Source organism: Ensifer sp. (assembly GCF_035999185.1).
GTDB lineage: Bacteria > Pseudomonadota > Alphaproteobacteria > Rhizobiales > Rhizobiaceae > Ensifer.
On record NZ_DASYHB010000101.1, the window covers coordinates 1 to 108,407 of the forward strand.

The window sequence follows — 108,407 nt, forward strand, 5'->3', positions numbered from 1 at the left end:
GTCTACTTCGTCTCCGGACGGCTTTTTGTCCGCGGCATCGCCGCCGGCGCAGTGAAAGGGTAACAACATGCAAAACGTCAGCGTATCGGTAAAAGACCTGTCGTTGAGCTTCGGTGCCGTCACTGTGCTCGACACGCTCAACCTCGACATCAAGGACGGCGAATTCCTGGTGCTGCTCGGTTCGTCCGGCTGCGGCAAGTCGACCCTGCTCAACTGCATCGCCGGCCTGCTCGACGTCAGCGAGGGGCAGATCTTCATCAAGAACAAGAACGTCACCTGGGAGGAACCCAAGGACCGCGGCATCGGCATGGTGTTCCAGTCCTATGCGCTCTATCCGCAGATGTCGGTGGAGAAGAACCTCTCCTTCGGCCTGCAGGTCGCGAAAGTGCCGAAGGAAGAGATCGACAAGCGGGTCAGCCGCGCCGCCGAGATCCTGCAGATCCAGCCGCTTCTGAAGCGTAAACCCTCGGAACTCTCGGGCGGCCAACGCCAGCGCGTGGCGATCGGCCGGGCGCTGGTGCGCGATGTCGACGTGTTCCTGTTCGACGAGCCGCTCTCCAACCTCGACGCCAAGCTGCGCTCGGAGCTGCGCGTCGAGATCAAGCGGCTGCACCAGTCGCTGAAGAACACGATGATCTACGTCACCCACGACCAGATCGAGGCGCTGACGCTGGCTGACCGTATCGCGGTCATGAAGAGCGGCGTCATCCAGCAGCTGGCCGATCCGATGACGATCTACAACGCGCCGGAAAACCTCTTCGTCGCCGGTTTCATCGGTTCGCCGTCGATGAACTTCTTCCGCGGCGAGCTGCAGCTTCGCGACCAGCGCGCTTACGTTCACGTGAACGGCGTCGATTTCGACGTGTCGGCCTATCCGTCGCGCGCACCCTTCGTCAACGGACAGAAGGTCGTGCTCGGCCTGCGCCCCGAACATGTGCGCGTCGACGAGGCGGCAAGCGGGGCGGCGGCATCGCACCGGGCGGTCGTCGATATCGAGGAGCCGATGGGCGCCGACAACCTGCTCTGGCTCAAGCTCGCCGGACAGTCGATGTCCGTGCGCATCGCCGGCCAGCGGCGTTACGCGCCGGGCACGGCCGTCACGCTCTCCTTCGACATGGCTGTCGCCTCGATCTTCGATGCGACAAGCGAGAACCGGTTGTAAAGGACAGGGGCGCGCCGGGCGGAACGGTCCGGCGCTTCCCAGCAATGACAGTGCCGGCGTCGCCGGTCGATCAATGGAACCATGCGCATGCTCTCTGAGGATTTTACCCGCACCGCCATCCGTCTCGACCTTGCAGGGGACTGGCAGCTCAGCTCCGTCGACAACAGCCATGCGCTGACGATCGCGCTGCCGGGCGACGTGCATTCGGCTCTGCTGAAGGCCGGCGTGATCGACGATCCCTATGTCGGCTGCAACGAGAACGACGTGCAATGGGTGGCGCACAAGGACTGGGTGATCGAGCGCACGGTGTCGGTCGCGGAGCAGGATCTTGCCGGTTACTGGTATCTGGACCTCGAAAGCCTCGACACGGTTGCCTCCGTCTCCGTCAACGACGTGCCCGTGCTTGAAGCCGAAAACTGCTTCCGCCGTTACCGTCCCGATGTCTCGAAGGCGCTGGTCGCCGGTGAAAACCGCATCCGCATCGTCCTGCATTCCTCGATAGCGGAGGGCGCGCGGCGGCAGGCGGAGCAGCCGTTCTACGTGCCTTATCATCCCGGCAACTCGCCGATCGCCAACGGCAACATGCTGCGCAAGCCCCAGTGCCATTTCGGCTGGGACTGGAACCTCGCGATCGCGCCGCTCGGCGTCTATGGCGAGATCGCGCTTCGCCGGCTGGAGATCGCCCGCATCGAGCATGTAACGACGAAGCAGGTCTGGCTCGACGACGGTTCGGTCGATCTGGTGGTGACGGCGATGCTGTTTGCCGATGGCCCCGGCATCGTGCCCGTGCATTTTTCGCTCGACGAAGACCGCGAGCGTCTCGATTGCGCCGTCGGCAAGGGCGAGACGCGCATCACTCATGTTTTCAGTGTTGCCAAGCCGAAGCGCTGGTGGCCGGCGGGCAGTGGCGAGCAGCACCTGTCGCGGCTGACGGTGGAAGTGCCGCAGGAGCAGGTCACGCGCCAGATCGGCTTTCGCATCATCGAGCTTCTGACCGACAAGGACGAAGCCGGCAGCCGCTTTGCCTTCCGCGTCAACGGCCGCGAGATCTTCTGCAAGGGCGCCAACTGGATTCCGGCCGACGCGCTCGCCTCAAGGGTGACATCTGATGGCGTCGAGGATCTGCTGACCTCGGCGGTCGATGCCAACATGAACATGATCCGCGTCTGGGGCGGCGGCTTCTACGAGCCGGACTGGTTCTACGATCTCTGTGACCGGCTGGGCCTCATGGTCTGGCAGGACTTCATGTTCGCCTGCAACCTCTACCCTTCGACGCCGGATTTCCTCGAGAATGTTGCCGCCGAAGTGGACTACCAGGCTAAGCGCCTGTCGTCGCATCCGTCGATCGCGGTCTGGTGCGGCGACAACGAGCTCGTCGGCGCGCTCACCTGGTTCGACGAGCCGCGCAAGGACCGCGACCGCTATCTCGTCTCCTATGACCGGCTGAACCGCACCATCGAGGTGGCGCTGAAGGCGGCACTGCCCGAGGCGATCTGGTGGCCGTCGAGCCCGGCATCCGGCTATCTCGACTTCGGCGACGCCTGGCATGCCGATGGCTCGGGTGACATGCACTACTGGTCGGTCTGGCACGAGAACAAGTCCTTCGACAATTACCTCACCGTGCGCCCGCGCTTCTGCTCGGAGTTCGGGTTCCAGTCCTACACCTCCATGCCGGTCATCCGGCAGTTTGCGGCCGAGAAGGACCTCAACATCGCTTCACCCGTGATCGAGAGCCACCAGAAGAATGTCGGCGGCAACGAGCGCATCGCCGGCACGATGTTCCGCTATTTCCGCTTCCCCAAGGATTTCCCGGCTTTCGTCTACCTGAGCCAGATCCAGCAGGGGCTGGCGATCAAGACCGCCGTCGACTACTGGCGCTCGCTGAAGCCCCATTGCATGGGCACGCTCTACTGGCAGCTCAACGACACCTGGCCGGTCGCCTCCTGGTCGAGCCTCGACTATGGCGGCAGCTGGAAGGCGATGCACTATATGGTGCGCCGCTTCTTCCTGCCGGTCTCGGTCGCCGCCATTCCTTCCGCTGACGGCAAGGAGATCACCTTCTCGATGGTCAACGACACGGCCGAGCCGGTCACCGTCGAGCTTCAAACGTTCCTGGTTTCGCTCGACGGCCGGCGCACGCCGTTGACGGCGGCTGCCGGCACCTGCAGCCCGGACCGGGCCGCGACGCTGGTGACGATTGCCGCATTCGACATTCCCGAGGGCGACCTCCTGTTCTGGTCCTTCGAGGCTTCGAACGGCATGCGCGGCGAGGGGCACCACGTCAACGGCACCTACAAGGCGCTCGACCTGCAACCGTCAGGCCTGACGCTCGACGTTGTGCCGGCGGGTGAGGGCGCATTCGATGTGACCGTCAAGGCGAGCGGACTGGCACTGCATGTGATGGTCGAGGCGGATGTCGCCGGGCGCTACTCCGACAACGCCTTCGATCTGCTGGCCGGTGAAACGAAGGTCGTGCGCTTCACGCCGAAGGCGCCGCTTGGCCGGGGCGAGCTTCCGCGCTTTGCCGCCTTCGATCTCGAATCCTGCCAGGGAAAAGGTTGACCGCCATGAAACGCAGCCATGTCAACGACATCATCGCCGAGAGCGATGCCTTCATGAAGAGTTTCGGCTTCACGCTGCCGCCCTTTGCCTACTGGTCGCCGGAGCAGTTGAAGGTGCGTGTCAGGTCCGACAGCCCGACGATCTTCGATGCCCGGCTCGGCTGGGACATTACCGATTACGGCAAGGGCCGCTTCGACCAGCTTGGCCTCGTGCTTTTCACGCTGCGCAACGGCAAGGCCGCCAACCTGAAGACCGGGCACGGCATGGTCTATGCCGAAAAGCTGATGATCACCGCCAAGGATCAGGTCAATCCGCTGCATCGCCATGCGCTGAAGACCGAGGACATCATCAATCGCGGCGGCGGTTCGCTGGTGCTGCAGATGTACAATTCCAGGCCCGACGGATCGGTCGACGAGGAGAGCGACGTGGTCGTCGCCACCGATGCGCGGCTGCGCACGCTGAAGGCTGGAGACCTCCTGAAGCTCAAGGCCGGCGAGAGCGTCACGCTGCTTCCCGGCAACTGGCATGCCTTCTGGGCCGAAGGCGCCGACGTGCTGATGGGCGAGGTTTCGACCGTCAACGACGATCTCACCGACAACTATTTCCGCGAACCGGTTGGTCGCTTCTCGGCGATCGAGGAAGACAGCGCTCCCACCCACCTGCTGGTGTCGGACTACGACACCTGGCTGAAGTGATCCCAAAACCCCCAAGAACCCCCAAGGACAAGTGAACTTTCGAGGAGGAATTCATGAAGAACGTCAGTTTCCAGCTCTATAGCGCCCGCAACTTCCCGCCTTTCGCCAATGTGCTGAAGGCGTTGGGTGAAGCCGGCTACAGCCAGGTCGAAGGCTATGGCGCGCTTTACGCCGCACTCACCGATGCCGAGATCGCCAGCTTCAAGGCGGGCCTCGACGAGAACGGTCTTGCCATGCCGACCGCGCACTTTGGCCTCGACATGCTCGAAAGCGATCCGGGTCGCGTGCTTGCCATCGCCAAGGCGCTCGGCATCAAGGCGATCTATTGCCCCTATCTCATGCCCGACCAGCGCCCGACGGATGCCTCAGGCTGGCGTGCCTTCGGCGAGCGGCTGCAGAAGGCCGGCAAGCCCTATCGCGACGCCGGATTGATCTTCGGCTGGCACAACCACGACTTCGAATTCGTTGCCCTTCCCGACGGCAGCATCCCGCAGGACCTGATCTTCGAAGGCGGACCGGATCTTTCCTGGGAAGCCGATATCGCCTGGATCATCCGCGGCGGTGCCGACCCGATCGCCTGGATCAAGAAATACGGCAATCGCATCACCGCCGTGCATGTGAAGGACATCGCGCCTTCGGGCGAGAAGAAGGACGAGGACGGCTGGGCCGATGTCGGCGAGGGTACCGTCGACTGGAAAGGCCTGTTTGCAGCGCTTTCCGGCACTAAGGCCCGCTACTTCATTGCCGAGCACGACAACCCGAGCGATTTCAAGCGTTTCGCCAAGCGTTCGCTCGCCTCCATCCAATCCTATTGAGAAGCAGGTTCATCCATGACCAAGGAACTTGGCGTCGGCATCATCGGATGCGGCAACATCTCCACCACCTACTTCAAGCTCGCGCCGCTCTTTAAGGGTATCAAGGTCGTCGCCTGCGCCGACATCAACCCGGCAGCGGCCGAGGCGCGGGCAGCCGAATACGGCGTAAAAGCCCAGAGCATCGAAGCGCTGCTCGCCAACCCGGATGTCGACATCGTCGTCAACCTGACCATTCCGGACGCGCACTATCCGGTGTCGAAGGCGATCCTCGAAGCCGGCAAGCACGTCTATTCCGAGAAGCCTCTGGTGCTCTCGCTCGAACAGGGCGAGGAGCTCCGGGCGATCGCCAAAGCCAAGGGGCTTTCCGTCGGCTGCGCGCCCGACACCTTCCTCGGTGGCGCACACCAGCTGGCCCGCAGCTATGTCGACGCCGGAAAGATCGGCCGGGTGACCTCGGGCACTTGCCACGTCATGAGCCCGGGCATGGAGATGTGGCATCCGAACCCGGACTTCTTCTTCCTGCCCGGCGGCGGCCCGATCCTCGATCTCGGCCCCTATTACATCGCCAACCTGATCAATCTGATCGGACCGGTGAAGCGCGTGGCGGCTCTCGCCACCATGGCCAACCCGACCCGCACCATCACCAGCGAGCCGCGCAAGGGCGAGGAGATCCCGGTCAAGACGCCGACCAACATCCATGCCCTGCTCGAATTTGAGAACGGCGCGACGATCACGCTGTCGGCAAGCTGGGATGTCTGGTCGCACCGCCACGCCAACATGGAGCTCTACGGCACCGAGGGTTCGCTCTATGTGCCCGATCCGAACTTCTTTGGCGGCACGGTGGAGGCAAGCGGCCGCGACAAGAAGATCGAGCCGCTCGAGGCCTGGGACCATCCCTTCGGCGTTCCCAACCAGGAGCATCCGCAGGGACCGATGGCGAACTACCGCACCGCCGGCCTTGCCGACATGGCGCTCGCCATTCTGGAAGGCCGCGACGCCCGTTGCTCGCTCGACCGCGCACTGCACGGCGTCGACGTCATGGTGTCGATCCTGAAATCCGGCGAGGAGGGGCGGTTCATAGACCTCTCCACCACCTGCACCCAGCCAGCCGCTCTCGGCATCGAGGAGGCGAGGGCGCTGCTGCGCGAGGCAGAGGCAGAGGTATCAAAGAGCAGGCGTTCCGCAGCTTCTTGATCGCCGGTGCGGACGCTCGGTCCACCCGAGCGTCCGTCTCTCTCGACGCTTTGAATGGCATGAGCGACGCGGTTAATTCCATTGCAAGGCATGATCGCTAAGACTGATGCGGACGCAATCAGGGGTCTGCATATGCGCATCGAGACGTTGTTTTGGAGTGCAGTCGTCGTTCTGGCAATCGGTGTTCTCGTCTACCGCCATGTCAACCGCCGAAATGTGAACCGCGCGCTTGGCGAGGCTCGGGAAGCGTATGGTGCTGCTCGAGCCCAGCTGATTGCCGATCCGCTCGCCGTGTCGCTTGGCCCACAGGGGGGCTATGCCGTGCTGACCGTTGTCGAGGCCATCGCTGACGGCAGGGGCGCAGGCCCTCCGCCGACGTTTGCTGAACTCGGCGGGCGTGAGATGCGCGCGGTGGAACTGGCGCAGGCGGCGACCATCCTGACGGACAGGCAATTCAACAAAACTCTTCGCCGGCTGAGCGCGAAGGAGCAGACGGTTTTCCGGCAGTTGCGCGACCTCCTGCAGGGCGAGACGTCAGCGCCTCCCGTTCGCGAAACCACATTGCGCGCGGACACAAGCAAACGTTCCGCTGCGATCGACGAGAGCGGTGAGCGCCAGAGCCGTCCGGTGTTCGACGCCCTGCCGATCGCTGGCATTCTCGAATGGTTGAAAAACACAGCGCCGCGTGATCCCGACATGTGGCACCTGCTGCCCGAACTCAACTGGGACCATCCGGAAATTTACGACATCCTACTCTGGGTCGTCAGCCAGGAAGAATGCGACGCATCGACGGCCGTTCTCATCCTCCACCTCATGCAGCCGGATGTCGCGATGGACATGGCCTCGGGCGGACAACGATGGCACGCGGGCGGAGAGGCCGACGCGTCCGTTTCGAGCGAGGTCAGGCTTCTAGCCATGATAGGCAAACGATCGGAGGAGGAGAGTTTCGGGCACCATCTTTTTGCGCCAGACCGGCTTTGCACCGACGAAGGCAACAAGGCTCTGCTCGACATGATGCTCAGCGAAAAGGAGCGGATAGAAAGCGCGGGGCGCCAGTTGCCTTTTCCGCTGCCCGTGAAGCTTCTGTCGAAACCCGCACTCGTCACCGGGCGCAAGCCGAAGCCGGATTTCGAAGTTCACGATGATCGCCTCCTCGTGCCGCAGCCTTGACGTCCGGAAACTGTGCGCAACGCCTCGATTGAGGATTCCGGGTGCTCGGCATATGCGCTAGAGCTTGGCCTGCTGAGTTTCCGAGGCACACTGCGGAAACCTTTGAATTTCCTGGACGGCGGACTTTCCGCCACCTGCACCCGATCGCGGAGGATTTGCGATGACCTGGCTACCGGCGGAAAACCGCTACGACACCATGAAGTATAACCGCGTCGGCCGTTCCGGCCTGAAGTTGCCGGCAATCTCGCTCGGGCTCTGGCACAATTTCGGCGGCGACACGCCACATGACCGCAAGGTCGACATGTGCCGCACGGCGTTTGATCTCGGCATCACCCATTTCGACCTTGCCAACAACTACGGTCCGCCTCCGGGTTCGGCCGAGACCGCCTTCGGCGAGATCATGCGCACGGACTTTGCCGGTCTGCGCGACGAACTGATCATCTCGTCCAAGGCCGGCTATGACATGTGGGCCGGCCCCTATGGCGAGTGGGGCAGCCGCAAGTACATGATTGCGTCCTGCGACCAGAGCTTGAAGCGCATGGGCCTCGACTATGTCGACATCTTCTATTCGCACCGCTTCGACCCAGAGACCCCGCTGGAAGAAACCTGCGGTGCGCTCGACCATATCGTGCGGTCGGGCAGGGCGCTTTATGTCGGTATCTCGTCCTACAACTCGCAGCGCACCCGCGAGGCGGCAGCGATCCTGAAGGATCTCGGCACGCCCTGCCTCATCCACCAGCCGAGCTATTCGATGCTCAACCGCTGGATCGAGGACGACGGGCTGATCCACACGCTCGAAGACCTCGGCATCGGCTCGATCGTCTTCTCGCCGCTGGCCCAGGGTATGCTGACGACGAAGTATCTCGGTGGCATCCCGTCCGACAGCCGGGCGGCTCAGAACCACTTCCTCAAGAAGGATTTCATTCGCCCTGAAATCATCGACAACATCCGCAAGCTCAACGGCATTGCCGAAAAGCGTGGTCAGACGCTGGCGCAGATGGCGCTTGCCTGGGTGCTGCGCAACGGCCGCATCACCTCGGCGCTGATCGGCGCCAGCCGTTCCGAGCAGATCGTCGATTGCGTCAAGGCGCTGGAAAACGACACGTTCACGGCGGAAGAACTGGCCGAGATCGATCTCTATGCACGTGAGGCCGACATCAACCTGTGGGCCTCTTCAGCCGAACTCTAAGTTCTGCTGAAAACATTGATTTGCCTGCATTTTAGGCAAAAGCCATCGCTTTCCGGCGCATTAGACAAAAGTCGAATGTGTGCCGGAAAGCGCCTTCTGGACTTGGACCCGCGAGCGTGTAAGGTGCGCTCATGCCGCTGGTTTGCACGTGCTTCGTCACGCGCGCTACGGTGGAAAAAGCAGGATGGGAACCGATCTCCGCCGGAAGCGGCGACGGTCCCAACGGGTGGCGGTGCAGTGGGAGCTGTACCGAAGACTGCCTCGGCGCGAATAGGGAGGAACCATGGACCGCCGTTCATTCATTAAAAACGCAAGCCTTGGCGGCTTGGCCGCAGCCGGTGCCGCAGCACTTGCAACGCCGGCCATCGCGCAGGCAAACCCGAAGGTCAACTGGCGTCTCGCATCGTCGTTCCCGAAGTCGCTCGACACGATCTACGGCGGCGGCGAAGTGCTGGCGAAACACGTCTCGGAAGCGACCGACGGGGCTTTTCAGATTCAGGTTTTTGCCGCCGGCGAAATCGTGCCGGGCCTGCAGGCTGCCGATGCCGCGGCTGCCGGTACGGTCGAAGCCTGCCACACGGTTTCATACTATTACTGGGGCAAGGACCCAACCTGGGCGCTCGGTGCTGCCGTTCCCTTCGCGCTCAATGCGCGTGGCATGAACGCCTGGCACTACCATGGAGGCGGTATCGACCTCTTCAATGAATTCCTCGGCACGCAGGGCCTCGTCGGTTTCCCCAACGGTAATACCGGGGTTCAGATGGGCGGCTGGTTCCGCAAGGAAATCAAGACGGTCGCCGACTTGCAGGGCTTGAAGATGCGCATCGGCGGTTTCGCCGGCAAGGTGGTCGAGAAGCTCGGCGTCGTGCCGCAGCAGATCGCCGGCGGCGACATCTATCCGGCGCTCGAAAAGGGCACCATCGACGCTGCCGAATGGGTCGGCCCCTATGACGACGAGAAGCTCGGCTTCTTCAAGGTCGCGCCCTACTACTACTATCCCGGCTGGTGGGAAGGTGGCCCGACGGTCCACGCCATGTTCAACAAGGCGGCCTTCGAAGCGCTTCCGAAGAACTACCAGTCGCTGCTCCGCACCGCCTGCCAGGCGACCGACGCGAACATGCTGCAGAAGTACGACTACCTGAACCCCTCGGCGATCAAGCGCCTGGTGGCTTCCGGTGCCAAGCTTAGCCCGTTCAGCGCCGAAATCCTCTCGGCCTGCTTCGACAAGGCCAACGAAGTCTATGCGGAGATGGAAGCCTCGAACCCGACCTTCAAGAAGATCTGGGATTCGATCAAGGCCTTCCGCGGCGAGTACTACCTCAACGCCCAGATCGCCGAGTACAACTACGACACCTTCATGATGATCCAGCAGCGCGGCGGCAAGATCTAAGCCTAAGTCTGACTGTAATGATCAAGGGCCGCTCGCGACATCCGTCGCGGGCGGCCTTTGCGTTTCTGCTGCCAAACTCCGGCCAATCCGCCCGTCTTCGCTCTCCGCATCAGAGAACAGGCGCGCGGAGCAACGGCGCTTTCGTGGTATGGTTGCGGCCTCAGGCGAAGGGAGCCAAGCGAAAGGGAGAAGGTGCAATGCCAAGCGAAGGCCAATCGGTCGTGCTCGGCCCCGACGAGGGCCGCCGCTACGACATGGGTGCGATCAAGGCCGTCTTCAAAGCCGATGGCGCGGAAACTGCAGGTCGATTTTCCGTCTCCGAATGGTGGCTCGATGCCCGGCACGAGGGGCCGGGTGCCCATAAGCACGACGACAATGACGAGATCTTCTACGTGATCGAGGGCACGGCAAGCGTGCTCGTCGGCGACACCTGGCATCAGAAGCCAAAGGGCTCGCTGTTCGTCATACCGCGTGGGACGATGCACGACTTCAGGAACGAGAGCGAGGCCCGGATGGGGCTTCTCAATGTCTATGTCGGCGGCCCATTCGAGGAGATGATGCCAATGATCGTCGACTGGTACCGCGACAATCCTGCCAAGCGGATAGAGTGAGTGATCTGCGGATTGAAGGGGTGGTCGTGAGCCAGCCGACCGAGATGCGCGCGCTGAGACGTGGATCGCAAATCTGGGCCCGTACGGAGTTACGCGGTTCGCGAGGCCGGCGGATGCTCAAGTCTGGAAGAAGCTGAGCTGATAATCTCTGAACTCCTCTGGATCTTCCGGCTGACAAAACTCGACGCAGAATCTGCGATCAGGGAATTGGAAGGCGAGCTTAGCCTCGTAGATTTCGCGCAACCGTTCGCCGAGGATGATCAGCTTGTCGGCGGCGATGTCTGCACACGCATCGTGTTGAATTTCGGCGATGTGAATGTGGTTCATCACCCATTCGACAGATTGACGCGTTGCCTCAGGATTTCGTTCAAAGGAGCGTAGGACTTCCACATGGAAACCCTCCACCAAGATATATCGTTCAAACGCCACGAAGCGCGGCGAGAACACTTCCGAATAGCCGACGGCGAGCGCGAAGCTCCCGGTGCAGGCGGTCCAGCTCTGTAGGTCGATGCCCTGACCGTCGTTCCAGGCGGCCAACTCTGATTTCATGCTTTCCGGAATATCTGCCATTGGCCAAGGGTCCCTTGGGCAAGTGTCTCAACGCTAAAGGGCGGCCCGTGGGCCGCCCTCTCTGTTTCTACCTGCCTGCCATCCTACTTGAACGACGGCGGCTGGCTGAGGTCGTTTGAGGGCGCCGTCTGCGGCTCAGCACCCGGGGTGCCAAACGACGGTGGCTGGCTGAGGTCGTTGGAGGGTGCCGTCTGCGGCTGGGCGCCGCCGCCCTGGTCGGCCGGCTTCTGGTCGAGCGGGCTGCCGCCTGGAAGCTGCAGGCCGCCGGGAAGGCCGAGGCCGCCGCCGTTGTCCGGGAGACCCAGACCGCCGCCGAAGCCGGGAACTTCGATCTTGATCGTGTTCGGATCGACGGCAGTGCCCGTTCCCTTGTAGTGCATGACCATCTGCGGGAACATGATCGTCAGGCCCACCATCAGGATCTGGATGCAGACGAAGGGAACCGCACCCCAGTAGATCTGGGCCGTGGTGACCGGCTGGATGTTCTTGCCGGTGATCTTGTCCAGATAGGGCACCTTGGCCGCGACCGAGCGCAGATAGAAGAGCGCGAAGCCGAAGGGCGGGTGCATGAAGCTCGTCTGCATGTTGATGCCGAGCAGTACGCCGAACCAGATGAGGTCGATGCCGAGCTTGTCGGCAGCGGGCGCAAGCAGCGGCACGATGATGAAGGCGAGCTCGAAGAAATCCAGGAAGAAGGCCAGGAAGAAGACGAGCATGTTGACGGCAATGAGGAAGCCGGTTTCGCCGCCCGGCATCGCCGTCAGCAGATGTTCGACCCAGATATGGCCGTTGACGCCGTAGAAGGTCAGCGAGAAGACGCGCGCACCGATCAGGATGAACAGCACGAAGGCCGAAAGGCGCGTCGTTGCCGTCAGTGCGCCGCGCACGACGTCCATGTTGAGCCGGCCCTTGGCGGCCGCCATGATCAGCGCGCCGACAGCACCCATGGCGCCGCCTTCGGTCGGCGTCGCGATGCCGAGGAAGATGGTGCCGAGCACGAGGAAGATCAGGGCGAGCGGCGGGATCAGCACGATGATGACCTGCTGGGCAAGCCTGGACATCGCGTTGATCTTGAAGCTCTTGTCGATGAGCGCGACGACGTAGATGAAGGCGACGCCAACGGTGCCGCCGAGGATGTCGGCATTCTCTCCCTGGGTCGGGTAGAGATAGACGTGGGCGGCATAGGCGATGCCGGCAGCCACCGCGAGAGCTATCGCAAGCGAGGTGACGCCGGAGCCGAGCGTGCGGGCTTCGAGCGGCAGCGCCGGCATAGAGTCGCGTCTCAGGAACGACATCAAGAGGATATAGCCCATGTAGAGGCCGGTCAGCACCAGGCCCGGGATCAGCGCGCCGGCATACATGTCGCCGACCGAGCGGCCGAGCTGGTCGGCAAGAACGATCAGAACCAGCGACGGCGGGATGATCTGGGCAAGCGTGCCTGACGCGGCAATGACGCCCGAAGCGACCTTGCGGTCATAGCCGTAGCGCAGCATGATCGGCAGCGAGATCAGGCCCATGGCGATGACCGAGGCGGCAACGACGCCTGTCGTGGCTGCAAGCAGCGCGCCGACGAAGATGACCGCATAGGCGAGGCCGCCGCGGATCGGGCCGAAGAGCTGGCCGATCGTGTCGAGCAGGTCTTCCGCCATGCCCGATTTCTCGAGCACGATCCCCATGAAGGTAAAGAAGGGGATGGCGAGCAACGTGTCGTTCGACATCACCCCCCAGAACCGGTCCGGCAGCGCGTTGAGCAGGGGCCAGGAGAGGTTGATCGAATCGGACAGGGGCGCGAGCTCGACGCCGATGATGAAGAACAGCAAGCCGTTGGCGGCGAGTGAGAAGGCGACCGGGTACCCCAAAAGCAGGAACACGATCAGCGACGCGAACATGATCGGCGCCAGGTTTTCAGCAATGAATTCGATCATGGACGGGTCTCCGGAGACACGACATCGTCAAGCGGCGCATGGGTCGGCACATAGGGTGTCGGGTCTTCCATGTTTCCGGTCATGATCGCGATCTTCTTGATGATCTCCGACACGCCCTGGAAGGCGAGCAGCAGGAAACCGACAAGCAGGATGGCCTTGGCCGGCCAGATGATCAGGCCGCCAGCGGACGATGAGACTTCGCCCGAGACGTAGGACATCTTCACGTAGGGGAAGAGGTAGTAGAGCACCAGCAGCACGAAGGGCATCAGGAACAACAGGTGCCCCAAGAGGTCGATCCAGTGCTGCACGCGGCGGGAAAACTGGCCGTAGACCACGTCGATGCGAATGTGCTCGTTCTGGCTCAGCGTATAAGCGGCAGCAAACATGAAGGCGGCGCCGAACAGGTACCATTGCGCCTCGAGCCAGGCGTTCGACGACATGTTGAAGATCTTGCGGATCACGGCATTGCCGGCACTGACGAGCACGGCCGCCAGGATGAACCAGGAAACGCTCTTTCCGATGAATTCCGTGATCGTGTCTATAAGTCGGCTGAAGCCGAGCAAAGCTTTCATCGATTTCCTCCCCGCGATGGCTATTATGGTTGTTGTGCCAAGCACAGCCAGAGTGCCGATTTCAAGCGCGCGTTCAAGCCTGAGGCGCGATTTTCCCATGTAGTTCGGCTGCCTCCGACTAAAGTTGAATGGGGTGGTCAGGCGCGCTGCCCATTGTTTGTGCAATCCTGGCCGGCGTCTTGGAGCCGAGCGACCACCTGTCCCTCTCAAGCGCACCTCGACCGTACGAATCGATGTGGAAAGCAGGGTGCAACGGTGCGGTGTCGCCATTTACTGCAACGTTGCAGTCTTGAATTTGTATGATTTTTGAGGTCGGATGGCGCCGCCAAGGGAGGACGCCAAAACCATGACCGCCATGATCCGCAACCCCATTCTGCCGGGCTTCAATCCGGACCCCTCGATCTGCCGCGTCGGCGACGACTATTACATCGCGACTTCCACCTTCGAGTGGTATCCGGGTGTGCAGATCCATCATTCGCGCGATCTGGTGAACTGGAAACTGGTGCGCCGGCCGCTGGAGCGCAAAAGCCAGCTCGACATGCGCGGCAATCCGGACAGTTGCGGCGTCTGGGCGCCGTGCCTCTCCTATGACGACGGGCTGTTCTGGCTTGTTTATACCGACGTCAAACGCTTCGACGGCAACTTCAAGGACGCGCACAACTACATTGTGACGGCCGAAGCGATCGAGGCGACCTGGTCGGATCCGGTCTACGTGAATTCCTCGGGCTTCGATCCCTCGCTCTTTCATGACGACGACGGGCGCAAGTGGTTTCTCAACATGCAGTGGAACCATCGCACCGAGAGCTTTGGCGGCTCGCCCAAGCACCCGGCCTTCGACGGCATCCTGTTGCAGGAATGGGACGAGCGCACACGCAAGCTCGTCGGGCCGGTGAAGAACATCTTTGCCGGCTCGCCGCTCGGCCTTGTCGAGGGGCCGCATCTTTTCAAGAAGAACGGCTGGTACTATCTGACGACCGCCGAAGGTGGAACCGGCTACGACCATGCCGTCACCATGGCCCGATCGCGCAGCATCGACGGCCCCTACGAAATGCACCCGGATACCTATCTGATCACGTCGAAGGATCACCCGGAAGCAATGCTGCAGCGCGCCGGCCACGGCCAATACGTCGAGACACCGGATGGGCAGGCCTATCATACCCATCTGACCGGCCGGCCGCTGCCGCCGCACCGACGCTGCACGCTTGGCCGAGAGACGGCACTACAGAAATGCGTCTGGCGTGACGATGGCTGGCTTTACCTTGCAAACGGCGGGCCGGTGCCCGAAGTGCTCGTGCCGGCACCGATGCCGGTAAAGCAAATCCCTTTGCCGAGCGTTGTGGAGACGAACTTCGACGATATCGCTCTTCCGGCCGAGTTTCAGTGGCTGCGCACGCCAAAGCCGGAGCGGATCCTCTCGCTGGAACGGCGGCCGGGGCATCTGCGCCTCTTCGGTCGTGAAAGCATCGGCAGCTGGTTCGAGCAGGCGCTGGTCGCGCGCCGGCAGGAACACCACACCTTCCGTGCCGAAACGACGGTGGATTTTGCGCCCGAAACCTATCAGCAGGTCGCTGGCCTGACGCATTACTACAACCGCCACAAGTTCCACGCGCTCGGCGTCACCTTGCACGAGACGCTGGGACGGACGCTGACGATTCTGTCGTGCCCCGGCGATTTCCCGCATGGGCGTCTGGAGTTTCCTCTCGCAAGCGGTATCGCCATTCCCAGCGGGCCGATCGAGCTTGCCATGGAGGTCCGCGACAACGACCTTCAGTTCTTCTGGCGGGCGGCTGGTGCTGCCGGCTGGCAGGTGGTCGGCCCAGTTCTTGATGCCGGCGTTGTCTCGGACGAGGGCGGTCGTGGCGAACATGGATCCTTCACCGGCGCCTTTGCCGGCCTGTTTGCCTTCGACACGTCAGGGGCGGGAAACTCGGCCGATTTCGACTGCTTCCGCTACGTCAATCTCTCCGTCGAATAGCAATCTTGTTATGTAAGGAATGTCGAATAAATAGCGGATATCATTACGTAATTTTAATGTAGCTTTTCATATTGGGTTCAGGTGGCGGGCCTTAGTTTCGGGGTGCAGACAACGAAAGGACACCCCGATGAAACGTCTCCTGATCGCCCTGATCGCCAGTTCCGTACTGGTCACGCCGATGGCAGCCCTTGCTCAGCCGGCAGGATCCTTCGAGGTGGCGCAGAACTATGATCGTACGCGCCGCCCGATCGATCGGCACTCCGATCGCTACGTGGATCGCCACGTCGACAAGCATGTCGACAAGCATGTCACGATCGAAAAGCGGGTGATCGTCAAGAAGAAGGAACGCTGGGCGCGCGGTCATCGCCTGTCACCAGCAGAGCGCCGCCACATGGCCCAGGTGCGCGACTACCGCTACTACAAGCTCCGCCAGCCGCCGCGTGGCCAGCAGTGGGTACGCTCGGGCAACGACTTCCTGCTGATCAGCCTCGCAACCGGCGTCATCGTCGGGCTGGCCGCGGCGCGGTAAGCTTTGATGGACCGATGATCGAAGGGGTGGCGCTTTCACGCCGCCCCTTCGCAATTGCGGTTTGCCGCGCCGCCGCCGGGCCGCACGCCGAAAAGCAGGCGCTCGACTTCGCCCAGCGGCTCCAACGCCTCTTCCTCCCCGGCGACATCACCAAGGAACGGATCGAACATCGCCACCGGGCGGCCGGCGGCGCTGAGCGCCATGCACATGAAGCGCGGGCGGCGTGGGGCGCGTGCGGCGTCCGCCATCAGGCAGCCCGCGGCGACCAGCTGGCGAAGGGATCCGCGAGATCGCGCCAGCGTTCGGGACGGAAGCTCTCGTCCGCAATCAGGCAGGCGTCGAGCTCGGCGCGAAGTTTGGCTTCATCCATCGGATCCGCGCCAATGAAGACGATCTCCTGGCGCCGGTCGCCCCAGACCGGATCGATGTAGCGGCCGACCGCCGTCAGGAAGCCGGGTTCACGCGGCCATTGTTCCTGCGGCACGGCGGACCACCAGAGACCCATCTTGCCGGTGCGCACCAGCGGGCCCGCCTGGCTGATCTCGCCGACATAATGCGGGCGGGTCGCGAGCCAGAAGAAGCCCTTGGATCTGAGCACGCCCGGCCAGGACCGATTGAGGAAGGACTGGAAGCGCGTGGGATCAAAGGGGCGGCGGGCGCGATAGACGAATGAGCGGATGCCGTATTCCTCGGTTTCCGGCACGTGCTCCTTGAAACCGTTCAACTCCTTGTACCAGAGCGGATGTTGTTCGGCCTTGACGATGTCGAAGCGGCCGGTTCCGAGAACGTCTCGAAGCTTGACCTTGCCGAAGTCGGTCTCGATCAGCTGCGCATCCGGGTTCAGCCCGACGATGATCTTACGGGCGGCGTCCACCTGTTCCGGCGTGGCGGTGCCGACCTTGTTGAGGACGACGACGTCGGCGAATTCGATCTGCTCGACGAGCAGGTCGACCAGCGTGCGCATGTCGCCTTCACCCGCCGTCTCGCCACGGTCGGCAAGGAAGTCGAGCGAGGAATAGTCGGCCACCAGATTTGCGGCATCGACGACGGTCACCATGGTGTCGAGGCGCGCGACATCGGCGAGGCTCTCGCCGTCCTCGTCGCGAAAATCGAAGGTGGTGGCGACGGGCAGCGGTTCGGAAATGCCGCTCGATTCGATCAGCAGATAGTCGAAGCGGTTCTGTTCGGCGAGGTTGCGGACCTCCTTGAGGAGGTCGTCGCGCAGCGTGCAACAGATGCAGCCATTGGTCATTTCCACCAGCTGCTCTTCGGTGCGCGAAAGATCGGCGCCGCCATCGCGCACCAGCGCGGCGTCGATGTTGACCTCGCTCATGTCGTTGACGATGACGGCGACGCGCAGGCCGTCGCGGTTGGACAGCACGTGATTGAGCAGGGTGGTTTTGCCGGCGCCGAGGAAGCCGGAGAGCACTGTGACGGGAAGCTTTTCCATCGGAGTATCCTATATGTTATACCGTAACGTTTGCTGTGCTAAAAAAAGGCGAGCGCGATCGCCCGCCTCAGCCTGCTGGGAAGGTGGCCTCTGATCGGGAGGCCCCGATGATAAAGGCACGTCCGATACCGCCGTCATTCCTGTGCTCGTCACAGGAAACCAGCTGGCCCAAGTCATTGAGCCGGAAGATTTCCTTTGACCCTGATGGCGTCGGGTCGCTGGATCCCCGCCACAAGGGCGAGGATGACGGAGTGCAGCGGAACCGCGAGCAAGCTTGTCATGCCACGTCTTGCCGGCTGAGGGGCGGGCGCTCAGCACAACGGCGCCAGACGGGCGCCCGCCCGATACCGTCTTGGGAGGACGGATCAGCTGGCCGAGGAGAGGCAGGTCTTCAGCGAGGTGCCGATGCCTTCCATCATCTGGAAATAGAGGTCCGGCCCGCCGTCGAGGGTGCCGGCCTCCGGGTCGAGCGTGCCGGATTTCGCCGGCGTGCCCTCGATCACGACATTGATCAGCTTCGGCTCGAACTGCGGTTCGGCGAAGACGCAGGTTGCGCCCAGTTCCTTGATCTTGGCATGGATCTGCGACAGGCGATCCGCGCCCGGCAGAACCTCGGGGCTGACGGTGATCGAGCCGGCGACGCGCACGTTGTAGCGCTGCTCGAAATACTGATAGGCGTCGTGGAAGACGACGAAGGGCTTGTCCTTCACGGGCGCCACCGTCTCCTTGAGCGTGGCGTCGAGCGCGTCCAGCCGCTTGTTCAGTGCCTCGAGATTGGCCGTGTAGGCGCCGGCATTGTCCGGGTCGGCCTCGACGAGCGTCTTTTCGATCTCGGCGGCCATCGCCTTGGCATTCATGGGATCGAGCCACATATGCAGGTCGGTATCGCCATGGCCGTGGTCATGATGATCGTGGCCATGGTCGTGGGCCGCACCCATTTCGGGCGCCGCGGCGTGATCTTGCTCGGCGTCGCCGTGGGCGTGCTCGTGTCCTTCCTCGCCCTCATGGCCATGGTCGTGCGCCTCGAACGCGCCGCCCTCGCGGAACTTCAGCTTCTCGATGCCTGGCGCTTCGCTGAGTTCAACCACCGTGGCGCCCGTGGTCAGCGTGTCGAGCGGCTTGTCGAGGAAGGCTTCAAGACCCGGACCGACCCAGAACACCACTTTGGCCGCCTGCAAGGCCGCAGCGTTGGAAGGCTTCATGTTGTACGTATGCGGGGAGGCGGCACCCTCGACGATCAGAGACGGCTCGCCAATGCCCTGCATGATCGAGGCGACGAGCGAGTGGATCGGCTTGATCGAAACCACCACATTGGGACCGGCGGCAAGAGCAGGCGAAGCGAGAAGCATGGTGGAGGCGAAAAGCAGGGCGGAAGTCGATTTCATCGGGTTCTCCGGGCTTGAAAGGCGCACCTGGCTTTACCGGCCAGGCACGCTGTCGGGCATGCGAACTATCTCCGCAACAGGCCGTTGAAAGCCTTGAAGCAGCAATGTAATGTTATTACATCAATTGCGTTATGCTATAACGTGTGCGATAGCCAGTGGCAATCACCCAATCGGGAATTTTTTGATGCTGAATGTCCGTTCCCCAGAAACGCTGCCGCTGGTCAATCTCAGCAATGCCGGCGTGCGCCGCAACGGCCGCTGGCTGGTGCGCGGCGTCGAGTTCTCGATCAGCCCGGGCGAAATCGTCACCTTGATCGGGCCGAACGGATCCGGCAAATCGACAACTGCAAAGACCGCGATCGGCGTCATGAAGCCGGATGAGGGCTACGTCGAGCGCAAGCCGGGCCTGAAAGTCGGCTATGTGCCGCAGAAGCTTGCCGTCGACTGGACCCTGCCTTTGACAGTCGAGCGGCTGATGACGCTGACGGGCCCGCTCAAGGGCAGAGAGATCGAAGAGGCGCTGTCGGCGACCGGCGTGCTGCATCTGGCCAAGTCTGAAGTCCAGCATCTGTCGGGTGGCGAGTTCCAGCGGGCGCTGCTCGCGCGTGCTATCGCCCGCAAGCCCGACCTGCTGGTTCTCGACGAGCCGGTGCAGGGGGTCGATTTCAGCGGCGAGATCGCGCTCTATGAACTGATCAAGCAGATCCGCAACCGCACGGGTTGCGGCATTCTCCTGATCTCGCACGACCTGCACATCGTCATGGCGGAAACCGATACGGTCGTTTGTCTGAACGGCCATGTCTGCTGCCGCGGCACGCCGCAGGCCGTCAGCCAGAGCCCGGAATACCAGAAGCTCTTCGGCAGGCGGGCGGCCAATACGCTTGCCGTCTACAGCCACCATCACGACCACACGCACCTGCCGGACGGCCGGGTGCTGCATGCGGATGGATCGATCACCGAACATTGCTACCCCGGCGACGGCCATCACCACGACGAGGAAGAAAACGTGCACGACCACGGCGAGGATTGCGGCTGCGGCCATCACACCCGGTTGCACGGCTATGAGGCCAAGGAGAAGCGCGATGCTTGACGATTTCTTCGTGCGCGCGCTGATCGCCGGCATCGGCATCGCCGTCATGGCCGGGCCGCTTGGCTGCTTCGTCATCTGGCGTCGCATGGCCTATTTCGGCGACACCATGGCGCATTCGGCGCTGCTTGGGGTGGCGCTGTCGCTGCTTCTCGAACTCAATCTGATGGTGAGCGTGTTCATCGTTGCCGCCACCGTATCGGTGCTCTTGCTCTTCCTGCAGCGGCGCGGCGCGCTGTCGACCGATGCGCTGCTCGGCATTCTCTCGCATTCGGCGCTGTCCTTCGGCCTCGTCATCGTCGCCTTCATGACCTGGGTGCGCATCGATCTTGTCGGCTTTCTCTTCGGCGACATCCTCGCGGTCTCGGAATCCGACATCGACATCATCTGGGGTGGCGGCATTCTCGTCATCTTCGCCATCGTCTATCTCTGGCGGCCGCTGCTGGCCTCCACCGTCAATCCGGAGCTGGCCGAAGCCGAGGGGCTGCAGCCTGAGCGTACGCGGCTGTTCTTCATGCTGTTGATGGCACTGGTGATCGCGATCGCGATGAAGATCGTCGGCATTCTCCTGATCACCTCGCTGCTGATCATTCCCGCGGCGACGGCACGGCGCTTCTCGACCTCGCCGGAGGTCATGGCCGTGCTCGCCTCGCTCATCGGTGCGCTTGCGGTCACCGGCGGTCTTTTCGGCTCTCTCCACTGGGATACGCCGTCGGGACCGTCTATCGTCGTTGCAGCCGTTGGGCTTTTCGTTCTGAGTCTGCTACCGATCGGCCGCCGCCAGCACGAGGTGGCGCATCATTCCACGCCTGGAGGGCACCACTGATGGCTACGCCGCAACTGACCAAGAACCAGACGCTGGTGATGGATGCGCTCAGCCATTCCGAAGGGCCGATGAGCGCCTACACCATTCTCGACAAGCTGCGCGATCACGGCTTTCGCGCGCCGCTGCAGGTGTACCGCGCGCTCGAGAAGTTGCTGGAATACGGCATGGTGCACCGGCTGGAGAGCCTGAACGCCTTCGTCGCCTGCACGTGCCCGCATGATCACGAACATGATCACGGCGTCACCGCGTTTACGATCTGCGAGGGCTGCGGCCAGGTGACGGAGTTTCACGACGAGGCAATCGAGCAGCGGCTGACGACGCTGACGCGGGCGCAGAACTTCAAGACCGAGAAGACCACGATCGAGATCCGCGGCCATTGCCAGAGCTGCGCCTGAGGCCGATTCCGCCCGGTGGGGCGGAACCGTTTCCTTCGAACATCTGGCTGGTTCAGTCCAGGCGGGTCAGTTGGGCGGCGTAACGCCGCCAGTTCTCGACATAGTGGTCTGCGGAACGCTTGAGCCCCTCGACCGCGGCCTCGTCCAGCGTGCGGATTGCCTTTGCCGGCGCTCCGACGATCAACGAGTTGTCCGGAAACTCCTTGCCCTCGGTCACCAGCGCATTGGCGCCGACGAGGCAGTTTCGACCGATCTTGGCGCCGTTGAGCACCGTTGCGCCCATGCCGATCAGCGAGTTCTCGCCGATGCTGCAGCCATGGATGATCGCGCCATGGCCGATGGTGCAGCCTTCGCCGATCGTCACCGGAAAACCGGGGTCGACATGGACGACGACGTTCTCCTGGATATTGGTGCGTGCGCCGAGCCGGATCGGTTCGTTGTCGCCGCGCAGCGTCACCCCGAACCAGATGCCGACCTCGTCGCCGATTTCGACCTGGCCTATGACGTTTGCGTCGGGTGCCACCCAGTAGCCGCCGTCCGGCGGCGTCTGTGGGCGACGGGATCCAAGGGCATAGAGTGGCATCGTTCGCCTCCTCGGTCGCTTACAGCACGGTGACGGCGAGCGCTGCGACGCCATCGACGCCGCAGGTCACCTCGTCGCCGCGCACGACAGGGCCGACGCCCGAGGGCGTGCCGGTCATGATGACGTCGCCAGGCGCGAGCGTGAACAGCTTCGACAGTTCCGCGATGATCTCCGGCACCTTCCAGATCATCTGGTCGAGGTCGCCCTGTTGACGCATCTCGCCATTGACCTTCAGCCAGATGTTGCCGTTTGCCGGATGGCCGACCGCTTCGGCCGGGACGACCGCCGAGACCGGGGCGGAATGCTCGAACGCCTTGGCGGCGGCCCAGGGTTTGCCGGCCTTCTTGGCCTCGGCCTGCAGGTCGCGACGGGTGAAGTCGATGCCGACCGCATAGCCGTAGACGCAGTCCAGCGCATCCTCGACGGCGATGTCGCTGCCGCCGCGCTTCAGCGCCACCACGAGTTCGACCTCGTGATGCACGTCCGAGGTCAGCGGCGGGTAGGGGAAGGTGTTGCCGGCGGCGAGCAGATTGTCCGGGTTCTTCTGGAAGAAGAAGGGCGGTTCACGGTCGGGATCATGGCCCATTTCGATGGCGTGGGCAGCGTAGTTGCGGCCGACGCAATAGACCCGGCGAACCGGAAATCCGACAAGGCTGCCGGAAATCGGCAGCAGGACGGGCGGCGGAGGAGGGATGATGGTGTCCATGTTCGTCCGTTATTGGGGTCCCGCCTGTCGAAGACGCAGGCAAGGGCACCGCGGTTGGCCGCGCCTCGTCAACCGGTTTCGGTCAGGCCGGGCGGCGGAGAATCCGGACGTTACTGCATAAAGTCACGAATCGGAATCGATCCGCGGAAAAATTAGACGAAGGATTGAGAAAGGGTTGCTCTATGCGCGCCCGGACGGGCGCGCAGGATCATGGCACCCGGCTGGGCGCCACGACCGGAAGGCTCAGGCGCAATGCGCGTAGGCCTGAAGCTGGGCTCGGGTCAGGAAGCGACCGTCCGAGCGCGAATTGAGCTCGGGGTGGCTGTATTCGAGGCTTGGGACCTGGGGAAGCTCAAGGGCCTGGCGGACGGTCATGATGCCGATATCGCGGCGACCACCTTCACGCTTCACGGTAACTTCAACGATGCGATAGAGATTGCTCTCGCTCATACTGTTCTCTCCCGTATATCGTTTTTTTTGAAATTCCCTTGATAGGGACTAAACGCTCCGAAATTGGTTTTTGTGAGGCACCTCAGAATATAGGCCAGAGAAATGAAGGCTTCGCGACAGAAATCTGACCATTTCTGGGAAATTTATGCGTGTTCAGGCGATAATGTGCCGAAATGATGCAGAAGATGGGCAAATGCCCCGTTTCGCGACGAATGTTTGAAATGCGACTTCAATCAAAAAACTGCGTCTCGCTCGCCAATGGCGAGCGGTCGCCGCTCCCAGCGGCAAGTCCTGTCCGGCGCGCCGGCTGCGCCTCAATGGGTATTCAGGTCGGCTTCCTCAGCGGCCGAGATAAACAGCGATCGGGCCTCCTCGGCCGTGCGGCGGCCATCGATGGCGGCGCGGCAGGCGCTGCGGGCTGCGACGTAATACGGGCCGCGGCGGGGCCAATGGTCTGCCAGGCAGGCGAGGGCATCTGATGGTCCCTTCACCGTGCGGCAATCACCACTGACGAAGTCGAGTTCGATCGGCTGTTTCCAGATGACTTGCATGCGTCTCCTCCTCGAGATCAGTCTCAATGAACATCGGCATTTCGACTGCCGCTCCCTGGCTCCTCTTGAGGGCGCAAGCAGTCCATTTTGCTAATGTAACGCAGGAGTTCGTATTTGTAAGCAGCTTTTCCGTGCCGGACGTCGAGGGCGCAACCAGCAATGTCGTCGGCAGCCAGCGCTCGTTCGCCGGATGCTAGAGGTTGGCGCCGCGTTGCAGTCGTTCGGCAAAGGCGCGACCGGCAATCAGCAGCCGCTTCTCGTTGGTGTTGCCGGCAAGATAGTCGTCGATCAGCATTCTGGCATGGCGGCGCGCCCGTTCTCCGTCACGCGCCCATCCCTGTTCGAGGCAAAGCGCATCGAAGACGCGCTGCAGTCGCTCCATGTCCCCCCTGGACAGGGCAACGCACTGTGTCGCACGCAAAGGGGCCACCTGTTCCTCCCGCACGCCGTGTTTTACCGGTCGTTGGCTCGACTATGGCAGAACACATGGGAATTGGACCCCTCGGGAATGAGGGGTTCGATCGGCCAGACCGAACTTCGCGGGGGCGATCTCAGGCTGCGGGTACGATGCGGTCCACCTTGGTGCGGCGGCCGCCTTCCTCGATGCGGTAATAGTCGGGGCCGATCTGCGCATACTGGTCGCAGCGCCGCCCGCCGTCCTCGAAGGTGATGCAGACCTCGTCGCCTGATATCGTGTAGCTGCCGCCGTCGCGCACTTCGTAGTCGCGATAGCCGTAGCGACCGTCGGCATAGAAGGTGGAGTTGACGCCGTTGAGGGTGTAGCGCAGCGTCTTGCCGACGAGGAAGGCCTGCAAGGCGTCGCCGGACAGCGTCGGCACGGAAGGCGCAACGGGTCTCGGCTTTGCGGCTTCGGGCGTTTCCAGTTCCACCGACTGGCATCCGGCCAACAGAAGCGCAAGGACAACCGCGATCGCACGTTTCATAGAATTTCGTCCTTGTTCCTGCCACCGGTAACGATACAGGAACGCTGCCCTAGTCCTGTCCGATTGCGTCGTCAAGTCCACCAAACGGGCGATTGGGTGAGAAGAGCGTTTTAGAGAGAGCGATAGGCCTCAGCGAACTGGGCCGCGCGCATCTGCGGGCGTGGGCAATGTGGACGTGTCGGCCTAAAGCATATTGCTGGCGACCGCAGCAGCCACGGTGGCGGCCAGTGCCAGCAGCAGAAAGGCGGCGCCGATGATGGTCGCTATTGTGCGCCGGCGCCGTGCGCCGCTCCAATCGTAGCTCATGCTTCGCTCCGATGAGGACTGTGTTGGGGCGGCACAATCTGTGATTCTCATTAACAAATCGGAAACTATCGTGGCGGCGACGGGTGGCGTCGCCGCCTGGGGCTGGTCGCGTCAGCTCCGCATGGAACGCAGCTCCGGGAAGTCGTACCAACGCAACCTCTTGTCATTGCAGCGGGAATCGTAGGTGCTCGCGTCGATGATCTTGCCATCGCGCAAGGCATAGCCGCTCACCTGCAACCGCTGCTGGATCCGCGTTTCCCTCATGCGCACACAGAAGGCGTAGATCTTCGCGCCGGGATCGAGCAGCACGACGCTCGAAATCTCGGCCGTCTTGAGCACCGCGCCACTGGCGCCGACGCTACGGGCGAGATTGACATACTCTTTGCGCACGGCCGCTGTCGGCGGTCGCTGCGACGCGAGGACGGATTCCGGAGCAGGCGGCTGGCAGCCGGAGAGCGAAAAGGCGGCCAGTCCGAGGAGAAGGTATTTCAGCATTGTTTGTTCCCGCGATTGATTTTTCCGCGCAGGTTGTATCCGGCGTGCTCTATTGCTGCAATATCAATCCGTTAAAGGTTTCTCGCTTCGCAATGTCATTGCGCTTCTGGTTGTGGATGGCGGTGGTGAGCGAGCGTCGCCCAAGACGCTCTCGCATTCTTTGGCGTTGCGCTGTATAAGGCGCCGTCCCCTGGGGACGTTTGGCGCCAAGCGGGTGCCAGGATTGAGAGATCCGCCGTGCGGGCTACGACGTGGCCCCGGCGTGAAAAGCCAGAAAACGAGAGTTGATCGAGCATGGCAGAAGGCCGCGCAGAGCCCGGAAACACGGGCAACCGTTCCTATTTCAACGCACCGGTCTTTGCCGTTGCGCCGATGATCGACTGGACGGATCGGCACTACCGGTACTTCGCGCGGCAGCTGTCGCGGCATGCGCTGCTTTATACCGAGATGATTGTTGCCGATGCGATCCTGCGCGGCGACAAGGAGAGGCTGCTCGCTTTTGATGCCTCTGAGCATCCTGTGGCGTTGCAGCTCGGCGGCAACGATCCGGCCAAGATGGCGGAAGCGGCCAAGATCGCTGAAGCCTTTGGCTATGACGAGATCAACATGAATGTCGGCTGCCCGTCGGATCGGGTGCAGTCGGGCACTTTCGGCGCCTGTCTGATGCAGGAGCCGGAGACGGTGGCGGCCTGCGTGGCGGCGATGAAGGCTGCGGTGAAAATCCCGGTCACGGTCAAGTGTCGCATTGGCGTCGACGATCAGGACCCGGAGGTGGCGCTGCGCGCGCTGGTCTCGCGGGTCGTCGATGCCGGCACGGATGCCGTGTGGGTGCATGCGCGCAAGGCCTGGCTGCAGGGCCTGAGCCCGAAGGAGAACCGGGAAATCCCGCCGCTCGACTATGGTCTCGTGCACCGGCTGAAGCAGGAAAATCCCAATCTTTTCATCGGCCTCAATGGCGGTCTTCAGACACTCGGCCAGGCGCTTGATGAGCTGCGGTATCTGGACGGCGTCATGCTCGGCCGGGCGGCCTATCACGACAGCGCACTGCTGACGGCGGCCGACGGACATTTTCCGCACCCGTTGAGCGAGGCGGCGCCGGTGACCTATCAAGGTGCTGCGTTTTCCGAGCGCGGCCATCGCCTCGACCTCGATTTCTGGGCTGACGTCCGGGATGCCATGGCCGACTACGCCGCAGGTCATATCGCCAATGGCGGTCGTCTGATCCATGTGACCCGGCATATGGTCGGCCTGTTCCAGGGCTGGGCTGGCGCACGGCGCTACCGCCAGATCCTGTCTTCCGACGCGACCCGCCAGGGTGCAGGGCCTGCGGTGATCCACGCCGCCTTCGACGCGGTGTTCGAGGCGACGGCGGCAAAGCAGGCGGCGGAGTAGGAAAGACCAGCGAAGCGCTGCGCCCGCCGGGCAAGGCTGCTCCCGTGGGCGTTTATTCGTTGGGGTACAGCGAATGCGACGGTTCGACGTCTACTTCCGTGGCCGGCTTATCGGTCATACGGCGTTTGAGCGGGGCGACCGTTCGATGGGCGTTATCTACGGGGAATTCTTTCCAAACGGCGCATATCATCGTGACATGGCCACCGAAAACAGCCACCTCAGCGTAAGCTTGGGTGACGCGATGATCCGGTGTGAGGGCGTCGCGATCGAGGATTGCTTCGACGAAGCGGACGAAATCGAGGTCGCTGCTTTCGGCGTCTCGTGTCCGACCTATGAGGAGCTGTTTCCGGAGCGCGCGGACGCCGACGATTGGGGATGGCAGAACCCGTAGCCGGGGAAAGCTGTGGTGCGCCGCCCGGGCATGTCTTCAGCAGGCTGCAAAATCCCAAACGAAAACGGCGCCCCTTGCGGAGCGCCGTTTCCAAAACTGTGTCCGACTGGACGATCCGGCTTAGGCAGCCTGGATGTTGACGGCCTTCGGGCCCTTGCCCATGCGATCCGGCTCGGTGTCGAAGGTGACCTGCTGGCCATCCTTGAGCGTTGCGAGGCCAGCGGCCTGAACGGCGGAGATGTGTACGAACACGTCCTTCGCGCCGCCATCCGGCGTGATGAAGCCGAAGCCCTTGTCCTGGTTGAAGAATTTTACGGTGCCCTTAGTGGCCATGGAAGAAGTCCTTTTCCTTCAGTCAAATTGCGGTGCCCGCGCCCCCGTGGGGATGTGGGCATCTCGTCTTCCGCTTGCAAGCGGAAAGGCGTCGAGTGGTCACGATTCGGGGAAAAGACGTCTACGGTGCCGCTGCCGGCGGTCCCGGCACGAAGCCGAGGCCATGTGAAAGTCCAGTCTCCGGGATAGAAATCGCCCGAACGGCGCAAGGAGTGACAGGATTTGTGAAAAAAGGCAAGAGCCTTGTACGCCGCGTCAAGGCACGGCGCGGCCGCGTTCCCGGAGGGTTCGACGCGTTCTTCACCATCCCTTGGCTTGTCTCCAGAAAAACCCGGGACGGCCCGCTTCCCGACACAATTTCGTCCCGAGCGCAACCGAACGTGCGCGCCGCCAACAGGGGCCGGCGCGGCACTTTTCTGCGCGGGGCCGGGGGATCTGTTTCCTTGGATAAGCTTGCGCATCCCCGGGATAAAGCGCAGGTTTTACCGAAAGTTGGTTCCGTCTTCGTCGGCGATGGCGTAGCCATGGCCGCGTTGCGGGTGACGGGGTGTAAGGCCGGGTCGGCTTGGCCGGACGACTGCATCGCAGAGAATGCCGCCGGTTCTGTCGGTTGGCGGAAGTGTAGGACAAAGAGGGGACAGCGTGATCGACCCTTACGAAATGCTTGGACTGGAGCGGGACGCCGACAATCAGGCGATCCGCAACGCCTATCGCAAGGCGGCGAAATCGGCGCATCCGGATTCCGGTGGCGATCCAGAACAGTTTGCGCGGCTGCAGGTGGCCTATGAACTGCTGAAGGATCCGGTGCGCCGCAAGGTCTATGACGATACCGGCTATGATCCGCAGCTCGCCGATGCGCGCGACCTCAAGGGCCTGATGATGCTGGAAACGCTCGTCAACGACTTCATTCTCGACGAGCGCGAGCCCGGCAGCTTCGACCCTGTTGCCGCCATGCGCCGCAAGCTTTCCGACGACATCGTCAAGAGCCGCTTTCATATCCTCGAGCTTGAGCGCCATCGCGCCCGCGTGCGCAAGCATCTCGACCGTCTCGGCCGCCGGCCGGAGACCGACGTGCTCGGCTCGATGCTGCGCGCCCGCTCGCGCTCGATCGCTGAGGCGATCAAGAACACCGATGAGCAGATCAAGACCATCGAGCAGGCCTATGAAATGCTGGAGGGCTACTCCTACGAGCTGGAAGCGCTGGAAATAAAGGCACACGCCGCGGAATAGGGCGCGCTTCCTCTCCGTACACAGGGACGATGGCAACAGGTCACGCGGCCGCATGGCCGCATGACTGCCGGCGTTGATCGGCCACGTTTGCTTCGTCGCGCCGCTGGGCAGCCGTCCCTGCCGGTGGCATAGTCTCCATATTATCCCGGTTGGCCGGGATCCTCGTCGGAGCCTGGAGGCGTGGCATGAGCCGGCGCTCGAACATGCGGGCAGCCTTTCTCCTTCTCGCGGTGGCGCTCGCCGCCTATCTCGCGCTTAGCTACTTCCTGGTGCCTGAACTCTGGATCGTCCATGATGACAACAGGAAGGTTCCGCTCAATCCGATGGTGACATCGACGGAGCAGGGCATTGCCGGCGATCCGATCAATGTCGGGCTGGTCGGCTCCAGGGAGCAGGTCATCCGGGCCTTTGCCGCTGCCGGGTGGGACGCTGCCGACCGGGTTACGCTGCGGTCGTCGGTCGACATCGGCCTCAGCGTCGTACTCGATCGCCCCGATCTCGACGCACCTGTCAGTCCGCTGTTCTACGACGGCCGCAAGCAGGATCTCGCCTTCGAAAAGCCCGTCGGCCGCAGCGCCGACGAGCGCAACCATGTCCGCTTCTGGCAGACAGCGACGCCGGCGGAAGACGGCGGTCCGCTCTGGCTCGGTTCGGCGAGTTTTGATCGCGGCGTGGGCCTCAGCCACGACACCGGCCAGATCACCCACCATATCGGCCCGGATCTCGACGCCGAACGCAATCTGGTCATCGATGACCTCCAGAAAGCCGGGCAGGTGTCGTCGACCTACGAGATCCCCGGCATCGGCGCGACCAAGACCGGCCGCAACGGCGGCGGCGATCCCTATTTCACCGACGGCAAGGCTTTGGTCGGCGTCCTCAAGCCTGTGACTGGAGGAAGCGGTGTGGCGACTGTCAAATGAAGCTCGCCGCTCTCTCCAGCCTCATTTCCAGTGCCCGTCATGGGTTTCAGCAACCGCGTGTTGCACGGAGTGAAGTGTGATCCCGGCATGCGGCCTTTGCCTCTGGAAGGCCAACCCCTCCCTCCGCCGATGCGGGGCGGCAGGGTTCCTGTGACAAGCACAGGAACAGGGTAGTAAAAGAATGCGTGCCATCGCACTCTTGCGATCAAGCTCGCGACGGCGCGTACGCCTGCGGAAGGCGCGGCCGCCGATGGCTGCGCCGCGCCCCACCGCCTTCAAGCCGGCTGGCCCATGAACTGCGACAGTGACGCGAAATCGTCGTGCAGGTGGCCGGCGTCGATCGCGCGGCGGAACACCGCCTCGTAGCCGTCGGTAATCGTCCGGTCGATGCCGCGCGCCTTCATCAGGTCGACCAGATGGTGGAAGGCGCCATAGTGCGGCGAGACGGAGGAGAGCGTTTCGCCGTCGGCGGCGTAGCGTCCGGCGGCGCTGCGCTTGATCAGGTCCGAAACCAGGCCATCGATGACAGGTGCAGTTGCCGCCCATTGCTTGGCGAGCACGCCGAGATCGATCGTCTCTGCGCGCGCGACGGCGATCGCCTGCAGGCCGCCGAACAGAGCACCCCACATCAGCGCCAGCACGGCGCTGTCGAGCGCATTGGCAAGGCCTGGATCCTCGCCGATGAACTGGACATTGCCGCCAAGCGCGCCAAGGGCCGCCCGACTGTGCTCGAAGACGTTTGCCGGGCCGGAGACCAGCAGCGTACCGGCCTCTGTGCCGATGTAATCGGGCGTCGCAAGGATGGCGCCGTCGAGATAGCGCAGGCCATGCCGCTCGGCCCAGGCCTGCGCCTCGCGTGCGCCGTCAGGCGTGCCGGAGGTCAGCTCGATGACCAGCTTGCCTTTGAGGGCGGCGGCGACGGTGCCATTGCGCAGAAGGCTTTCGGTCGCCTGGTAATCGCTGACATTGACGATGACGACCTCGGACGCGGCGACGGCATCGCGCACGCTTGCCGCCACCTCGGCCCCGGCGGCGGCAAGCGGCGCTGCCTTTGCCGCCGTGCGGTTCCACACCGTTGTCGGGTATCCGGCCTTGATGAGCGCATGCGCTAGTGCCGATCCCATCCGTCCCATTCCCAAAACGCTGATTGCAGGTCGCATTCCCAGTCTCCATATCCAGGACGCGGGAGGGCTTCTGTGTGCCAGTCCCGCTTCGATTTCCGACGCGACGCGGTTGTCGTCGCGGCAGAGACGTAAGGTGAGAGAACCGGGGCGCAATACGCACCCGTCGGTAAGCGCTTACCCCAAAGTAAGGGAGGTTTGAGTGACGGATGCCATGGAAAACTGCGGTTTTGCGACCGCGCTGAGGGCGATCGAGGGCAAGTGGAAGGTGGATATTCTCTGTGAACTCGGCAAGGCGGCCCGCCGCTTCGGCCGCCTGCGCCAGGCGATCCCGGCGATCAGCGAGAAAATGCTGGCGCAGCAACTGCGCGAACTCGAAGCCGACGGCCTCGTCGCCCGCACCACCTATCCGGAGATGCCGCCCAAGGTGGTCTATTCGCTGACGGAGCGGGGCGCGGCGCTGAACATGGCGGCGGAGGCGCTGTGTCAGTGGGGCGAGAAGTTCGGCGCTAACGGGGAGACGCGGCCGGAGGCGAGGGTGGCTGCCGTCGGCTAAAGGCACGAAAAGGCCACAGCGGCTGCGCAGGCGCAGCGTCGGTGACCCTGCTCAGAAAGCATCGGCCGGGCCGCTGAGCGAAAGCTCGGGCCGCCGATCCGCGTGGTGCCGCCGCCGATCAGCGCGATCGGTTTGTGGCCGGCCTGCCGCAGCCACCCTAGCGGCATGATCGGCATGAGATGCCCGACATGCAGACTGTCCGCCGTCGCATCGAAGCCGGCAAACACAGGCACGATCCCGGCTGCAAAGTCGCCGTCGACGCCCGCAAGGTCGGTCACCTGGTTGACATAACCGCGCTCGACCAGCGTCCGGGTGATATCCGAGCGCGGCTCAAAGGCATCGGTGGGATTGTCTGTTTGTGTCATCGGTACTCTCCATGGCTATGCCGCCAGGGAGCACTGAACAAAACAAAGCCGCCTGACGGCGGCTTGTTTCAAAGCATGATCGAAACGCGCCGCTCCCTATGGAGACGTCGCATAATAGGTGGCAGCGATGTGCGCGGTCTTGATCATCGTGTGGTTGTAGCGGGGAATGGGAGAGGCGGCAAGGGGAGTGGCTGGCGGGTGCTTGTCAAATGTAAGCGTCTGTGTCTCGTGCCTGACGTATGGCGGCACTTGCGTCACGCAGGCTTTGTATCGCATTGACCCCATACTTTTTACTTAAAACATCAATAAACTCGGGCTCCACGGAATGGATGAATGAAATGTATCCGTACAGCCGTTCGATCGATTCACCGTCGAGCTTACCCAACGTAAAACTATGAACGGCAGCGCGAACTTCTCTCTTTTTGTCCCTTCCGATTGTGATTCGCCCATCATTGGCCAGAGTCAAGCCGGTCACGCTGCGGTGATATTTCGTAGTTATGTAAGTTGTTTTCTCCCTGTTTACTTTCAAATTTGGAAACTCTACGTAATTGATCGCTTTTGAAACGGCTTTTCGTACACCAGTTAGATGTCCCGTTCTGGGTGCCGAGAACGTCAGATCATCCGCGTATCGTGTGTATCGAACTTTGTCCAATGCAACTAACTCACTGATATGTTTGTCAAAGTCAAACATCAGGATATTAGACAGCATCGGCGATGATGGGGCGCCAATAGCAAGGCGAAGTTTCGATCCGCCTTTAGGCCTGTGGAACAATAGAAGGGTCGATAGTCTTCGTTCTTGAGGGTCTTCAAAAAGTTTATTCTTTTGGCAGTATTCGCACCAGTCTCTATCGCTTATCGAAGGAAAGAAATCTTTGAAATCCATTTTGAGAATCGGCCCGAAGCCTGCGTGCTTTGACGCGTTGTCTCGGATGGAACTTCCCGCGCGGTAAGCAGTCGCTGCTTCGTGTATGGGCAGATCGGACAGAAACTCAGAGGCAAATGCGCGTTGGAGTATTTTAAGTTCCTTCGCGGGTTGTGCGATTTTTCGTCGCCCGCCATTTCTCTTGGCGATAGTAAATTCTTTATATCTTTGGGGTGCGCTCACCAAGATGCGTCGAACTGCTATGTGATGTAAACCGCTCGCCGCAACAAGCTTGTCTATTATTTCGCTCATTCTTCAGCCTTTTGCGAGCTCGGCAAACTCGACCACACAGTTGAAACGCGTCTTGTCAGTCTCTTTCCAGTGCTCTCTTATTGTTGCTTGCCAACGCACCCGATCTAAGTCCATCCCGGGTTTGGCCTGGAACTTCACAGCCATCTTCTGAGCCTTTGCAACATAGAAGGTTCGAAAGCCTCGCTTTGTACTTGAGATCCACTCCGCAAAATCCGCGCAAACAAGGAAGTTTAGTATTCTTTCCTTGTTGCAATTTATTCCCAGGCAATATAAGGCAACGTCTATTTCATCAAAAGTCAATGCGCCGTAAAGCTGTATTAATCCTACGATAAGTTTTATTAAATGTCCGTTGTTATCTCTGTTAAATGTAGAATGATTTGGTATCTCTCTTGTTCGTTCTTTTATGGATTGCTCTAGTATGTATGTAAATTCTTTTATATCTAACTTATCGAGCCGATCTATTCTTTCAACGCCAATATCTTTGCGTGAAAGCACGCAAACAGCACTTTCTCCAATTGAATTTTGCAAGGAAAGGAGGGGGCCAAGCTTGATAAACGAGTTTTCTTCAAATCTCTTGTCGTCAACTACAACGAGCATCCGCTGAGAGATCTCTGGAAGCACAGCAAAAGCGCCAAGTTCGGCTGCGCTGCCGTAACTTTCAGAAAAAACTAAGATTAAGCTAGATATCTGAGCGATATCAGATTCGAGGGTTAACAAGTCTCGGTAGGTGCCTTTTGGGAAAAAGGCATTAAGACCTTCAGCCAGAACGGCGTTGTACTTATCGAACGGTTTATCGTGCGCGACTCGCATAAAGGCTTCGCGCAACGAAGGCGGAGGTTGCACTGCTGGATCAATCGTCCCGCCGCAAACGAATAGAATAGAGGTTGGCTGATAGACCCGAATGTTGTTCGGGTCTATCAGTGTTAAGATGCTCTCTATTTCGAGGCTATCAATCACTTACCTAAGGCTCGGAAGGAAATGTGAGCTGTCCGAGCGGAGCGACCGATTTATCGGACGGATAGATCGCATATCCTTCCGAGCCGAATAAAAGCGGTCAATCGATTGAGGTCTAGCGAAACGCCCGACCGAGCCATGAAGCCAATCGCGTAAGTAATTCATAGTCTTTTGTAGCCTGATTCGAGTCAATCTGATTTTCGTCGTTCGCACGGCCCAGCGCAAGACGGTTGCGGTCAGCGCTTTAACTACTTGTGGATTAAATCGAGATTGCTGGCTGGCGGGCATGATCTTACCATCCTGGCTCCGCCCTCTCTTCGGTGCGGCCCTTCTACCGCTTCTGATCCACCGGTCTTCAAAAGTGCCGGTGAGATCGGTTTTTCCGGAACATGGGCGGGCACCGACTTTTCGGTGCGACCAACGATCATTTGCTCCAGCGCGTTTCTGTTGAAGAGCGAACGTTCCGCGCCCGAACCACGTGACCTTCTCTGATTGCGAGGCCCGCTCTAGATTAACTACCGCCCTGGCCGCCCCGTCTTACCCTTCGTCCGCCCCTTCTGCCGCTTCTGATCCACCGGGTCCTCGTAGGACCCGACACCCGGTTTCGCCCGGGTGAGGATCGGTTTTTCGGGCACGTGGCCGATAACAGGTTTTTCGGCGCGGCCGACGGTCTTTTCATCCAGCGTTTTCCGACGGAACAGTGATTTGTCCACGCCGGCGGGAGTGGCGACGTCGCGGCCCATTTCGTTGAGGTCGGGCTTGCGGAACAGCGGGGTTTCTGTGTCGGTGCCCGGGCCCATGTCGTCGAGAGATGGTTTCTGGGGAGGAGGAGGGCTTACCCCCCTCTGTCCTGCCGGACATCTCCCCACAGGGGGGGGGATTGTGCTGGGCTCGCCCTTGCCCGACCTCTTATCGCCTACCTCTAACGTTTCCAGCGGCCGCCGAAGTGGCCGAGAACGAACAAGAGGCTGAGCTGCGTCGTCTTGAAGGCGCCATAACCTAGCGCCGAGATTATCAAATAAAACAGGATTGGGTGTTCGGCGGCGGTCAGCGTATGGTGGCCGGGCAGCTCACCCGCGATGAAACGCGATATCACAAAGCCGGCGAAGACTGGGCCGATTAACACCATCCCGACAACGGCAGCGGCGCTTCTCAATCGATCAGTTTGCGGAGATTGATCCGGCTTCTCTGCGTTCGTTATGCAAACCCCTCCGTCGAAGTTCTATCTCACCGTCCCGGCCGCCCTGTCTTCCCCTTCGTCCGCCCCTTTTGCCGCTTCTGGTCCGCCGGATCCTCATAGGAGCCCACACCCGGCTTCGCCCGGGTGAGGATCGGCTTCTCCGGCACATGACCGACCACCGGCTTTTCGGTGCGGCCGACGGTCATTTCGTCGAGGGTGTTCCGGCGGAACAGCGATTTGTCCGCGCCGGCGGGGGTGGCGACATCGCGGCCCATTTCGTCGAGGTCGGGCTTGCGGAACAGTGGGGTTTCCGTGTCGGTGCCCGGGCCCATGTCGTCGAGGGACGGCTTCTGGAAGAGGGACTTGTCGTCCGTGGGCTTGGATCCTCGGGTTGAACCCGAGGACGAGGATGACGGAGAGGATGGAGATGCCGGGGAGGAGCCGGACCGCTTGCCACCCTCCTGCGATTTCGCCTCTTCGCGCGCCATCGGGTCGTCCATCGCTGCCAGTTCGGCGGCCTTGAGGCGTTTGATTTCGTCGCGGAGGCGCGCGGCCTTTTCGAAGTCGAGGTCGGCGGCGGCGTCGCGCATCTGTTTTTCGAGCGCGTTGAGGTGTGCCTGCAGGTTGTTGCCGACGAGGTGGCCGCCGTCGGCAAAGCCCTTGCCGGCGACGCCGGAGATGTCGGCGCGGACGTGGTCCTTCTCGTAGACCGAGTCGAGGATGTCGGAGATCTTTGCCTTCACCGATTCCGGGGTGATGCCGTTGGCCTCGTTGTAGGCCATCTGCTTTTCGCGGCGGCGGCTGGTCTCGTCCATGGCGCGCTGCATCGAGCCGGTGATCTGGTCGGCATAGAGGATGACCTTGCCGTCGACGTTACGGGCGGCGCGGCCAATGGTCTGAACCAGCGAGGTCTCGGAGCGCAGGAACCCTTCCTTGTCGGCGTCGAGGATGGCGACGAAGCCGCATTCGGGGATGTCGAGGCCTTCACGCAGAAGGTTGATGCCGACGAGCACGTCGAAGGCGCCGAGACGCAGGTCGCGGATGATCTCGATGCGCTCCAGCGTGTCGATGTCGGAGTGCATGTAGCGCACGCGAATGCCCTGTTCGTGCAGGTATTCGGTGAGGTCCTCGGCCATGCGCTTGGTAAGCACGGTGACCAGCGTGCGGTAGCCGGCGGCCGCCGTCTCGCGGATTTCGCCAAGCACGTCGTCGACCTGGGTTTTCGCCGAGCGCACTTCCACCGGCGGGTCGATCAGGCCGGTCGGGCGGATGACCTGTTCGGCAAAGACGCCGCCGGACTGTTCCAGTTCCCAGGAGCCGGGCGTCGCAGACACGGCGATCGTATCCGGGCGCATCGCGTCCCATTCCTCGAAGCGAAGCGGGCGGTTGTCCATGCAGGAGGGCAGGCGGAAGCCGTATTCGGCCAGCGTCGCCTTGCGGCGGAAGTCGCCGCGATACATGCCGCCGATCTGGCTGACGGAAACGTGGCTTTCGTCGATGAACAGCAGCGCGTTGTCGGGGATGTATTCGAACAGCGTCGGCGGCGGCTCACCGGGATTGCGGCCGGTGAGGTAGCGCGAATAGTTCTCGATGCCTGCGCAGGAGCCGGTCGCCTCCAGCATTTCGATGTCGTAGCGGGTGCGCTGCTCAAGCCGCTGGGCTTCGAGCAGGCGGCCGCCCTTTTCCAGTTCGGCGAGGCGATGCACCAGCTCTTCCTTGATCGCCTTGATGGCGCCGTTCAGCGTCGGGCGCGGCGTGACATAGTGCGAGTTGGCGTAGATCTTGACCGACTTCAGGTCGCCGGTCTTCTGCCCGGTCAGCGGATCGAACTCGGTAATGGCGTCGATCTCGTCGCCGAACATGGAGATGCGCCAGGCGGCATCCTCCAGGTGGGCCGGGAAGATCTCGATGGTGTCGCCGCGCACGCGAAAAGAGCCGCGCTGGAAATCCATGTCGCGGCGCTTGTACTGCTGCGCCACCAGGTCGGCGAGCAGCTGGCGCTGGTCGAGCCGGTCGCCGACGCTCATCTGGAAGGTCATGGCGGTATAGGTCTCGACCGAGCCGATACCGTAGATGCAGGAGACCGAGGCGACGATGATGCAGTCGTCGCGCTCGAGCAGCGAGCGGGTGGCCGAGTGGCGCATGCGGTCGATCTGTTCGTTGATCGAGGATTCCTTCTCGATGAAGGTATCCGAGCGCGGCACATAGGCTTCCGGCTGGTAGTAGTCGTAGTAGGAGACGAAGTACTCGACCGCGTTGTCCGGGAAGAAGTTCTTGAATTCGGAATAGAGCTGGGCGGCAAGCGTCTTGTTCGGTGCGAGGATGACGGCGGGGCGCTGGGTCGCCTCGATCACCTTGGCCATGGTGAAGGTCTTGCCGGAGCCGGTGACGCCGAGCAGCACCTGGCTGCGCTCGCCGGAATTCAGGCCCTCGACCAGATCGGCGATCGCCGTCGGCTGGTCGCCGGCCGGCTGGTATTCCGACGCCATGCGGATTTCGACGCCGCCTTCGGATTTCGGCGGGCGTGCCGGGCGGTGCGGCGTCCAGAGCTTGCCGTCCTTGAAGAGGGGATTGCCGCTCTCGATCAGCGCTGACAGCGCTTCGACCGTGGCGGTGACGCCGGATTTCGAGGTCAGCTTGTCGGCGTCCTCCAGCGACACGTCGAGACCGGCGACCGGGTTGAGGCCGGCGGCGGCGCGGGTCTTCGGGTCGGTCGAGCCGCCCATTGACGTGCCACGGGCCGACTTGCTGCCGACGATCTCGACCTTGCCCTTCTTGCCGGCCTTCTTCGGCTGTGCCTCGTCATCCGCGCCCGCAGCCTTGCGCGCCGCCTTGGAGGCGGCGATCTCCACCGTCTTGCGGTGCTTGCCGGCCTTGGAGGCGATCTGGCGTTGGCTTTCGAAGGCGGTGGCTTCCGCTTCCGCCTCGAGCTGCTTCACCCAGTCGGAGACGTTGCCGCTGAGCGGCGCACCGGAAAACGGCGCCTGCGGCGCTTCTTCGAAACCGGACGGGGAGGAGGGCTTCTGCGGGGCATTCTTCGGAGCTTTGGTCATGGCGGGGAATATGGAGAGAGTCCGGTCGAAAGAAAAGGGGGCGAGTGAGTACAAAAAGGCAACATTTAATGCCTCGTCGGTTGCGAATCTTCGGAGGGTGCGCCAGGGTTGTTGCGGTCCAGGGGAACTTACCGTGACAAAAGACGACCGACGATGCTCGAGATGGGGGCGCAACTCATCATCGCAGCGCTCGTGGTTGTGCAAAGCATCGATGTTCTCGATGCGATCGGAGGCTACCCATGTAGCCAGCCGGGCTCCCAGAGTGATTGCTACCCCTGGGGTAGCGAGGGGCCGGTGGCGGATCGCTGGCGGTATCAGAGCAAAGCGGCCTATATCGCGACCGGTCTGGCGTCGATCGTCGTGCTGATCGCCGCGGGCCTGGTACCGCTCAAGGTGAAGCGCGCATGGGTCGGCCTTGCCGTGATGATGGCCGGTCTTTTTGTCGGGGTTTGCGTGGCATCGTTCCTGTGATGGTCGCGCGCATTGATGTCGAGCGGACATCGCGAGACACGGCTGAATGCCTCGATTTGCTGGGTCGTCTGGGTGCGTTTCAGGATGTTGCGCCGGGTTGTCGGGGGGAGTTGAATGAGGGAAGGGATGGGAGTGCGGTCATGACGCAGACGGAGCCGCTGGACCACAAAATGTCCAAGGTTTTGCCGAACGCGGAGGTGCTTGCGAAGGTCAGGGCCGTGATTGCCGAACACAATGCGGAGCGCAGGAGCGTCATCGCCGACTTGTGGTGGCGGCGGGTCTGGATTGGTGGTGGATCGGCCGCCGGCGTCCTTTGCTGTGCCTATGCGATGTTTTCTCTTTCAATCTCTCTCGCTGAGTACCTGGTGCTCCTGCCTCTGGCGGGCATGTTCTGGGCATGGGCTCAGATCAACAAAACGGTCTCGCAAAGGCTTCAGCGCACACAGGATGTCCTGCTGCCGGCGATCTTCGGCTTCGTCGATGGTTTCCAATTCAGGCAAAGCGGAACACCCGACGTTGCCGCTTCGCTCGCGCGTCTGGATCTCGTGGCGTTCGACGTTGCTGGCTATGATGACATCATCGACGGCTCTTTCGACGGCGTTTCCTTCTCGCTGTGCGAGGCCCGTCTCGGACTTCAGAAGCGTGGTGCACCGAGCTCCGTCGTCGGCCAGTTTCGCGGGGTTGTCCTGGAGGTCAAGCTCGACACCCCATTCCCGGGGTGGCTGGTGGCGCGCAAGAAGGGCGGTCTGCCGGGACAGTTTGAAAGCGGGTTCAGTGCCAGGGTCAGCAAGGATCTCTACCCGCTGTCTGCCGATGACGTCAGGGAGCTGTGGCATGCGCATGGCGCTATCCTGAGCGGCCGGGCGGCGCTCGATGAAAGCCACGAGTTCGTCACCGACAATCTGGCGGCCGCTGCCGACGTGATCGACCAGGTGGCCAAGGCGATCGCGTTCCTCTCCAGTTCTTTCGACGATGACGTCGTTCGTCTGGCGCTCGACGTCGACAGCTGCATTGTCATGCTTCCGTCCAGGCACGACTTCTTCGAGTTGCCGAACATCTATCGGGAGATGACCGAGGCCAAGGTCATGCCGATGCTCTCGGACTTCGTGACCTTGCTGGAGGTCGCCAAGCTCCTCAGCCGCATTGGCGCGGCAGGCGAGCAGCAGCCAAAGGCCGCGAGCGCCGAAACCAGGGAGCGCGACACAAACGCGTGTAGCGGAACGCGGCCCTTATGATGTCACGCCGGGTCGGCGGGACTGGCCCACATCCAGCCGGTCGTCGCGCAAAACGTCGTTGCATCAATACGATACGACCGGACCGGGCTGATGAACCGGCCAATGCCGCTGAGTTCTTCTGCCTAACCCTCACGGTTATGGCCTGACGCTGGGTTACGCCGAATGGGCGACAAGACACCAAAGCCGGCCACGTGATAATTATATTTCTTTGGAGGGCGCCATGTTCTGCTTGCGTGGTGCCGCGCTCGTGCTTTGTGCCGTGGTCCTTGGTCCGGCATCGCTGTTTGCCGCCGAACCGGTGGGCAAGGCGGTGGAAATCCGGACTGCCGTCAGTGGTGCGCGCGGTGCGATCGCGGTCAGGGACCCTGTCTACAAGGATGAACGGATTTCGACTTCGAAATCCGGGCTCGGACAGTTCGTCTTTGAAGACGGCACCAAGCTTGCCGTCGGCTGGGGCTCGTCCGTCGTCATCGACAAGTTCGTCTACGACGACAAGAAGTCGGTGAAAAAGCTCACCATCATGGCCGCCAAGGGCACGTTCCGCTGGATCAGCGGCAAATCCGGCCACTCCGCCTACGAGATCGTCACGCCGGCCGGCACGATCGGCGTGCGCGGCACCGCCTTCGACTTCTTTGTCGGCCCGGATGGCACCACCGCGGTGGTGCTGCTCAGCGGGGCGGCGGATTTCTGTGGCCCCGGCGGTTGCCGGCAGTTGACCCAGCGCTGCGATTGCGTCGTTGCCAAGCCCGGCCGCCGGGCCACCGAACCGACACGGGTTACCCGCAACACGCTGAAGACGCTCGGCAACGCCCAGGCGCTGCCGTTCCTGTCTGGCGGGCAACGGCTGTCGGGCGCGATCGGCTGGGTCGGGGGCGGTTGTGGCTTGCGCGCCGCGCAGTTCGAGGGGACCAATTCCGAGCGACCCGCGCCAGTCGAAGAGAAGCCGCGCGAAGAGAAGCCGCCACCAAAGGTCGAGGAAAAGCCGCGCCAGGAAGACCCGCCGCCGAAGGTCGATCCCGGTCCACAGCCTGAGAACCCAGGCGACCCGGGACCGCAGCCGGAAAACCCCGGTGATCCGGGGCCGCAAACCGACACCCCCGGCGATCCGGGACCGCAAAATTCAGGTGGCGGAGATCAGCCGAGCCAGGATCAGGGAACGCCGGGGGATCAAGCCCCAAGTGGTGATTGAAGGTGTGGTGCAGGCGTCCGTCGCTTGGCTTGCCTGAGCGCGAACATCAAAGCCAGATGCGCCCCGAACGCTTTCGCGCGCGATGTGCAGAAATGTCGGCTCTTCAGAAATCTGCGGCCGTTTGTTCATCTGGCATGTGACCCACCGCAAGGAATTCATTCGGCGGGGCGCTTGGCGCTTTCGTCGGTCGCCTGGGCAAAGTGGTCCGCGCGACGGCCGATCCGGGCGTAGAGGCCGGCAAGGGCCGGCGACAGCGCCGCCGCCTTCAGTTTCGCCGCGTTGACGATGCCTCGGCTCGTTTGCGATTGTGAGCGCAGGGCCAGGACGAGCCGATCGTGCAGCACGCGCAGTTCCTGAAACGCGGGTGCCGCGGCGAGGCTTTCGTCGCCGGCGACGGCAAACACGCGGGTTCGCGTCGTCTTGCCCTTGAGGCCAAGGGCGCCCGCATCGAGCATCGCATGGTCCGGCAGCGCCTGTGCAGTCGCCTCCGAAACCAGGATATCGACATTGACGTCCTTGCAGGCCGCTTCGATGCGCGCGGCGATGTTGACGGTGTCGCCGACCGCCGAATAGTTGAAGCGCGTTTCGGCGCCCATGTTGCCGACGCAGGCAAGCCCTGTATGGATGCCGATGCCGATGCGGACCTCGTGCTCGGACCCGAAGCCGAAGGCATTGTCGGCATTGAGCCTGGTCAGCGTCTCGCGCATACCAAGGGCTGCCCGGACGGCCTTCTGCGGATGGTTGGCGACGTCGACCGGAGCATTCCAGAAGGCCATGATGGAATCTCCGATGAACTTGTCGAGCGTGCCTTCATTGGCCAGCACATGCCGGCTCAGCGCATCGAGCAGCGTGTTGAGAAAGGCGACGACCTCTGTCGGCGTCATGCGCTCGCTCATCTCGGTGAAGCTGCGCACGTCGACGAACATGACCGTGAGCTCACGGTCGTCGCCGCCCAGGCTCAGCGCATTGCGCGTGTGCTCGATGCGGTAGAGCAGCGACGGCGAGAGATAGCGGCCGAAGGCCTGACGGACCTCGCGGCGCTCGCGATCGGTGACGAGGAAGCGGAAGGCGGTGGCCGAGAAATGGGTGATCGACGCGGCGAGGATCGGCGCGAGCGGGTCGAACAGCCGGCCGCCGTAATAGAAGGCAAGCCAGGAAGCCACGAGCGCGAGGGCCGTGACCGCCAGGCCGCAGACGAGCGCGACGATCGGGCTGACGAAGGTGGTGAGCAGCACGAGCAGCGTGCCGGCGAGCGCGATCGACAGGATTTCGAGACCGTCGGCCCAATCCGGTCGGGCGAGATAGTGGCCGGAGAGGATCTGCTCGACGATCTGCGCATGGATCGAAACGCCGGGAACGTTCTGCCCGAGCGCCGTGGTACGCACGTCCTGCAGCCCTGCCGCCGAGGTGCCGATGAAGACGATGCTGCCCTCGATACCAGCGCGCACATCCGGCGACGGCTCGCCGTCGGCAAGGATGCGCCGGGCGGAAATGTAGCGGTCGCTGGTATCCGGCGTGACATAGAGCCAGATTTCGCCGGTCGCCATCAGCGGCACGACGAAGTCGCCGATCTTGACGGCAGTCAGCGTGTTGGCAACGTCGGGGGCGGCGGCGAGCACATAGGTGGAGGCACCCTGGGCGATCCGCAATGCCTCCATGGCCAGGCTTGGGTAGAACTGCTGGCCGTGGCTTAAGAACAGTGGCGCGGTCCGAACCACGGCCGAGGATGAGCCGGGATTGAGGCTGATATGGCCAAGTGCTGCGGCGCTGGCTTCCAGCTGGGGGCGGATCGGCGTTGCTGCGCGCAGGCGCGGCGGCGCTTCCATCGCGTTTTCGCCGGTAAAGGCAAAGCCAGCCTTGACCGGCGGCAGGTAGCTACCCTCGTTGGTGAGGCCGAAGCCGAGCACGACCGGCTTGTCGCGGATCGCTTCGGCAAAGATCTCGTCATTGTCGGGCAGGGTCGCGATGAAGGACGGATCGACGCCGCCGACATCGCGCACGACGGTGCGCGGCGACAGGCGGTCCGGCTCGGCGAAGAGCACGTCGAAGGCGATCGCGGCCGCACCCATCTCCTGGAGCCGGTTTGTCAGCTTCGCCAGCCGGTCACGCGGCCAGGGCCACTGGCCGAGCTCGCGCAGCGACGCCTCGTCGATATCGACGATCTTCACCGGCATCGGCTCGAACTGGCGCGGGGCGATGCGCTGGTATTCGTCGAAGGTGACATCGCGCGCCTGGCGCAAGACCTGCGGATCGTTGGCGCGCAGAACCGTGAAGAATGCCACCACCGTCATGCCGATCAGGACGCCGAACAGCTGCGCGCGGGTCATGGCGGCCTACGTCACGATCGGTAGGCCCGCCTTGGCGAGCCCGTCGTTGAAATGCGCGTGGTGCGCAGGGTCGACATAGGGCGTGAGAATACGCCAGTAGCGCGGCAAGTCGGCCGGCGCATTGGCAATGGCCTCCTGCACGATCCGGCGTGCCTCCTCGGTACGGTCAAGCTGACCGAGACAGGCGATCAGCACGATCAGGTTGAAGTAGGGACGGCGAAGAAGCAAGGCCCGCTCGGCGTGGTGCAGCGCTTCCTCGTAGTTGCCCAGATGGTAGTGCGCGAGCGCGATGCGGTTGAAGAACAGGTAGGTCAGCGGATCGTGCGGGCTCAGCCGCAGCGCCGTGTAGAGCGGTTCCAGCGCCTCGGCGAAGCGACCGACATAGATGCGCGACCAGCCAAGCGCCATGTAGGCAACGGCAAAATTGGGGTTGAGATCGACGGCGCGCTGGGCCTCCGACACGGCCGCATGCAGACGTCGCGCCCCGAAATTGGCAAGGCACATGACGTAGTGGGAGTAAGGGTCGTGGTCCTCGAGCGCCAGCGCGCGCGTCGCCTCCACCTGCAGTTCGCTGTTGTCGCGGTCGATATCGTCGCTGAAGCCGAAGAAGCAGCGGGCGTAGAGCGATCGGGCCAGCATCATGCGCGCGCGTGCGAAATCGGGGTCAAGCGCAATCGCGCGGCGCTGCCAGTCGATCGCCTCGGCGAAGTGGGCGGCCGAATCCTGGGCGTTGTGCAGCAGCGTCCCGCGCATGTGGCACTCATAGGCGTCCAGATTGTCGGTGCCGCGCAGGAGCGCGCGGCGGTTTTCGCCGATCAGGATCTCCGGCTCGATTGCCGCGACCACATGCTGGGTCAGTTCGTCCTGTATCACGAAGATGTCGGCCAGTTCGCGATCGTAGCGCTGCGCCCAGAGGTGAATGCCGGTTTCCGCCTCGATCAACTGGCCGGTGACGCGGACGTGCGAGCCGGCGCGGCGCACGCTTCCCTCGACGATGTAGCGCACACCAAGCTCGCGGCCGATCTGCTTGGCGTCGAGGGCGCGGCCCTTGTAGGCAAAGGACGAGTTGCGCGCGATGACGAAGAACCAACGGTAGAGCGACAGCGCGGTGATGATGTCCTCGGTGAGCCCATCGGCGAAATAGTCCTGTTCGGGATCGCCGGACATGTTGATGAAGGGAAGCACCGCGATAGACGGCTTGCTGGGCAGGGCAAGCGGCGTGCCGGGCAGGTCCGGCCCCACCGGATCCTCGCGCCAGCCGACGCGGTATACCAGCACCGGCCGCGGAATATTCTTGAGGGCCTGCTCACCGAGCCGTTTCATCGGAAACTCGAGCTTGCCCTCGATCTGGCCGTGCAACGCGCCGGAAATGCAGATTTCCGCCGGTTGGGCCATCTGCTGCAGCCTTGCGGCGACGTTGACGCCGTCGCCGAGCAGGTTGCCGCCATCGATCACGACATCGCCGAGATTGAGGCCGATCCGGAATTCCATGCGCCGGTCCGACGTAAGGTCGGTGTTTCGTCGCTCGAGGTTTCGCTGGATCGCCACTGCGGCGCGCACAGCCTGCACCGCGCTCTGGAATTCGGCGACCAGGCTGTCGCCGGCCGCACCGAAGATGCGCCCTCCGTGCTCGGATACAAGGCCCGAAATGGTCTCGAAATAGGTCGCAAGCGTTGCGAGCGCGCCTTCCTCGTCGGCTGCGACAAGGCGACTGTAGCCGGCGACATCGGCAGCTAGGATCACGGCAAGCTTCCGTTCCAAGGGGGCGGGCCCCTCCCGCGGCATCTGGTCAGACGGAAATTAAGCGTAACTTAAATTAGAAAAGTGGAGAAGCCTAAATTGCCGGGATAGGGTCGCTGACGATCGCGGCTGTGGCGGCGGGGCCGACGTGGCGCTGTCCTTGGCGCGTGCTGACGGATGCGCAAAGTCGCTATAGCACTTTGATTTGCTGCAGTTTTTGTCCGGCAATCGGCTACGATCGAAGGACACATGCAGTAGGATGTCGCCACCATGCCCCTGATTCGACCCGCACGCGAAAGCGACCTCGCTCTTCTTCCCGACATTGAACGGTCCTCCGGCGCGGTGTTCCGCACAGTTCCGGAGCTTGCCTGGATTGCCGACGATGACGTGCAATCGGAGGACGCGCATCGGGATTTCCTGAAAACGGGGCTATCCGTGGTCGTGGTCGATGCGTCTGACCGGCCGACCGGTTTCCTGTGTGCTGCCGTTGCCGGAGATGCCCTGCACATCTGGCAGCTTGCTGTGCTCAGCGAGTATCAGGGGAAGGGGCTTGGGCGCACTTTGATGCTCGCCGCGATCATGCATGCGCGCGCGACATCGCTCGCGGCGCTGACGCTGACGACGTTCCTGGAGCTGGCCTGGAACGAACGCTTTTACCGCAAGCTCGGCTTCGTGACGCTTGCCCCTGACGAACTGGACACGCGGCTCGCGCAGATCCTGGCGAATGAAGCGGCGCATGGGCTTCCGCCTGAAAGGCGCTGCGCCATGCAGCTGGTCCTTTGAGGACGCGCGCCACCCTCCCGGAAAGCCGGCACTGAAAGACGCTCGTTCGGCAGCGGTCTTGGGCTGCGCTACCGCCTGATGGCGACCACCTGGCCGCGCGCGAACTGCGAGACCCGGACGCCGCCGGACTGGTTGCCGCCGATCAGCTGGGCCGTCGATTTCGACAGCATGGACAGGATGCCGACGTGATAGCCCCGGCCGGTGCGCACGACGACAACGTCGCCGGGGCGCGCATAGGCAAGCTTCACAGGTGCGCCGAAGCGCAGCCACGAACGGGCGAAGCCGAAGCTCTGCGGCGGACTGCGCCCGGCCTTGCGGGCAACCATGCCCATGAAATGGCCACACCAGGGGGTGCGTGCCGGATTGATGCCGAGCGCTGCGCGCAGGGTCTTGTTGTTCTTGACCTCGTGGAGGCCCTTGTATTGCTGCGCCTGGGCAAGCATGCCCGCATTGGCGAAGTCGGGTGTTAGGAGCGCGACATAGGCAGCCGCAAGAATCGCCAGGACCTTCATGGTCAGGACTCCTTGACTAGTTGCTTGGTGCGAACGGTCGGGGCGGCCTGGCAATCGCCGGCATGGCACCCGGTTGCTCAACGGTTTCCAATGTTGGGCGGGGAGATATCAGCGGGCGCGCGCGTGCAGGCGTTCAGAAACGCCGCATCGGGCACGTCGGCGAACCGCGTCAAAACGCGGAGCCAGCTTCACGGCAACTGCCGTTTCGAAGTGTGGTATTCCCCTGTCTGCCCCGTCGGGCAGCAAAGCTTCATTCACCATGCGCCGGTGCAAAATTGTGGCAAAACCCGTAAATTATTAGGGCGGGGATTGCTAAGTGCCGAAATAGCTGAGCGACTGACGGCGAATCGACGTTAGAAACTGCGAAAATGTCGACCGTCGCGGGCTTGTAGACGGTTGGTGAGCGGCGATGGCGAAGGAGGAGGACTTGCATGGCGGCGCGACAACGGCGCATCGTCTCGGCACGATTCGCGCGCCGAGGTTTCTCATGCCATTCACCGTCAATCCAGCCTATCTCTGGCCTATCCTCCTGCTTCTCATCTCCAACGTGTTCATGACCTTTGCCTGGTACGGGCACCTGAAATACACGTCATCGCCGCTCTACATGGCGATCGCCGCCAGTTGGGGCATTGCCTTCTTCGAGTACTGCCTGGCGGTGCCCGCCAACCGCATCGGCCACCAGGTCTATTCCGCAGCCCAGCTGAAGACGATGCAGGAGGTGATCACGCTCCTGGTTTTCGCCGCCTTCTCGGTCTTCTGGCTGAAGGAGTCGATCGGCTGGAACCATCTGGTTGGCTTCGCGCTGATCGCCGCGGGCGCGTCCTTCATCTTCAAGGGGTAAGACGCCCAGTCACTGGAGCCGCAAAGATTGACGCAACAAAAAAGGCAGGGCCAAGACCCTGCCTTTTCCATTACCGGTGGTTTGCAGTCGTTGCGCCGCCGTCAGAGCATTGCTGCGACGGTCGGCGCGACATGCGGCCAGACCTCCAGGGAACCGCGATAGATCATGTCGAGCGAGACATAGAGGATGATGGCGAGACCGATATAGGCGATCCAGTGGTAGCGGTTGAGCAGCCGGGCAATGAAGCCGGCGGCAACGCCCATCATGGCGATCGAAAGGGCAAGGCCGATCACCAGGATCGTCGGATGTTCGCGCGCAGCACCCGCGACTGCGAGCACGTTATCGAGCGACATCGATATGTCGGCGACGACGATCTGGATGGCCGCCTGCATAAAGGTCTTCTGCGGTGCGTTGCTGGCCGCGCCGCCTTCGCCTGCCGCGTGCGCTGCCTGCTGTTCGCGGATTTCGCGCCACATCTTCCAGCACACCCACAACAGCAGAATGCCGCCGGCGAGCAGGAGGCCGATGATTTCGAGCAGCTGCACCGTGACGCTGGCGAGCGCGATACGCAGCACGGTGGCCGCGATGATGCCGACGAGGATGACCTTCTTGCGCTGCTCGGTCGGCAGTCCTGCCGCGGCAAGGCCGATGACGACCGCGTTGTCGCCGGCCAGAACGAGGTCGATGACGATGACTTGGAGAAGCGCTGCCAGACCGGCGGCGGTAAAGATTTCCATGATGCTACAGTCCCCCGACCTGCATGATGAGAGATTCAGATATGACTAACGGATAAAGCACTGCCTCGTCCACGGATCAAGACAGCTTGGCAGAAATCCGCAGCACTTGGTCGAGGAAGGTCAGCCTGTCCGTGCGCGCCGTTGCGTCCGTGTAAGCGTCAGTCGAGAAGGTCGAAAGCCCGATACATCCAGATCAGCTGGTAAAGGACAGCTACCACGACGAAAGCTGCATGAAAGCGCCGGTTCGACGTCCAGGCGGCGACAATGCACAAGAGAATATAGGCTGCGTTGCGGGCCGGATATTCGAGACCGTAGGAGGCGAAATACTGTTTGCCCTTCAGCGCGGTATCGATGAGGTCGACGGCAAAGGCCAGCGCCAGGAAGCCGAAGAACCAGGCACGGCGTGACATGAAATAGTGTTCGTAGTCGCTGTAGTCGTCGAGCGTGGTCGGGAACAGGAGCACGCAGAGGAAGAAGAAGACGCAGCAATAGAGGATGACGAAGAGGTAGACGCTGACGTCGATGACAGTGAGCGCGTGCAGGTGGAACTCCCACCACCAGAAGTGCACGAGGAAGACGAACATGAACAGGACCCAGCCAAGGTGGATCCAGTAGACGCGGGTCTTGCCCGGATGCTGCACGAAGAGGGCGAGGCCGCTGAGCAGCCGCGCCAGGCTCAAGCTGACGACCATGCCCATGACGACGCGGATATGCGAGAAGATCTCCGGGTCGGTCTGGGCAGGATCCATGGTCTCAATCCTATTTCTGCCAGCCTATTCTTCCGGTGGAACCGGCTTCGGCTTGCCGTTTTCGTCGAGGGCGACCATGACGAAGATCGCGTCGGTCACCTTTTCCATCAGATGCGAAAGATAACGCTGCGCCCACGCCTCGACCTTGAGTGTCATCGAGGTCCGCCCGACCGCCACGACATCGGTGTAGATGCAGAGCGTGTCGCCGATTTTGACAGGAAGCGCGAAGGCCATTTCCTTGACCGCGGCGGTGACCACGCGCCCGCGGGCGCGCTCGGCGGCGCGGATGCCGCAGGAAAGGTCCATCTGCGCCATGACCCAGCCGCCGAAGATATCGCCGGCCGCATTGGCGTCGCCGGGCATGGCGAGCGTGCGCAAGGTCAGTTCGCCGGTCGGTCTGGTCTGTTCGGTCATACAGCCTATCTCCCTGTTTGTCGAAAGATGTAACCCGAGCGTCGCTGCGGAGGGAAGACCTGCCGTTGCACAAATAAGGGCCGCCTTGCGCGCGCCGGCCTCTTAGACTTTCGCAGGGGTAATTGAGAAATATCAATTTTAGGGATCGGTTGTTAGGAGCTTTGCAAAGACCTCCTTCTAACCTGCAAACTCCTGGATTGCCCGTCGGCCATGCCGCTGGCAGCCAGGCTTTTGGGGCGGCGCTTCAGGCGCCGGAGGGCAGGGGAATGGCAATGAAGAAATTCAGGATCTCGGCGCGGCTTTACGCGCTGGTGGCATTTGCGCTTTTGACGATGGCGGCGGCGCTGACTTTCGGCCTGTTCCAGGCGCAGGACAAGCTGGTCGGCGAACGCAAGGCGATGCTCGCGGCGATGGACGAGAACGCAGTCTCGGTATTCGACGCCTATCACAAGCTGGAAGTGGCCGGCACGCTTTCGCGCGAGGAGGCGCAAAAGCGCGCGCTCGAAGCGATCAAGGCGATGCGTTATCAGGGCAACGGCTATTTCTGGGTCAACGACATGCATCCGACGATGGTCATGCATCCGATCAAGCCCGAGCTCGACGGCAAGGACCTCTCCGAAAACAAGGATCCCAACGGCAAGCATCTCTTCGTCGAGTTCGTGAAAACCGTCGAAAAGAGCGGCCAGGGTTTCGTCGATTACTACTGGCCGAAGCCGGGTGCCGACGCGCCGGTGCTGAAATACTCGCACGTCGCTGGCTTCAAGCCCTGGGGCTGGGTCGTCGGCACGGGCGTCTATGCGGATGATCTGGCGGCGATGTTCCGCGAGCGCGCATGGCAGGTTGCGGGCATCCTTGCGGCCGCAGCCCTTGCCATCCTGATGGCAGCCCTTGCGATCGTGCGCAGCGTCGTCAAGCCGGTCGAAAAGCTGAAGGCCTCGATGCGGGCGATCGCCGACGAGGATCTGTCCTCCGAAGTGCCGGAAACCGACCGTGGCGACGAGATTGGCCAGATGGCCAAGGTTCTGGTCGTGCTGCGCGACTCCGTTCGGGAGCGGCTGGAGCTGCGCTCGCGCGAATCCGAGCAGCAGGAGCGGCTCGACCAGGAGCGCCGCGGCAACGAGCAGCGCCATCGCGCAACGGCGGAAGCGCAGGCGGATGCGATGGACACCGTTGGTGCCGCGCTCGAGCTTCTGGCAAGCGGCGATCTCACCGCCGAGATCGGCCATATCGCGCCGGAGTACGGCAAGCTGAAGCAGGATTTCAACACCGCCGTTGCGGCACTGCGCGATGTCATCGTCTCGATCTCGCACTCGACCGAAATCGTCACCGCCAGCGCGGGTGATATTTCCGAAGCGGCAAACAATCTCTCGCGCCGCACCGAGCAGCAGGCGGCCGCACTCGAAGAGACGGCAGCCGCCCTTGACGAGATCACCTCGACGGTGCGCCATGCCTCCGAGCGCGCGACCGAAGCGCGCGACATGGTCAACGAAACCAAGACGAGCGCTGCCAAGTCTGGCGATATCGTGCGCAACGCCATCGACGCCATGGGCCGGATCGAGAGTTCCTCGGGCCGGATCGGTCAGATCATCGGGGTGATCGACGAGATCGCCTTCCAGACCAACCTTCTGGCGCTGAACGCCGGCGTCGAGGCGGCCCGTGCCGGTGAGGCCGGACGCGGCTTTGCGGTCGTCGCGCAGGAAGTGCGCGAGCTGGCGCAGCGCTCGGCGGGTGCCGCCAAGGAGATCAAGGAGCTGATCGGCGCTTCCGTGCGCGAGGTCGGTGCCGGCGTCCAGCTGGTCCGCTCGACCGGCGAAGCGCTGACGGAGATCGAAACGCTGGTCAACCGGGTCAACGAGCAGGTGGCGTCGATCGCGACCGCCGCGCGTGAGCAGGCGACCGGGCTGCAGGAGGTCAATGTCGCCGTCAACAGCATGGACCAGATGACCCAGCAGAACGCGGCCATGGTCGAGGAAACGACGGCGGCGAGCCAGACCCTGGCCGCCGAAAGCCGCGAGTTGAAGTCGCTGCTGACGAAGTTCCGGCTGCAATCCTCGGTGTCGCATTCGGCCTACGGCCGCGCCGCCTGAGCTGCGTCATCATTTGTTGAACAAGGCCCGTGCGGTGCGCCGCGCGGGTCTTTTTTTGACCGGCGGGGGCCGATCGCAACGCTTTCGCAAGAATCGCAGCCGAAGTGTCCGATCCCTATCCACGGTTGCGGTGGGCTGCGGACTGCTCGGTCTTGACGTCGGCTCAACTCGGGATAGATAGGCCAGATGCGGGCGGTAACGTGCGGGGCGTCGCTCCGGTTGCCGGCCGCACACTGCAGCGACGCGTCCGATCGGATGCGCGAGGGACGCTGTAGCACTTTGTATCGTTGCATGTTCTTGTCCTTTCATCGGCTACGATCAAAGGAAACATGCGCTAGGGGACATCGATGACACTTCTCAAACTTCTCCTGACCCGTCCGATCGCCGCGCTGATGCTGGCGCTCGGCTTTCTGTCTGCCTGCACGGTCGTCGTCGACGAGCCGCGCCCTGGACCGGGTCCGATCCGCCCACCGGCGGCTTGCACCATGGAATATGCGCCGGTTTGCGGCGAGCGCGGCAATCGCATGCGCACGTTCCCGAATTCCTGCCAGGCGCGTGCCGACGGCTTCAGCGTCATCCACCGCGGCGAGTGCCGCCCGGACTACCGTCCGCCGGATCGCGAGCCGCAGGCCTGCACCATGGATTACAACCCGGTCTGCGGCCAGCGCGGCCGCCGCACGCAGACCTTCTCGAATGCCTGCCAGGCACGCTCTGAAGGTTTCCAGGTGATCGGCCGCGGCGAATGCCGTCGTGAGGATGACCGTCCTTCCGAAGGCCAGTTCTGCACCCGCGAATATGCGCCGGTTTGCGGCCAGCGCGGCAGCCGTATCGAGACCTTCTCGAACTCTTGCGAAGCGGGCGGCGCCGGCTTCCAGATCATCCACCGGGGCGAGTGCCGCTAAGGTCCTGAGGACTGAGCCCAAACATCGAAGCCCGCGTCCGGCAAGGACGCGGGCTTCTTTTTGTTCGGCCGGCGCCCGCCGCAACCCATCCCCATTTGTGGGTGGCGGCGGCAAGGCTTCGTTTACCGTATTTGAATAAAATGCCCTCGAAATCAGGCCTTTTAGCCGTTGCGCCCATTTTGCGACGCAGCCGGAAGGCAGCAAATCAAACTGCTGCAGTGATCATGCGTCGGTTGAAGGCGCGCGCTGCAGGGGCGGCGGGGTGATGATGGCGACGGTTCCTGGTCGCCCGGAGGAAGGCGCAGTTCGGTATGGCGTATGTCACTCGTCTCCATCGCCCACTGACGGCACTGGTTCTGTCCCTTTCGCTTGTGGCCTGTTCGACCGATGACGCGCTGTCGCCACCTGGCCGGATCGATGGCGGCGCTCGCGTCGGATCGATCGGGCCCGTGCCTGTCGATGCGGTTCCGGAAAACGAAGTGGCCGCCTATCCCGTCGCGACGCAAGCCTCGACGTTTCAGAGCAATCCGCAACAGGTCGTAGCGACGCAGCCGCGCCAGCCGGCGCGCCGGGCTCTTCCGATGATTGACAGCGACGAGGCGGTTTCCTCCGGCGCCCAGCCGGCGGGTGCCGGCTCGATGTCCGTTCCCGAGGAAGGCGTCAACATGGACGCCATGCTCGGCGTCGGCCAACCCGTCGTCGGGCTGGCGGAAGAACAGAGCAACGACATTGCCGAAGGCAATGTCAGCCAGCCGGTGGTGGGCGGGATCGGTGAGGAGAACGTCCGCCAGCTCGGCGGCACGATGGACGCGCAACCGGTGGAGGCGAACATCGGCTACGACCCCGACCTGCCGCCGCTCTCGCCCGAGAAGGCAGCTGCCGAAGAGGCGCAACGCGCCCGCGCGATGGAAGAGCAGCGCGCGGCTGAGCGTGCACAGGAGCCACAGCAAGTCGCCATGTTGCCTCGGGTGCGCAACCCGATGTCGACGCCTGACTACACCGGCGAGATGCCAGGCTCCGAGATCGCCTGCCGACAGCGCCTGAAGAAGCTCGGCGTCCAGTTCCGCGACGTCCCGCGAATCAGCAACGGGCCATCCTGCGGCATCGACTATCCGATCGAGCTCAGCGGCCTTTCCGGCGGCATTGGCGTGCAGCCAGCCGTGAAGCTGAACTGCCAGGTCACCGAAGCCTTTGCCAAGTGGGTGAAGTACGAACTCGCGCCGTCATCGCGCTATCGCTACTGGTCCGGCGTCAAGACGATCAAGCCGCTCGGCGGCTACTCCTGCCGTACGATGAACTCGCGCCGCGGCAACCCGATGTCGGAGCATGCGCGCGGCAACGCCATCGACGTCGGCAAGTTCGTGCTGAAGAACGGCAAGGAAATCGACGTACGCAAACCGGGTTTCTTTGCCTTCCGCGAAAAGGGGCTGTTGAAGGCCGTGCGCTCGGACAGCTGCAAGTATTTCAACACCGTACTCGGCCCGGGCAGCGATCCCTTCCACAAGGACCATTTCCACTTCGACCTGAGAACCCGCAAGACCGGCTATCGCCACTGCGATTGAGCGGTCATCGCATTTTCCTCTGCCGGCTATGAAAGATCGCAAGCCGGCAAAAAAAGAGGCCGGCGGGGATGCCGGCCCAACAACCGGAGCAAAAGGGGGGAGGCTCCGGTGTGCAAATCACGAGTGCAAATCAAAGGGCGATGTTGCGGCCCGCGCCAAGCAAGGTGCTTCAAGAGCATCACGGTTTCGTGACAGCAGCGCACATTTGGGGCGTAACTTCAGAGATCCTTCGCCGGCTGCTTGAACACCGACGCCATGACGGGCGGCTTTTCCTCGTTCGTGGCCGGAATCCGTTCGTTCTTGGGGCGACCCAGATGCTCTGCGCGCCGCAACGATAGATGCCCACTATACCGTAGGTTTTGGATTCCGTTTAGCCCTTCCGATCGGTTGCCCCAAATATGGCGATTTTGTCGCGCGCGCGGTTTCATTTTAAAATATTGAATTGTCTATATTATTTTCCAGGTTGGCGACATCGGGGAATTGTCGCGAGCGGACCCGTGTTGCCAGTTTCATCTGGTTTTATAATAAGTAATACGATATTATATTATCTTGTATAACAATTTTGGGTAGTACCTGTTGGGCCGCTGCAAGCATTGGGGGCTCCGCACACTCCTTGGTGGTGACAGGAGGAAGGAATGGGAACTGTAATGCAATTTCCCGGCGTGCGCACCGACATGGCGGAACATGCCGCAGAGGTTTCGAAGGTCCTGAGGACGCTCGCCAACCGCAATCGGCTGTTGATCGTCAGCGCGCTTTTGGAAGGTGAGCATGCGGTGGCAGCGCTGGAGGAGACGCTCGGCATCCGCCAGCCGACGCTTTCACAGCAATTGACGGTGCTTCGCGATGCCGGCATTGTCTCGACCCGTCGGCAGGCCAAGCAGGTTTTCTACCGGCTCAGCCACGACAAGGTCGCGCGTCTCGTCGGCGCGGTCTATCAAATCTTCTGTCGGGACGGTTCAAAAGCATGAGTGAATACGGGAATGCGCTTGCGGGTGGGCTGTTGATTGGTCTCTCGGCGGCGATCCTGATGCTGGCAAACGGTCGGGTCGCCGGGATCAGCGGAATCGCCGGACGCCTTTTGCAAGGCGTGCAGGTGGCTTCAGGCGCGCTGTTCGTGCTGGGACTGATGGCCGGGCCCTTGGTGTTTCGCCTCCTTTTCGGCGCGTGGCCATCCGTAACGGTCACATCCTCCTGGCCGCTGCTGGTGGCGGGCGGCCTGCTGGTCGGTTTTGGTTCGCGCATGGGCTCCGGCTGCACCAGCGGCCATGGCGTCGTCGGGCTGGCGCGGCTCTCGCGCCGCTCGATCGCCGCGGTTGCCACCTTCATGGCCGCCGCGATCGCCACGGTCTTCGTTGCTGGATACGTCGGATGAACAGTGCCTTGTTACGCCTCGCAGCGACGCTCGTCTCCGGCGTCGTCTTCGGATTTGGCCTTTCGCTCTCCGGCATGCTTGATCCCGCCCGCGTTCGTGCCTTTCTGGATATCACCGGCAATTGGAATCCGAGCCTCGCCTTCGTGCTTGGCGGTGCGGTCTTGGTGTCAGCACTTGGCGTGCTTGTCACCCGTCGGCTGAAGCATCCGTTGTTCGATACGATCTTTCACTTGCCCGCCCACCGCACGATCGACGGTCGGCTGATCGCAGGCTCGGCGATATTCGGTATCGGCTGGGGGCTGGTCGGGCTTTGCCCCGGGCCGGCGCTCGCGTCGCTGTCGCTCGGGCTTCCGGCGACGATACTGTTCGTGGCCGCGATGGTCATCGGGATGCTCATCCATGACCGGCTGGTGGATCGCAAGGTCACGGTGCAGCAGCCCGGCGGGGCAAGCGCCGAGACGCGGCTGTCTCAGCCGCGTTGACGAACAGTCATCTAGTTTTTTCATTCCAGCTGGCTGCAAATCGGAACGAATTGTCCCATATAGGGCGGGACCTCACGACTCCGCCCCCGTTTCCGGATCCCTTTCATGGCGCCCATCGTATCCGTTTCCAATCTGTCGAAGACCTATGCTTCCGGTTTCAAGGCGCTGAAGGGCGTCAGCCTGGACATCGAGGAAGGCGAAATTCTTGCGCTGCTCGGCCCGAACGGCGCCGGCAAGACGACGCTGATCTCGATCATCTGCGGCATCGTCAATCCGAGCGGTGGCACAGTGAAGGTCGGTGGCCATGACGTGGTGCGCGACTTCCGCGAAACCCGTTCCATGATCGGGCTCGTGCCGCAGGAACTGACGACAGATGCCTTCGAGACCGTGTGGAATACTGTCACCTTCTCCCGCGGGCTGCACGGCAAGAAGCCGAACCCTGGCCATATCGAGAAGGTGCTGAAGGACCTGTCGCTCTGGGACAAGAAGGATAACATGCTGCGCGAGCTCTCGGGCGGCATGAAGCGGCGCGTGCTGATTGCCAAGGCGCTGTCGCACGAGCCGCGGGTGCTTTTCCTTGACGAACCCACCGCCGGCGTTGACGTCAATCTTCGCAAGAGCATGTGGGAGGTCGTCGAACGGCTACGCGCGTCTGGCGTCACGATTATCCTGACGACCCATTACATCGAAGAGGCCGAGGAAATTGCCGACCGCATCGGCGTCATCAACGGTGGCGAAATCCTGCTGGTGGAAGACAAGGCGGCGCTGATGTCGAAGCTTGGCCGCAAGCAGCTGAGGGTTGATCTTGCCCACCCGATGGACGGCGTTCCCGAAGCGCTGTCGAGCTACAATCTGACGCTGGAGGGAGACGGCCATTGCCTGATCTACGACTACGACACCAGTGCCGAGCGAACCGGGATTACCACGCTTCTGGCCGCACTCGCGGAAGCCGGCATCCGGCTCAAGGACATTTCCACGCGCCAGAGCTCGCTGGAAGACATTTTCGTTGAAATCGTGGGGGCAGGGCGATGAACATCGAAGCGATCAAGTCGATCTATTTCTTCGAGATGGCGCGCACCCGGCGCACCTTGCTGCAGAGCGTTGTCTCGCCGGTTATCTCCACCTCGCTCTATTTCATCGTCTTCGGCGCGGCGATCGGCGGGCGCATACAGGAGATCGACGGCGTTTCCTACGGCGCTTTCATCACGCCCGGCCTGATGATGCTGACGCTCTTGACGCAGTGCATCGGCAACGGCTCCTTCGGCATTTACTTTCCGAAGTTCACCGGCACGATCTACGAGGTCCTGTCTTCGCCGGTGTCGATGCTCGAGATCGTGCTCGGCTATGTCGGGGCGGCGGCGACCAAGGGGTTGATGATCGGCACGATCATCCTTTTGACGGCGTCGCTGTTCGTGGACCTGTCGATCGCCCATCCCTTCGTCATGGTCTTCTTCTTCGTGCTGACGGCGATTTCCTTCAGCCTGTTCGGCTTCATCATCGGCATCTGGGCCAAGGATTTCGAGCAGCTGAACCTGATCCCGATGCTGGTGATCCCGCCGCTCGTCTTTCTCGGCGGCAGTTTCTATTCGATCAAGATGCTGCCGCCTTTCTGGCAGGCGGTCAGCCACTTCAACCCGGTGCTTTACCTGATCAGCGGCTTCCGCTGGAGCTTCTTTGAAGTGTCGGACGTCAATCCGGTCATCAGCGCCGTGATCATCCTCGCCTTCCTGACAATCTGCATGTCGGTGCTGACCTGGATCTTCCGCACCGGGTACAGGCTCAGAAACTGACGGCTGATGCGTAAAGTGGCGTGATTGGCCGTTCAGGCGGTCAGTCGCGCAGCCTGAGCTCGTCGGTGCGCATCTGCAGGATTTCAAGCGTCGAGAGGAAGCTCATACCGAGCAGGCTCTGGTCGAGCTTGCCCTTGGCGGCGACCGTCGCGCCGATGTTGCGGCGGGTGATCGGGCCGATGGAAATTTCCTGGAGCATGACGGGTGCTGCCTGCGCCCTGCCGTTCGCGGTCATCACCGTCACGATATAGTTGAGGTTGGCCGGATCGAGGCCGATCTTTTCCGCGTCCTCGTACGTGAGCGCAATGCTGCTGGCGCCGGTGTCGACCAGCATGCTGATCTCCTTGCCATCGACCGTGGCGGCGGTTTCGAAGTGACCGTTCAGCATCTTCTGCAGCACCACTTCCTGCTGGCCTTCGCTGTCGGTGATGACGGTGGCGCGGCCGGGAATGAGGCCCGCGAGCACGCGGTTGCCGAAGCCTTCAAGCTCGAAGCGGTAGACATAGGCCGAGACGAGGGCGAGCACGATGAAGAGCCAGAGGGCGACCTGACGCAGCCCTTCGCCGAAACGCCGGCGGCTCTGGAGGACGCCGGCGCCGATGAGCGTCGCAATGGCGCCAAGCGACACCAGCTGTCCGAAGTCGTCGTTGGCAAGGCCCATGGTGCGGCCGGCGTCATGATTGATGACGAGCAGAATGAGGCCGATTGCTAGGATGGAGAGTAGAATGGCAAGGCGCTTCATGCTTGGTCGCGTTCCCGAGCCATCCGGCTGCGGCGGGTTTCGCGCCGCGGTTTGCGCTCGATGATGTCGAGGCGGGCAGGCAGGGCATCCATGATGATGTCGCGCTCGGAGTCCGTGTAGAGCGACCACTTGCCGACTTCGTCGCGCGTGCGGCCGCAGCCGAAACAGTAGCCGGTCTTGTCATCGATCGAACAGACGAGAATGCAGGGAGATTTCATGGCGTTGCTCTGTTTAACCCAGAATATATCGATCTTTCAAACCGTCAGCGCAAGGGCGCCAAGGACGGCGATTTCCGTCAATTGTTGTGTCGCTCCGATCGTGTCGCCGGTATGGCCGCCGATCTTGCGGGCAACGATCCGGCCGAAGCCCTTGACGGCCAGGAAACAGGCGACGAGCGTTGCAATCAACCCAAGGGCCGGCACCTTGGCGAAGTAGAAAAGCAGCATTGCGGCGACCAGGCCGAAGGCGAGGGCGAAGCGCGTTGCGCCCGGCTCGGGCTCGCCGGCCGCGGCTGCGACACCACCGGTCCTTGCCGGCGGCAGGCGCGCCCAGTGCCAGACCATGGTCGCGCGGCTGAGGGTGGCCGCGGCGAGCACCACCATGCCGGCCCCAAGCGGGGTGAAGAGCGGTAGGATGGAGGCGAGTGCGGACACACGCAGGCCGAAGGAGAGAATGAGCGCGACGGCGCCATAGGTGCCGATACGGCTGTCCTTCATGATATCAAGCGCCGCATCCCGGTCGCGCCCGCCACCAAGGCCGTCCGCGGTGTCGCCGAGCCCGTCCTCATGCAGCGCGCCGGTGACAAGCGCCTGGATGGCGACGACGACGAAGGCGGCAAAGAGCGAACTCACCTGCAGCGCAATCAGCGCGGCGGCAATCGTTGCGGATGGCGAGGCGATCAGAAGCCCGGCAAGCGGGAAGGCGCGCACCGCCCGACTGAGCCGCCCATCGTAACCGACAAAGTGGCGCGCCGGCATTGGGAGGCGGCTGAGGAACCCGATAGAGCGGGCCACATCGTCGCAGAAATCGCCTATGAAACTCATTTATCACCCACAAGATCGGCCGAATTCGGAGCCTTCCCCAACGTTGCTGACCGGATCACGTTTCGCAAGAAGCGAGTGAGACGTGCGCGGACAGCCGCACATCCGTCATGGCCGGTCTGCCGGATCTGACACATCGAATCGTTCGGCATGCCGACGATCATGCTTCGGCGACGCGGTGTGGCGCAAATGCCGTTGCCCGAATATTCGGCGGCCTTTATGAGGGGCGTAGATAGACTTCACGATCATGCAAGGATTCCCCCCGATGAGTGCCAGCGGCCTGCCGTTTGATGATTTCCGCGAATTGTTGCGCAACCTGCCGGGGCCGGATGCGGCAGCACTTGTCGCGGCGCGGGAACGCGACGCACAATTGACGAAGCCGCCGGGAGCACTCGGTCGTCTTGAGGAAATCGCCTTCTGGCTTGCCGCCTGGACGGGCAAGGCGCCGGCCGTCAACCGGCCGCTGGTGGCGATCTTTGCCGGCAATCACGGCGTCACGCGCCAGGGCGTTACGCCTTTTCCTTCGTCCGTGACGGCGCAGATGGTCGAGAATTTTGCAGCCGGTGGTGCGGCGATCAACCAGATCTGTGTCAGCCACGATCTCGGTCTCAAGGTCTTCGACCTGGCGCTGGAATACCCGACCGGCGACATCACCGAGGAAGCGGCGCTGTCGGAGCGTGACTGCGCGGCAACCATGGCCTTCGGCATGGAAGCGGTCGCCGGCGGCACGGATCTGCTCTGCATCGGCGAGATGGGCATCGGCAACACGACCATCGCAGCGGCGATCAATCTCGGCCTTTATGGCGGCACCGCTGAGGAGTGGGTCGGTCCGGGCACCGGTTCGGAAGGCGACGTGCTCAAGCGCAAGATCGCGGCCGTCGAAAAGGCGGTTGCGCTGCATCGCGACCATCTGTCCGATCCGCTTGAACTCCTGCGCCGCCTCGGCGGCCGTGAGATCGCGGCTATGGCCGGTGCCATCCTGGCGGCGCGGATGCAAAGGGTGCCCGTCATCATCGATGGCTATGTGGCGACCGCTGCCGCCTCTATCCTGAAGGCGGCCAACCCGGCAGCGCTCGACCATTGCCTGATCGGACATGTCTCGGGCGAACCCGGCCATATCCGCGCCATCGAGAAGCTCGGCAAGACGCCGCTGCTCGCGCTCGGCATGCGGCTCGGCGAGGGCACGGGGGCAGCCCTTGCCGCCGGCATCGTCAAGGCGGCGGCCGCCTGCCATAGCGGCATGGCGACCTTTGCCCAGGCCGGCGTCAGCAACAAGCAGTGATCAAGAAACGGTCGGGACCTGAAGAAGGCCCCGCCAATTGCTGTCCAAAGCCTGTCGCGCCGCCCATCCGGGCGTGCGACGGGCCTTGAAGCATGCGACCTTCTCGCCTATCCAAGCGCATCTGCACGCCCTAAGTACTTGTCGAGGGCACCTGCAACCGCAAACGCCTTGCATTCGCCTCAATAAAGATGTCGAAGCTTGCGCAGTTGAAAGCCCAGTCGAGAAGAAATGGACGCCAAGAACACCACGCACCGCATCGGACAGGCAGGTCCTGTCCAGAAGCAGACCGGAATTCGGCACCTCTTTGCCGCTGCCAGCTATTCGCTCGGCGGGGCGAAGCGTCTGATCGGCGAGGCGGCTTTCCGCCACGAGCTGATCGCTTTTGCCGTTGCGATGGCCGCGTTCATCATCGTCGGCGCCAACTTCTTCCAGTATGTGGCGATGGCGATCCTCTTCCTGTTGATGATGGCTTTCGAAGCGCTCAACACGGCGATCGAGGAGATCGTCGACCGCGTCTCGCCAGAGATTTCGGAAATGGGCAAGAACGCCAAGGATCTCGGTTCCTTCGCCTGCCTCTGCCTGATCGTCGCCAACGCCGTCTATGCCGGCTACGTCGTCATCGTCGACGGCTTCCTCAACTGATCGGGTCTGAGGCCACAGCCTTGATCCGGTAGAGCACGTGCGGGCGCAACGGGTTGCCCTCGGGCACCGTGATATCGTCGAAATCCTCGGTCGGATCCGATCGCATGCCCAGTTTCCCCATCAGCGCCCGCGAGGGGTGGTTGATGCGCGAGGTGTAGCCGATGACTTCGGCAAGCCCGAGCGTCGACCATGCATGGCTGAGGCACGCGGCGGAAGCCTCGAGAGCGTATCCCTGCCGCCAATAGGGGCGGGCGAAGATCCAGCCGATTTCGACATGCGGGCCGCCTGGAATTTCGTCGCCTGCGGTTGAAAGTCCAAGGCCGCCGATGAGTGCGCCATCGGTTTTCCGCTCGACGGCGAGAAAACCGAAGCCGTGTTTGCCGAGATGCCGGTCACAGTCGGCGATCATCGTCCTCGTCTCCGTGTGCGTGAGGACGGAAGGATAATAGTAGCGACGGACTTCCGGGTCGGCATTGGCAACGGCGAACGGCGCGATGTCGCGCTCTTGCCAGGGGCGGAGGAAGAGCCGCGGCGTTTCGATCTGCATTGATCAGGCGAAGCTTTTGCGGCGGCGCACGGGCGCAGCCACATCCTCGATCGCCGGCAGGCTTTCGAGCACGCGGCGCGCGGGAAGAATGGCGATTGCTTCGGTGCCTTCCCGCAGTTTCGAGCGCAGGATGAACTCGCCATTGTGCTTGGCGAGAATGGCCTGGACGATCGGCAGGCCGAGGCCGGTGCCCTGTTCGGCGCTCTTGATGGCGATCGAGCCCTGGCCGAAGGCCGAAAGGACGATCGGGATCTCTTCCTCTGGAATGCCGGGGCCGTTGTCCTTGATCGACAGATACTGACCGCCGCCCGCAGTCCAGCCGACCTTGAACGTGACCTCGCCGCCGGTGCTGGTGAACTTCACCGCGTTCGAGAGCAGGTTGAGAATGACCTGGCGCATCGATTTTTCGTCGACCCAGACCGAGGGCATGCCGAGTTCGAATTGCTGATGGATGGTGATGCTCTTGGCGCGGGCCTTGAGCTGCACCATGCCGATGCAGTCTTCGGCGATATCGACGAGGCTGACGGCGTCCTCATTGAGGTCGTAGCGGCCGGCTTCGATGCGCGACAGGTCGAGAATCTCGTTGATGAGGTTCAAGAGGTGCTCGCCCGAACGATGGATGTCGTTGGTATATTCCTTGTAGGTCGGATTGCTGAGCGGACCGAGGACTTCGGTCGACATGACCTCGGAGAAGCCGAGAATGGCGTTCAGCGGCGTGCGCAGCTCGTGCGACATGGAGGCGAGGAAGCGGGACTTGGCAAGGTTTGCTTCTTCGGCACGACGGCGGGCTTCGTCCGACATCGATTTTGCCACCTCGAGTTCCGCGATCAGGTCGTCCTTTTCCGATTGGACGGAGAGGATGTGCACGCTCGCACGGTTCATTCGGTCGGTCATGAGGACCAGGAAGAGCAGTGACAGCGAAATCACGCCCGTAAGGCCCATGTAGACCGGGTCGCCCGTCGCCAATGACGCAAAGGCAAGGGCGGCGACCACCGGGGCGAACGTGTAGAGCAGCGCATTGCGCAAGAGGAAGGTGCCCATGGCGGTCGCGGCAAGCGCCACGAGCAGCACGGTACCGTCGAAGAAGCCGAGCCTGACACTGCCGCAGCTTGCGCAGTCCTGGGCGATGAAGGTTGCCCAGCAGAGGCCCATCAGCACCTGGCCGAGGAGGAAACGGCGTCGCCAAACCGGAACCTTTTCGGCACTGAAGTCTTCCTTGCGCGCCTTCCGTGCGAAGAACAGCGTGACGGCATGGGCCGACAAGGTCATCAGGGCCCAGAGGACGAAGCCGAGATTGCCCGAGAGATAGATGCCGACTGCCGCGATTATGGCAACGAGCACCGGCACGACGATCGCGCCATGCAAAGCGGAATCGACGTAGAGGTTAAGCATTTCGCGCTCGAAGCCCGAAGGCACGGACGAGCCTGATTGCAGGCGCTCGCGCGTTGCGCGGACCGTCCTCGAAACGGCTTTGTTCCGATGGCTTCGCGATTTGTCGACGATAATCTTATCGGTCGATGTGCTTGCAGCGATACTCATGCTCATATGCGACGGGTTGCGGTTGCGTTGAAGTCTAGTGAGCAATCCTTAAGAAGTTGCTGCGGCGCGTGAAGGATTCGACAACCATTGTGGCGCGAGCGTGTTTTGTTTTCGGCCGGTGGAGCGTTACCTGAGGTTCCTTCTCTAATGTCTTGGAATCGGCCATGTTTACCCACAAAGAGGCCGTGTGTGGGCGATCGAGGTGAGTGCAGGCGTGAAGTTCGGACGGACGCGAAATCGGTTTTCAAGCGGGCGCGACCGCAGGACCCCAGGCCCGGCGCGATCGAGCGCCCGCGGCGGGATGCTCGGGGGCTGGGCCATTCTGCTGCTTTTGGGCGTCGGCGCCTTCTTCGCCGACCGGATTGCCACGGGCGAACGGGCGACCACGGGAGAGGCACGTGGGATTGCCATGGTGAGCGACGGCGACAGCCTCCGGATGGATGGAAGGCGCGTTCGCATCGAGGGCATCGATGCGCCCGAGCTCGGCCAGACCTGCCAACGGGACGGCATCACGTGGGAGTGCGGACGTCAGGCGCGTGATCGGCTGAAGGCGCTCACATCCGCCGGAAACGTCCGCTGTCGCTTTCACGGTCGCGACCGTTACGGGCGGGATCTCGGTGCTTGCGAGGCGGGTGGACGTGATATCGGGCGTGAGATGGTGCTCTCGGGTTTTGCGGTGAGCTATGGGCGCTACGAGGCCGAAGAAGCGAAGGCCGAGAGGGAGAAGCGCGGGATCTGGGCCGGCGCATTCGTCGTCCCGCAGGAGTGGCGCCGGACGAACGGCCGCCCGGACGAGGCGCCGCATCTCATCGACGGCTGGCTCGCGTCCATCCGGCGCTGGCTGCTCGAGCGCCTCGCATCGGTGTTTTCGGGTATCGGCGATGCCTGAGCGCCAGCCTACCGACCTCGATCAGCTTCGCGCGGAGATCGCCGCCTGCCGTATCTGTCGCGATCAGCCGGCGCGCGAGGGCGACCGCCTGCCGCACGAGCCGCGGCCGGTTGCGGTCATCTCACCGTCGGCGCGGCTGCTGATCGCCGGGCAGGCGCCGGGGCTTCGCGTGCATGAAAGCGGGCTGCCGTTCAACGACGCTTCCGGCGACCGGCTGCGGCAGTGGCTGGCCGTCGACCGCGAGACCTTCTACGATCCCGCAAAGATCGCAATCGTGCCCATGGGATTCTGCTTTCCCGGCTATGACGCCCATGGCAGCGACCTGCCGCCACGACGCGAATGTGCCCCGCGTTGGCGGCAGCGGGTGATGGACCAGATGCCGCAGGTCGAGCTTGTGCTGGCAGTCGGGCACTATTCGCAACGCTGGCATATCGGCCCGGACTGTCCGAAATCGATGACGGAGACGGTGAAGGACTGGCGGCGCTATGCCTTGCGCAACGCGGTGCCTGCGATCCTGCCGCTGCCGCACCCGAGCTGGCGCAATACCGGCTGGCTGAAGCGAAATCCCTGGTTTGAGGCCGACGTGCTGCCATTCCTGCGCGAACGCGTCGCACTGTTCACGGGCTGAAACAATTTTCTTTATCTTCACCAGTTTCGCGCTATAGAAGAAAAAATAATTCGAGAGGGACTTTCATGGACCGCCTAGACCGCAAGATCCTGCGCCTGTTGCAGGAGGATTCCACGCTGGCCGTTGCCGACCTTGCCAAGAAGGTGGGGCTTTCGACCACGCCGTGCTGGCGGCGTATCCAGAAGATGGAAGAGGATGGCGTCATTCGTCGCCGCGTCGCCCTTCTCGATCCGGTGAAGATCAACACCAAGGTCACGGTGTTCGTCTCGATCCGCACGAATTCGCACTCGATCGAGTGGCTTCGCCGTTTCTCGGAAGTCGTGTCGGAATTTCCTGAGGTCGTCGAGTTCTACCGCATGAGCGGCGACGTCGACTATCTGCTGCGCGTGGTCGTGCCCGATATTGCCGCCTATGACGCCTTCTACAAGCGCATGATCGCCAAGATCGAGATCCGCGACGTGTCCTCGGTCTTTGCCATGGAGCAGATCAAGTACACGACCGAGCTGCCGCTCGACTACATGATGATCGACCAGGCGAAGTCCAGCGAAGACTGAGCGAGCGTCGCCAGGACGAGGGCGGTCCGCTTGGGGCCGCCATCTCTTTCAGTCGAGGCCAAGCCTCGCCAGTACCTTTTCGCTTGTCAGCTCACGCACTGCGTCCTTGCCCGTCCACCGCGCCGCGCGGTTGGAACTGTTGGCGAGCTTCTCTGCGAGCGCCAGCGCCGGCCCGTGGCAGGCGGCATTGCGCTTGCCGATCTGCCTCAGCGCCCAGTTGACCGCCTTCTTGACGAAGTTGCGCTCGTCCTCGGCGTGACGCTCGATCAGCGGCAGCCAGGCGAGCAGCGTTGCGTCCGGTTCCTTCTTCAGGTGGACGGCGGCAACCGCAATCATCGCAAAAGCGATGCGGCGGACGAATTCGCGTTCGTCGGCGGCAAATTCCGGGATCAGTTCCTGTTCGAAACGGGCGGCAATGAAGAGGTCGGCGACGGTATCGACGACCTCCCAGGAATTGCAGTCCTCGGCCCAGTTGCGGGCCTCGTCTAGCGTCAGCGCCTTGGGATCGGCGGTGAAGGCCGCAAGAATGCGCGCCTCGCGAATGCCGGTCTGCCAGAGTGCAAGCGCGCGGCGGTGGTCTATTTTTATGAGCCGCGAAACCTTGTGCAGCTCGATATTGGAGAGGCCGAGAGCGGTTTCGGTCACGATGCCGAAACGCGCCATGCCGGCGAGATTGTCCTTTGACCCGAGCGACCGCAGGTGGCCTAAGATCTCATCTGCGGTCGACGCGGGGCCAAGGGTCATTTTTCCAGCCGGGCGAGCAGCGAGGACGTATCCCAGCGGTTTCCGCCCATCTCCTGCACGTCGCCATAGAACTGGTCGACGAGGGCCGTTACCGGCAGCTTGGCGCCGTTGCGGCGGGCTTCGGCAAGCACGATGTCGAGGTCCTTGCGCATCCAGTCGACGGCAAAGCCGAAATCATACTTGCCCGCATTCATGGTCTTGTGGCGGTTTTCCATCTGCCAGGAGCCGGCGGCCCCCTTGGAGATGACGTCGACGACCTTCTCGATGTCGAGACCTGCCATCTTGCCGAAGTGGATGCCTTCGGCCAGCCCCTGCACGAGGCCGGCGATGCAGATCTGGTTGATCATCTTGGTGATCTGTCCGGCGCCGGCCGGGCCCATCAGCCCGACCATACGCGCAAAGGCTTCGATCACGGGTTTTGCACGATCAAAGGCCGGCTCGTCGCCGCCGCACATGACGGTCAGAACGCCATTTTCAGCACCCGCCTGGCCGCCGGACACCGGCGCGTCGATGAAGTGCGCACTGCGCGCTTTTGCGGCGGCGTAAAGTTCACGGGCGACTTCGGCAGACGCGGTGGTGTTGTCGATGAAGACGGCGTCGGCCTTCAGCGTCTCGAAGGCGCCGTCCTTGCCCGTCGTTACCGAGCGCAGGTCGTCGTCGTTGCCGACGCAAGAGAAGACGAAATCGGCGCCGTCGGCAGCTTCTGCCGGGGTGCGCGCGGCACTGCCGCCGAATTCGGCGGCCCATTTCTCGGCCTTGGCGAAGGTGCGGTTATAGACCGTCAGTTCGTGTCCGCCGCGGACCTTGAGGTGGCCGGCCATGGGATACCCCATGACGCCGAGACCGATGAATGCGACCTTTGCCATTATCAGAATGCTCCCATTGCTTTCGCTTTGGTGTAGCCGATGGCGCGGGTGCGGAAAAGAGCGAAGGGAGCATCGGGCGATGCTCCCTTCGCATGATTTGGCATTGGCCCGATCAGGGCTTGAAGCGGGCGATCACCAGGTGACCGGCGATCGGTTCGCCTTCTTCCAGGCGCACCGTGATGTCGCCGACCTCGACGATCTCGAAGCCGGTGGCGGCGAGGCGGTCGCGCAGGTAGCTCTCGGCATGGGCAAAGCGCTGGTGCGGGCCGACCATGAAGTTGCGGCCGGCGAAGGTTTCGGCCGGCAGCGTCTCGCTGGAGAAGATCAGAAGACCGCCCGGCACGAGATTGTCGACTGCACCGAAGAACAGCGCCTCGAGCGCGCCCATATAGGGAAGCACGTCGGTGGCGACGATCAGGTTGAAGGGCGCGTCGTCGTTGTCGTCGAGAAAGTCGACGGCCTCGGCCACGTAGAGCGTCTCGTAGAGGTCCTTCTCATGGGCGATCTCGACCATGTTTTCCGAGAGGTCGATGCCGGTGATGTCGTCGGCCATGTCGCGCAGCGCCCCGCCGGTGAGGCCCGTGCCGCAACCGAGATCAAGCACCCGGTCGAAGGGGCCGAGTTCGAGCGCCTGCAGGCGCTGGCGCACGAGAAGCGGCACGCAGTAGCCGAGCTGGTCGACGAGCACGTTGTCGAACACTTCGGCATGCTGGTCGAAGAGGGTCGCCACATAGGCATCCGGCGCCTTTACCGGCGTCTCGCCGCGGCCCATCGAGGCCAGGCGGACGGCTGCGCCGCCGTGATCTTCCGGGTCGAGCGCCAGCACTTCGACATAGGCCTCGGCGGCGGCATCGAACTTGCCGGACTTTTCCAGGGTGAGGGCGCGGTTATAGGCTTCCGCCAGCGCTTCCTCGTCGATTTTCGTGCTGTTCTGGGTCATTTGCGCTTCTTACGTCCGAAGCCTGGCTTTGGCAATTGCCGTCGTCGATCCTTCGGCGTCGCGGATCGATCGTTCCCAAGGGGACCGATAGGGTTTCATTGGTCTTTTGAACGAAAAACGGCGCCATGCGGCGCCGTCGGGATTTATCGGCGACAGGAAAGGAGTCATCATCGCAAGCATAAGAAAAGACGGGAGGAATGCCGATGTCCGCCGAGCTTGGGCCGTTGATCTTGAGCGCCGAGACAAAGGAGCCGAAAGGTCCGCCCTTGCCGCAGACGTCGCAGGAGCAGATCAACGCGGTGGTGCACTACTATCGCGGCGAGATGGGGCGCATGGCCGGCTGGCGCGATCGCATCGACCGGACGTCCAATTGGGCGATCACTGTCGTTGCGGCGCTGCTGTCCGTTTCGCTGTCGACCCCATCGTCGCATCACGGCGTGCTGCTGTTCGCGATGCTCTTGATCACGCTATTGCTTTTGATCGAGGCGCGGCGGTACCGCTTCTTCGATGTCTACCGTGCCCGGGTGCGGCAATTGGAGCGCGGATATTTCGCGCAGATCCTCGCGCCTGACGGAACGCCGAACCTCAACTGGGCGGCATCGATCGCCAAGAGCCTGCGCAAGCCTGCCTTCCTGATGAGTTATCGCGAAGCGGTCTGCCGGCGGCTGCAGCGCAATTATTGCTGGATGTACCTGATCCTCTTGCTTGCCTGGGCGCTGAAGATCTCCTCGCCCAAGATGTCGGCGAATGGCGAGCCCTTCGGTCACGTGCGCTCCTGGGCCGATGTCACGCAAAACGCAGCCCTTGGCCCCATACCCGGTTGGCCCGTGATCCTCGTTGTCGTGCTGTTTTATGGGCTGGTGCTCTACGGTGCTCTGCACAAGGAGCCGCGCGAAGGGGAACTGGCGCATGGGGAGGTGCATGTGTAAGGGGGCGCTTCAGCCTCACGGTCAGTCGGCGGATATCGCATCAGACTGAGACGGCCAGCGTGTCGCGGCCGCGCAATCACGGGCGGGTCTTGCCCTTACTGTCTCGACCCTTGCCGTTCAGTGCAGAATGAGCTCGCCCTTCAACGCTCGCCATTCGGTCGCCGAGATCAGCTTGCGGTGGACATAGCGCACCGAGTGCAGCGGCCCATCGAGCTTCTCCTCCCAGAATTTCAGGAAGCCTCGCATTTCGGGAAAGTCCGGCGCCAGGTCGTAGTGTTGCCAGATATAGGTCTGCAGGAAGGTGGGATGATCCGGCATGCGGTAGAGGATCTGGGCCGTGGTCAAGCCGTAGCCCTTCAGTTGCAGTTCCATTTCGTTTGTCATCAGGACCTCACTTCTCGCAAAGGTTGGTCTCTATGATGAAACGCTTGATTTATTAATCAAGTCCTAATATGTAGATCGATCTGAGACTTTAGCTATAAATATCAAAAGCTTGGCAGCATCCTTCGGGGAGTGCTGCCAAGCTTTCTGAAACGTGAGGCGGCTGGTGATTACCGCTTCAGGTGGCGCGTCAGGCGCGTTTCCAGCATGTTCCAGACGTTGCGCAGGATCTCGACCATGATCAGGTAGAGAATGGCTGCCCAGATGTACATCTGGTAGTCGAAGGTGCGCGAGAAGGCGCGACGGGTTTCGCCCATCAGGTCGAAGACGGTGACGATCGCCACGATCGCCGAGCCTTTGATCATCAGGATGATTTCGTTGCCGTAGGGGCGCAAAGCCACGATCATCGCCTGCGGCAGGATGATCTTGTAGAAGGCGATGCGGTCCGGCAGGCCGAGGGCGGCGGCACCCTCGCGCTGGCCGCGCGGCACGCTCTCGATGGCACCGCGCAGGATCTCTGCCTGATAGGCAGCGGTGTTGAGCGTGAAGGCGAAGAGGGCGCAGTTCCAGGCTTCGCGGAAGAACCACCAGAGACCGATCGATTCCAGCTGCGGGCGGAAGCTGCCGAGACCGTAGTAGATGAGGAACAGCTGCGCGATCAGCGGCGTGCCGCGGAAGAAATAGACGTAGCCATAGGCAAGCCAGGACCAGACCTTGTTCTTCGACATGCGCGCAAGCGCGATCGGCAGGGAAAGAATGGCACCCAGGACGACCGAGCAGCTGACGAGCAGCAGGGTGACGCCGAGGCCGGACAGGAAGCTCGGGCCGTATTTGGCGAACTTGTCCGGGTCCCAGCCGTTAACGACCGTCAGGAAAATGCCGACGCCCAGCGCCAGCCAGATGCCAAGCGTGACGCTGCCGACGAAGCGGGCGAGCGAGTAGGGTTTTGGCGGGACCGGCGGCGGAGCCTGCGGCGGGATCATCGAAACAATAGCGCTCATCGGCCCATCTCCGAACGTTTGGTCCAGCGTTCAAGGTTGGAAAAGACGATCGACGAGAGCATCGCGAGCATGAGGAAGAGAATGCAGGCCATGCCGAAGAATTCGAACGCTTGCTTGGTGACGCGCGCCGCAACGCCGGTCTGTCGCAGGATGTCGGGCAGGCCGACGACCGAAACGAGCGCGGTATCCTTCAGGAGCGCCATCCAGAGATTGCCGAGGCCGGGCAGCGCGATGCGCACCAGCTGCGGCAGGATGATGAGGCGCATGGTCTTGCCGCGATGGAAGCCGAGCGCATCGCCGGCCTCGTATTGACCGTGCGGAATGGCCCTGAAGGCGGACAGCAGGACTTCCGAGCAATAGGCGGAGAAGACCACGCCAAGCGCGATCATGCCGGCAAAGAAGGCATTGATCTCGACGGGCTCGTCATAACCGATTGTCGCCAGGAACTGCTGAACCAGGATCTGCAGGCCGTAGTAGACGATGAAGAGGGTTAGGAGCTCGGGCAGACCGCGGAAGATCGTCGTATAGATATTCGACGCGAGCCGGACCGTGCGCTCTTCGGATTGTTTGCCCAGGGCAATGAAGAAGCCGATCAGAAGGCCGACCGGCAAGGTCGCAATCGCAAGGCTCGCCGTGGTGATGAAACCGAAGGCGATTTCGTCGCCCCAGCCGGTATCGCCACAGGCAAGCAGTGTGCCGGGGGCAAGCCACCGAAAGACACCGACCGGGCCGCAGAATGGATCGACGATCGAGCCGATCCAGGAGAGGATGGAATAGAAGCCGGCAAGCAACCCGCTCATGTCAGAGATTTCCCCTTTGCGCTGTTCTTATGCGTATCGATCGCGCTTTTGTTTTAGGTTCTTGTCAAACAAAAACGGCGGAAGGGCAAGCCATCCGCCGTTGCATTTTTCGCATCAACCGACGTTTTTCCGGCATGATTCACTAGGGAATCGCGCCGGAACCCGTCAATCAGCTCCCATAAACGTCAAACGGGAAGTACTTTTCGTTGATTTCCTTGTATTTGCCGTTGGCGCGGATTGCTTCGATCGCCTTGTTGAACTTTTCGCGCAGCGCGTCGTCGCCCTTGCGAACGGCAATGCCGGCGCCGTCACCGTTGATGACCGGGTCGATCGGCAGCGTGCCGAGCAGCTTGCAGCAGGCGCCATCCGTGGTCTTCAGCCATTCCGAGAGCACGACGACGTCGTCGATGACGGCATCGATGCGGCCGTTGGCGATGTCGAGCTTGTACTCGTCAGCCGTCGGGTAGAGCTTGATGTCCGCGCCCTTCATATGCGCTTCGGCGTAGTTGGAGTGGGTGGTGGACCCTTGAGCGCCAAGCGCCTTGCCTTCGAGGGCTGCCGCGGTCGCTTCGGTGATCGGCGAATCCTTCGGCACGACGATTGCCGGCGGCGTGTTGTAGTACTTGTTGGTGAAGTCGACCTTTTCCTTGCGCTCGGCGGTGATCGACATCGAGGCGATGATGGCGTCGAACTTCTTGGCGATCAACGCCGGAATGATGCCGTCCCAGTCCTGGGTGACGAAGGTGCATTCGGCCTTCATTTCCACGCACAGAGCCTTGGCGATGTCGATGTCGAAGCCGGTCAGGGTGCCGTCTGCTGCAAGGTTGTTGAAGGGCGGGTAGGCGCCTTCCGTGCCGATCACGACCTTTTCGCCGTCGGCCATGGCCGAGCCTGCCATGAGCACGAAAACGGCAGCCGATGCGGCGGCTGCCAGCCGCTTGGAAATACGCATGATAGTCCTCTCTGTTGGCCGACATCCGGTTTTCTGTTTTTCACGGATGCCAATTTCAGCCGGGGCGTCTGCCACCGGTTGCGGCGATATTCGTACTCTTTTCCAGTAAAAATCAACAGGAAAGCGAAGGTCTCCAGCGGGAAAAGGATTTCGACCGGAGATTGCGGTGGCGGCGGCGCAATGCAGATGAACGGCGCGTTCAGCAGCGGTTAATCTTGCCTTCGCTAGCCCTAGTGGAGGAACCGGTTCGCGGTTCGGGCGTTGCATGTGACCGCGGGTCTCGCGGCCAACACAAAAAAGCCGGAACCTTGGGTCAAGGCCCCGTAAGAATTCACGTTCGCATTCGATTCCGCCATATGCAATGGATCGGAAAACGGGTGCGGGCCAGGACCTCCCAGAAAGAGGAAGAAGACAGAATGTCGATTCGATCCAAACTTTTCGCGACCGTCGCGCTGCCGGTGCTTTCGGTTTCCGTCGCGGTTCCGCCCGCCGTCGCCGACAGCCTGATGAAGCCATTCGAGGTTGCACAGGAGAGCGGTGACCAGACTGACGAACAGCTGCTTTTGCAGCAGCAGCGCCAGGCCGAGGAAGAAGCGGCGCGTCAGGCAGCAGAACAGCAGCGCGCCCAGGAAGAAGAGGCCGCTCGCCAGCAGGCTGAGCAGCAGAGAGCCGCCGAAGAAGAGGCTGCCCGTCAGGCAGCCGAACAACAGCGAGCCGCCGAAGAAGAAGCCGCACGCCAGGCTGCCGAACAGCAGAAGGCCCAAGAAGAGGAAGCCGCACGTCAGGCTGCCGAGCAGCAGAAGGCTGCCGAGGAAGAGGCTGCCCGGCAGGCCGCCGAGCAGCAGAAGGCGGCCGAAGAAGAGGCTGCCCGTCAGGCTGCCGAGCAGCAGAAGGCTCAAGAAGAGGAAGCCGCGCGCCAGGCAGCTGAACAGCAGAAGGCGGCTGAGGATGAGGCTGCCCGCCAGGCCGCCGAACAGCAAAAGGCCGCCGAAGACCAGCAGAAGGCCGCCGACCAGCAGAAGGCTGCCGAAGACGAGGCGGCTCGTCAGGCTGCAGAGCAGCAGAAGGCCGCTGAAGACGAGGCTGCGCGCAAGGCAGCTGAAGAGCAGAAGGCAACGGAACAGGCTCAACCGGATGCCAGCCAGCAGCCGGTGCCTGAAGGCGAGAAGGCTGCCGAGCAACCGGTGACCACGCAAGAGCAGAAGGCCGGCGAAGAGGCCCCCGCGACGCAGGAGCAGAAGGCTGGCGAAGAGCCTGTTGTGACCGACGAGCAGAAGGCCGGCGGCGAAGTTGCTCCGGCCGTGGAGCCGCAGCCGCAGACCGGCGAGGGGCAGCCGGTGCCCGGCACCGAGCAGCCGCAGACCGGTGAAGGCCAACCGGTGCCTGGCACCGAAGGCCAGCCGGCAACCGCCGAGCAGCAGCCGCAGGTGCAGCAGCCGGTTCCGGAAGTCGTCGATACGCGCACGGAAGAAGAGAAGGTGAAGATCGCCGACGACCCGGCTGCGACCGACGAGACCGTCGTCCTGCCGGTCGAAAACGGTGCGGCCGTGCTCGACAGCGACAAGGACGCCGACAATGCCGGCGGCAACCAGGCGCGTGAACAGCGCCAGAAGCTGCGCGAGGAACTGCGCGCCAAGGAAGAAGAGGCGCCGCCACCGGCAGACGATGCTGCGGCCCAGGCCGCCATCGCCACCGAGATCCAGGCTGACCTGCCGCAGAAGATCGAGGCGAACCTCAACGAAAAGGGAACGCGTGTCGACGAGGCACCGGTCTTCGTGGTACCGGAAACGACCAACATCATCAACAACACCGTTATCAACAACACGGTGATCAACAACAACACGACGGTCAACAACATCACCAACAACATCACCGAGGTGAAGATCGTCGAGCAGGTCGACAACCGGGTGATTCTCGGCGTCGGCGACCAGATCTTCGTGCGCGGCGACGATCGTCCGCGCCTGCGCTACGATGCGGAAGAGACCTACTACGACCAGCTTCCGCGCGGTCGTACCCGCGAAACCATCGTGCGTCCGGGCGGCCACCGGATCGTCACCGTCTACAATCGTTACGGCGACATCCTGCAGCGATCGCGCGTGGACCGCGACGGCAACGAATACCTGATGATCTATGCGCCCGAGCGTGACGAAGGTCCGCGTCCGGCTATCATAGACGTCGGTTACGAACTGCCGCCGATGCGCCTGCGCATTCCGGTGCGTGACTACATCGCCGATGTTTCCGACGATCCGGACCGCGACTACTACGAGTTCCTGTCCGAGCCGCCGGTGGAGCGCGTCGAGCGCGTTTACACGATCGACGAGGTGCGTCATTCCGCGCGTCTGCGTGACAAGGTCCGCCGCGTCGACCTCGACACCATCACCTTCCCGACGGGCAGTGCCGAAGTGTCGATGTCGCAGGCAAAGACCATGCGCAAGGTGGCAGCCGCGATGGAGAAGGTGCTTGCCAAGGATCCGGGCGAAACCTTCTTCATCGAAGGCCACACGGATGCCGTCGGGTCGGACCGCTCGAACCTCGTGCTCTCCGACAAGCGCGCCGAATCGGTCGCCTCGCTCCTGACCGAGGTCTACGGCATCCCGCCGGAAAACCTGGTGACGCAGGGTTATGGCGAGCGCTTCCTCAAGGTGCGCACGCAGGTGGCCGAGCAGCAGAACCGCCGCGTCACCATTCGCCGCGTGACGCCGCTGGTTCGCCCGGTCGCGCAGCGCTAACAAAGCGGTCAACGCCGGCACCCGACGTTGGTCCAGCTTCGGGCAGGACTGCCCGCCTAAGTTTCAGAAACCCGCCTCGCAAAAGGCGGGTTTCTGTCGTTTCCTGAAACCGTCTTGCATCATTTCATTCCCCCGGATTGCCATGAAAGCCTTTATCCTTGCGCTTGTTGCCGCCACTACGCTTGCTCAATCGGCCGTCGCCGCACCCGGCCTTGTCGAGCCGGATCTGCGGCTGCCGTCCAATCCGGCCGGGAAGAGTGGGGCGCCGCGTGTCGCCCTGACGCTCGATGCCTGCAGCGGTGCGACCGATATGCGCATTCTCGGCACGCTGGTCGAAAACCGCATCCCGGCCACGATCTTCGTCACAGCACGCTGGCTGAAGCGCAACGGCCTCGTCGTCGAGGTCATGAAGGCGCATCCCGACCTGTTCGAGATCGAGGATCACGGCGCCATGCACGTGCCGCCGATCGACGTGAAGATCTCCGTCTACGGGCTTGCGGCCGCCGGTTCGGAAGCCGCGGTTGCGGCCGAGGTCGATGGTGGGGCGAAAGCAATCGAGGCGCACGGCCTTCCGGCGCCACGCTGGTTCCGCGGTGCTACCGCGAAATACACCCATTCGTCGATGGGCCAGATCCGCGCCATGGGCTACCGCATCGCCGGTTACTCTGTGAATGGCGATGGCGGCTCGCTGCTCGGTGCAGCCGTTGCGGAAAAACGCATCCGCAATGCCAAGGATGGCGACGTCATCATCGCCCACATCAACCAGCCGACCCATTCCGCCGGCGCCGGGGTCGCGCGCGGCATCCTCGACCTCAAGGCGAAGGGCTACAGCTTCGTGCGGTTGAACGAGATTCCGGACGAAACGACCGTCGGCGCGACGAATTGACGTAAATCGGCTGTCGGAGCCGGAAAAAGTTCGTCTGATGCCGCCGCTGCTCGACGCTTTGAAGCGGTCCGTCGAAATCAAGTCTCCCTGATCGAACCCTCATCGTAGGATCGGAGCGCTGTGCGCCCACCGCGGGAGGTGTTGATGAAGCGTGTCGTCGCCGGACTGTTTGCTCTGTTGGTCTTTGTGGCCAGTCTCCTGCCTGCGCTTGCCGAAAGCGGTCGCCCGCCGACCTTCGAGCAGATGCTGGCCCGCGCGGACAACGGCGATCCCGAGGCACAGGTCAATGTCGGCATGCGTTACCAGACAGGCGATGGGGTGACCCGCGACGCGATGAAGGCGATCGGCTGGTACCGGAAGGCGGCCGAGAAGGGCAACGCTAAAGCCCGGTTCTATTTGGGCACACTCTATTTTTCCGGCGCCGACGGCGTGAAGCAGAACTATGCCGAAGCTGCCCGTTGGCTTCGCCTGGCAGCGCAACAGCAATCACCGGGTGCCGATTACAATCTCGGAGTGCTCTACGAGCAGGGGCTGGGCGTTGCGAAGGACGAAACCCAGGCGGCGTTGCATTACAGGCAGGCAGCCGATGCGGGCTATTCGCTGGCGCAATTCAATCTGGCGATCATGTTGCAGCAGGGGCGCGGCACGGCGCGCGATGATGCGGCGGCGATCGGCTGGTACAGGAAGGCGGCCGAACAGGGGCTTGCCGCCGCCGCGCACAATCTCGCCCTGGCCTACGTTCACGGGACCGGCACGCCGAAAGACGAAAAGGAAGCCTATCGGCTGATGTCGCGGGCGGCGATCGCAGGACACGAAAGCGCCCAATACAATCTCGGCTACATGTACGAAAAGGGGATAGGCGTCGAGCGCAACGACGCGGAGGCCATGCGCTGGTACCTGCGCTCGGCCGAGCAGGGAAATACGCAGGCACAGGTGAATGCCGGCAAGCGCTACTTCGATCCAGCGATGGGACGACCGGACTACCGGCAAGGCTTGCGCCTGCTGCGCGCGGCGGCAGAGAGGAACCATCCGGCCGCGCAATATCTGCTGTGCGGCATCTATTCGCGCCCGATCGGCGTTGGCCGCGATGACCGGGAGGCGCTGACCTGGTGCCGCAAGGCGGCCGATCAAGGCGTGGCGGAGGCGCAAGCCGATCTTGCGACGTTCTACATTCTTGGCCGTGGCGTAGGGAGGGACGATGCGACTGGGTTCAATTGGTTTCTGAAGGCCGCGAGGCTCGGGTATCCGAAGGCGCAGATGAATGCCGGCGTGATGTATCTCGAAGGCAGGGGCGTTGCCCAGGACTACGGCGAGGCCGAGCGCTGGTTCCGGCTCCTGGCCGACCGCGGCGACCCGTCCGGGCAATTCAATCTGGCGCTTATGTATGCCGATGGCCGCGGTGTCGATAAGGACGACGAGGAAGCGGCACGGCTTTACACGCTTGCCGCCGAGCAAGGCTACGCGGTCGCCCAGAACAATCTCGGCATGGCCTATCTCAACGGTATCGGGGTCCCGCTCGATCCGGTCGCGGCCGTCTCGTGGTTTCGCAAGTCCGCCGAACAGGGCTTTGCGGACGGTCAACTCAACCTCGGCATCTCCTATGCCAAGGGCGTAGGAGTAGCGCAGGATCTGTCGGAAGCCGCGAAATGGTACCTGAAGGCCGCAGCCCAAGGAAAGGCGGAGGCGCAACAGGGGCTCAACGCACTGCCGAGTGCGTACCGCGGTTCCGATCCGCCCTAGTCGGCCAGTGGAGAACGCTCGGCACCGATGCTGAGGCCGGTCACCTTCTCGACGAAATCGGCGATTGTCGTGGTGTCGTCGAGGTCGAAGACCGGCAGGTCGGCGTCCGTGACCGTGTGGTCGGCGGCGATGGCGCAGATGTGCGGATCAACAGGCGCCAGCGGTTCGCGGTTTGCCGATTCCAGACGGCGTGCCTCGATCTTCGGGATCGGCTCGCGCTTGTAGCCTTCGATGAGCACGAGATCGCAAGGCGCGAGCCGCGCGAGGATCTCCTCGAAGCTTGGCTCCGGCCCACCGCGCAATTCGTGCATGATTGCAAAACGCGTGCCGGAGACGATCGTCACCTCGTGGGCGCCGGCCTCGCGGTGGCGGTAGCTGTCGGCGCCGACCTTGTCGATGTCGAAATCGTGGTGGGCGTGCTTGACCGTCGAAACCACATAGCCGCGCCGTGTCAATTCGCTGACAAGCCGCACCATCAGCCCGGTCTTGCCCGAGTTCTTCCAGCCGGCAATGCCGAAGATCTTTCTATCCGTCATACGGCGCTGTCCTTGAAAAGCCTCAGCCACTCCTCCGCATCCTTCAGATCATCCGGTGTGTTGACGTTGAAGAACGCATCGAACGCGCCCTTTGGCGTCGCGAGCAGTGGAAAGTCGACCGTAACCGACGGATGGCGCTCGATGAAGGCACGCACGCGACGCTTCGGATCGCTGGTGAGCCATGCCTCCAGATCGTCGGCGAGCGCTACGGGCCAGAGCGCGAACAGCGGGTGCATCTGGCTATCGGATGCTGCCACCGCAATCTGCTGGCGCTCTGTCATGGCGCCTGCGAGCCGGCGGACAAGGTCAGCCGGGAAGAACGGTGTATCAGTCGGGACGACGACGACATGGGAGGCTTCCGGTGCGGTTGTTGTGGCGTAGCGCATGGCCGTGAGCACACCCGCGAGTGGCCCGAGGAAGCCCGGCACGGTATCGGCTATGATAGCCGATGTTCCGGCAATTGCTTCGGTCGGCTCAGTGTTGAGGTTGATGGCGATGCTTGTGACCTGCGGCTGGAGCCGAGCGATGATCAGCGACAGCATCGTCTGTCCGCCGAGCCTTAGGTCGGACTTCGGGCTGCCCATGCGGCGCGACAGTCCGCCGGCGAGGATGACGCCGGGCAGGGGTGCGCTGATCAGCGGCGTGGGACTGGTTTCCAGCATCGGATCTCCTATTCGAGCGGGCCGGTCAGCGAGCGCTGGGCGACGGCCTTCCGGCCGCGCAGGGTCTCTCGGTAGAAGGTGTAGAGGCCCGAACTGATGATAACGGCGACACCCACCAGCATCCACGCATCAGGCACTTCGGCAAAGAAGAAGATGCCGATCGCGATCGACCAGATGAGGCTGGTGTAGCGGAAGGGGGCGATCACCGAGATGTCGCCGGCACGCATCGCCAACACGATCGTCTGGTAGCCGAGCATCAGAAGAACGCTGGCGGCGGCGATATGGCTGAACGACGTCGTCGACATCGGCTGCCATCCGCCCATCGGCACGATCAGGACGGCGCCGACGATGGTGGTCACAAGCGAGGTGGAGACGGTGATGTAGAGCGACGGCACGTCATGGCCGATCCGGCGGGTGCAGAGGTCGCGGGTCGCAGTGACGAAGACGCAGGCAACGACCGTAAGGGCGGCCGGCGTAAAACCCTCCGGGCCGGGACGGAGCACGATCAAGACGCCGATGAAACCGGCGACGATCGCCGTCCAGCGCCGCCAGCCGACCGGCTCGCCGAGAAACAGGGCCGCGCCGAGCGTGACGGCCAGAGGCAGCGCCTGCATGATTGCCGAGGCGTTGGCGAGCGGGATCTGGCCAAGTGCTGTGATATAGGTGACCGAGGCGAGCGCTTCCATCGCGATGCGCACCAGGATCACCGGCCGCATCAGCGTGCCGAGCGGTCGGAAGGCGCGAAAATGCCAGGCGGCAATCACCACCATCATCGTCGTCAGCAGCCCGCGCACGAAAATGATCTGGCCCACGTTCATCGCGCCGGTCACGGATTTTACGAGTGCGTCGTTGCAGGAGAACGTGACCATCGCCAGGCACATGAAAAGAATGCCGCGAAAATTGGTGGAGGCTTGCATGCTGGCTGTCCTGCAGCGCCGGACGATTGTCCGCCGGCGGATGGGGAGGCGAATCCATGGGTGGATCGCCCAATGTTTAAGCATTGGCCGCCGCCTTGTGCAAACGACATCGCATGACACGGCGGCATTTCTTCTTTTTCAAGTAGAGCGGATGCCCGCAGGCGAGATCCTTCGCCCGAAAGACTGTCTCCCGACCGGTAAACCGGCGCGATCGTTCATGCATTTATTCGCGGAATCTTAAGTTTCGCTGCCTATCGTCGCCACAATTCCGCATCCATTCGCATGACGCGATCGGCGGGGTGGCGCCGCGATAAAACCTTGCAGGGTGGCCATTCCAGGGTTGTTTTCCGAGGCTTGGGAGAGACCTCGGCGAAACAATCCGTCGGTGTTTCGCCAAGAACAAACCGCCGCGCGGGCCTGCTTCCCATAAGAATAATCAGGGGTGCGCAATGTCTATTATCGATCGCCTGCTGCAACGCTTGCGAATCGTCACGAAGGTTCTGCTCTTCGTGGTTCCGCTGGTCGCGCTGATAGCCGGTATCGGCCTCATCGGCTTTTTCACCGCCCGCACGCTCAACGGCCATATGACCGTGACGCGGGAAACCATCAACAACCTCTCGGATTTCCAGGCGCTGCGCAGCGCGCTGCAGGCCTTTGCCGATCAGCCGGGCGAAGACACGCGCGCCGCACTTGCAAGCCAGATCGACGAGCAGGAAAGCGGTGTCAAGGCGCTCGACGGCCTGTTGACCCGTGCTGAGGACAAGGCCGAAATCGCCTCGGTCCTGGCGCTCGGCGAGACGATGCGCGGCCAGACGGAAAAACTCTGGGCGACGAAGCTTGCAAGAGACCAGGTCACGGCCTCGCTCGAGGCGGCACTCACCGACATGACCGCGCAGGGCAACAGCGCCTACAAGCAGATCGACATCATCCGCAAGGAGTCCGGCGAAAAGGAAGCCTTCGCCAAGGCGCTGCTTTTCGATGCCGCCGCCTATCAGGGGCTTGCCGAGCGGATCAAGAAGTTTCGCCTGCCGGTGACGATGGCCGTCAATCCGGACGCCAAGGTCGACCAGGCCGGCAAGCTCTTGCCACATCTGCTGAAGCAGATCGACGAGGCCGAAAAGATCGCTTCGGAAAAGGTGCAGGCGCCGATCGCGGAACTGAAGGGCCAGGCGCAGAAGGTGCAGGCGATCCTTGCTGGTGCTGACGACAACGAAGCGAAGAAGAACGCGTTCGTGCCGATCCTCAGCAAGTTCTCCAAATACGAGGCCGACTTTGCCAAGGAGGCCGCGAAGAATTCGGACACGGCAGCCAAGCGCTTCGTCGGCATGGATGCCGAAATCTCGCAGCTGAAGACGCTGATCGCGCTGATGGGTGACACCTTCAAGGGCCTCGACACCACGCGCCTGCATATCAGCGAGCTGCATCGCAAGCTCGACAGCGCAGGACGCGATCACGTGATCGCGGATATCAACGCGGTTCGCGAAACGGCAGGAAAGCTCGCCGAACTCGGCGGCAAGAACGCGGCACTGCGCGACCTGCCCGCCAAACTCGGCCCCGCGCTCGAGAACATCGATAAGGACACCGCGGCATTGATCGATGTCGGCGGCCGCTGGCAGGCGGCCAAGAACGAAGCATTCGCCTTCGTCGCCGATGCCAGCACGACGCTCGAAAGCTTCGTCAGCAGCGCACAGGAAGCCGGCAAGGTCGACAGCCAGCGCTCGGCCGACGTCTCGATCGTCGCGATGATCGCCGGCACGCTGCTTTCCATCATTGGTGGCCTGATGCTGGTCGAGACGCTGCGTGGTCCGTTGAAGCGCGTGACGGAGACGATGACGCGGCTTGCCAATGGCGATCTCGAGGTTGCCATCGAGGGCCGCAACCGCGGCGACGAGATCGGCGACATGGTCCGTTCGGTCGCCGTCTTCCGCGACAACGCGGTTGAGAACGTGCGACTGGGACGCGAGGCTGAAGCCGCACGCGTGCTGTCGGCCGAGGAAGAAGCCCGCCGTGCCGCCGAACGCGCCCGGATCGAAGCCGAGCAAATGCAGGCGCTGAATGCGCTTTCGGACGTGCTGGCAGCGCTTGCCGACGGCGATCTCGAAGAAGGCATGTCCGAAGACCTGCCGGCCGATTACGTGATCATGGCGCGCACCTACAACAATGCCGTCGAGGCTCTGCGTGCGACGCTCTCGGATGTGCGGATCGTGACCGGTGAAATCACCGGTGGTACCGGCAATCTTGCCTCGTCAGCCGACGATCTCGCCCGCCGCACCGAGCAGCAGGCGGCAGCCCTGGAGGAAAGCTCGCGGGCCCTTCGGCAACTGACGGACATCGTGCGGGCAACCGCCGAGAGCGCCCGAAAGACGACGGTCTCGGTCGGCGAAACAAACTCCTATGCCCAGCATTCCGGCCAGGTGGTTGCCAAGGCAATTGATGCGATGGCCGAGATCAACCGCTCGTCGGAGAAGATCAGCACGATCATCGGCGTCATCGACGAGATCGCCTTCCAGACCAACCTCCTTGCTCTCAACGCCGGCGTCGAGGCGGCGCGGGCAGGCGAGGCGGGTCGTGGCTTCGCCGTCGTGGCGCAGGAAGTGCGCGAGCTCGCCCAGCGTTGCGCAGGTGCTGCCCGCGAGATCAAGGGGTTGATCTCCGAAAGCTCGGCACAGGTCAGAAGCGGCGTGGCGCTTGTCCAGGAAACCGGTGATGCGCTCACCGTCATCAACAGTCACATCACCACGATCCACGACCTGGTCAGCAACATCGAGGCGTCGGCCGCAGACCAGTACACCGGTCTCAACGAGGTGAACTCCGCCGTCCACGAGGTCGAGCTGATTACCCAGCAGAACGCTGCGATGGTCGAGGAAAACACCGCCGAGATCCATGGTCTTCGCCGCCAGGTCGAAGCGCTCAACGAAAAGATCGAGCGCTTCCGCACGGGTACTGAAGGCGCGGGTGCGCAGGGGCGGGGTCGCTTCGGCTACGCCGCCTGAGCAACGCGTTGCAGTCGTCGCTATGGCTATCGACGCACCTGCAATCTTAAGACCTGCCCCTCACGCTAACTCTCTCCCGGCAAACGGGGAGAGGGGATGTGCCCTCCGCCAAACAGGCCATCCAGGCAGTCGGAAAGCACAAGCTGCTGACGGTTCCACGCGAGTACGTGGGGACACGAAAGTGTTCCCCACATCCCTTCTCCCCAACTGCGCGGAGAAGGTGCCGGCAGGCGGTTGAGGGGCCGCCTGCCGGTTGTTGTTTCAAAGTCTGGAACTGGCTAGATCAGCCGCCGGTGACGCTCATGTGGCGGGCGACGGCGGGGCGGTTGTGGTCGCGGTCGATGATGAAGTCGTGGCCCTTCGGCTTGCGGCCGATCGCTTCGTCGATCACCTGGCTCAGATAGGCGTCATCGTCGGAGGCGCGCAGGGCCGTGCGCAAATCGGCGGCGTCGTTCTGGCCGAGGCACATGTAGAGTGTTCCGGTGCAGGTGAGGCGCACGCGGTTGCAGCTCTCGCAGAAATTATGGGTCATCGGTGTGATGAGGCCCAATCGTCCGCCGGTCTCTGCGACTTGCAGGTAGCGGGCCGGACCACCGGTCCGGTATGGGATATCCGAGAACGTGAAGCTCTCCTCAAGCTGCCTGCGCATCTCGGAAAGCGGCATGTAGTGGTCGGTGCGATCTTCCTCGATCTCACCCATCGGCATGGTCTCGATCAGCGTCAGATCCATGCCGCGGCCGTGCGTCCAGCGCATCAGATCCGGGATCTCCTGGTCGTTGAAGCCCTTGAGCGCGACCGCGTTGATCTTGATCTTCAGGCCGGCTGCCTGGGCAGCGTCGATGCCTTCCAACACTTTGGCAAGGTCGCCCCAGCGGGTGATCTGATGGAATTTTGCAGGGTCGAGCGTGTCGAGCGAAACGTTGATGCGCTTGACGCCGCACTCGGCCAGTTCGGCAGCATGCTTTGCCAGCTGCGAGCCATTGGTCGTCAGCGTCAGCTCGTCGAGCCGCCCGGCCTCGATCTCCTTGCCGAGCTCACGCACCAGAAACATGATGTTCTTGCGCACCAGCGGTTCGCCGCCGGTAAGCCTCAGCTTGCGCACGCCCTTCTCGATGAAGGCGGAACAGAGCCGCTGCAGTTCCTCGAGCGTCAGCAAGTCTTTCTTCGGCAGGAAGGTCATGTGTTCCGCCATGCAATAGGTGCAGCGGAAATCGCAGCGATCGGTGACGGACACGCGCAGATAGGTGATCGCCCGCCCGAAGGGGTCGATCATCGGGGCGGTTTTCTGCTCAAGCGGCAGGGCGCCAAGTCGGTTTATCGTCGCGGTGTTCAAACGTCTTTCTCCCAGCCCTTTCAATGTCGTCGCAGAGAATGGTCGCGTCAAGGCGCATACTGTCGCAAAGTGTTGATCGGAAGAGACGGGTAATTCTCCAAGGCCGATTTCTGCGCTAGTGGATATCCGCCGTCATGCATGCATACAACGGCGAAGGAACGGCACCGAGTTTGCCGTGCGCGAACGGGAGCACTCGACATGAGCGAAATCTGGCCGACTGAACTCAGGGTGTCGAAGGATCGCCACCGTCTTGTCGTCACCTTCAACGATAGCGCGTCCTTCGATCTGTCGGCCGAAATGCTGCGCGTGCTTTCGCCGTCGGCCGAGGTGCAGGGGCATGGCCCCGGGCAGCGGGTGACCGTGCCCGGCAAGCGCAATGTACAGATCATTTCGGTCCAGCCAACCGGCAACTATGCGGTGCGCATCGGCTTCGACGACTTCCATGACACCGGAATCTTCACCTGGACCTATCTGCGCGAGCTCGGCGAAAAGGGCGCGGATCTGTTTGCCGCCTACGAGCAGGAACTTGCGGACAAGGGTATGTCGCGCGACAAGGCGGAAAAGCCGCGTTGACGACTGTTGCGCCGGGCGTGCCTGACGCTTGATCCGCTCGGGATCGATCGCAGGCAGTCGCCCGTGTCAGGCCAGTTCGTCTTCCTCCTTAAGGAGAAGGCCGATCAGCCGTTCCATGGATCGGGCGACCACCAGGCAGTCGTCGATCGGCTCGTCATCGAGCAATCTTTCAATCAGCGCGGTGTGGATCTTCATTGCGGCCTCGGTCAGCGTCCGGCCCTCCGACGTCAGCGACAACCTGAGCACCCGTTTGTCCTTCTCGTCACCGCGGCGCAGGATCAGCCCGCGCTTTTCCAGGTGCGGCAACAGCATGCTCATGTTGGAGCGGCCAACCAGCAGCTTACGTGCCAGTGCCTGCTGCGAAATGCCGTCGAACCGGTAGAGATTGATCAGGATATCGAGATGCGGCGGCTTGATGTCGAGATGGGCTATCTCGCGGGTCACCGTCTGCTGCATCAGTTGGCAGGCACGGGCAACCGCGATCCAGCTGCGGAAGCGGGGGTGGTCCCAGGGAAAATGATGTTCTGTCGTCACTTGATTTTTGTTCATCGTTGTACAATTATGTTCAGCATTGAACATATCTAGAGATTCTCACTATGGCACCCTTTGCGATCAAGGTCATCCGCAACGCGCTGAAAGGCGTTGCTGTATTCTCGCCCGAGGCAGCCGGCCGGCTCGCTTTCAAGCTCTTCAGCGTGACGCCTTCGCGAAAGCCGAAGAATGCCAAGGAAAGGGCGGCACTTGCCGCTGCGGCTCCCATCATCGCCAGGGGGCATCCGGTCACGCTTTCCTACGCCGGGGGTTGGGTGCTCGCACGCCAGTTCGCTCCGACGCGTGAGGCGGCCAACACGAAGCGGATCCTGCTCGTCCACGGCTGGGGATCGCGTAGCGACTATCTGGCCGCGATGATCGACGGTCTGGTGAAAGGCGGATCCGAGGTGGTCACGCTCGACTGGCCGGGACATGGCGGCTCGCCGGGGCGCACGCTCACCATGCCGGCGGCCGTCAGGGCGATCGATGCCGCCTGGCGGCATTTCGGCGGTTTCGACGTTTGCGTCGGCCACTCATTCGGCGGCGGCAGCCTGGCTTGCGCGGCCGGTGGCATCGTCTGTGATGTGCACAGCCATGTGGCAAAGAAGCTCGTCTTGATCGGCGCACCAAGCGAGATGACCTGGCTTTTCAAAGGCTTCGGGAAAGTTCTTCGTCTCGCGCCGAAGACCCAGGATGCTTTCGAGGGCGTTGTCGAACGTCTTTCCGGTCGCCGCCTGGAGGACTTCGACGCCGCGCGCGTCGTCGGCGCTCGCGGCGTTCCGACGCTCGTCATTCATGCCGAGGATGACAAGGAGGTCTCGGCCGATCATGCACGCCGCTACGCGGCGGCCGGACCGAATGTCGAAATGTACTGGGCCAACGGCCTTGGCCATCGCCGCATCGTTTCAGCTGCTCCGGTGATCGCGCGCATCAACGCGTTCATACACGCACAGGATCAAAAAGCCGCCGCCTGACCCTCTTTCGTTACTGCCGTCATCAGGCTGTCATGCTATCGGTCGAAGGGACGATTGAGCCCGTGCCCGCGAGAGCGGGGCGCGGGAGTAGCCAGGCAGCATCGGAGGACAGCATGTCGGTCATCACCTCGGTCGAGGAACTCAACACGCTCTATGGCGGCGTCAGCGAGGCGTCGGTGGCCAAGGTCACCAAGGCGCTGACAGCGGAGTACCGGCAGATGATCGAGGCGTCGCCCTTCTGCGCGCTTGCGACCGTCGGGCCGGAAGGGCTCGATTGCTCGCCGCGAGGCGACGACGACTGCGTGGTCCGGATCGCCGATGACAGGACCGTGCTTCTGCCCGACTGGCGCGGCAACAACCGCGTTGATTCGCTTGCCAATATCGTGCGTGACCCGCGCGTGGCGCTGATGTTCCTGATCCCCGGCTCGACCACGACGATGCGCATCAACGGCAAGGCGGTTCTCAGTGTCGATCCGCAATTGACCGGGAGTTTCGAGGTTGACGGCAAGCATCCGCGCAGCGTCATCGTCGTCACTATCGGCGAGGTCTATTTCCAATGCGCCCGGGCGGTCATGCGCGCGCAGCTGTGGAACCCCGATCGCTTTCTTGATCCGGCGTCGTTGCCGACACCGGGCACACTGCTCAAGGCCGCCAAGGCGGACTTCGATCGCGAGACATACGATCGCGAATGGCCCGAGCGCGCTGCCAAGACCATGTGGTAGGCTGCGGCCGGGCTGATCCCGACGGTCGCCCATGTGCGGGGCGAGACCTGTGGAGGCGAGGATGCGGCGGCGGCAAGGTCTAGGTCTGGGAGGTGCACTTCTGCTCGCGCTTCTGGCCGGCAAGCTGTCAGCCGCCGAGCCAGGCCTGTCGGAGAAGCTTGGCCTGCTGGCTGCGGCCTACCCTGACGCTATCGAGCGGATCGACGGCAATGCGATGGTCCTCAGCGATGGCGGGCCGCCGATCATCATCGACGATGGCAGGAAGAAGAGCCATGCCGAGAAACTGGCCGCGGCGGACATCGAGGACAGCCTTTCGCAGATCTATCCTCTGGGGGCCTGTGCCCGGCCGCCGGCAGTCGATTTCGACCCGGGGCGCATTCGCAGCGAAGCGCTCATGAAACGGCTCTATGGAGGCAGTGCTGCCGCTGTCAGGCGTGATCTCGTGGCCGTGGACTGGTTCGGCGAGCGGGTGCGGGTCACGAAGAATGGAACGGCGGCGGCGCTGAAGGCAGTGGCTGCCGAGCTTTCACAGCATGCCGAATTCCAGCGCTACGTCACTCCAAGTGCCGGCACTTTCAACTGGCGACCGATCGCCGGCGCCGCCACGCTGTCGGTCCACAGCTTCGGGGCGGCCATCGATCTGAACACCGGCTTTGCGGACTATTGGCGTTGGGCCGGGAAGGGAGCGCGCGGCTACCGTAACCGCTATCCGCTTGGTATCGTCGAGATCTTCGAGAAGCACGGTTTCATCTGGGGTGGCCGCTGGTATCATTTCGATACAATGCATTTCGAGTACAGGCCGGAACTGATTGCAATCGGGCGGCTTGCCGGTGCCAGCGCCTGTTCCCGTTAACGACCGCTCGAGGGGCACCGATCCACGAAGTGCGTCTGCCGACGCCGGAACGACAAAGGCGCCCGAAGGGGCGCCTGATGTCGATCGTGACGGCAAGACATGCCGGCCCTGATCAGCGCCGGTAGATCAGCCAGTTGCGCCCGGATTCCTTGCGCATGCCGTCTTCAAACAGCACCGTCTTGTTGCGGCCGGCATTCTTGGCCGAATAGAGCGCGATATCCGCCTTGTTGTAGAGATCGACCGGATCCTCGGCCGCGGTTGCCATGCAGACGCCGACTGAGAGCGTGATCGGGCCGTAGTTGACGCCGGTCTTGGAGTTGCGGAACGGCGTCGAGGCAAGCACCGTGCGGATGCGATCGGCGATCTGGAGGCATTCTTCCTGGGTGCTGTCGCCAAGGATGATGGCGAATTCCTCGCCACCAGTGCGCGCGACGAAGGCTTCGCGACGCAGGTTGGCACGCAGAACGCCGCCAACGGTCGCCAGGATCTTGTCGCCGACCGGATGGCCGAAGGTGTCGTTGACCTTCTTGAAATGGTCGATGTCGGCAACGAGCAGGCCGGTGAAATTCTTCAAGTGCTCGTTGTTGTAGACGGCCGCCAGGTTGTCGTCGAAGGCGCGGCGGTTGGCGAGCCGTGTGAGCGAATCGGTGTTGGCGATGCGCTTGTACTCGTCGAGTTCCTGCCGGATGACTTCCATCTCGAAGGACTTCTGGACGACGGTTTCGACCCGCTCCTTGCCCTGGCTCATCGTCTCGGCTGTGGCTTCGGTCAGAATGCCGATCGCATTGCGCAGGATGTCGGCGCTGGATGCGTTCTTGCTGACGATGTTGACATAGGCCTCGTCGAGGACCTTGTTGTAGTTCTCGAGCGCGTATTGTTCGTCTCTGAGCAGAGTGACGAGTTCGGCAAGCTTGGCCGTCAGCGTCGTGTGGGCGCGCTCGATGCCGTGCGATCGATGGATGTGGCTGAAGTACTGGGCGCCGATCGCATCCAGCTCTTCCTGGGTCGCGCGGCTTCCGAGCGCTGCCAGTTCCTTGGAAAGCTGCGGGTTCGAGCCGAGATAGGCTTCGTAATAAAGTTCGTAGTTTCGGGGGATGGGGGCTACGCCCATCATCCGCATCGCATGGGTCACCTGCGCTGCGATATCGGGCGTCTGAGACTTGCCCGAGCTTGCCGTTTGCATGTGCAAACCCCCTAATATTATTCGGTGCTTACTGCTTGTTATTTTTAGGGGCAAATGATTTGCGAAGTCTTAATATTTGCCGCCGCCGTGTGTCGCGCAACGTTTGGGTGTATTCAAATTCACCCTGAAGTTGTACGTTTGAGGCTTGAAACCACGGCGCCGTTGAAGCGCCGTGGTGTGTCAAAATGGGTCAGGCCGGGCTGATCATCGTTTCCGGGCGGACAACCGCGTCGAACTCTTCGTTCGTCACGTAGCCGCCGCCGACTGCTTCTTCACGCAGCGTCGTGCCGTTCTTGTGGGCGGTCTTGGCGATCTTGGCGGCATTGTCGTAGCCGATCTTCGGAGCCAGCGCCGTCACCAGCATCAGCGAGCGGTCGAGTGCTGCCTTGATGTTGTCTTCGCGTGCTTCGATGCCGACGACGCAATTGTCGGTGAAGGAGACGGCCGCGTCCGAAAGCAGCTGGACCGACTGAAGGAAGTTGTAGGCCATCAGCGGGTTGAAGACGTTGAGCTCGAAATGGCCCTGGCTGCCGGCAAAGGTCAGCGCCGCGTTGTTGCCGAAGACCTGGACGCAGACCTGGGTCAGCGCTTCGCACTGGGTCGGGTTGACCTTGCCCGGCATGATCGACGAGCCGGGCTCGTTCTCCGGCAGCGACAGTTCGCCCAGGCCGGAACGCGGGCCGGAGCCGAGGAATCGGATGTCGTTGGCGATCTTGAAGAGGGCGGCTGCCGTCGCATTGATCGCGCCGTGGCTGAAGACCATGGAGTCGTGAGCGGCCAGCGCCTCGAACTTGTTCGGCGCCGAGGTAAACGCGATGCCGGTGATCTTGGCGATCTCGTCCGCAACCTGCTCGGCAAAGCCGACGGGTGCGTTGAGGCCGGTACCGACGGCCGTGCCGCCCTGGGCGAGCTCGCAAAGACCGGGGAGCGTCATCTCGATACGCTTGATCGAGGAGGCGACCTGGGCGGCGTAGCCAGAGAATTCCTGGCCGAGCGTCAACGGCGTTGCGTCCTGGGTGTGGGTGCGGCCGATCTTGATGATGTGGTCGAACGCCTTGACCTTGGCTTCGAGCGCCTTGTGCAGGTGCTTCAGTGCCGGCAGCAGGTCATGGATCACGCGCTCGGCGCAGGCGATGTGCATGGCCGTCGGGTAGGTGTCGTTCGACGACTGGCTCATGTTGACGTGGTCGTTCGGATGCACCGGCTTCTTCGAGCCCATGACACCGCCCATGAGTTCGATGGCGCGGTTGGAGATGACCTCGTTGGCGTTCATGTTCGACTGCGTGCCGGAGCCGGTCTGCCAGACGACGAGCGGGAAATGGTCGTTGAGCTTGCCGTCGATGACTTCCTGCGATGCCTTGACGATGGCATCGGCGACGGTCGAATCCAGACGGCCGAGCGCCTGGTTGGTGCGGGCGGCGGCCTGCTTGACGATGCCGAGCGCCCGGACGATCGAGGCCGGCTGCTTTTCCCAACCGATTTTGAAGTTGCCGAGCGAACGCTGGGCCTGGGCGCCCCAATAGCGGTCGTTTGCCACTTCGATGGGGCCGAACGTATCTGTTTCCGTGCGCGTCGATGTCATCGTGATACCTGCCTTGATCATGCGGTTCATGAAGTCTGGGCGAGGGGCGGGATGGCGCACCTCCCCAGCGTGTCGGGGCTCTCTCTGCCCCGGCTGCCGAAGCTTGTAAAGAGGTCGGGCACGGCTTGCCATGCTACAATCGTTTGAAAGGCGGCGGTGTCGCGGCGTGCATGGCGGCCGGCAGTGATTCGAACCTTGTCCGCGACTTTGCCTGTTGTGATGTTTCGGTCACAGGCGCCGTCTTCTTTTGCCGTATCTGAAAGACGCTGGGGCCGGCTGGCGCGCCTCCGGCAAAATAAAATCCATTCGGATCAAATTTTTATGGCCGTCCGGACGTCTTTAGAATGAGGTGTTTTCGAGCCTCGGGAGAGACATTTGAGAGCGGCAGACGTCGGCGCGTTTCCTTTTCATTCACCATCCTTTTCTATAACTTTCGCTGCACGAGGGCGTGGCGAGAATCTGGCTTCAGTCGAATTCGGCGACAACGCGATACGGGGACGTAGTTTCATATGAGAGTTATTAAGACGGCAGCGATTGTGGCGCTCATGAGCGGCTGTGCGATCGCGACCATGGATGCGCGGCCGGCTTCGGCCTTCACGTTCGGCGATTTCATCCGGGCTGGCCGCAAGAAGCCTGAATCTCAGCAGGCCCAGCCGACCGAGCAATTGCCGGGTGTGGGCGCGGGCACGATGGTCGATCCGCAGCAGAACGCGGCCAAGCCGCTGCCGAAGGTGACCGGCCCCAAATATTACACCTACAAGGCGGAGCCGCTGCGCCGCATCTCGACCGACAAGTTGCTTGATCCGGTCGTCACCGGCTCGGTGCGCAACGAGGCGCTGCCGCCGATGCTGCGCGCGCCGCTGGCCGATGCCCGTCAGTTCCTGCCGGAAATCAATGTTCGCGCTTCGGGCGACGTCGCCAAGGCCGTCGAAGCCCATTATGGCGCGCGCATGGATTACATCTGGATCGGCGCCGAAGGCGTGAACGCCAAGGCAAAGGCGGCAGTCGCCGTTCTCGCCGATGCCGCCAAGGTCGGTCTCGACCCGCAGGACTACGCCGTTACGGTGCCCTCCGATACGTTCGATCGCGGCGACATGATCGCGCGGGAAAAAGAGCTGCTGCAGTTCGAGATCTCGCTTTCCGCCGCAACGCTGACCTATGTCCAGGACACGGTGCGCGGCCGCATCGATCCCAACAAGATCTCCGGCTACCACGATTTCAAGCGCAAGACGGTTGCGCTCGCGCCGCTTCTCGACAAGTTGTCGGCCGGCAGCGACGTGGCGACGCTCCTCAACGACCAGAACCCGAAGAGCGCGCAGTTTGCGGCCCTCTCGGTCGAGCTTGAAAAGCTGCGGTCGGAGCAGGGCACCGAACAGCGCGTCGAAATCGCGCCGGACACGCTCTTGAAGCCGGGCCAGAGCAATCCTGAGCTTGCCAACATCGTCGCCGGTATCCGCCTCAAGGGCTCCGAGGCGCTGAAGACAGAGCACGCCGCGGTGCTTGCCGCCTACCAGGGCACGCCGGAATATACGCCGGAACTGGTGACGGTGGTCGAGGCCTTCCAGAAGGAACATGGCCTGAAGGCGGATGGCGTCGTTGGGCAGGCCTCGCTGCGCATTCTGACCGGTGGCGACACGATCGCGGCCAAGATCAACAAGCTCGAAGTCGCCATGGAGCAGGCGCGCTGGCTGCCGGACGGTCTTGGCGACCGCTATGTCTTCATCAACCAGCCGGCGTTTACCGCGACCTACACGGACAAGGGGGCCGAACAGTTCTCCATGCGTGTCGTCGTCGGCTCGAAGACGAACCAGACCTACTTCTTTGAGGACGAGATCCAGACCGTCGAGGTCAATCCTTACTGGGGCGTGCCGCAGTCGATCATCGTCAATGAAATGCTGCCGAAGCTCAGAAACGACCCGAATTATCTGGATCGCATGGGTTACCAGGTCGAGGTCGGTGGTCGTCCGGTTCCCTCGTCGTCGGTCAACTGGTACGGCTCGACCGCATCGGTTGCGGTGCGTCAGCCGCCAAGCAGCGACAATGCGCTGGGCGAGTTGAAGATCCTCTTCCCCAACAGCCATGCGATCTACATGCATGACACCCCGTCGAAGAGCTTCTTCAACCGCGACAACCGCGCGCTGAGCCACGGTTGCGTGCGCCTTGCCGATCCGCGGCGCATGGCGGCAGCCGTGCTCGGCACGAGCATCGACGATGTCGGCAAGGAGATTGCCGGCGGACGCAACAAGGCGCTGCAGGTTCCGGTCAAGGTTCCTGTTTACGTCGCCTATTTCACCGCCTGGCCGAACAAGGACGGCGTCGTGCAGTACTTCAACGACGTGTACGAGCGCGACATGTACATGAACCGCGCTTTCGAGGCGACGCGAAACGCCCGCGGGGCGGAAGGCTGAGTCCGCAAAGCAACCAAAAGAAAAGGCCGCTTCGAGCGGCCTTTTTTGTGTCTGCTATTTCCTGTCGAACAGGTCGTTGACTAGGGTCGGCGTCAGTTCGTCGAAGTGGCGAATGACGACTGTCGGATCGAGGCTTTCGACGGGAACGTCGGAATAGCCGAAGGGAACCGCGATCGACGGTACGGAGGCGTTGCGGGCAACGAGCATGTCGTTGAGGCTGTCTCCGACCATCACGGAACGCTCGGCCGTTCCGCCGGCATTGGCAATCGTACGCAGCAGGTGATCGGCGTTCGGCTTGCGGATTTCGAAGGTGTCGCCACCGGATATGGCGGCAAAGCGGTCGATCAGGCCAAGGCGTTCCAGCAGTCGCGTTGCCAGTCCCTCGGGCTTGTTGGTGCACACGGCCAGCTTGAAGCCGGCGCCCGAGAGACGGTCGAGCGCATCGACGGTGCCCGGATAGGGTCGCGAATCGCCCGGCATCGAGCCGTGATAGAATTCGACGAACTCCTTGAGTTGGCGATCGAGCAGCGCCTCATCAAGCGGTTTTTGGCGCAGCGCAAAAGTGCGCTCGATCATGGCGCGCGCGCCATGACCGACAAGATGCGTCAGGTCGCTAAAGGTGACCGGTTCGATCCCGACCTGCGTGACCGCATGGTTGAGGCTGGCGACGAGGTCCGGGGCCGTATCGACAAGCGTTCCGTCAAGATCGAAGACGACAATAGGAGAAGACACCGAAATACCTCGCAACAGCGCAAACGTTGCAGTCCGGGTAGGCGAAGTCACCAAAGAATGCAATGGAAAGTACAGGCTCGGATGCGCGCGGAATCCTCTGTAGTGATTTCATTTTGACTTTTGTTTGCCTCGTCGGGCGTGTAAGTGTCTGAGCGGAAATCGGGCGGCCGTTCGCTGTTTGCAGCTAAATCGACCGTCGGAATCACGTTGATCGTGAGAAGTACTAGGGGAGCGACCGGCGCATGGACGCCCGCGAAATGAAAATCAAAGCCGCGGCCGCGGCGCTCGAATATGTCGAAGACGGCATGCGTCTCGGTATCGGTACGGGTTCGACGGCCGAGGAATTTGTCCGCCTGCTCGCCGAGAAGGTTGCAGCCGGCTATCGCATCGAGGGCGTTCCCACCTCGGAACGCACCGCCCGTCTCTGCCTCGAACTCGGCGTGCCGCTGAAGTCGCTGGACGAGCTGCCGGAGCTCGACCTGACGATCGATGGTGCCGACGAGGTCGACCATCAGCTACGGTTGATCAAGGGCGGCGGCGGCGCATTGCTGCGCGAAAAGATCGTCGCCAGCGCTTCCAAGCGGATGATCGTGATTGCCGACGAATCGAAGGTCGTCGATGTCCTCGGCGCGTTCAAGCTGCCGATCGAGATCAATCCGTTCGGTCAGGTAGCCACGCGGATTGCGATCGAAAAGCTCGCCTCGCGCCTCGGACTTTCGGGCGAAATCGCGGTGCGTCAGTCCCATGACGGGGCGTTCATGACCGACGGTGGACACCTCATTCTCGATGCATCTTTTGGCCGTATTCCTAATGCAGATGCGCTCGCAGGAGAGCTGAATGCCATTCCCGGCGTGGTCGAGCACGGGCTGTTCATCAACATCGCGTCGCTGGCAATCATTGCCGGGCCGGAAGAGGCACGCATTCTGACCGCGTCCTGAGCCGGCTTCCAATGCTCCGTGAGGGGCAGGGAGCGGTTAAAATACAACAGGTTTCCACACGTGCGGCCTGGCGGCGGAAATCGCCCGGGCTGTATGCGACAAACACAGGAGCAAGGGTAAAAATGAACAAACTCGCAGGTCTTGTCCGCACATTCGCTGCCACTGCGGTTCTGCTTTCCGCATCCGTTCCGGCGGTTAAGGCGCAGGACGTCTCCGAAGACCAGATCAAGGCCGCGCGCGCGACGATTGCTGCGCTCGGCGTGACCAACAGCTTCGACAACATCCTGCCGAACCTGGCCGAGCGTCTGAAGAACACGCTGATCCAGGCATCGCCGAACCATCAGGAACTGATCACCGCCACGGTCGACGACAAGGCGCTCGCCCTTGCTGCGCGCCGTGCCGATCTCGAGCATGAAGCGGCAACGATCTACGCCAAGACCTTCTCGCTGGAAGAGCTGAACGCGATCACCGATTTCTACAACTCGGCCGCCGGCAAGAAGCTCTTGAACGACGGCCCGATCGCCTCGCGCGAACTGCTGAAGGCTGCCGACATCTGGGCATCGGGCGTCTCGCGTGACCTGACCCAGGAAGCCACCAAGTCGCTCGACGACAAGGTCGGCGCGACCTCGCCGGCAGCAACCGAAGGCGCCGTGCAGGTTCCGGCGCAGTAATCGATCGTCTGAGAACGATCACGTTTCGATGAGCCCGGAGCGATCCGGGCTTTTCTTTTGCGGGGAGGCACCACTATATGTGCCCTTCGGCGCGGGCACTTCGCTCCGCGCCGCCTGCGTGCTGACCGCCCGATTGTTCGGCGCGCCTTCCAATTCGCCATATCGGCCCGATTGCTTTCAGGAGACTGCCCATGCCCGCTTTCGACTATGACCTCTTCGTAATCGGTGGCGGTTCCGGCGGCGTCAGGGCTGGGCGTGTGGCGGCGAGCCTCGGCAAGAAGGTCGCGATCGCCGAAGAGTTCCGCTACGGCGGCACCTGCGTCATCCGCGGCTGCGTGCCGAAGAAGCTCTACGTCTACGCCTCGCAGTTTTCCGAACATTTCGAGGACGCCGCCGGTTTCGGCTGGTCGGTCGGCGAGAGCCGCTTCGACTGGAAAAAGCTCGTTGCCGCCAAGGAGCAGGAGATCACCCGGCTCGAAGGGCTCTACCAGAAGGGCCTCAACAACGCCGGCGCCGAGATCCTGCATACCCGCGCCGAACTCGTCGGTCCGAACTCCATCCGTCTTCTCGACAGCGGCCGGACGGTGACGGCCGAGCGCATCGTGATCGCCGTTGGCGGTCATCCGACGCCGCACGACGCGCTGCCCGGGCACGAGCACTGCATTTCCTCGAACGAAGCGTTCGACCTTGCCGAGCTGCCGAAGTCGATCCTGATTGCCGGCGGCGGCTATATCGCCGTCGAATTCGCCAACGTCTTCCATGGTCTCGGCGTCGAGACGACGCTGATCTATCGCGGCAAGGAAATCCTGTCGCGCTTCGACCAGGACCTGCGCCGCGGGCTGCATGCAGCCATGGAAGGAAAGGGGATCCGCATCCTCTGCGAGGACATCATCCAGTCGGTTTCCCTCGATGCCGAGGGACGACGCGTTGCGCAGACGAAGAAGCATGGTGAAATCGTCGCCGACCAGGTCATGCTGGCGCTCGGCCGCGTTCCGAACACTAAGGGGCTTGGCCTGGAAGCGGCTGGTGTCAAGACCGATGAGCGCGGCGCAATCGTCGTCGATGCGTTCTCGCGTACCAGCGCGCCAGGTGTTTACGCACTCGGCGACGTCACCGACCGCGTGCAGCTGACGCCGGTCGCGATCCATGAAGCGATGTGCTTCATCGAAACGGAATACAAGAACAACCCGGTGTCGCCCGACCACGATCTGATCGCCACCGCGGTCTTCTCGCAGCCGGAGATCGGCACCGTCGGCCTGACCGAAGAGGAGGCAGCGCGCCGCTTCGACGAGCTTGAGGTCTACCGTGCCGAGTTCCGGCCGATGAAGGCGACGCTCTCGGGACGCAAGGAAAAGATGATCATGAAGCTCATCGTCAACGCCGCCGACCGCAAGGTTCTCGGTGCCCATATCCTTGGCCACGACGCCGGTGAAATGGCGCAGCTGCTCGGCATTTCGCTGAAGGCCGGCTGCACCAAGGACGATTTCGACCGGACGATGGCGGTGCACCCGACGGCAGCCGAAGAACTGGTGACGATGTATTCGCCATCCTACCGCATCCGCAAGGGCGAGCGGGTCTGAACGTCGGGTACGTCCGCGATCCCTGCTTTTCCGGTGAAGGGCGGCAGGCGGCCTGACGGTGCCGTTGACGGGATGAACGAATAGCCTTTGTCGGCGTATCGGGTCCTGTCCTCAGACACCGCCGTAAAGGCGAGGGGCGCTTCTATCCCGTTGAAACTGCGCATCATTCTTTCGGGATGATGCGCCTTTCTTTCGGGAACGTGCGTCGGCCGGATATATCCTTGCGCCTGACGCGGCCTGCAAAGCAATGAAATCTGGTCGTATGGCTTTCCAAGCCATTGCTTAACGTCTATAAGCCCGCATTCCGCGGCGTTTCTGTCTCCATTGGGGTGAAGGACGCGCGTATGATGAGTGAAATTTCCGAATACCGGGCGGCTCCATTTGGCCGTCAGGGCGAGACCCGCGCGGATGGTTCCGCGGCAGACAACAGGTGATCGAAATGGCACAGACTTGGACTCCAAACAGCTGGCGGCAGAAACCCATCCAGCAGGTGCCGGACTATCCGGACCTGGCAGCGCTTGAGGCGACCGAAGCGCGCCTCGCGAAGTATCCGCCGCTGGTTTTTGCGGGTGAAGCACGCCGTCTGAAGAGCGCTCTTGCCAATGTTGCCGAAGGCCGCGGCTTCCTGCTGCAGGGCGGCGACTGCGCCGAGAGCTTCGCCGAACATGGTGCCGACACGATCCGTGACTTCTTCCGCGCCTTCCTGCAGATGGCCGTCGTGCTCACCTTCGGCGCACAGCAGCCGGTGGTGAAGGTCGGCCGTATCGCCGGCCAGTTCGCCAAGCCGCGCTCCTCGGGCATTGAGAAGCAGGGTGACGTGACGCTGCCGTCCTACCGCGGCGACATCATCAACGGCATCGAGTTCACCGAGGAAGCGCGCATTCCGAACCCGGAGCGCCAGATCATGGCTTACCGCCAGTCGGCCGCGACGCTGAACCTTCTGCGCGCCTTCGCCATGGGCGGCTATGCCAACCTCGACAACGTGCACCAGTGGATGCTCGGCTTCGTCAAGGACAGCCCGCAGGCGGAGCGTTACCGCAAGCTCGCTGACCGCATTTCCGAAACCATGGATTTCATGAAGGCGATCGGCATCACCTCGGAAAACCATCCGAGCCTGCGCGAAACCGATTTCTTCACGAGCCATGAGGCGCTGCTGCTCGGTTACGAGCAGGCGCTGACGCGCGTCGATTCGACGTCGGGCGATTGGTACGCCACGTCAGGTCACATGATCTGGATCGGCGACCGTACCCGCCAGCCCGACCATGCGCATATCGAGTACTGCCGCGGCATCAAGAACCCGCTCGGTCTCAAGTGCGGCCCGTCGCTGACGGGCGACGGCCTGCTGGAGCTGATCGACCTGCTCAACCCGGCCAACGAAGCCGGCCGTCTGACGCTGATCTGCCGCTTCGGTCATGACAAGGTGGCCGAGCATCTGCCGCGCCTCATCCGTGCGGTCGAGCGCGAAGGCAAGAAGGTGGTCTGGTCGTGCGACCCGATGCACGGCAACACGATCACGCTCAACAACTACAAGACCCGTCCGTTCGAGCGGATCCTGTCGGAAGTCGAAAGCTTCTTCCAGATCCATCGCGCGGAAGGTTCGCATCCGGGCGGCATCCACATCGAGATGACCGGCAACGACGTCACCGAATGCACGGGCGGCGCCCGCGCGCTTTCGGGCGACGACCTGGCCGACCGCTACCACACGCACTGCGATCCGCGTCTCAACGCCGACCAGGCGCTGGAACTTGCCTTCCTGCTTGCCGAGCGCATGAAGGGCGGTCGCGACGAGAAGAAGATGGTCGTCAACGGCTGATCTAAATCTCTGGCATCGTTCAGGTTTTCTGAACGTCGTTTGGGAGTTTTGAATTTGACAATGCCGGGTCGGCTCTGGAAGCTGGCCCGGCATTTTCGTGTCTGGAGCACAGGCCGGCGCAGGTCAGCGGGTGCAGCGCCACGCGCCATGAGAACGTGATGCATGACGATAGGATATAGGGAGGGAAGCGATGCAGGACGTTCATGCGGGAAGTTGCCTCTGCGGGGCCGTGCGGTTCAAGGCGCGCGGCGAGTTGCGCGAGCTGATCTACTGTCACTGCAGCCAATGCCGGAAGCAGACCGGCCTCTACTACGCCGCGACGAATATCCAGAACGACGGCCTGGAGGTCGAGGGAGCGGACGCCATCACGTGGTACCGGGCAAGCGACAGCGCCAGCCGTGGTTTCTGCCGGCACTGCGGCTCGGCGCTTTTCTGGAAGGGCGATGGGCAGGGGTACACATCGATCATGGCCGGCGCCTTCGAGAACCCGACCGGTCTGAAGTCGGGCTACCACATCTTTTGCGCCGATCAGGGCGACTTCTACGAGATCAAGGACGACTTGCCGAAGTTTGCAGCCGGGCGTGTCTGACCGCTCGCTGCTTAAGGGTCGCCCGAGACTTGTAGCTCGGCCTGCTGGAAGCCATTGGCAAGACCCGCAAGCTTGACCGCCTGCCAGTCACAGTATTCGTCGATCAGGCGCTCACTCAGCCAGAACTTGCCACGCTGGCCGTCGGCCGGCCTGCCCAGCAGCCCGGCGTCCTGCGCACGCGTGAAGATGCGGCGGATATGCGTGTTCGAGATCATGTAGTGGGCGGCGAGGTCCGTCAGGTTGGCCTCGACCCAGACCTTACCATCGACCGGATCGAGGCTAGTGGGGCGCGACATCAGATCGTCGAGCAGCAGACCGCCGCACTCCGTCCAAACGAATGTTGCCACGCCCTCGGGCGGCTCGCTCCACCGGCGGTCCGACAACAGGAGACGCGCTGCGATCGGTTGTGCGCGTTGAAAGAGGGCAGGGTTATTTTCAACCTGTTGGACGCGACCCTTGCCGTCGAAGCGGTCCAGCGTTCCCATCTGGCTTGTGAACCAGCGCAACATCGCGCCCTCGCTGATCTCGGTCGGCTCCAGCGGGCGGATCTTCTTTCTCGCACGACCACCTTCGGCGTCGCGCAGCAATTTGTACGTCAACAGCTCGGCGATGAAGGCGGCTGCGGTGTTGCGACTTGCGCCGCCCGTCTCATGGACGAATTTCAGAAGGCGCGCCGTCGTGATCCCGGTCTCGGGGTGTTCGGGATCACGCTCGAGATGCAGGGCGTATATCGCCTGGCTGAGCGTCCACTTCTGGTGGGAGGCGACGAGGCGAGCGACACGCGGGAAGCTGTCATAGGCCGCCATGAGGTCGCGCGCGCTCGCCTGCAGGTTTGCGCGAAAGCTCCGGTGCTGAAGAAAATCGTCCTTGGTAAAGGCGAGCGATTGGTCCCGCTCGACGCTCTTTTGCTCTGCCACGACATGCATCTGCTGCGCACACCCCCGATGCTCGCGCGGCCCGCTGGACACTGCAGCGGCGCGCGCCGCATTCGACGCGCGAAAATCGCTGCATCTTGAACTGCTGCGTCGTCCTGTTCGTCGATCAAGTAGATCCAGGAAAACGCGCAGGTTGATCAAGGTGCCCGGCTGCCAGCAGCCACTCAGCTGTGCCCCTCATAGCACGGCTACCTTGTCCATAACGTGTGATCACATGATTTTGTTCACCGAGGCGCCCGACGGTCTCGCCGCCGGACGCCTCGGTGACGTGTTTCCTTCGCTATTGTACCAGCACGGGCGGCTGGCACTTGACGCCGGTGACCCGAACGTCGGCCTCTCCGACCCGAACGCCAACGAGAAGAAGCAGATTGTAGAGCAGGTCGTCGACCGGCTTGGTGACGGAGCCGAGCGTCTGGGCAAGCGCCTGTTGTACGATTGTCGGGCTTCCGATGCTCAGGAACAGGATCTGGATGTTCAGGTCGAGATTGTTGAGCAGCGTCTGGGTCGTCGACGTCAAGATATCCTTCGTCGAGACTGTCTTGATCGATCGAGCCGCGATCTCCGTCGGGCTGAAGCTCAAGCGCGAAGCCTTAAGGTTCTGCGCCTCGATATGGGCGAGCGCATCGATCTTGACCACCAGCGCATCCACGAGCCGCGCTCTTTGCACCCGCGCGTCGGATGAGAAGTTGGAGAGCACCTTCGGGTCGACATCGCCGATGGCAATTTCGGCAACGCCAGGCACCGCGTCGACGCTGACCTCCGCATTCTCGGGCTTGCCGCCATAGCAGCGAATGTCCGCAAGCTTTGCCTCCGCATAGGCGAGCTCGACATAGATTGGCAGGCGAACGCGAATGCCGGCAAGCGCGGCGAGACCATCGACGTTGACTTCAACGGCGAGGCGGGTTTGTGCCGTGCGAACGGCAGCGCCCGGTGTCCCCAGGCGGTGGCTGGGCGTCTCGACCGGAGGCTCGCCGATGGCGAGCTTGACCTTGGCGGACGCTATTCCGGGCAGGCCGGCGACAGAGTTGAGCGCGATCTGGTTCTCGCCATTGGCAATGGCGGCGGCTGCCGAGATGATCTGCAGCGCTGTAACCTTCATCGACCAATCGGAGCCCGCATCGATCCTCAGGCTCTTCTTGGGGTCGAGATTGAGGATCTGTGCCAGAGTGAAGGTCTTCTTGTTGTTGGCGGTTGAAAGCTCGATGCTCTTCAGCGCGGATGTCACGGTGCTCGACAGGCCTTGAACGAGCCGCATCGAGGCGAGCAGTTGCGGCATCGTGAGATTGGCCTTCAGCACATCCTCATAGGACGCGGTGGTAAGGTTCAACCTTGTCGCAATGATCTTCAGGAACGGCTGGACGTCGACATCGGCGTTGATGAGCGCCTCGTAGTCCATGACCTTGAGCGAAATTGTCGTGCCGAGCATCTGCCCGAGAATGGAATTGAGCAACCCGTCATTCAGGCTGGCAAGGCGCGAACCGACGGAGAATGCCGCAATCTTGGAACTGGCGGCCGTTCCGTAAACGCTAAGCTCCGGCGGTTTGCTGAAGATCGCTGCAAGGAAGATATCGCCCTTCTTCTCCAGCATCACCTGTACGGCGTCGGTCGGCGTCGCATCCTTGACGAAGCGCTGCCCTGCGTTGACGGATGGATCGGGGACGTAGCGCCCGCGCGTAACCGTCGCAACGCCCTCGACCTTGCCGGTGCTGACATCGCCAAGCGGCAGGACCTTGCCATCGATCGTCATCAACCCCGTCGGCGTGGCCACGCCGTAGTTCATCCCATTGTTGGCGAAATGCTTGAGTACGGCCTTTTCCGCCGAGGATATGTTTGCCGCAGCGCTGATCGCGGCGAGATCGACCGCCGACTGCATTTCACGCTTTTGCACAGTGAGGTAGCCGTAGTCGATGCCAAGTGCCATCGACGTAATGACCAAAGGCATGGCCAGCGCGGCTGAAATGCCGATGTTGGCGTCGCGCGCTCGCGACAGGTCACGTAAGCGCGATGGTTTCCACTGCATGTCAGACCCCCCCGATGCGTATGGTTGCGTAGCGCTCGATCTGTTCTTTCGGCATGGCGAATGTGAACAGATTGAAGATCGGCAGATCGCCGGCGTCGTATTTGATCCGTACGGTGAACTGGTTGGCGTTGTTGGCGTCGTCCCGGACGGTGACGGTCATGCGCGATGACTTGATGAAAGCCTGATCCATCGTCGTGCGGCGGATGTAGTCGGTCGCGAGCCGCTCGCGCTCGGTCTCCGAGAGGCCGGCAATGGCGGTGCGGGCGGCATCGGCTGCAATCTGCTGGATGGAGTGAGCGGCGCTCAGATAGACGCCATAGGCAATCAGGGTCAGCACGCAAAGAAAGAAGAGCGGCGCTATGATTGCAAATTCGATTGCGGCGGCCCCGTCTCGGCCGCCTAATAGGCGCTTGAAGTTGGACATTGCAGCATCTCCGCGTACCCACGTTGCTGTATTTTTTCGAATGTCCCTGCGCCCTTACGGTGCTCCTTAAATGTTAATTTTTTCATACTCCGATAAGTTGTTGAATCGGAATGCAATTCGTCAGTGTTGCATAATGCGTATTTTCGGTTGAATTAGAATTTTTGCGGATTCGGCAGGGGTTTCGTTACCCTGAGATGCCGGAAAACAGGCAATCCGCACCTTGCACGGAAGGGCGCGCAGCCAGGCGAGGTGTATCGCAATTGCTCGAATGGTGAGCAATTGCGCGCAACTTGTGCGTCAATCCTGGCCAGGCCCGGATCGGTAGCGCTGGAGTTGCGTGTTAAGATTTGCAAGGTCGGCACGCAATTCGGAAATCTCGCGCAGCAACACATCGTCGACCTTGTGATGCAGGGCGATCAGTTCGACCTCCGATTTGAGGTTGACCTCGTAGTCCTTGGAGGCGGCGAACCGATCGCGCTCTGCCTGCCGGTTTTGCGACATCATGATGACCGGCGCCTGCAGTGCTGCGAGCATGGAGAGAATGAGGTTCAGGAAGATATAGGGGTAGGGGTCGAAGGCGCCGGTGAAGAGCAGCACCGAATTGATCAGCACCCAGAGAACCAGAAATCCACAGAAACCGATGATGAAGCCCCACGAGCCGCCGATGCGGGCGATGTTGTCGGCGAGCCTGTCACCAAAGGTCAGCCCTGCGTCGAAGGTGGCGTGGGTGTCGGTGGCAACTGTGCGCCGTTCGTGCGCACGGGAGAGAATGCGTCGTTCGATCTCACCAAGCTCGCTGAGCGGCTTGCCGAAGATTTGCTTCGAGATGTCGTTGAAGTGCGGCATGGGAATCTCCGATCTGGCCGGAGACAATCTAGAGCATCACCGCCACAAGGAAATCGGCAGTACCCGAAAATGCGCGAGAGCCGGACCGGATGCAACCGGTCCGGCTCTGCCTGTCAGTGCGCCTCGACGCTGGCGAAGAGGTCCGCGTGTGACTTGAAGAAGCGATCGGTCGAGAAGCGGTCGCCGAACATCATGTCGTGCTGCAGGAAGCGGTAGTCGCGCAGGAGCGCCGGCACCTTCGGCTGGCGCGACCATTCGGCGACTTCCTTGCCGTTCTTGCGGATCAGCATGTAGCGGTCGACGACGCGGTACTGGTCGTGCACCTTGCCGAGGAAGCCGGTGTAATAGGGATGCTCGTAGCCGGACTGCTTCAGGATCTGGTAGGAGAGGAAGGCCGGGCTGATGGTGCCGACGTTCTTCTTCGGGCCTGTCTTGTTCGACCACACGACGAGCGGCGTTTCGTGCTGCGCCTTCATCTGGTCCTTCGAACCTTTGCGCTCCGCGGTGACGCCCTTCATGAAGCCGGTGCTTGTATAGACCGTGTTGAGCGGCGGCAGGTGGTCGCCGAAGAGCACGATGATCGTTTCGCGGTCGCGGTTCTTCGCCCAGTCCATCAGCATCTTCAGGCTGTCGTCGGCTTCCTTGATGCCTTGGGCGTAGGTTGCGAGCACCTGGCGGTCGGCTTCCGGCAGGTCGCCTTCGACCTTGATGGTGTTCTTGGCGTAGCGGTTTGCCTCATAGGGGCCATGACCCTGCAGCGTGACGGCGAAGAAGAAGAACGGATCGTCCATCGCGTCGGCCTGGTGGATGATCTCCTTGGTCAGGGATTCGTCCGAGGCGAAGATGCCGCGCTTCTGCATCGCGGGCATGTTCTCTTCCGACTTGAACATGTCGAAGCCGAAGGCCTTGTAGACGGCGGTCCGGTTCCAGAACCAGCTCTGGAAGGGATGGATGGCACGCGAGACGTAGCCTTCGCCGCGGAAGAAGGTGGCAAGCGACGGGATCGGGTTGCGGATATACTGCTGGTACGGGATGCTGCCATAGGGCAGGAAGGCGTTGGAGAAGCCGGTCAGCGCCTCGAACTCGACGTTGGCGGTCATGCCGCCGAATTCCGGCGAAAAGACGTTGCCCGACTGCATTTCGCGGATGGTCGGCATCGGGTCGGGCGAGAGCTTGACGTTCGGCAGGCGCGTCGGATCCCAGAAGGATTCGCTCATCAGCACGATGACGTCGGGCTTGCCGCGATGCGAGGTGCCGGCCGGAAGCGGCTTCACCGGAATGCGGTCGATGGCATCGGCCATGTAGCCGGCCGGCGCGCTGACATTTGCCATCGGCAGGTTGATGGCGAAGGCAAGCGCAAAGCCGTTGTGCTTGTAGTTCTCGGTCTGGTCCCACATGATCGGGATGACCTTGAGGCGGTCACGGATCCAGGAAAACTGGTTGTAGTCCATGATGTTCCAGAAGGCGACGAGCAGCGGCAAGGCAAACGCAAGGCGTGCCACGCGCTCACGCGTCGTCAGCTTCGGAAATGTCCGCCAGGCAAAGCGCAGCAGCAGGCCGATCGCGACAATGGCAGCCACAAGACCGACGGCAATGCCGACAGCCGTCCAGGGCCGGTCCTTCACCAGAACGGGCATAAGCTCCATGATCTGGCGGCCGAAGAGGAAATCGGTCGGGTAGAGCGGATCGGACAGGAAGACCTGCTTCTGCTGGCAGATGACTGCCGGCAGGATCGCGAGCGGTGCGAGCACCACGGCTGATTTATGTTCGCGGCCGAAAATGCCGTCGACGGCCAGAAGCACGAGGAAAAACACGCCGATGGTGGTGAGGGCCGGGCGCGTCGGGTCGAGAATATAGGCAAGCGCATCGGTCAGCGACTGGCGGACGATCAGCTCGACGAGGAAAACCAGCGAAGCCGCGACAAAGAGAGAGAACAGTGCGCTGCGCGTGGACGCGAGCGTCTTGGCATGCCGTGTGGTGAAGCCGGGTCTATCGACATAGACGCGCGAACCTCTCGCGACAGCGGAATCGATATTAGCCAACATATTCTCCAATTTCATAAATGCGTCGTGTAACTGTCATACGCCCGTCATTTTGAACAGGGGATGAATGGTTTCTTAACGGGGAAAGGGGGGCGCATTTCGCGGCGTGAGGGCGCTCTAAGCACGCCCCATAAGAACCCGGAAAAACAGAATTTTTCGGTTTTTTTTGTGTTGCGGCGATTGCCTGTGGGTATTTTCTCGCGGATTGCGCTAAAGAACATTGCGAAAGTCAGACGCAATCGTTCAGAACAGACCGGCAGGCCCGCTCATGACCGTCCACAAAAACGCTCCCTCGCTCCTTCGCATCGCCGTCGCCCAGCTCAATCCGACGGTTGGCGACATCGCCGCAAACCTGGCCAAGGCACGCGAGGCGCGCGCCGATGCCGCGCGCCAGGGCGCAGACCTCCTGCTTTTGACGGAGCTGTTCATTTCCGGTTATCCGCCTGAAGACCTGGTGCTGAAACCCGCGTTTCTGAAGGCCTGTCTGCAGGCGGTCGAAAAGCTCGCCGCAGAGACGGCCGATGGCGGTCCGGGCGTCATCATCGGCTTCCCGCGGCTCGCCAAAACCGGCCGGCACAATTCGGTGGCGGTGCTGGATGGCGGCAACGTCATCGCGATCCGCGACAAGGTCGACCTGCCGAACTACGGCGAGTTCGACGAAAAGCGCGTGTTCGACCAGGGCGAGATGCCGGGGCCGGTCAACTTCCGCGGCGTGCGCATCGGCATTCCGATCTGCGAGGACATCTGGGGCGATCTCGGCGTCTGCGAGACGCTGGCGGAAAGCGGCGCGGAAATCCTGCTTTCGCCGAACGGCTCGCCCTATTATCGCGGCAAGGTGGACGTGCGCCATCAGGTGGTGCTGAAGCAGGTGATCGAGACCGGCCTGCCGATGATCTACGCCAACCAGCTGGGTGGCCAGGACGAGTTGGTCTTCGACGGTGCAAGCTTCGCCTTCAACACCGACAAGTCGCTGGCTTTCCAGATGAGCCAGTTCGAAGAGGCACTCACCATTGTCGAGTGGAAGAAGGGCGAGGACGGCTGGCACTGCGAAAGCGGGCTGAAGTCGCGCCTGCCGGAGCGCGAGGAAGCGGACTACCGCGCTTGCATGCTGGGTTTCCGCGACTACGTCAACAAGAACGGCTTCAAGAATGTGGTGCTCGGCCTTTCCGGCGGCATCGACTCGGCAATCTGTGCCGCGCTTGCGGTCGACGCGCTCGGCGAGGAGCGGGTGCGCACCGTCATGCTGCCCTATCGCTATACCTCGCAGGAATCGCTGAAGGACGCCAAGGAATGCGCCGCAGCGCTCGGCTGCCGCTACGACATTGTGCCGATCTCCGAACCGGTCGAGGGCTTCCTTAGCGCACTATCGGATACGTTCGAGGGAACCGAATCCGGTATTACCGAAGAGAACCTGCAGAGCCGTACGCGCGGCACGATCCTGATGGCGATCTCCAACAAGTTCGGCTCGATGGTGGTGACGACCGGCAACAAGTCGGAGATGTCGGTCGGCTATGCCACGCTCTATGGCGACATGAACGGTGGCTTCAACCCGATCAAGGATCTCTACAAGATGGAGGTCTACGCGATCTCGCGCTGGCGCAACACGACCGTGCCGCCGGGCGCGCTCGGGCCCTCCGGCGTGGTCATTCCGGTGAACATCATCGACAAGGCGCCTTCTGCCGAGCTTCGGCCGAACCAGACGGACCAGGATTCGCTGCCGCCCTATCCGGTGCTCGACGACATTCTCGAATGCCTGGTCGAAAAGGAGATGGGGACCGACGAGATCGTGGCCCGCGGCCATGACGAGGCGACGGTGCACCGGATCGAACACCTGCTCTACATCGCCGAGTACAAGCGCCGGCAGTCGGCGCCGGGCGTCAAGATCACCAAGAAGAACTTTGGCCGCGACCGACGCTACCCGATCACCAACCGTTTCCGCGACCGGGGCTAGGGTGTGACCTCCGGCGAAGGGCGCGACGGCAAGGACAGTCGTCCTCGGTTCACGGACGAGGAAATCCGGCTGATGCGTCTGTGGTCGGTGAGCGATGTTTCGGCCGCAAGGCAGGTTTCAGCGCAGATCGCCTATTTCGCGACACCGGCCGTTTTCGGTGTCTACGGCCTTGCGACCGGCAGCGTCGTCATCCTCGGCGTTGCCTTCGTCTGCATTCTCCTGCTGCTTGCCTGGGGCCTCGTTTCAAGCTCTCGGGACCAACGCAATTTCATTCTGATGCAGTCGGTCTGTGCCAAGATCCTGGCGATGCTTGGAACAGGCGAAGAACCCAGATAGCGGCCTGGGTGCCAAGGGGAATACTATGCGCAGTTCCGTCGAGATCTATGACATCGTAACCGGCGAAACGCAGATCGTCTGGCAGACCGACAGGCTGGTCGAGGCGCCGAACTGGTCGCGGGACGGTACGCACCTCGTCATCAACGGCGATGGCCGCCTTTATCGGCTCGGCCTCGACGGCTCCGAGCCATGCGAGATCGACACCGGCTTTGCCACGCTCTGCAACAACGATCACGGCCTTTCTCCGGACGGCCTGACGGTCGCGATCAGCGACAAGACAGAGTTCGGCAAGTCGGCGATCTACCTGCTTCCGGCTGGAGGCGGCACGCCGCGGCTCGTCACCCGCAACCTGCCGTCCTACTGGCACGGCTGGTCGCCGGACGGGCAGTCGCTTGCCTATTGCGGCATTCGCGACCAGGTCTTCGACATCTACACGATCTCCATCGACGGCGGCGAGGAGACGCGGCTGACCAACGGCGAAGGCCGCAACGACGGGCCCGACTGGTCGGCGGACGGCGAATGGATCTACTTCAACTCCAGCCGCACCGGGCGCATGCAGATCTGGCGCGTCCGTCCCGACGGCACCGACGTCACGCGGATCACCGACAGTCCCTATGGCGACTGGTTTCCGCATCCGTCTCCGGATGGCAGGCATCTGCTGGTGCTGTCCTATGACGGCGACGTGTTCGACCACCCAAGAGATCTCGATGTGCGTTTGAGGCTGATGGACATGGACGGCGGCAACGCGCGCGTGCTGTTCGAGCTCTTCGGCGGGCAGGGAACCATCAACGTACCCAACTGGTCGCCATCGGGCGATCGCTTCGCCTTCGTTCGGTATCAACCGGAAAGCTGACTGCGCTGGACAAGAATACCGGGGGCGTGCTAGCGGTGATCTCGTTCGCAGGGCGCATCCGATCCGCGGGAAGGGCAAGGCCCACCTGTCTCACTGAACTTGGTTGCCACACCTCTTTTCAGTCTGTGGGCGCGGATACCGGACGTGAATGAAAGGAGGTCTTTCATGATCACGCGCGAT

At 62.4% G+C, this 108,407-nt stretch carries 107 protein-coding genes and 1 pseudogene; 55 read left to right on the top strand and 53 right to left on the bottom strand.

Annotated elements, in window-relative coordinates; translation table 11 throughout:
* The first annotated feature begins 67 nt into the window (after positions 1 to 67).
* The 9 genes from VGO04_RS10590 to VGO04_RS10630 all read left to right on the top strand — a co-directional run bounded on the left by VGO04_RS10590 (position 68) and on the right by VGO04_RS10630 (position 10,788).
* Positions 68 to 1,162: an ABC transporter ATP-binding protein gene (locus VGO04_RS10590; RefSeq protein WP_327495911.1), complete on the top strand. Its 1,095-nt coding sequence runs from the start codon at positions 68 to 70 to the stop codon at positions 1,160 to 1,162.
* An 87-nt stretch (positions 1,163 to 1,249) separates the two neighbouring features.
* On the top strand, positions 1,250 to 3,724 hold the full coding sequence (locus VGO04_RS10595) for a beta-mannosidase (RefSeq protein ID WP_414650531.1): 2,475 nt from the start codon (positions 1,250 to 1,252) through the stop codon (positions 3,722 to 3,724).
* Between the two features lie 5 nt (positions 3,725 to 3,729).
* Complete coding sequence (locus VGO04_RS10600; RefSeq protein ID WP_327495913.1) at positions 3,730 to 4,419, top strand: D-lyxose/D-mannose family sugar isomerase; 690 nt, start codon at positions 3,730 to 3,732, stop codon at positions 4,417 to 4,419.
* A gap of 53 nt (positions 4,420 to 4,472) precedes the next feature.
* Positions 4,473 to 5,234, top strand: coding sequence for a sugar phosphate isomerase/epimerase (locus VGO04_RS10605; RefSeq protein WP_327495914.1), 762 nt, complete (start codon positions 4,473 to 4,475; stop codon positions 5,232 to 5,234).
* A gap of 15 nt (positions 5,235 to 5,249) precedes the next feature.
* Positions 5,250 to 6,428 (top strand): Gfo/Idh/MocA family oxidoreductase, encoded by a 1,179-nt coding sequence (locus VGO04_RS10610; protein WP_327495915.1) that lies wholly within the window; start codon positions 5,250 to 5,252, stop codon positions 6,426 to 6,428.
* Between the two features lie 132 nt (positions 6,429 to 6,560).
* Complete coding sequence (locus VGO04_RS10615; protein WP_327495916.1) at positions 6,561 to 7,598, top strand: hypothetical protein; 1,038 nt, start codon at positions 6,561 to 6,563, stop codon at positions 7,596 to 7,598.
* 160 nt (positions 7,599 to 7,758) lie between these two features.
* Positions 7,759 to 8,787, top strand: a complete 1,029-nt coding sequence (gene mgrA / locus VGO04_RS10620; protein WP_327495917.1) for an L-glyceraldehyde 3-phosphate reductase — start codon at positions 7,759 to 7,761, stop codon at positions 8,785 to 8,787.
* A gap of 283 nt (positions 8,788 to 9,070) precedes the next feature.
* Positions 9,071 to 10,177: a TRAP transporter substrate-binding protein gene (locus VGO04_RS10625; RefSeq protein WP_327495918.1), complete on the top strand. Its 1,107-nt coding sequence runs from the start codon at positions 9,071 to 9,073 to the stop codon at positions 10,175 to 10,177.
* 197 nt (positions 10,178 to 10,374) lie between these two features.
* Positions 10,375 to 10,788, top strand: a complete 414-nt coding sequence (locus VGO04_RS10630; RefSeq protein ID WP_327495919.1) for a cupin domain-containing protein — start codon at positions 10,375 to 10,377, stop codon at positions 10,786 to 10,788.
* Between the two features lie 117 nt (positions 10,789 to 10,905).
* On the opposite strand, the gene VGO04_RS10635 is transcribed toward VGO04_RS10630, so the two are convergent.
* The 3 genes from VGO04_RS10635 to VGO04_RS10645 all read right to left on the bottom strand — a co-directional run bounded on the left by VGO04_RS10635 (position 10,906) and on the right by VGO04_RS10645 (position 13,855).
* Positions 10,906 to 11,358 carry a hypothetical protein gene (locus VGO04_RS10635; RefSeq protein ID WP_327495920.1) on the bottom strand — a complete coding sequence of 151 codons (453 nt, stop codon included), beginning with the start codon at positions 11,356 to 11,358 and terminating at the stop codon, positions 10,906 to 10,908.
* A gap of 83 nt (positions 11,359 to 11,441) precedes the next feature.
* On the bottom strand, positions 11,442 to 13,283 hold the full coding sequence (locus VGO04_RS10640) for a TRAP transporter large permease subunit (RefSeq protein WP_327495921.1): 1,842 nt from the start codon (positions 13,281 to 13,283) through the stop codon (positions 11,442 to 11,444).
* Complete coding sequence (locus VGO04_RS10645; protein WP_327495922.1) at positions 13,280 to 13,855, bottom strand: TRAP transporter small permease subunit; 576 nt, start codon at positions 13,853 to 13,855, stop codon at positions 13,280 to 13,282. Before VGO04_RS10645 ends, VGO04_RS10640 begins: the two co-directional genes overlap by 4 nt.
* A gap of 346 nt (positions 13,856 to 14,201) precedes the next feature.
* On the opposite strand from VGO04_RS10645, the gene VGO04_RS10650 reads away from it, so the two are divergent.
* Positions 14,202 to 15,830, top strand: a complete 1,629-nt coding sequence (locus VGO04_RS10650) for a glycoside hydrolase family 43 protein (RefSeq protein ID WP_327495923.1) — start codon at positions 14,202 to 14,204, stop codon at positions 15,828 to 15,830.
* 127 nt (positions 15,831 to 15,957) lie between these two features.
* Complete coding sequence (locus VGO04_RS10655; RefSeq protein WP_327495924.1) at positions 15,958 to 16,359, top strand: RcnB family protein; 402 nt, start codon at positions 15,958 to 15,960, stop codon at positions 16,357 to 16,359.
* Positions 16,360 to 16,394: 35 nt separating this feature from the next.
* Here the strand turns inward: VGO04_RS10655 and VGO04_RS10660 are convergent, their stop codons facing one another.
* The 3 genes from VGO04_RS10660 to znuA all read right to left on the bottom strand — a co-directional run bounded on the left by VGO04_RS10660 (position 16,395) and on the right by znuA (position 19,194).
* Positions 16,395 to 16,607, bottom strand: a complete 213-nt coding sequence (locus VGO04_RS10660) for a hypothetical protein (RefSeq protein WP_327495926.1) — start codon at positions 16,605 to 16,607, stop codon at positions 16,395 to 16,397.
* Positions 16,607 to 17,809: a zinc metallochaperone GTPase ZigA gene (gene zigA, locus VGO04_RS10665; protein WP_327495927.1), complete on the bottom strand. Its 1,203-nt coding sequence runs from the start codon at positions 17,807 to 17,809 to the stop codon at positions 16,607 to 16,609. Before zigA ends, VGO04_RS10660 begins: the two co-directional genes overlap by 1 nt.
* A 365-nt stretch (positions 17,810 to 18,174) precedes the next feature.
* Positions 18,175 to 19,194 carry a zinc ABC transporter substrate-binding protein ZnuA gene (gene znuA / locus VGO04_RS10670; RefSeq protein WP_327495928.1) on the bottom strand — a complete coding sequence of 340 codons (1,020 nt, stop codon included), beginning with the start codon at positions 19,192 to 19,194 and terminating at the stop codon, positions 18,175 to 18,177.
* A 184-nt stretch (positions 19,195 to 19,378) separates the two neighbouring features.
* Between znuA and VGO04_RS10675 the strand changes: the two genes are divergently transcribed.
* Genes VGO04_RS10675 through VGO04_RS10685 form a run of 3 tightly spaced genes read left to right on the top strand, consistent with a single transcriptional unit; the run spans position 19,379 to position 21,502 of the window.
* A complete protein-coding gene (locus VGO04_RS10675) occupies positions 19,379 to 20,284 on the top strand; it encodes a metal ABC transporter ATP-binding protein (RefSeq protein WP_327495929.1) in 906 nt (301 codons plus the stop codon).
* On the top strand, positions 20,277 to 21,107 hold the full coding sequence (gene znuB, locus VGO04_RS10680) for a zinc ABC transporter permease subunit ZnuB (RefSeq protein WP_327495930.1): 831 nt from the start codon (positions 20,277 to 20,279) through the stop codon (positions 21,105 to 21,107). Before VGO04_RS10675 ends, znuB begins: the two co-directional genes overlap by 8 nt.
* Positions 21,107 to 21,502, top strand: a complete 396-nt coding sequence (locus VGO04_RS10685; RefSeq protein WP_327495931.1) for a Fur family transcriptional regulator — start codon at positions 21,107 to 21,109, stop codon at positions 21,500 to 21,502. The genes znuB and VGO04_RS10685 overlap by 1 nt, the downstream gene beginning before the upstream one ends.
* A gap of 52 nt (positions 21,503 to 21,554) precedes the next feature.
* Here the strand turns inward: VGO04_RS10685 and VGO04_RS10690 are convergent, their stop codons facing one another.
* From VGO04_RS10690 to VGO04_RS10725, 8 genes are all read right to left on the bottom strand, one after another.
* A complete protein-coding gene (locus VGO04_RS10690; protein WP_327495932.1) occupies positions 21,555 to 22,085 on the bottom strand; it encodes a gamma carbonic anhydrase family protein in 531 nt (176 codons plus the stop codon).
* 19 nt (positions 22,086 to 22,104) lie between these two features.
* Complete coding sequence (locus VGO04_RS10695) at positions 22,105 to 22,791, bottom strand: fumarylacetoacetate hydrolase family protein (RefSeq protein ID WP_327495933.1); 687 nt, start codon at positions 22,789 to 22,791, stop codon at positions 22,105 to 22,107.
* Between the two features lie 243 nt (positions 22,792 to 23,034).
* A complete protein-coding gene (locus tag VGO04_RS10700; RefSeq protein WP_327495934.1) occupies positions 23,035 to 23,241 on the bottom strand; it encodes a hypothetical protein in 207 nt (68 codons plus the stop codon).
* 314 nt (positions 23,242 to 23,555) lie between these two features.
* Positions 23,556 to 23,792 carry a DUF982 domain-containing protein gene (locus tag VGO04_RS10705; protein WP_327495935.1) on the bottom strand — a complete coding sequence of 79 codons (237 nt, stop codon included), beginning with the start codon at positions 23,790 to 23,792 and terminating at the stop codon, positions 23,556 to 23,558.
* Between the two features lie 193 nt (positions 23,793 to 23,985).
* Positions 23,986 to 24,174 carry a hypothetical protein gene (locus VGO04_RS10710; RefSeq protein ID WP_327495936.1) on the bottom strand — a complete coding sequence of 63 codons (189 nt, stop codon included), beginning with the start codon at positions 24,172 to 24,174 and terminating at the stop codon, positions 23,986 to 23,988.
* 169 nt (positions 24,175 to 24,343) lie between these two features.
* Positions 24,344 to 24,736 (bottom strand): hypothetical protein, encoded by a 393-nt coding sequence (locus VGO04_RS10715; RefSeq protein ID WP_327495937.1) that lies wholly within the window; start codon positions 24,734 to 24,736, stop codon positions 24,344 to 24,346.
* A gap of 183 nt (positions 24,737 to 24,919) precedes the next feature.
* Complete coding sequence (locus tag VGO04_RS10720) at positions 24,920 to 25,042, bottom strand: hypothetical protein (protein ID WP_327495938.1); 123 nt, start codon at positions 25,040 to 25,042, stop codon at positions 24,920 to 24,922.
* Positions 25,043 to 25,153: 111 nt separating this feature from the next.
* Complete coding sequence (locus VGO04_RS10725; protein WP_327495939.1) at positions 25,154 to 25,537, bottom strand: hypothetical protein; 384 nt, start codon at positions 25,535 to 25,537, stop codon at positions 25,154 to 25,156.
* Between the two features lie 294 nt (positions 25,538 to 25,831).
* Between VGO04_RS10725 and dusA the strand changes: the two genes are divergently transcribed.
* Positions 25,832 to 26,929 (top strand): tRNA dihydrouridine(20/20a) synthase DusA, encoded by a 1,098-nt coding sequence (gene dusA / locus VGO04_RS10730; RefSeq protein WP_327495940.1) that lies wholly within the window; start codon positions 25,832 to 25,834, stop codon positions 26,927 to 26,929.
* Positions 26,930 to 27,002: 73 nt separating this feature from the next.
* On the top strand, positions 27,003 to 27,320 hold the full coding sequence (locus VGO04_RS10735; protein WP_327495941.1) for a hypothetical protein: 318 nt from the start codon (positions 27,003 to 27,005) through the stop codon (positions 27,318 to 27,320).
* A gap of 120 nt (positions 27,321 to 27,440) precedes the next feature.
* Here VGO04_RS10735 and VGO04_RS10740 read toward each other — a convergent pair whose 3' ends face one another.
* Positions 27,441 to 27,653 carry a cold-shock protein gene (locus VGO04_RS10740; RefSeq protein ID WP_065774817.1) on the bottom strand — a complete coding sequence of 71 codons (213 nt, stop codon included), beginning with the start codon at positions 27,651 to 27,653 and terminating at the stop codon, positions 27,441 to 27,443.
* Positions 27,654 to 28,244: 591 nt separating this feature from the next.
* On the opposite strand from VGO04_RS10740, the gene VGO04_RS10745 reads away from it, so the two are divergent.
* Together VGO04_RS10745 and VGO04_RS10750 are read left to right on the top strand one after the other, a co-directional pair.
* Entirely contained in the window at positions 28,245 to 28,883 is a 639-nt protein-coding gene (locus VGO04_RS10745; RefSeq protein ID WP_327495942.1) for a J domain-containing protein, read from the top strand.
* A 185-nt stretch (positions 28,884 to 29,068) separates the two neighbouring features.
* Complete coding sequence (locus VGO04_RS10750) at positions 29,069 to 29,803, top strand: LssY C-terminal domain-containing protein (RefSeq protein ID WP_327495943.1); 735 nt, start codon at positions 29,069 to 29,071, stop codon at positions 29,801 to 29,803.
* 275 nt (positions 29,804 to 30,078) lie between these two features.
* On the opposite strand, the gene VGO04_RS10755 is transcribed toward VGO04_RS10750, so the two are convergent.
* On the bottom strand, positions 30,079 to 30,963 hold the full coding sequence (locus tag VGO04_RS10755) for an NAD(P)-dependent oxidoreductase (protein ID WP_327495945.1): 885 nt from the start codon (positions 30,961 to 30,963) through the stop codon (positions 30,079 to 30,081).
* A gap of 163 nt (positions 30,964 to 31,126) precedes the next feature.
* Between VGO04_RS10755 and VGO04_RS10760 the strand changes: the two genes are divergently transcribed.
* Positions 31,127 to 31,480 carry a helix-turn-helix domain-containing protein gene (locus VGO04_RS10760; protein WP_327495946.1) on the top strand — a complete coding sequence of 118 codons (354 nt, stop codon included), beginning with the start codon at positions 31,127 to 31,129 and terminating at the stop codon, positions 31,478 to 31,480.
* On the opposite strand, the gene VGO04_RS10765 is transcribed toward VGO04_RS10760, so the two are convergent.
* The 6 genes and pseudogenes from VGO04_RS10765 to uvrB all read right to left on the bottom strand — a co-directional run bounded on the left by VGO04_RS10765 (position 31,477) and on the right by uvrB (position 38,206).
* A complete protein-coding gene (locus tag VGO04_RS10765) occupies positions 31,477 to 31,845 on the bottom strand; it encodes a hypothetical protein (RefSeq protein WP_327495947.1) in 369 nt (122 codons plus the stop codon). The genes VGO04_RS10760 and VGO04_RS10765 overlap by 4 nt on opposite strands.
* A gap of 205 nt (positions 31,846 to 32,050) precedes the next feature.
* On the bottom strand, positions 32,051 to 33,019 hold the full coding sequence (locus VGO04_RS10770; protein ID WP_327495948.1) for a retron St85 family RNA-directed DNA polymerase: 969 nt from the start codon (positions 33,017 to 33,019) through the stop codon (positions 32,051 to 32,053).
* 3 nt (positions 33,020 to 33,022) lie between these two features.
* On the bottom strand, positions 33,023 to 33,976 hold the full coding sequence (locus VGO04_RS10775; RefSeq protein ID WP_327495949.1) for a retron St85 family effector protein: 954 nt from the start codon (positions 33,974 to 33,976) through the stop codon (positions 33,023 to 33,025).
* 512 nt (positions 33,977 to 34,488) lie between these two features.
* Positions 34,489 to 34,965, bottom strand: a pseudogene (locus VGO04_RS32945) (excinuclease ABC subunit UvrB); the annotation flags it as partial.
* Entirely contained in the window at positions 34,896 to 35,102 is a 207-nt protein-coding gene (locus tag VGO04_RS10785; RefSeq protein ID WP_327495950.1) for a hypothetical protein, read from the bottom strand. The pseudogene VGO04_RS32945 and the gene VGO04_RS10785, both read right to left, overlap by 70 nt.
* A 98-nt stretch (positions 35,103 to 35,200) precedes the next feature.
* Positions 35,201 to 38,206 (bottom strand): excinuclease ABC subunit UvrB, encoded by a 3,006-nt coding sequence (uvrB, locus tag VGO04_RS10790; RefSeq protein ID WP_327495951.1) that lies wholly within the window; start codon positions 38,204 to 38,206, stop codon positions 35,201 to 35,203.
* A 153-nt stretch (positions 38,207 to 38,359) separates the two neighbouring features.
* Here uvrB and VGO04_RS10795 point away from each other — a divergent pair, with 153 nt between their 5' ends.
* From VGO04_RS10795 to VGO04_RS10805, 3 genes are all read left to right on the top strand, one after another.
* Entirely contained in the window at positions 38,360 to 38,677 is a 318-nt protein-coding gene (locus tag VGO04_RS10795; protein ID WP_327495952.1) for a hypothetical protein, read from the top strand.
* Complete coding sequence (locus tag VGO04_RS10800) at positions 38,677 to 39,912, top strand: hypothetical protein (RefSeq protein WP_327495953.1); 1,236 nt, start codon at positions 38,677 to 38,679, stop codon at positions 39,910 to 39,912. Before VGO04_RS10795 ends, VGO04_RS10800 begins: the two co-directional genes overlap by 1 nt.
* 220 nt (positions 39,913 to 40,132) lie before the next feature.
* A complete protein-coding gene (locus VGO04_RS10805) occupies positions 40,133 to 41,101 on the top strand; it encodes a FecR family protein (RefSeq protein ID WP_327495954.1) in 969 nt (322 codons plus the stop codon).
* 155 nt (positions 41,102 to 41,256) lie between these two features.
* Here the strand turns inward: VGO04_RS10805 and VGO04_RS10810 are convergent, their stop codons facing one another.
* Positions 41,257 to 43,428, bottom strand: a complete 2,172-nt coding sequence (locus tag VGO04_RS10810) for an adenylate/guanylate cyclase domain-containing protein (protein ID WP_327495955.1) — start codon at positions 43,426 to 43,428, stop codon at positions 41,257 to 41,259.
* Between the two features lie 6 nt (positions 43,429 to 43,434).
* On the bottom strand, positions 43,435 to 45,189 hold the full coding sequence (locus tag VGO04_RS10815) for an adenylate/guanylate cyclase domain-containing protein (RefSeq protein WP_327495956.1): 1,755 nt from the start codon (positions 45,187 to 45,189) through the stop codon (positions 43,435 to 43,437).
* Positions 45,190 to 45,438: 249 nt separating this feature from the next.
* Between VGO04_RS10815 and VGO04_RS10820 the strand changes: the two genes are divergently transcribed.
* Positions 45,439 to 45,951, top strand: coding sequence for a GNAT family N-acetyltransferase (locus tag VGO04_RS10820; RefSeq protein ID WP_327495957.1), 513 nt, complete (start codon positions 45,439 to 45,441; stop codon positions 45,949 to 45,951).
* 68 nt (positions 45,952 to 46,019) lie between these two features.
* Here VGO04_RS10820 and VGO04_RS10825 read toward each other — a convergent pair whose 3' ends face one another.
* A complete protein-coding gene (locus VGO04_RS10825; RefSeq protein WP_327495958.1) occupies positions 46,020 to 46,463 on the bottom strand; it encodes a TIGR02594 family protein in 444 nt (147 codons plus the stop codon).
* Between the two features lie 487 nt (positions 46,464 to 46,950).
* Between VGO04_RS10825 and VGO04_RS10830 the strand changes: the two genes are divergently transcribed.
* Entirely contained in the window at positions 46,951 to 47,304 is a 354-nt protein-coding gene (locus tag VGO04_RS10830) for a DMT family protein (protein WP_327496018.1), read from the top strand.
* 101 nt (positions 47,305 to 47,405) lie between these two features.
* Here the strand turns inward: VGO04_RS10830 and VGO04_RS10835 are convergent, their stop codons facing one another.
* From VGO04_RS10835 to VGO04_RS10845, 3 genes are all read right to left on the bottom strand, one after another.
* Complete coding sequence (locus VGO04_RS10835; protein WP_327495959.1) at positions 47,406 to 48,041, bottom strand: TerC family protein; 636 nt, start codon at positions 48,039 to 48,041, stop codon at positions 47,406 to 47,408.
* 158 nt (positions 48,042 to 48,199) lie between these two features.
* Positions 48,200 to 48,790 carry a hypothetical protein gene (locus tag VGO04_RS10840; protein ID WP_327495960.1) on the bottom strand — a complete coding sequence of 197 codons (591 nt, stop codon included), beginning with the start codon at positions 48,788 to 48,790 and terminating at the stop codon, positions 48,200 to 48,202.
* A 24-nt stretch (positions 48,791 to 48,814) separates the two neighbouring features.
* The gene (locus VGO04_RS10845; protein ID WP_327495961.1) at positions 48,815 to 49,204 is read right to left on the bottom strand and encodes an acyl-CoA thioesterase; all 390 of its coding nucleotides are present in this window, start codon (positions 49,202 to 49,204) and stop codon (positions 48,815 to 48,817) included.
* 272 nt (positions 49,205 to 49,476) lie between these two features.
* Here VGO04_RS10845 and VGO04_RS10850 point away from each other — a divergent pair, with 272 nt between their 5' ends.
* From VGO04_RS10850 to VGO04_RS10885, 8 genes are all read left to right on the top strand, one after another.
* Positions 49,477 to 51,291: a methyl-accepting chemotaxis protein gene (locus VGO04_RS10850; protein WP_327495962.1), complete on the top strand. Its 1,815-nt coding sequence runs from the start codon at positions 49,477 to 49,479 to the stop codon at positions 51,289 to 51,291.
* Positions 51,292 to 51,638: 347 nt separating this feature from the next.
* Entirely contained in the window at positions 51,639 to 52,193 is a 555-nt protein-coding gene (locus tag VGO04_RS10855) for a Kazal-type serine protease inhibitor domain-containing protein (RefSeq protein ID WP_327495963.1), read from the top strand.
* 311 nt (positions 52,194 to 52,504) lie between these two features.
* The gene (locus VGO04_RS10860) at positions 52,505 to 53,755 is read left to right on the top strand and encodes an extensin family protein (RefSeq protein ID WP_327495964.1); all 1,251 of its coding nucleotides are present in this window, start codon (positions 52,505 to 52,507) and stop codon (positions 53,753 to 53,755) included.
* Positions 53,756 to 54,390: 635 nt separating this feature from the next.
* Entirely contained in the window at positions 54,391 to 54,723 is a 333-nt protein-coding gene (locus tag VGO04_RS10865) for a metalloregulator ArsR/SmtB family transcription factor (protein WP_327495965.1), read from the top strand.
* On the top strand, positions 54,720 to 55,127 hold the full coding sequence (locus VGO04_RS10870; RefSeq protein ID WP_327495966.1) for a YeeE/YedE family protein: 408 nt from the start codon (positions 54,720 to 54,722) through the stop codon (positions 55,125 to 55,127). The genes VGO04_RS10865 and VGO04_RS10870 overlap by 4 nt, the downstream gene beginning before the upstream one ends.
* Entirely contained in the window at positions 55,124 to 55,609 is a 486-nt protein-coding gene (locus tag VGO04_RS10875) for a YeeE/YedE family protein (RefSeq protein ID WP_327495967.1), read from the top strand. The genes VGO04_RS10870 and VGO04_RS10875 overlap by 4 nt, the downstream gene beginning before the upstream one ends.
* A gap of 105 nt (positions 55,610 to 55,714) precedes the next feature.
* Positions 55,715 to 56,641 carry an ABC transporter ATP-binding protein gene (locus tag VGO04_RS10880; protein ID WP_327495968.1) on the top strand — a complete coding sequence of 309 codons (927 nt, stop codon included), beginning with the start codon at positions 55,715 to 55,717 and terminating at the stop codon, positions 56,639 to 56,641.
* Positions 56,638 to 57,399: an ABC transporter permease gene (locus VGO04_RS10885; protein WP_327495969.1), complete on the top strand. Its 762-nt coding sequence runs from the start codon at positions 56,638 to 56,640 to the stop codon at positions 57,397 to 57,399. Before VGO04_RS10880 ends, VGO04_RS10885 begins: the two co-directional genes overlap by 4 nt.
* 40 nt (positions 57,400 to 57,439) lie before the next feature.
* Here VGO04_RS10885 and VGO04_RS10890 read toward each other — a convergent pair whose 3' ends face one another.
* From VGO04_RS10890 to VGO04_RS10900, 3 genes are read right to left on the bottom strand one after another with little or no spacing between them, the layout of a single operon-like run.
* Positions 57,440 to 58,141, bottom strand: coding sequence for a TIGR02281 family clan AA aspartic protease (locus VGO04_RS10890; protein WP_327495970.1), 702 nt, complete (start codon positions 58,139 to 58,141; stop codon positions 57,440 to 57,442).
* The gene (locus VGO04_RS10895) at positions 58,138 to 58,359 is read right to left on the bottom strand and encodes a DUF1289 domain-containing protein (RefSeq protein WP_327495971.1); all 222 of its coding nucleotides are present in this window, start codon (positions 58,357 to 58,359) and stop codon (positions 58,138 to 58,140) included. The genes VGO04_RS10890 and VGO04_RS10895 overlap by 4 nt, the downstream gene beginning before the upstream one ends.
* Positions 58,360 to 58,395: 36 nt before the next feature.
* Positions 58,396 to 59,184, bottom strand: coding sequence for an adenosylcobinamide-GDP ribazoletransferase (locus VGO04_RS10900; protein ID WP_327495972.1), 789 nt, complete (start codon positions 59,182 to 59,184; stop codon positions 58,396 to 58,398).
* Between the two features lie 262 nt (positions 59,185 to 59,446).
* Here VGO04_RS10900 and cobT point away from each other — a divergent pair, with 262 nt between their 5' ends.
* On the top strand, positions 59,447 to 60,463 hold the full coding sequence (cobT, locus tag VGO04_RS10905; protein WP_327495974.1) for a nicotinate-nucleotide--dimethylbenzimidazole phosphoribosyltransferase: 1,017 nt from the start codon (positions 59,447 to 59,449) through the stop codon (positions 60,461 to 60,463).
* 228 nt (positions 60,464 to 60,691) lie between these two features.
* Entirely contained in the window at positions 60,692 to 61,105 is a 414-nt protein-coding gene (locus VGO04_RS10910) for a diacylglycerol kinase (protein WP_327495975.1), read from the top strand.
* On the opposite strand, the gene VGO04_RS10915 is transcribed toward VGO04_RS10910, so the two are convergent.
* Entirely contained in the window at positions 61,098 to 61,652 is a 555-nt protein-coding gene (locus VGO04_RS10915; RefSeq protein ID WP_327495976.1) for a GNAT family N-acetyltransferase, read from the bottom strand. The genes VGO04_RS10910 and VGO04_RS10915 overlap by 8 nt on opposite strands.
* Positions 61,653 to 61,655: 3 nt before the next feature.
* The gene (locus VGO04_RS10920) at positions 61,656 to 63,191 is read right to left on the bottom strand and encodes a HAMP domain-containing sensor histidine kinase (protein ID WP_327495977.1); all 1,536 of its coding nucleotides are present in this window, start codon (positions 63,189 to 63,191) and stop codon (positions 61,656 to 61,658) included.
* A gap of 301 nt (positions 63,192 to 63,492) precedes the next feature.
* Between VGO04_RS10920 and VGO04_RS10925 the strand changes: the two genes are divergently transcribed.
* The 3 genes from VGO04_RS10925 to VGO04_RS10935 all read left to right on the top strand — a co-directional run bounded on the left by VGO04_RS10925 (position 63,493) and on the right by VGO04_RS10935 (position 65,262).
* Entirely contained in the window at positions 63,493 to 64,080 is a 588-nt protein-coding gene (locus VGO04_RS10925) for a thermonuclease family protein (RefSeq protein WP_327495978.1), read from the top strand.
* A complete protein-coding gene (locus VGO04_RS10930; protein ID WP_327495979.1) occupies positions 64,073 to 64,708 on the top strand; it encodes a uracil-DNA glycosylase family protein in 636 nt (211 codons plus the stop codon). The genes VGO04_RS10925 and VGO04_RS10930 overlap by 8 nt, the downstream gene beginning before the upstream one ends.
* Before the next feature lie 65 nt (positions 64,709 to 64,773).
* Positions 64,774 to 65,262 (top strand): Lrp/AsnC family transcriptional regulator, encoded by a 489-nt coding sequence (locus VGO04_RS10935; RefSeq protein WP_327495980.1) that lies wholly within the window; start codon positions 64,774 to 64,776, stop codon positions 65,260 to 65,262.
* 48 nt (positions 65,263 to 65,310) lie between these two features.
* Here VGO04_RS10935 and VGO04_RS10940 read toward each other — a convergent pair whose 3' ends face one another.
* The 3 genes from VGO04_RS10940 to VGO04_RS10950 form a co-directional block, all read right to left on the bottom strand.
* Positions 65,311 to 66,006 carry a DNA alkylation repair protein gene (locus VGO04_RS10940; RefSeq protein ID WP_327495981.1) on the bottom strand — a complete coding sequence of 232 codons (696 nt, stop codon included), beginning with the start codon at positions 66,004 to 66,006 and terminating at the stop codon, positions 65,311 to 65,313.
* Entirely contained in the window at positions 66,003 to 66,872 is an 870-nt protein-coding gene (locus VGO04_RS10945) for an NAD(P)-dependent oxidoreductase (protein WP_327495982.1), read from the bottom strand. Before VGO04_RS10945 ends, VGO04_RS10940 begins: the two co-directional genes overlap by 4 nt.
* A 112-nt stretch (positions 66,873 to 66,984) precedes the next feature.
* Complete coding sequence (locus tag VGO04_RS10950) at positions 66,985 to 67,812, bottom strand: class I SAM-dependent methyltransferase (RefSeq protein WP_327495983.1); 828 nt, start codon at positions 67,810 to 67,812, stop codon at positions 66,985 to 66,987.
* 203 nt (positions 67,813 to 68,015) lie between these two features.
* On the opposite strand from VGO04_RS10950, the gene VGO04_RS10955 reads away from it, so the two are divergent.
* Entirely contained in the window at positions 68,016 to 68,741 is a 726-nt protein-coding gene (locus VGO04_RS10955) for a DUF2270 domain-containing protein (RefSeq protein ID WP_327495984.1), read from the top strand.
* Between the two features lie 117 nt (positions 68,742 to 68,858).
* Here VGO04_RS10955 and VGO04_RS10960 read toward each other — a convergent pair whose 3' ends face one another.
* The 4 genes from VGO04_RS10960 to VGO04_RS10975 all read right to left on the bottom strand — a co-directional run bounded on the left by VGO04_RS10960 (position 68,859) and on the right by VGO04_RS10975 (position 71,875).
* Positions 68,859 to 69,125, bottom strand: coding sequence for an usg protein (locus VGO04_RS10960; RefSeq protein ID WP_327495985.1), 267 nt, complete (start codon positions 69,123 to 69,125; stop codon positions 68,859 to 68,861).
* A 167-nt stretch (positions 69,126 to 69,292) separates the two neighbouring features.
* A complete protein-coding gene (locus VGO04_RS10965) occupies positions 69,293 to 70,123 on the bottom strand; it encodes an ABC transporter permease (RefSeq protein WP_327495986.1) in 831 nt (276 codons plus the stop codon).
* Entirely contained in the window at positions 70,120 to 70,923 is an 804-nt protein-coding gene (locus VGO04_RS10970) for an ABC transporter permease (protein WP_327495987.1), read from the bottom strand. Before VGO04_RS10970 ends, VGO04_RS10965 begins: the two co-directional genes overlap by 4 nt.
* A gap of 169 nt (positions 70,924 to 71,092) precedes the next feature.
* Positions 71,093 to 71,875 (bottom strand): ABC transporter substrate-binding protein, encoded by a 783-nt coding sequence (locus tag VGO04_RS10975; protein ID WP_327495988.1) that lies wholly within the window; start codon positions 71,873 to 71,875, stop codon positions 71,093 to 71,095.
* 416 nt (positions 71,876 to 72,291) lie between these two features.
* Here VGO04_RS10975 and VGO04_RS10980 point away from each other — a divergent pair, with 416 nt between their 5' ends.
* The 3 genes from VGO04_RS10980 (at position 72,292) to VGO04_RS10990 (ending at position 77,230) form a co-directional block, all read left to right on the top strand.
* Positions 72,292 to 74,604, top strand: a complete 2,313-nt coding sequence (locus VGO04_RS10980; protein WP_327495989.1) for an OmpA family protein — start codon at positions 72,292 to 72,294, stop codon at positions 74,602 to 74,604.
* Positions 74,605 to 74,746: 142 nt separating this feature from the next.
* On the top strand, positions 74,747 to 75,490 hold the full coding sequence (locus tag VGO04_RS10985) for a polysaccharide deacetylase family protein (RefSeq protein WP_327495990.1): 744 nt from the start codon (positions 74,747 to 74,749) through the stop codon (positions 75,488 to 75,490).
* Between the two features lie 144 nt (positions 75,491 to 75,634).
* Complete coding sequence (locus VGO04_RS10990; RefSeq protein ID WP_327495991.1) at positions 75,635 to 77,230, top strand: tetratricopeptide repeat protein; 1,596 nt, start codon at positions 75,635 to 75,637, stop codon at positions 77,228 to 77,230.
* Here VGO04_RS10990 and mobB read toward each other — a convergent pair.
* The 3 genes from mobB to VGO04_RS11005 are packed head-to-tail and all read right to left on the bottom strand — an operon-like array spanning position 77,227 to position 79,345.
* Entirely contained in the window at positions 77,227 to 77,766 is a 540-nt protein-coding gene (gene mobB, locus VGO04_RS10995) for a molybdopterin-guanine dinucleotide biosynthesis protein B (RefSeq protein WP_327495992.1), read from the bottom strand. The genes VGO04_RS10990 and mobB overlap by 4 nt on opposite strands.
* A complete protein-coding gene (mobA, locus tag VGO04_RS11000) occupies positions 77,763 to 78,428 on the bottom strand; it encodes a molybdenum cofactor guanylyltransferase MobA (protein ID WP_327495993.1) in 666 nt (221 codons plus the stop codon). Before mobA ends, mobB begins: the two co-directional genes overlap by 4 nt.
* Positions 78,429 to 78,436: 8 nt before the next feature.
* The gene (locus VGO04_RS11005; protein WP_327495994.1) at positions 78,437 to 79,345 is read right to left on the bottom strand and encodes a DMT family transporter; all 909 of its coding nucleotides are present in this window, start codon (positions 79,343 to 79,345) and stop codon (positions 78,437 to 78,439) included.
* A gap of 449 nt (positions 79,346 to 79,794) precedes the next feature.
* On the opposite strand from VGO04_RS11005, the gene VGO04_RS11010 reads away from it, so the two are divergent.
* A complete protein-coding gene (locus VGO04_RS11010; RefSeq protein ID WP_327495995.1) occupies positions 79,795 to 82,338 on the top strand; it encodes a HAMP domain-containing methyl-accepting chemotaxis protein in 2,544 nt (847 codons plus the stop codon).
* Positions 82,339 to 82,621: 283 nt separating this feature from the next.
* Here the strand turns inward: VGO04_RS11010 and moaA are convergent, their stop codons facing one another.
* On the bottom strand, positions 82,622 to 83,611 hold the full coding sequence (gene moaA / locus VGO04_RS11015; protein ID WP_414650533.1) for a GTP 3',8-cyclase MoaA: 990 nt from the start codon (positions 83,609 to 83,611) through the stop codon (positions 82,622 to 82,624).
* 258 nt (positions 83,612 to 83,869) lie between these two features.
* On the opposite strand from moaA, the gene VGO04_RS11020 reads away from it, so the two are divergent.
* A complete protein-coding gene (locus VGO04_RS11020; protein WP_327495997.1) occupies positions 83,870 to 84,244 on the top strand; it encodes a DUF971 domain-containing protein in 375 nt (124 codons plus the stop codon).
* Between the two features lie 66 nt (positions 84,245 to 84,310).
* Here the strand turns inward: VGO04_RS11020 and VGO04_RS11025 are convergent, their stop codons facing one another.
* Positions 84,311 to 84,793 (bottom strand): MarR family winged helix-turn-helix transcriptional regulator, encoded by a 483-nt coding sequence (locus VGO04_RS11025; protein ID WP_327495998.1) that lies wholly within the window; start codon positions 84,791 to 84,793, stop codon positions 84,311 to 84,313.
* Positions 84,794 to 84,840: 47 nt separating this feature from the next.
* Here VGO04_RS11025 and VGO04_RS11030 point away from each other — a divergent pair, with 47 nt between their 5' ends.
* The 3 genes from VGO04_RS11030 (at position 84,841) to VGO04_RS11040 (ending at position 87,324) form a co-directional block, all read left to right on the top strand.
* A complete protein-coding gene (locus VGO04_RS11030) occupies positions 84,841 to 85,749 on the top strand; it encodes an alpha/beta fold hydrolase (protein WP_327495999.1) in 909 nt (302 codons plus the stop codon).
* Between the two features lie 113 nt (positions 85,750 to 85,862).
* Entirely contained in the window at positions 85,863 to 86,471 is a 609-nt protein-coding gene (locus VGO04_RS11035; RefSeq protein ID WP_327496000.1) for a pyridoxamine 5'-phosphate oxidase family protein, read from the top strand.
* 61 nt (positions 86,472 to 86,532) lie between these two features.
* Entirely contained in the window at positions 86,533 to 87,324 is a 792-nt protein-coding gene (locus VGO04_RS11040) for a M15 family metallopeptidase (RefSeq protein WP_327496001.1), read from the top strand.
* 112 nt (positions 87,325 to 87,436) lie between these two features.
* Here the strand turns inward: VGO04_RS11040 and VGO04_RS11045 are convergent, their stop codons facing one another.
* Both VGO04_RS11045 and fumC read right to left on the bottom strand, forming a co-directional pair.
* Positions 87,437 to 88,507 carry a GGDEF domain-containing protein gene (locus VGO04_RS11045; RefSeq protein ID WP_327496002.1) on the bottom strand — a complete coding sequence of 357 codons (1,071 nt, stop codon included), beginning with the start codon at positions 88,505 to 88,507 and terminating at the stop codon, positions 87,437 to 87,439.
* Between the two features lie 190 nt (positions 88,508 to 88,697).
* Complete coding sequence (gene fumC / locus VGO04_RS11050; protein ID WP_414650532.1) at positions 88,698 to 90,089, bottom strand: class II fumarate hydratase; 1,392 nt, start codon at positions 90,087 to 90,089, stop codon at positions 88,698 to 88,700.
* Positions 90,090 to 90,598: 509 nt separating this feature from the next.
* Between fumC and VGO04_RS11055 the strand changes: the two genes are divergently transcribed.
* Positions 90,599 to 92,497: a murein L,D-transpeptidase gene (locus VGO04_RS11055; RefSeq protein WP_327496004.1), complete on the top strand. Its 1,899-nt coding sequence runs from the start codon at positions 90,599 to 90,601 to the stop codon at positions 92,495 to 92,497.
* A 54-nt stretch (positions 92,498 to 92,551) separates the two neighbouring features.
* Here VGO04_RS11055 and VGO04_RS11060 read toward each other — a convergent pair whose 3' ends face one another.
* Positions 92,552 to 93,229: an HAD family hydrolase gene (locus tag VGO04_RS11060; protein ID WP_327496005.1), complete on the bottom strand. Its 678-nt coding sequence runs from the start codon at positions 93,227 to 93,229 to the stop codon at positions 92,552 to 92,554.
* Between the two features lie 242 nt (positions 93,230 to 93,471).
* On the opposite strand from VGO04_RS11060, the gene rpiA reads away from it, so the two are divergent.
* The 5 genes from rpiA (at position 93,472) to VGO04_RS11085 (ending at position 98,820) form a co-directional block, all read left to right on the top strand.
* Positions 93,472 to 94,167, top strand: a complete 696-nt coding sequence (gene rpiA / locus VGO04_RS11065; RefSeq protein WP_327496006.1) for a ribose-5-phosphate isomerase RpiA — start codon at positions 93,472 to 93,474, stop codon at positions 94,165 to 94,167.
* Between the two features lie 122 nt (positions 94,168 to 94,289).
* Entirely contained in the window at positions 94,290 to 94,838 is a 549-nt protein-coding gene (locus VGO04_RS11070) for a DUF2059 domain-containing protein (protein ID WP_327496007.1), read from the top strand.
* A gap of 191 nt (positions 94,839 to 95,029) precedes the next feature.
* Positions 95,030 to 96,418 carry a glutathione-disulfide reductase gene (gene gor, locus VGO04_RS11075; RefSeq protein WP_327496008.1) on the top strand — a complete coding sequence of 463 codons (1,389 nt, stop codon included), beginning with the start codon at positions 95,030 to 95,032 and terminating at the stop codon, positions 96,416 to 96,418.
* A 439-nt stretch (positions 96,419 to 96,857) separates the two neighbouring features.
* Positions 96,858 to 98,231: a class II 3-deoxy-7-phosphoheptulonate synthase gene (locus VGO04_RS11080; RefSeq protein ID WP_327496009.1), complete on the top strand. Its 1,374-nt coding sequence runs from the start codon at positions 96,858 to 96,860 to the stop codon at positions 98,229 to 98,231.
* Between the two features lie 190 nt (positions 98,232 to 98,421).
* Entirely contained in the window at positions 98,422 to 98,820 is a 399-nt protein-coding gene (locus VGO04_RS11085; RefSeq protein ID WP_327496010.1) for a GFA family protein, read from the top strand.
* 11 nt (positions 98,821 to 98,831) lie between these two features.
* Here VGO04_RS11085 and VGO04_RS11090 read toward each other — a convergent pair whose 3' ends face one another.
* The 5 genes from VGO04_RS11090 to VGO04_RS11110 form a co-directional block, all read right to left on the bottom strand.
* Positions 98,832 to 99,746 carry a hypothetical protein gene (locus tag VGO04_RS11090; RefSeq protein WP_327496019.1) on the bottom strand — a complete coding sequence of 305 codons (915 nt, stop codon included), beginning with the start codon at positions 99,744 to 99,746 and terminating at the stop codon, positions 98,832 to 98,834.
* Positions 99,747 to 100,035: 289 nt separating this feature from the next.
* On the bottom strand, positions 100,036 to 101,775 hold the full coding sequence (locus tag VGO04_RS11095) for a TadG family pilus assembly protein (RefSeq protein WP_327496011.1): 1,740 nt from the start codon (positions 101,773 to 101,775) through the stop codon (positions 100,036 to 100,038).
* Between the two features lies 1 nt (position 101,776).
* Positions 101,777 to 102,199, bottom strand: coding sequence for a TadE/TadG family type IV pilus assembly protein (locus tag VGO04_RS11100; RefSeq protein ID WP_327496012.1), 423 nt, complete (start codon positions 102,197 to 102,199; stop codon positions 101,777 to 101,779).
* Between the two features lie 297 nt (positions 102,200 to 102,496).
* Positions 102,497 to 103,045 (bottom strand): DUF1003 domain-containing protein, encoded by a 549-nt coding sequence (locus VGO04_RS11105; RefSeq protein ID WP_327496013.1) that lies wholly within the window; start codon positions 103,043 to 103,045, stop codon positions 102,497 to 102,499.
* Between the two features lie 113 nt (positions 103,046 to 103,158).
* Positions 103,159 to 105,087, bottom strand: a complete 1,929-nt coding sequence (locus tag VGO04_RS11110; RefSeq protein WP_327496014.1) for an LTA synthase family protein — start codon at positions 105,085 to 105,087, stop codon at positions 103,159 to 103,161.
* Between the two features lie 268 nt (positions 105,088 to 105,355).
* Here VGO04_RS11110 and VGO04_RS11115 point away from each other — a divergent pair, with 268 nt between their 5' ends.
* The 3 genes from VGO04_RS11115 to VGO04_RS11125 are packed head-to-tail and all read left to right on the top strand — an operon-like array spanning position 105,356 to position 108,227.
* Complete coding sequence (locus VGO04_RS11115) at positions 105,356 to 107,038, top strand: NAD+ synthase (RefSeq protein ID WP_327496015.1); 1,683 nt, start codon at positions 105,356 to 105,358, stop codon at positions 107,036 to 107,038.
* A 3-nt stretch (positions 107,039 to 107,041) separates the two neighbouring features.
* Positions 107,042 to 107,374 carry a hypothetical protein gene (locus tag VGO04_RS11120; protein WP_327496016.1) on the top strand — a complete coding sequence of 111 codons (333 nt, stop codon included), beginning with the start codon at positions 107,042 to 107,044 and terminating at the stop codon, positions 107,372 to 107,374.
* A 25-nt stretch (positions 107,375 to 107,399) separates the two neighbouring features.
* Positions 107,400 to 108,227: a TolB family protein gene (locus tag VGO04_RS11125; protein WP_327496017.1), complete on the top strand. Its 828-nt coding sequence runs from the start codon at positions 107,400 to 107,402 to the stop codon at positions 108,225 to 108,227.
* Positions 108,228 to 108,407 lie beyond the last annotated feature (180 nt).

What these genes read in the sequence shown, in the direction of transcription:
- VGO04_RS10590 (WP_327495911.1), top strand. Translation starts at nt 68, where the DNA reads ATGCAAAACGTCAGCGTATCGGTAAAAGACCTGTCGTTGAGCTTCGGT.
- VGO04_RS10595 (WP_414650531.1), top strand. Translation starts at nt 1,250, where the DNA reads ATGCTCTCTGAGGATTTTACCCGCACCGCCATCCGTCTCGACCTTGCA.
- VGO04_RS10600 (WP_327495913.1), top strand. Translation starts at nt 3,730, where the DNA reads ATGAAACGCAGCCATGTCAACGACATCATCGCCGAGAGCGATGCCTTC.
- VGO04_RS10605 (WP_327495914.1), top strand. Translation starts at nt 4,473, where the DNA reads ATGAAGAACGTCAGTTTCCAGCTCTATAGCGCCCGCAACTTCCCGCCT.
- VGO04_RS10610 (WP_327495915.1), top strand. Translation starts at nt 5,250, where the DNA reads ATGACCAAGGAACTTGGCGTCGGCATCATCGGATGCGGCAACATCTCC.
- VGO04_RS10615 (WP_327495916.1), top strand. Translation starts at nt 6,561, where the DNA reads ATGCGCATCGAGACGTTGTTTTGGAGTGCAGTCGTCGTTCTGGCAATC.
- mgrA (WP_327495917.1), top strand. Translation starts at nt 7,759, where the DNA reads ATGACCTGGCTACCGGCGGAAAACCGCTACGACACCATGAAGTATAAC.
- VGO04_RS10625 (WP_327495918.1), top strand. Translation starts at nt 9,071, where the DNA reads ATGGACCGCCGTTCATTCATTAAAAACGCAAGCCTTGGCGGCTTGGCC.
- VGO04_RS10630 (WP_327495919.1), top strand. Translation starts at nt 10,375, where the DNA reads ATGCCAAGCGAAGGCCAATCGGTCGTGCTCGGCCCCGACGAGGGCCGC.
- VGO04_RS10635 (WP_327495920.1), bottom strand. Translation starts at nt 11,358, where the DNA reads ATGGCAGATATTCCGGAAAGCATGAAATCAGAGTTGGCCGCCTGGAAC.
- VGO04_RS10640 (WP_327495921.1), bottom strand. Translation starts at nt 13,283, where the DNA reads ATGATCGAATTCATTGCTGAAAACCTGGCGCCGATCATGTTCGCGTCG.
- VGO04_RS10645 (WP_327495922.1), bottom strand. Translation starts at nt 13,855, where the DNA reads ATGAAAGCTTTGCTCGGCTTCAGCCGACTTATAGACACGATCACGGAA.
- VGO04_RS10650 (WP_327495923.1), top strand. Translation starts at nt 14,202, where the DNA reads ATGACCGCCATGATCCGCAACCCCATTCTGCCGGGCTTCAATCCGGAC.
- VGO04_RS10655 (WP_327495924.1), top strand. Translation starts at nt 15,958, where the DNA reads ATGAAACGTCTCCTGATCGCCCTGATCGCCAGTTCCGTACTGGTCACG.
- VGO04_RS10660 (WP_327495926.1), bottom strand. Translation starts at nt 16,607, where the DNA reads ATGGCGGACGCCGCACGCGCCCCACGCCGCCCGCGCTTCATGTGCATG.
- zigA (WP_327495927.1), bottom strand. Translation starts at nt 17,809, where the DNA reads ATGGAAAAGCTTCCCGTCACAGTGCTCTCCGGCTTCCTCGGCGCCGGC.
- znuA (WP_327495928.1), bottom strand. Translation starts at nt 19,194, where the DNA reads ATGAAATCGACTTCCGCCCTGCTTTTCGCCTCCACCATGCTTCTCGCT.
- VGO04_RS10675 (WP_327495929.1), top strand. Translation starts at nt 19,379, where the DNA reads ATGCTGAATGTCCGTTCCCCAGAAACGCTGCCGCTGGTCAATCTCAGC.
- znuB (WP_327495930.1), top strand. Translation starts at nt 20,277, where the DNA reads ATGCTTGACGATTTCTTCGTGCGCGCGCTGATCGCCGGCATCGGCATC.
- VGO04_RS10685 (WP_327495931.1), top strand. Translation starts at nt 21,107, where the DNA reads ATGGCTACGCCGCAACTGACCAAGAACCAGACGCTGGTGATGGATGCG.
- VGO04_RS10690 (WP_327495932.1), bottom strand. Translation starts at nt 22,085, where the DNA reads ATGCCACTCTATGCCCTTGGATCCCGTCGCCCACAGACGCCGCCGGAC.
- VGO04_RS10695 (WP_327495933.1), bottom strand. Translation starts at nt 22,791, where the DNA reads ATGGACACCATCATCCCTCCTCCGCCGCCCGTCCTGCTGCCGATTTCC.
- VGO04_RS10700 (WP_327495934.1), bottom strand. Translation starts at nt 23,241, where the DNA reads ATGAGCGAGAGCAATCTCTATCGCATCGTTGAAGTTACCGTGAAGCGT.
- VGO04_RS10705 (WP_327495935.1), bottom strand. Translation starts at nt 23,792, where the DNA reads ATGCAAGTCATCTGGAAACAGCCGATCGAACTCGACTTCGTCAGTGGT.
- VGO04_RS10710 (WP_327495936.1), bottom strand. Translation starts at nt 24,174, where the DNA reads ATGGAGCGACTGCAGCGCGTCTTCGATGCGCTTTGCCTCGAACAGGGA.
- VGO04_RS10715 (WP_327495937.1), bottom strand. Translation starts at nt 24,736, where the DNA reads ATGAAACGTGCGATCGCGGTTGTCCTTGCGCTTCTGTTGGCCGGATGC.
- VGO04_RS10720 (WP_327495938.1), bottom strand. Translation starts at nt 25,042, where the DNA reads ATGAGCTACGATTGGAGCGGCGCACGGCGCCGGCGCACAATAGCGACC.
- VGO04_RS10725 (WP_327495939.1), bottom strand. Translation starts at nt 25,537, where the DNA reads ATGCTGAAATACCTTCTCCTCGGACTGGCCGCCTTTTCGCTCTCCGGC.
- dusA (WP_327495940.1), top strand. Translation starts at nt 25,832, where the DNA reads ATGGCAGAAGGCCGCGCAGAGCCCGGAAACACGGGCAACCGTTCCTAT.
- VGO04_RS10735 (WP_327495941.1), top strand. Translation starts at nt 27,003, where the DNA reads ATGCGACGGTTCGACGTCTACTTCCGTGGCCGGCTTATCGGTCATACG.
- VGO04_RS10740 (WP_065774817.1), bottom strand. Translation starts at nt 27,653, where the DNA reads ATGGCCACTAAGGGCACCGTAAAATTCTTCAACCAGGACAAGGGCTTC.
- VGO04_RS10745 (WP_327495942.1), top strand. Translation starts at nt 28,245, where the DNA reads ATGCCGCCGGTTCTGTCGGTTGGCGGAAGTGTAGGACAAAGAGGGGAC.
- VGO04_RS10750 (WP_327495943.1), top strand. Translation starts at nt 29,069, where the DNA reads ATGAGCCGGCGCTCGAACATGCGGGCAGCCTTTCTCCTTCTCGCGGTG.
- VGO04_RS10755 (WP_327495945.1), bottom strand. Translation starts at nt 30,963, where the DNA reads ATGCGACCTGCAATCAGCGTTTTGGGAATGGGACGGATGGGATCGGCA.
- VGO04_RS10765 (WP_327495947.1), bottom strand. Translation starts at nt 31,845, where the DNA reads ATGACACAAACAGACAATCCCACCGATGCCTTTGAGCCGCGCTCGGAT.
- VGO04_RS10770 (WP_327495948.1), bottom strand. Translation starts at nt 33,019, where the DNA reads ATGAGCGAAATAATAGACAAGCTTGTTGCGGCGAGCGGTTTACATCAC.
- VGO04_RS10785 (WP_327495950.1), bottom strand. Translation starts at nt 35,102, where the DNA reads ATGGTGTTAATCGGCCCAGTCTTCGCCGGCTTTGTGATATCGCGTTTC.
- uvrB (WP_327495951.1), bottom strand. Translation starts at nt 38,206, where the DNA reads ATGACCAAAGCTCCGAAGAATGCCCCGCAGAAGCCCTCCTCCCCGTCC.
- VGO04_RS10795 (WP_327495952.1), top strand. Translation starts at nt 38,360, where the DNA reads ATGCTCGAGATGGGGGCGCAACTCATCATCGCAGCGCTCGTGGTTGTG.
- VGO04_RS10800 (WP_327495953.1), top strand. Translation starts at nt 38,677, where the DNA reads ATGGTCGCGCGCATTGATGTCGAGCGGACATCGCGAGACACGGCTGAA.
- VGO04_RS10805 (WP_327495954.1), top strand. Translation starts at nt 40,133, where the DNA reads ATGTTCTGCTTGCGTGGTGCCGCGCTCGTGCTTTGTGCCGTGGTCCTT.
- VGO04_RS10810 (WP_327495955.1), bottom strand. Translation starts at nt 43,428, where the DNA reads ATGACCCGCGCGCAGCTGTTCGGCGTCCTGATCGGCATGACGGTGGTG.
- VGO04_RS10820 (WP_327495957.1), top strand. Translation starts at nt 45,439, where the DNA reads ATGCCCCTGATTCGACCCGCACGCGAAAGCGACCTCGCTCTTCTTCCC.
- VGO04_RS10825 (WP_327495958.1), bottom strand. Translation starts at nt 46,463, where the DNA reads ATGAAGGTCCTGGCGATTCTTGCGGCTGCCTATGTCGCGCTCCTAACA.
- VGO04_RS10830 (WP_327496018.1), top strand. Translation starts at nt 46,951, where the DNA reads ATGCCATTCACCGTCAATCCAGCCTATCTCTGGCCTATCCTCCTGCTT.
- VGO04_RS10835 (WP_327495959.1), bottom strand. Translation starts at nt 48,041, where the DNA reads ATGGAAATCTTTACCGCCGCCGGTCTGGCAGCGCTTCTCCAAGTCATC.
- VGO04_RS10840 (WP_327495960.1), bottom strand. Translation starts at nt 48,790, where the DNA reads ATGGATCCTGCCCAGACCGACCCGGAGATCTTCTCGCATATCCGCGTC.
- VGO04_RS10845 (WP_327495961.1), bottom strand. Translation starts at nt 49,204, where the DNA reads ATGACCGAACAGACCAGACCGACCGGCGAACTGACCTTGCGCACGCTC.
- VGO04_RS10850 (WP_327495962.1), top strand. Translation starts at nt 49,477, where the DNA reads ATGAAGAAATTCAGGATCTCGGCGCGGCTTTACGCGCTGGTGGCATTT.
- VGO04_RS10855 (WP_327495963.1), top strand. Translation starts at nt 51,639, where the DNA reads ATGACACTTCTCAAACTTCTCCTGACCCGTCCGATCGCCGCGCTGATG.
- VGO04_RS10860 (WP_327495964.1), top strand. Translation starts at nt 52,505, where the DNA reads ATGGCGTATGTCACTCGTCTCCATCGCCCACTGACGGCACTGGTTCTG.
- VGO04_RS10865 (WP_327495965.1), top strand. Translation starts at nt 54,391, where the DNA reads ATGGGAACTGTAATGCAATTTCCCGGCGTGCGCACCGACATGGCGGAA.
- VGO04_RS10870 (WP_327495966.1), top strand. Translation starts at nt 54,720, where the DNA reads ATGAGTGAATACGGGAATGCGCTTGCGGGTGGGCTGTTGATTGGTCTC.
- VGO04_RS10875 (WP_327495967.1), top strand. Translation starts at nt 55,124, where the DNA reads ATGAACAGTGCCTTGTTACGCCTCGCAGCGACGCTCGTCTCCGGCGTC.
- VGO04_RS10880 (WP_327495968.1), top strand. Translation starts at nt 55,715, where the DNA reads ATGGCGCCCATCGTATCCGTTTCCAATCTGTCGAAGACCTATGCTTCC.
- VGO04_RS10885 (WP_327495969.1), top strand. Translation starts at nt 56,638, where the DNA reads ATGAACATCGAAGCGATCAAGTCGATCTATTTCTTCGAGATGGCGCGC.
- VGO04_RS10890 (WP_327495970.1), bottom strand. Translation starts at nt 58,141, where the DNA reads ATGAAGCGCCTTGCCATTCTACTCTCCATCCTAGCAATCGGCCTCATT.
- VGO04_RS10895 (WP_327495971.1), bottom strand. Translation starts at nt 58,359, where the DNA reads ATGAAATCTCCCTGCATTCTCGTCTGTTCGATCGATGACAAGACCGGC.
- VGO04_RS10900 (WP_327495972.1), bottom strand. Translation starts at nt 59,184, where the DNA reads ATGAGTTTCATAGGCGATTTCTGCGACGATGTGGCCCGCTCTATCGGG.
- cobT (WP_327495974.1), top strand. Translation starts at nt 59,447, where the DNA reads ATGAGTGCCAGCGGCCTGCCGTTTGATGATTTCCGCGAATTGTTGCGC.
- VGO04_RS10910 (WP_327495975.1), top strand. Translation starts at nt 60,692, where the DNA reads ATGGACGCCAAGAACACCACGCACCGCATCGGACAGGCAGGTCCTGTC.
- VGO04_RS10915 (WP_327495976.1), bottom strand. Translation starts at nt 61,652, where the DNA reads ATGCAGATCGAAACGCCGCGGCTCTTCCTCCGCCCCTGGCAAGAGCGC.
- VGO04_RS10920 (WP_327495977.1), bottom strand. Translation starts at nt 63,191, where the DNA reads ATGAGTATCGCTGCAAGCACATCGACCGATAAGATTATCGTCGACAAA.
- VGO04_RS10925 (WP_327495978.1), top strand. Translation starts at nt 63,493, where the DNA reads ATGCTCGGGGGCTGGGCCATTCTGCTGCTTTTGGGCGTCGGCGCCTTC.
- VGO04_RS10930 (WP_327495979.1), top strand. Translation starts at nt 64,073, where the DNA reads ATGCCTGAGCGCCAGCCTACCGACCTCGATCAGCTTCGCGCGGAGATC.
- VGO04_RS10935 (WP_327495980.1), top strand. Translation starts at nt 64,774, where the DNA reads ATGGACCGCCTAGACCGCAAGATCCTGCGCCTGTTGCAGGAGGATTCC.
- VGO04_RS10940 (WP_327495981.1), bottom strand. Translation starts at nt 66,006, where the DNA reads ATGACCCTTGGCCCCGCGTCGACCGCAGATGAGATCTTAGGCCACCTG.
- VGO04_RS10945 (WP_327495982.1), bottom strand. Translation starts at nt 66,872, where the DNA reads ATGGCAAAGGTCGCATTCATCGGTCTCGGCGTCATGGGGTATCCCATG.
- VGO04_RS10950 (WP_327495983.1), bottom strand. Translation starts at nt 67,812, where the DNA reads ATGACCCAGAACAGCACGAAAATCGACGAGGAAGCGCTGGCGGAAGCC.
- VGO04_RS10955 (WP_327495984.1), top strand. Translation starts at nt 68,016, where the DNA reads ATGTCCGCCGAGCTTGGGCCGTTGATCTTGAGCGCCGAGACAAAGGAG.
- VGO04_RS10960 (WP_327495985.1), bottom strand. Translation starts at nt 69,125, where the DNA reads ATGACAAACGAAATGGAACTGCAACTGAAGGGCTACGGCTTGACCACG.
- VGO04_RS10965 (WP_327495986.1), bottom strand. Translation starts at nt 70,123, where the DNA reads ATGAGCGCTATTGTTTCGATGATCCCGCCGCAGGCTCCGCCGCCGGTC.
- VGO04_RS10970 (WP_327495987.1), bottom strand. Translation starts at nt 70,923, where the DNA reads ATGAGCGGGTTGCTTGCCGGCTTCTATTCCATCCTCTCCTGGATCGGC.
- VGO04_RS10975 (WP_327495988.1), bottom strand. Translation starts at nt 71,875, where the DNA reads ATGCGTATTTCCAAGCGGCTGGCAGCCGCCGCATCGGCTGCCGTTTTC.
- VGO04_RS10980 (WP_327495989.1), top strand. Translation starts at nt 72,292, where the DNA reads ATGTCGATTCGATCCAAACTTTTCGCGACCGTCGCGCTGCCGGTGCTT.
- VGO04_RS10985 (WP_327495990.1), top strand. Translation starts at nt 74,747, where the DNA reads ATGAAAGCCTTTATCCTTGCGCTTGTTGCCGCCACTACGCTTGCTCAA.
- VGO04_RS10990 (WP_327495991.1), top strand. Translation starts at nt 75,635, where the DNA reads ATGAAGCGTGTCGTCGCCGGACTGTTTGCTCTGTTGGTCTTTGTGGCC.
- mobB (WP_327495992.1), bottom strand. Translation starts at nt 77,766, where the DNA reads ATGACGGATAGAAAGATCTTCGGCATTGCCGGCTGGAAGAACTCGGGC.
- mobA (WP_327495993.1), bottom strand. Translation starts at nt 78,428, where the DNA reads ATGCTGGAAACCAGTCCCACGCCGCTGATCAGCGCACCCCTGCCCGGC.
- VGO04_RS11005 (WP_327495994.1), bottom strand. Translation starts at nt 79,345, where the DNA reads ATGCAAGCCTCCACCAATTTTCGCGGCATTCTTTTCATGTGCCTGGCG.
- VGO04_RS11010 (WP_327495995.1), top strand. Translation starts at nt 79,795, where the DNA reads ATGTCTATTATCGATCGCCTGCTGCAACGCTTGCGAATCGTCACGAAG.
- moaA (WP_414650533.1), bottom strand. Translation starts at nt 83,611, where the DNA reads ATGATCGACCCCTTCGGGCGGGCGATCACCTATCTGCGCGTGTCCGTC.
- VGO04_RS11020 (WP_327495997.1), top strand. Translation starts at nt 83,870, where the DNA reads ATGAGCGAAATCTGGCCGACTGAACTCAGGGTGTCGAAGGATCGCCAC.
- VGO04_RS11025 (WP_327495998.1), bottom strand. Translation starts at nt 84,793, where the DNA reads ATGAACAAAAATCAAGTGACGACAGAACATCATTTTCCCTGGGACCAC.
- VGO04_RS11030 (WP_327495999.1), top strand. Translation starts at nt 84,841, where the DNA reads ATGGCACCCTTTGCGATCAAGGTCATCCGCAACGCGCTGAAAGGCGTT.
- VGO04_RS11035 (WP_327496000.1), top strand. Translation starts at nt 85,863, where the DNA reads ATGTCGGTCATCACCTCGGTCGAGGAACTCAACACGCTCTATGGCGGC.
- VGO04_RS11040 (WP_327496001.1), top strand. Translation starts at nt 86,533, where the DNA reads ATGCGGCGGCGGCAAGGTCTAGGTCTGGGAGGTGCACTTCTGCTCGCG.
- VGO04_RS11045 (WP_327496002.1), bottom strand. Translation starts at nt 88,507, where the DNA reads ATGCAAACGGCAAGCTCGGGCAAGTCTCAGACGCCCGATATCGCAGCG.
- fumC (WP_414650532.1), bottom strand. Translation starts at nt 90,089, where the DNA reads ATGACATCGACGCGCACGGAAACAGATACGTTCGGCCCCATCGAAGTG.
- VGO04_RS11055 (WP_327496004.1), top strand. Translation starts at nt 90,599, where the DNA reads ATGAGAGTTATTAAGACGGCAGCGATTGTGGCGCTCATGAGCGGCTGT.
- rpiA (WP_327496006.1), top strand. Translation starts at nt 93,472, where the DNA reads ATGGACGCCCGCGAAATGAAAATCAAAGCCGCGGCCGCGGCGCTCGAA.
- VGO04_RS11070 (WP_327496007.1), top strand. Translation starts at nt 94,290, where the DNA reads ATGAACAAACTCGCAGGTCTTGTCCGCACATTCGCTGCCACTGCGGTT.
- gor (WP_327496008.1), top strand. Translation starts at nt 95,030, where the DNA reads ATGCCCGCTTTCGACTATGACCTCTTCGTAATCGGTGGCGGTTCCGGC.
- VGO04_RS11080 (WP_327496009.1), top strand. Translation starts at nt 96,858, where the DNA reads ATGGCACAGACTTGGACTCCAAACAGCTGGCGGCAGAAACCCATCCAG.
- VGO04_RS11085 (WP_327496010.1), top strand. Translation starts at nt 98,422, where the DNA reads ATGCAGGACGTTCATGCGGGAAGTTGCCTCTGCGGGGCCGTGCGGTTC.
- VGO04_RS11090 (WP_327496019.1), bottom strand. Translation starts at nt 99,746, where the DNA reads ATGCATGTCGTGGCAGAGCAAAAGAGCGTCGAGCGGGACCAATCGCTC.
- VGO04_RS11095 (WP_327496011.1), bottom strand. Translation starts at nt 101,775, where the DNA reads ATGCAGTGGAAACCATCGCGCTTACGTGACCTGTCGCGAGCGCGCGAC.
- VGO04_RS11100 (WP_327496012.1), bottom strand. Translation starts at nt 102,199, where the DNA reads ATGTCCAACTTCAAGCGCCTATTAGGCGGCCGAGACGGGGCCGCCGCA.
- VGO04_RS11105 (WP_327496013.1), bottom strand. Translation starts at nt 103,045, where the DNA reads ATGCCGCACTTCAACGACATCTCGAAGCAAATCTTCGGCAAGCCGCTC.
- VGO04_RS11115 (WP_327496015.1), top strand. Translation starts at nt 105,356, where the DNA reads ATGACCGTCCACAAAAACGCTCCCTCGCTCCTTCGCATCGCCGTCGCC.
- VGO04_RS11125 (WP_327496017.1), top strand. Translation starts at nt 107,400, where the DNA reads ATGCGCAGTTCCGTCGAGATCTATGACATCGTAACCGGCGAAACGCAG.